The 115,343-nt window shown below is 38.5% G+C and carries 73 protein-coding genes, 4 tRNA genes and 1 pseudogene; 39 read left to right on the forward strand and 39 right to left on the reverse strand.

The features are described 5' to 3' along the window. On the forward strand, nucleotides 1–2,005 hold a 2,005-nt coding region (locus AC2SLP_RS03560; protein WP_486535267.1), incomplete at its 5' end, for an Ig-like domain-containing protein. Nucleotides 2,006–2,142: 137 nt separating this feature from the next. Further along, nucleotides 2,143–5,082, forward strand: coding sequence for an Ig-like domain-containing protein (locus AC2SLP_RS03565; protein WP_486535268.1), 2,940 nt, complete (start codon nucleotides 2,143–2,145; stop codon nucleotides 5,080–5,082). Between the two features lie 207 nt (nucleotides 5,083–5,289). Here AC2SLP_RS03565 and uvrB read toward each other — a convergent pair whose 3' ends face one another. Both uvrB and AC2SLP_RS03575 read right to left on the reverse strand, forming a co-directional pair. Further along, complete coding sequence (gene uvrB / locus AC2SLP_RS03570) at nucleotides 5,290–7,407, reverse strand: excinuclease ABC subunit UvrB (protein ID WP_486535269.1); 2,118 nt, start codon at nucleotides 7,405–7,407, stop codon at nucleotides 5,290–5,292. A 428-nt stretch (nucleotides 7,408–7,835) separates the two neighbouring features. Further along, on the reverse strand, nucleotides 7,836–8,396 hold the full coding sequence (locus tag AC2SLP_RS03575; RefSeq protein WP_486535270.1) for an acyl-CoA thioesterase: 561 nt from the start codon (nucleotides 8,394–8,396) through the stop codon (nucleotides 7,836–7,838). A 471-nt stretch (nucleotides 8,397–8,867) separates the two neighbouring features. On the opposite strand from AC2SLP_RS03575, the gene AC2SLP_RS03580 reads away from it, so the two are divergent. The 7 genes and pseudogenes from AC2SLP_RS03580 to AC2SLP_RS03610 all read left to right on the forward strand — a co-directional run bounded on the left by AC2SLP_RS03580 (nucleotide 8,868) and on the right by AC2SLP_RS03610 (nucleotide 13,624). After that, nucleotides 8,868–8,943 (forward strand) — tRNA-Asn (locus AC2SLP_RS03580). Nucleotides 8,944–9,199: 256 nt separating this feature from the next. Next, the gene (locus tag AC2SLP_RS03585) at nucleotides 9,200–9,961 is read left to right on the forward strand and encodes an OB-fold-containig protein (RefSeq protein ID WP_486535271.1); all 762 of its coding nucleotides are present in this window, start codon (nucleotides 9,200–9,202) and stop codon (nucleotides 9,959–9,961) included. Nucleotides 9,962–10,191: 230 nt separating this feature from the next. Further along, nucleotides 10,192–11,889: pseudogene (locus AC2SLP_RS03590) on the forward strand (flotillin family protein); the annotation flags it as partial. Between the two features lie 511 nt (nucleotides 11,890–12,400). Further along, nucleotides 12,401–12,476 (forward strand) — tRNA-Asn (locus AC2SLP_RS03595). 317 nt (nucleotides 12,477–12,793) lie between these two features. Then, nucleotides 12,794–13,129: a CopG family transcriptional regulator gene (locus tag AC2SLP_RS03600; RefSeq protein WP_486535414.1), complete on the forward strand. Its 336-nt coding sequence runs from the start codon at nucleotides 12,794–12,796 to the stop codon at nucleotides 13,127–13,129. A 70-nt stretch (nucleotides 13,130–13,199) separates the two neighbouring features. Next, nucleotides 13,200–13,290 (forward strand) — tRNA-Ser (locus AC2SLP_RS03605). A gap of 243 nt (nucleotides 13,291–13,533) precedes the next feature. Then, nucleotides 13,534–13,624: transfer RNA gene (locus tag AC2SLP_RS03610), tRNA-Ser, on the forward strand. Nucleotides 13,625–13,691: 67 nt separating this feature from the next. On the opposite strand, the gene AC2SLP_RS03615 is transcribed toward AC2SLP_RS03610, so the two are convergent. The 4 genes from AC2SLP_RS03615 to AC2SLP_RS03630 form a co-directional block, all read right to left on the reverse strand. After that, entirely contained in the window at nucleotides 13,692–14,804 is a 1,113-nt protein-coding gene (locus AC2SLP_RS03615; RefSeq protein ID WP_486535272.1) for a type I glyceraldehyde-3-phosphate dehydrogenase, read from the reverse strand. A 31-nt stretch (nucleotides 14,805–14,835) separates the two neighbouring features. Next, the gene (locus tag AC2SLP_RS03620; protein ID WP_486535273.1) at nucleotides 14,836–16,860 is read right to left on the reverse strand and encodes an AAA family ATPase; all 2,025 of its coding nucleotides are present in this window, start codon (nucleotides 16,858–16,860) and stop codon (nucleotides 14,836–14,838) included. Between the two features lie 227 nt (nucleotides 16,861–17,087). Further along, nucleotides 17,088–17,978 carry a hypothetical protein gene (locus AC2SLP_RS03625; protein ID WP_486535274.1) on the reverse strand — a complete coding sequence of 297 codons (891 nt, stop codon included), beginning with the start codon at nucleotides 17,976–17,978 and terminating at the stop codon, nucleotides 17,088–17,090. A 123-nt stretch (nucleotides 17,979–18,101) separates the two neighbouring features. After that, the gene (locus tag AC2SLP_RS03630) at nucleotides 18,102–18,866 is read right to left on the reverse strand and encodes an MBL fold metallo-hydrolase (protein ID WP_486535275.1); all 765 of its coding nucleotides are present in this window, start codon (nucleotides 18,864–18,866) and stop codon (nucleotides 18,102–18,104) included. A gap of 696 nt (nucleotides 18,867–19,562) precedes the next feature. Between AC2SLP_RS03630 and tolQ the strand changes: the two genes are divergently transcribed. The 4 genes from tolQ (at nucleotide 19,563) to AC2SLP_RS03650 (ending at nucleotide 23,447) form a co-directional block, all read left to right on the forward strand. Then, complete coding sequence (gene tolQ, locus AC2SLP_RS03635; protein WP_486535276.1) at nucleotides 19,563–20,315, forward strand: protein TolQ; 753 nt, start codon at nucleotides 19,563–19,565, stop codon at nucleotides 20,313–20,315. 12 nt (nucleotides 20,316–20,327) lie between these two features. Continuing rightward, the gene (tolR, locus tag AC2SLP_RS03640) at nucleotides 20,328–20,789 is read left to right on the forward strand and encodes a protein TolR (RefSeq protein ID WP_486535277.1); all 462 of its coding nucleotides are present in this window, start codon (nucleotides 20,328–20,330) and stop codon (nucleotides 20,787–20,789) included. Nucleotides 20,790–20,854: 65 nt separating this feature from the next. After that, on the forward strand, nucleotides 20,855–21,865 hold the full coding sequence (locus tag AC2SLP_RS03645) for a TonB C-terminal domain-containing protein (RefSeq protein WP_486535278.1): 1,011 nt from the start codon (nucleotides 20,855–20,857) through the stop codon (nucleotides 21,863–21,865). A 256-nt stretch (nucleotides 21,866–22,121) separates the two neighbouring features. Next, nucleotides 22,122–23,447 carry a hypothetical protein gene (locus AC2SLP_RS03650; RefSeq protein WP_486535279.1) on the forward strand — a complete coding sequence of 442 codons (1,326 nt, stop codon included), beginning with the start codon at nucleotides 22,122–22,124 and terminating at the stop codon, nucleotides 23,445–23,447. A gap of 428 nt (nucleotides 23,448–23,875) precedes the next feature. Here AC2SLP_RS03650 and AC2SLP_RS03655 read toward each other — a convergent pair whose 3' ends face one another. From AC2SLP_RS03655 to AC2SLP_RS03665, 3 genes are all read right to left on the reverse strand, one after another. Beyond that, nucleotides 23,876–24,499, reverse strand: a complete 624-nt coding sequence (locus tag AC2SLP_RS03655; RefSeq protein ID WP_486535280.1) for a flavodoxin family protein — start codon at nucleotides 24,497–24,499, stop codon at nucleotides 23,876–23,878. Between the two features lie 155 nt (nucleotides 24,500–24,654). Next, entirely contained in the window at nucleotides 24,655–25,944 is a 1,290-nt protein-coding gene (locus AC2SLP_RS03660; RefSeq protein ID WP_486535281.1) for a purine nucleoside phosphorylase YfiH/LACC1 family protein, read from the reverse strand. Between the two features lie 244 nt (nucleotides 25,945–26,188). Next, complete coding sequence (locus AC2SLP_RS03665; protein WP_486535282.1) at nucleotides 26,189–27,391, reverse strand: RluA family pseudouridine synthase; 1,203 nt, start codon at nucleotides 27,389–27,391, stop codon at nucleotides 26,189–26,191. A gap of 373 nt (nucleotides 27,392–27,764) precedes the next feature. Here AC2SLP_RS03665 and AC2SLP_RS03670 point away from each other — a divergent pair, with 373 nt between their 5' ends. The 9 genes from AC2SLP_RS03670 to AC2SLP_RS03710 all read left to right on the forward strand — a co-directional run bounded on the left by AC2SLP_RS03670 (nucleotide 27,765) and on the right by AC2SLP_RS03710 (nucleotide 42,074). Beyond that, nucleotides 27,765–28,955, forward strand: coding sequence for an outer membrane protein assembly factor BamD (locus AC2SLP_RS03670; RefSeq protein WP_486535283.1), 1,191 nt, complete (start codon nucleotides 27,765–27,767; stop codon nucleotides 28,953–28,955). Nucleotides 28,956–29,266: 311 nt separating this feature from the next. Next, nucleotides 29,267–31,621, forward strand: coding sequence for a DNA primase (gene dnaG / locus AC2SLP_RS03675; RefSeq protein ID WP_486535284.1), 2,355 nt, complete (start codon nucleotides 29,267–29,269; stop codon nucleotides 31,619–31,621). 495 nt (nucleotides 31,622–32,116) lie between these two features. Beyond that, a complete protein-coding gene (rpoD, locus tag AC2SLP_RS03680; RefSeq protein WP_486535285.1) occupies nucleotides 32,117–33,997 on the forward strand; it encodes an RNA polymerase sigma factor RpoD in 1,881 nt (626 codons plus the stop codon). Nucleotides 33,998–34,211: 214 nt separating this feature from the next. Further along, nucleotides 34,212–34,559, forward strand: a complete 348-nt coding sequence (locus AC2SLP_RS03685; protein WP_486535286.1) for a DUF493 domain-containing protein — start codon at nucleotides 34,212–34,214, stop codon at nucleotides 34,557–34,559. Nucleotides 34,560–35,388: 829 nt separating this feature from the next. Then, complete coding sequence (gene nrdA / locus AC2SLP_RS03690; RefSeq protein ID WP_486535287.1) at nucleotides 35,389–37,677, forward strand: class 1a ribonucleoside-diphosphate reductase subunit alpha; 2,289 nt, start codon at nucleotides 35,389–35,391, stop codon at nucleotides 37,675–37,677. 365 nt (nucleotides 37,678–38,042) lie between these two features. Then, nucleotides 38,043–38,675 carry a hypothetical protein gene (locus AC2SLP_RS03695; RefSeq protein WP_486535288.1) on the forward strand — a complete coding sequence of 211 codons (633 nt, stop codon included), beginning with the start codon at nucleotides 38,043–38,045 and terminating at the stop codon, nucleotides 38,673–38,675. A gap of 708 nt (nucleotides 38,676–39,383) precedes the next feature. Continuing rightward, the gene (locus AC2SLP_RS03700; protein WP_486535289.1) at nucleotides 39,384–40,007 is read left to right on the forward strand and encodes a hypothetical protein; all 624 of its coding nucleotides are present in this window, start codon (nucleotides 39,384–39,386) and stop codon (nucleotides 40,005–40,007) included. Between the two features lie 349 nt (nucleotides 40,008–40,356). Then, nucleotides 40,357–40,911 (forward strand): NADPH-dependent FMN reductase, encoded by a 555-nt coding sequence (locus AC2SLP_RS03705; RefSeq protein ID WP_486535290.1) that lies wholly within the window; start codon nucleotides 40,357–40,359, stop codon nucleotides 40,909–40,911. Nucleotides 40,912–41,309: 398 nt separating this feature from the next. Beyond that, entirely contained in the window at nucleotides 41,310–42,074 is a 765-nt protein-coding gene (locus AC2SLP_RS03710) for a TSUP family transporter (protein WP_486535291.1), read from the forward strand. 854 nt (nucleotides 42,075–42,928) lie between these two features. On the opposite strand, the gene AC2SLP_RS03715 is transcribed toward AC2SLP_RS03710, so the two are convergent. From AC2SLP_RS03715 to AC2SLP_RS03725, 3 genes are all read right to left on the reverse strand, one after another. Next, complete coding sequence (locus tag AC2SLP_RS03715) at nucleotides 42,929–44,275, reverse strand: TRAP transporter large permease (RefSeq protein WP_486535292.1); 1,347 nt, start codon at nucleotides 44,273–44,275, stop codon at nucleotides 42,929–42,931. Next, complete coding sequence (locus tag AC2SLP_RS03720; protein ID WP_486535293.1) at nucleotides 44,272–44,823, reverse strand: TRAP transporter small permease subunit; 552 nt, start codon at nucleotides 44,821–44,823, stop codon at nucleotides 44,272–44,274. Before AC2SLP_RS03720 ends, AC2SLP_RS03715 begins: the two co-directional genes overlap by 4 nt. Before the next feature lie 113 nt (nucleotides 44,824–44,936). Continuing rightward, on the reverse strand, nucleotides 44,937–46,034 hold the full coding sequence (locus AC2SLP_RS03725; RefSeq protein WP_486535294.1) for a TRAP transporter substrate-binding protein: 1,098 nt from the start codon (nucleotides 46,032–46,034) through the stop codon (nucleotides 44,937–44,939). Between the two features lie 696 nt (nucleotides 46,035–46,730). Here AC2SLP_RS03725 and nrdB point away from each other — a divergent pair. Both nrdB and yfaE read left to right on the forward strand, forming a co-directional pair. After that, entirely contained in the window at nucleotides 46,731–47,864 is a 1,134-nt protein-coding gene (nrdB, locus tag AC2SLP_RS03730) for a class Ia ribonucleoside-diphosphate reductase subunit beta (protein WP_486535295.1), read from the forward strand. Between the two features lie 299 nt (nucleotides 47,865–48,163). Next, nucleotides 48,164–48,421 (forward strand): class I ribonucleotide reductase maintenance protein YfaE, encoded by a 258-nt coding sequence (yfaE, locus tag AC2SLP_RS03735; RefSeq protein ID WP_486535296.1) that lies wholly within the window; start codon nucleotides 48,164–48,166, stop codon nucleotides 48,419–48,421. 497 nt (nucleotides 48,422–48,918) lie between these two features. Here the strand turns inward: yfaE and AC2SLP_RS03740 are convergent, their stop codons facing one another. After that, a complete protein-coding gene (locus AC2SLP_RS03740; RefSeq protein ID WP_486535297.1) occupies nucleotides 48,919–50,247 on the reverse strand; it encodes a S1C family serine protease in 1,329 nt (442 codons plus the stop codon). A gap of 653 nt (nucleotides 50,248–50,900) precedes the next feature. Here AC2SLP_RS03740 and AC2SLP_RS03745 point away from each other — a divergent pair. Next, nucleotides 50,901–51,668: a Nif3-like dinuclear metal center hexameric protein gene (locus tag AC2SLP_RS03745; RefSeq protein WP_486535298.1), complete on the forward strand. Its 768-nt coding sequence runs from the start codon at nucleotides 50,901–50,903 to the stop codon at nucleotides 51,666–51,668. 817 nt (nucleotides 51,669–52,485) lie between these two features. Further along, on the forward strand, nucleotides 52,486–53,712 hold the full coding sequence (locus AC2SLP_RS03750) for an MltF family protein (protein ID WP_486535299.1): 1,227 nt from the start codon (nucleotides 52,486–52,488) through the stop codon (nucleotides 53,710–53,712). Between the two features lie 253 nt (nucleotides 53,713–53,965). Here AC2SLP_RS03750 and AC2SLP_RS03755 read toward each other — a convergent pair whose 3' ends face one another. The 18 genes from AC2SLP_RS03755 to AC2SLP_RS03840 form a co-directional block, all read right to left on the reverse strand. Then, nucleotides 53,966–57,298, reverse strand: coding sequence for a lytic transglycosylase (locus tag AC2SLP_RS03755; RefSeq protein WP_486535300.1), 3,333 nt, complete (start codon nucleotides 57,296–57,298; stop codon nucleotides 53,966–53,968). Between the two features lie 379 nt (nucleotides 57,299–57,677). Beyond that, entirely contained in the window at nucleotides 57,678–58,160 is a 483-nt protein-coding gene (locus tag AC2SLP_RS03760; protein ID WP_486535301.1) for a hypothetical protein, read from the reverse strand. 244 nt (nucleotides 58,161–58,404) lie between these two features. Next, a complete protein-coding gene (locus AC2SLP_RS03765) occupies nucleotides 58,405–59,682 on the reverse strand; it encodes a CNNM domain-containing protein (protein WP_486535302.1) in 1,278 nt (425 codons plus the stop codon). Nucleotides 59,683–59,747: 65 nt separating this feature from the next. Further along, a complete protein-coding gene (locus AC2SLP_RS03770; RefSeq protein WP_486535303.1) occupies nucleotides 59,748–60,047 on the reverse strand; it encodes an integration host factor subunit beta in 300 nt (99 codons plus the stop codon). Between the two features lie 348 nt (nucleotides 60,048–60,395). Next, complete coding sequence (gene rpsA, locus AC2SLP_RS03775) at nucleotides 60,396–62,081, reverse strand: 30S ribosomal protein S1 (protein ID WP_486535304.1); 1,686 nt, start codon at nucleotides 62,079–62,081, stop codon at nucleotides 60,396–60,398. A gap of 178 nt (nucleotides 62,082–62,259) precedes the next feature. After that, the gene (gene cmk, locus AC2SLP_RS03780; protein ID WP_486535305.1) at nucleotides 62,260–62,964 is read right to left on the reverse strand and encodes a (d)CMP kinase; all 705 of its coding nucleotides are present in this window, start codon (nucleotides 62,962–62,964) and stop codon (nucleotides 62,260–62,262) included. Nucleotides 62,965–63,258: 294 nt separating this feature from the next. Next, nucleotides 63,259–63,837, reverse strand: coding sequence for a tRNA adenosine(34) deaminase TadA (tadA, locus tag AC2SLP_RS03785; protein WP_486535306.1), 579 nt, complete (start codon nucleotides 63,835–63,837; stop codon nucleotides 63,259–63,261). 61 nt (nucleotides 63,838–63,898) lie between these two features. Then, the gene (locus tag AC2SLP_RS03790; RefSeq protein WP_486535307.1) at nucleotides 63,899–64,615 is read right to left on the reverse strand and encodes a uracil-DNA glycosylase; all 717 of its coding nucleotides are present in this window, start codon (nucleotides 64,613–64,615) and stop codon (nucleotides 63,899–63,901) included. Nucleotides 64,616–64,941: 326 nt separating this feature from the next. Beyond that, on the reverse strand, nucleotides 64,942–67,527 hold the full coding sequence (locus AC2SLP_RS03795; protein ID WP_486535308.1) for an AAA family ATPase: 2,586 nt from the start codon (nucleotides 67,525–67,527) through the stop codon (nucleotides 64,942–64,944). A gap of 351 nt (nucleotides 67,528–67,878) precedes the next feature. After that, nucleotides 67,879–68,310, reverse strand: a complete 432-nt coding sequence (locus AC2SLP_RS03800) for an ATP-dependent Clp protease adaptor ClpS (protein WP_486535309.1) — start codon at nucleotides 68,308–68,310, stop codon at nucleotides 67,879–67,881. Between the two features lie 338 nt (nucleotides 68,311–68,648). Beyond that, nucleotides 68,649–69,443, reverse strand: a complete 795-nt coding sequence (locus AC2SLP_RS03805) for a hypothetical protein (RefSeq protein ID WP_486535310.1) — start codon at nucleotides 69,441–69,443, stop codon at nucleotides 68,649–68,651. 214 nt (nucleotides 69,444–69,657) lie between these two features. Further along, nucleotides 69,658–70,725: an N-acetyl-gamma-glutamyl-phosphate reductase gene (gene argC, locus AC2SLP_RS03810; RefSeq protein ID WP_486535311.1), complete on the reverse strand. Its 1,068-nt coding sequence runs from the start codon at nucleotides 70,723–70,725 to the stop codon at nucleotides 69,658–69,660. A 193-nt stretch (nucleotides 70,726–70,918) separates the two neighbouring features. After that, nucleotides 70,919–72,064: a uroporphyrinogen decarboxylase gene (gene hemE, locus AC2SLP_RS03815; protein ID WP_486535312.1), complete on the reverse strand. Its 1,146-nt coding sequence runs from the start codon at nucleotides 72,062–72,064 to the stop codon at nucleotides 70,919–70,921. Between the two features lie 126 nt (nucleotides 72,065–72,190). Next, nucleotides 72,191–73,354 (reverse strand): glutamate 5-kinase, encoded by a 1,164-nt coding sequence (proB, locus tag AC2SLP_RS03820; protein WP_486535415.1) that lies wholly within the window; start codon nucleotides 73,352–73,354, stop codon nucleotides 72,191–72,193. Between the two features lie 168 nt (nucleotides 73,355–73,522). Continuing rightward, nucleotides 73,523–74,725, reverse strand: coding sequence for a GTPase ObgE (gene obgE / locus AC2SLP_RS03825; protein WP_486535313.1), 1,203 nt, complete (start codon nucleotides 74,723–74,725; stop codon nucleotides 73,523–73,525). Between the two features lie 406 nt (nucleotides 74,726–75,131). Next, nucleotides 75,132–76,574, reverse strand: a complete 1,443-nt coding sequence (locus AC2SLP_RS03830; RefSeq protein ID WP_486535314.1) for a glyceraldehyde-3-phosphate dehydrogenase — start codon at nucleotides 76,572–76,574, stop codon at nucleotides 75,132–75,134. 295 nt (nucleotides 76,575–76,869) lie between these two features. Further along, nucleotides 76,870–77,571 (reverse strand): lipocalin family protein, encoded by a 702-nt coding sequence (locus AC2SLP_RS03835; protein ID WP_486535315.1) that lies wholly within the window; start codon nucleotides 77,569–77,571, stop codon nucleotides 76,870–76,872. Between the two features lie 437 nt (nucleotides 77,572–78,008). Further along, on the reverse strand, nucleotides 78,009–78,452 hold the full coding sequence (locus tag AC2SLP_RS03840) for an NUDIX domain-containing protein (RefSeq protein WP_486535316.1): 444 nt from the start codon (nucleotides 78,450–78,452) through the stop codon (nucleotides 78,009–78,011). A gap of 268 nt (nucleotides 78,453–78,720) precedes the next feature. Between AC2SLP_RS03840 and hemP the strand changes: the two genes are divergently transcribed. Further along, a complete protein-coding gene (gene hemP / locus AC2SLP_RS03845; RefSeq protein WP_486535317.1) occupies nucleotides 78,721–78,885 on the forward strand; it encodes a hemin uptake protein HemP in 165 nt (54 codons plus the stop codon). 340 nt (nucleotides 78,886–79,225) lie between these two features. Here hemP and AC2SLP_RS03850 read toward each other — a convergent pair whose 3' ends face one another. Beyond that, nucleotides 79,226–84,229, reverse strand: a complete 5,004-nt coding sequence (locus AC2SLP_RS03850) for a translocation/assembly module TamB domain-containing protein (protein ID WP_486535318.1) — start codon at nucleotides 84,227–84,229, stop codon at nucleotides 79,226–79,228. A gap of 141 nt (nucleotides 84,230–84,370) precedes the next feature. Beyond that, nucleotides 84,371–88,156 carry an autotransporter assembly complex protein TamA gene (locus tag AC2SLP_RS03855; protein WP_486535319.1) on the reverse strand — a complete coding sequence of 1,262 codons (3,786 nt, stop codon included), beginning with the start codon at nucleotides 88,154–88,156 and terminating at the stop codon, nucleotides 84,371–84,373. Nucleotides 88,157–88,362: 206 nt separating this feature from the next. On the opposite strand from AC2SLP_RS03855, the gene AC2SLP_RS03860 reads away from it, so the two are divergent. After that, nucleotides 88,363–89,676, forward strand: a complete 1,314-nt coding sequence (locus AC2SLP_RS03860) for an MFS transporter (RefSeq protein WP_486535320.1) — start codon at nucleotides 88,363–88,365, stop codon at nucleotides 89,674–89,676. Nucleotides 89,677–89,879: 203 nt separating this feature from the next. On the opposite strand, the gene AC2SLP_RS03865 is transcribed toward AC2SLP_RS03860, so the two are convergent. Then, nucleotides 89,880–90,068 (reverse strand): hypothetical protein, encoded by a 189-nt coding sequence (locus AC2SLP_RS03865; RefSeq protein ID WP_486535321.1) that lies wholly within the window; start codon nucleotides 90,066–90,068, stop codon nucleotides 89,880–89,882. 277 nt (nucleotides 90,069–90,345) lie between these two features. On the opposite strand from AC2SLP_RS03865, the gene AC2SLP_RS03870 reads away from it, so the two are divergent. From AC2SLP_RS03870 to AC2SLP_RS03890, 5 genes are all read left to right on the forward strand, one after another. Then, nucleotides 90,346–92,466: a DUF389 domain-containing protein gene (locus AC2SLP_RS03870; RefSeq protein ID WP_486535322.1), complete on the forward strand. Its 2,121-nt coding sequence runs from the start codon at nucleotides 90,346–90,348 to the stop codon at nucleotides 92,464–92,466. Nucleotides 92,467–92,967: 501 nt separating this feature from the next. Next, nucleotides 92,968–95,643 carry an alanine--tRNA ligase gene (gene alaS / locus AC2SLP_RS03875; RefSeq protein WP_486535416.1) on the forward strand — a complete coding sequence of 892 codons (2,676 nt, stop codon included), beginning with the start codon at nucleotides 92,968–92,970 and terminating at the stop codon, nucleotides 95,641–95,643. Between the two features lie 341 nt (nucleotides 95,644–95,984). Then, nucleotides 95,985–97,268: an aspartate kinase gene (locus tag AC2SLP_RS03880; protein ID WP_486535323.1), complete on the forward strand. Its 1,284-nt coding sequence runs from the start codon at nucleotides 95,985–95,987 to the stop codon at nucleotides 97,266–97,268. A gap of 625 nt (nucleotides 97,269–97,893) precedes the next feature. Next, nucleotides 97,894–98,139: a carbon storage regulator CsrA gene (gene csrA / locus AC2SLP_RS03885; RefSeq protein WP_486535324.1), complete on the forward strand. Its 246-nt coding sequence runs from the start codon at nucleotides 97,894–97,896 to the stop codon at nucleotides 98,137–98,139. 76 nt (nucleotides 98,140–98,215) lie between these two features. Then, the gene (locus AC2SLP_RS03890) at nucleotides 98,216–98,590 is read left to right on the forward strand and encodes a HopJ type III effector protein (RefSeq protein WP_486535325.1); all 375 of its coding nucleotides are present in this window, start codon (nucleotides 98,216–98,218) and stop codon (nucleotides 98,588–98,590) included. A 125-nt stretch (nucleotides 98,591–98,715) separates the two neighbouring features. On the opposite strand, the gene AC2SLP_RS03895 is transcribed toward AC2SLP_RS03890, so the two are convergent. Together AC2SLP_RS03895 and AC2SLP_RS03900 are read right to left on the reverse strand one after the other, a co-directional pair. Continuing rightward, a complete protein-coding gene (locus AC2SLP_RS03895; RefSeq protein ID WP_486535326.1) occupies nucleotides 98,716–99,027 on the reverse strand; it encodes a YeaC family protein in 312 nt (103 codons plus the stop codon). A 165-nt stretch (nucleotides 99,028–99,192) separates the two neighbouring features. Next, nucleotides 99,193–100,182: an NAD(+) kinase gene (locus AC2SLP_RS03900; RefSeq protein WP_486535417.1), complete on the reverse strand. Its 990-nt coding sequence runs from the start codon at nucleotides 100,180–100,182 to the stop codon at nucleotides 99,193–99,195. Between the two features lie 578 nt (nucleotides 100,183–100,760). On the opposite strand from AC2SLP_RS03900, the gene AC2SLP_RS03905 reads away from it, so the two are divergent. Then, nucleotides 100,761–101,483: a Bax inhibitor-1/YccA family protein gene (locus tag AC2SLP_RS03905; protein ID WP_486535327.1), complete on the forward strand. Its 723-nt coding sequence runs from the start codon at nucleotides 100,761–100,763 to the stop codon at nucleotides 101,481–101,483. Nucleotides 101,484–101,575: 92 nt separating this feature from the next. Here the strand turns inward: AC2SLP_RS03905 and AC2SLP_RS03910 are convergent, their stop codons facing one another. Further along, the gene (locus AC2SLP_RS03910; RefSeq protein ID WP_486535328.1) at nucleotides 101,576–104,485 is read right to left on the reverse strand and encodes a heavy metal translocating P-type ATPase; all 2,910 of its coding nucleotides are present in this window, start codon (nucleotides 104,483–104,485) and stop codon (nucleotides 101,576–101,578) included. Nucleotides 104,486–105,097: 612 nt separating this feature from the next. Here AC2SLP_RS03910 and mrcB point away from each other — a divergent pair. From mrcB to purH, 5 genes are all read left to right on the forward strand, one after another. Then, nucleotides 105,098–107,635 (forward strand): penicillin-binding protein 1B, encoded by a 2,538-nt coding sequence (gene mrcB / locus AC2SLP_RS03915; protein WP_486535418.1) that lies wholly within the window; start codon nucleotides 105,098–105,100, stop codon nucleotides 107,633–107,635. Between the two features lie 214 nt (nucleotides 107,636–107,849). Beyond that, a complete protein-coding gene (locus tag AC2SLP_RS03920; protein ID WP_486535329.1) occupies nucleotides 107,850–108,710 on the forward strand; it encodes a tetratricopeptide repeat protein in 861 nt (286 codons plus the stop codon). Nucleotides 108,711–108,804: 94 nt separating this feature from the next. Further along, nucleotides 108,805–109,719 carry a 50S ribosomal protein L11 methyltransferase gene (gene prmA / locus AC2SLP_RS03925; protein WP_486535330.1) on the forward strand — a complete coding sequence of 305 codons (915 nt, stop codon included), beginning with the start codon at nucleotides 108,805–108,807 and terminating at the stop codon, nucleotides 109,717–109,719. Between the two features lie 446 nt (nucleotides 109,720–110,165). Beyond that, nucleotides 110,166–110,408, forward strand: a complete 243-nt coding sequence (locus AC2SLP_RS03930) for a helix-turn-helix domain-containing protein (RefSeq protein WP_486535419.1) — start codon at nucleotides 110,166–110,168, stop codon at nucleotides 110,406–110,408. A 246-nt stretch (nucleotides 110,409–110,654) separates the two neighbouring features. Beyond that, nucleotides 110,655–112,229 (forward strand): bifunctional phosphoribosylaminoimidazolecarboxamide formyltransferase/IMP cyclohydrolase, encoded by a 1,575-nt coding sequence (purH, locus tag AC2SLP_RS03935; RefSeq protein WP_486535331.1) that lies wholly within the window; start codon nucleotides 110,655–110,657, stop codon nucleotides 112,227–112,229. 403 nt (nucleotides 112,230–112,632) lie between these two features. Here purH and AC2SLP_RS03940 read toward each other — a convergent pair whose 3' ends face one another. Together AC2SLP_RS03940 and AC2SLP_RS03945 are read right to left on the reverse strand one after the other, a co-directional pair. After that, nucleotides 112,633–114,507 (reverse strand): SurA N-terminal domain-containing protein, encoded by a 1,875-nt coding sequence (locus AC2SLP_RS03940; RefSeq protein WP_486535332.1) that lies wholly within the window; start codon nucleotides 114,505–114,507, stop codon nucleotides 112,633–112,635. Nucleotides 114,508–114,652: 145 nt separating this feature from the next. Further along, nucleotides 114,653–114,931, reverse strand: coding sequence for an HU family DNA-binding protein (locus tag AC2SLP_RS03945; RefSeq protein WP_486535333.1), 279 nt, complete (start codon nucleotides 114,929–114,931; stop codon nucleotides 114,653–114,655). Nucleotides 114,932–115,343: the final 412 nt, after the last annotated feature.

Consider the following 115,343-nt stretch of genomic DNA (forward strand, 5'->3'; position numbering starts at 1 on the left):
TCCACAAAGCGACTTCCCAGAAGGGCAAGAAGTCACGGTTTCGGCTGTGGTTAAAGATGAGGCAGGTAATGTCACCCCAGCAACGGATGACAGCGCCACCGTAGACATCACAGCGCCAACAGCGCCAACCGTTGAATTACCAGAAGATGCCACCAATGACACCGGTAGCAGTCAAACTGACAACATCACCAGCAACAATGCGCCAACCTTAACCGGTACTGGCGACGCCGGTGACAGCATTGAGGTGGTCATTGATGGTCAAACCCTCACCGCCACCGTTGCTGATGACGGCACCTGGTCGGTCACTCCTGATGCGCTAGCTGATGGCGAATACACCCCAACAGTCACTGCCACCGATGCCGCCGGTAACAGCAGCAACGGTACAGCCGAAACCTTTACGGTAGACACCAGCGCTCCGACAGCGCCGACCACAACCTTCACTGAAGACACCAATACGGATGGCACTCTAAACACTGATGAAAATGGTACGTCTCAAGATACTACTACGCTTCGGGTCAACTTAGCGGCTAATACCGAAGTTGGTGACACGGTGGTTGTTTCAACCAATGGCGGCACCCCGCAAGAAGTTGAAGTCACTCAACCCATGCTTGATGACGGGTTTGTTGATGTTGAAGTGCCAGTGACTGAACTTATTGATTTAGATGGGTCAGGTCCTAACTCAGACAAAGGTATTTCAGTTGATACCTATGTCAAAGACCCGGCGGGTAATCAGTCTGCCACTCTAACTGATAACTTGATTGTAAATCTTGCCACTTTTGGACCGGGTGACGTCAATAACGATGGCGTGATTAATGCCGACGATGATGACGCCACCACGGTAGATGGCGCCCCAACCACCAGCTTTACCGAAGACACCACGGGCGTTGACGCCAATGGTGAGCCAATTGTAGGCGCCGATGGTATCTTAAACATTGCTGAAAACGGCACGACGACAGACACTACCACCCTCAAAGTTAATTTACCTGCCAATACCGAAGCGGGTGACACCATCTTTGTTGCTACCAATGGCAGCACCCCGCAAGAGATTACGGTCACAGATGCTATGGTTACAGCAGGATTTGCGGATGTCGAAGTGCCGGTCACCAGCTTAATTGACCTAGATGGCTCAGGGCCCAATACCGACATGGGTATCATTGTTGACACTTATGTTGAAGACCCAGCGGGCAAACAGTCTGCCACCATGACTGATACGTTGATTGTTGATCTCAGCGCACCCTCTGATCCGGTTATTTTACCAAGGGAAACACCCGCTCTTATAAGGGATGAAAACGGAGTTTTTGTACGAGTTGAGCGTCAGGGAGTAGTACGCATCGAATCTAGCACTGACGACGATACTGCTTTTATGAATTTTATCTATACTGATGAGACTTATAACTCAGACACAGATGATATTGGTGTTACTCATGAGGTGACTGTCGCTAGAGGAGAGGATGGAAATTGGAACTGGCTTACTTTTGATGGTGAAGACGCTGTTGCTAACCCATCTGTTGTTCAATCTGTTCTAATACTTGAAAATACTGATTTAGATGGTGATGGAATAAATGAAGTTGTTATTACAATCAACCAGGACAGGTTATTAGATAATAGTGAGGTTATTGCAAGCAATACCGATATTGCTGGTAATGAAAGTAGTACAGTAACGGATTTTGCTCCACCTGATGATACATCTCGACTAAATTATGATGTACCTGGGGGTACTGAGTTCCAAGACAGTGCTGGATTCAGTAATGATGCGTTTATTGGTGAAATTATGTATGCAGGATTTCTTGATGATAATGGTGATTTTACTAATTTAACACCAGATGGCCTGTTCACGTTTGATGTTAATGATGCACTCACTGGGTATGGCTTCTCTATAGTGGATGAGACTGCCGCTAATAATGATGTAGCTCAACTACCCAATGATTGGACGTATGACGTTGCATTCTTTGATAGTTCATACAATCAAGTATACGTATTTACGCAGCTATTGACCGAGGTATAGCTGGGTTGTATTGATAATATTTTTTTCAGAGACGTACTCAAAGTTATGACACATAACTTTGAGCTTTACTTGTAGTTTTATTTGCCGTATATTCAGCCACAATTTTACAATTAATGATTTACTAAAGGAGCTAAAAGATGGCTACTACACTTAGAACATTTGAGTTAGCAGATAGCAATCTATCTACTAATGATCAAACGACAGTAACGATTGTGTTTGATACTACTGTTATAGACTTTGATGTTAATGATTTAATCCTAAAAGGTGTCAGCGTTACTGATTTTTCTACTACGGACAATGGACAAAGCTGGACTGGCACAGTGACAGCTTTGCCTGATTATAACGGCCCTGCTGAAATAAGAATTAGATCAAATACCTATTTCAATGGAGAGACCTTAGGATTGGGTAATGGGTTTGAATTAAGTTTTAACGTTGATACAACCCAACCTTTGGCACCTACTATTAATATAGAAAGCCCTGGTGCAGATGGGGTTTATAACATTGAAGAAGTCGGCGCTGATGGCACTGTTACTGCAACGATTACGCTGCCAACCTCAACTAATCCATTTGAAAACACCAAACCCGGTGATGTCTTGACCGTTAATGGGGTGGACTATGTTATCACCCAAGATATGATTGACAATGGATTTGAGCTTGAAATAACACCAGAAACTGACCCCACTGAAATAACGGCAAGCATTACAGATGCTGCGGGTAATACCGGTGCAATAGCGACTCAAGCTGTCGCGCTAGCTGATATTCAAGCACCGGATGCAACAAGTACCCAAATTGTTATTGACGATATCACCGCCGACAACATCGTTAATTTAGCTGAAGCCGGTTCAACTGTACCAGTTACAGGTAGCGTTACAGGCGACTTTAGCGCTGGCGATGTGGTCACTTTAAGCATAAACGGTACCGATTACACCGGAGCTGTTGATGCCAATGGCGACTATAGTATTGACGTTAATGGCGTTGATTTACAAGACGATGCCAACACCACTATTGAAGCACAAATTGTTGCCACTGATGCTGCTGGAAATACTGGTGTAATCGCTACCAGTAAGGAATATAGTGTAGATACGACTGTACTAGCGCCTACTGTTGTTATTACTGAAGATGCTAATGATGATGGTGTGATTGACTATAACGAATCAAATGGTGACGTTGACTTTACTGTAACTGTTGCAGATGACGCTGAAGTGGGTGACACGCTTACACTAAATGGTCAGCAAATTGCTATCACTCAAGCCATTATCAATAATGGCTACCAAGGCACGGTGACTGCGGTTGACGGTCAACAGGTTGACATCAGTGCGATGGTTACTGACAAAGCTGGCAATGCCTCAGTAGTTGCTCAAGATAGCGCTACGCTAGATTTGACTATACCTGATGCCGATGCTATTTACCTTTGGCATTTAGGCGCTAACCTTACTGACAGCCAGGGTCCATCAGACCAACGTGGTAAAACAGGTGGCAAATATGGCACTGACATCAACTACGAAACTGGCAATCTAAATGACGCTATATATATTGGTTATGAAGGGTTTGATAGCGATGGCAATCTAATCGTTTCTCCTTGGGATGGCGACTTTGAACGTGATTGCGGCGATGGTGATGTGGTTTGGACCATGGAGACTTACGCAGGTAATGACCTTATTCATATCCGTGAAGACCAAAACGCTTACACCGTAGCCAAACTTGGTTCAGGTGATGATACTTACTACGTACAAGGTGCGATGGATTCATATTTCGTACGCGCACAAACCAATCCAGAAGCACGTAGCTATATTTACACTGAAACAGGCGATGATACTGTAGTTGTTGGTGGAAATGGCGATGGTAAAGTAACAGGATGGGGCATAGACGGCGGTCGTATCTTCACTGGCAGTGGTAGTGACAACGTTACCGTTTATGGTGAAATGGATGATGGCGGCGTGATTGACCTAGGTGCTGGCAGTACTCAATATGCCAACTCTACTGATATTGACGCGGCTAATACTGTTGATAGCGCAGGTGATGTGAACAACCTTTTAATAACTTGTAACTTGGGTGAGTCTCCCTCAAACGATTATGGTCATGTATTTGGTGGTGCAGGCGATGACAATGTCAACATCGGTACTTACGTTGCAGGTACAAGTGAAATTAATCTTGGTGAAGGTACTAACTCAGTGACTATTGGTGATGATCTAGATGGTCATGCCAAAGTTATTACGGGTAGTGGTGATGACACCTTAGTTATTGGCGATGATACTGAAGATTATTCATCAGTTGACTTAGGTAATGGTAATAACGTTATCGATGTGGCAGATAATTTAGAAGACCGTTCAACTATCACGACTGGTTCAGGTAATGACACTTTAACTGTTGGTGGGTCTACTTGGAACGCTGCAACTGCTGTTCTTGGTGCTGGAGATGATAGCGTTACTATATCTGGTAAAATGCATTATTACTCTGAAGTTCATTTAGGTGATGGCGATAACGATATCAGCGTTGATGGTTTATTTCACTTTTCTAAAATTACTGCCGAAGCTGGTGACGACGTCATCGATTTAGGAAGTACATTTAAGGCATTTACCTACAATAACCACGTTGCCGTTGAGGCAGGCGCTGGTGATGATACGATTACATTTAGCGGTGGCAAAATGCACGGTAAAATTAGCGGTGGCGAAGGTGATGACACTTTGGTACTAGACTACGATAACAATGATTGCTTAGTGACTAGCTGGAAACATGAAACTAACGTGTCAACAAAGAACTTTAGCGGTATTGAAAACATCGAAATGACAGGTAAAAACGTTGTCGATGTACGCTATACAGATTTAGTTGACGATACAAGCCGTGATGGCGCGTTATTCATCCAAGGAGATAGTAATAGTAAAGTTGATCTAGGTTCTACTAATTGGAATAGCGATGGTGCAAACAAAGCTCAAATGCATGATTCTACTGGTGGTTACTGGGAACAAACCGATAGCGTAACTATCCAAGGTACTAACTATGATGTCTATCATAATACTATTGCGAATGAAGACACTAGGAATGATGTTTACATTGAGCAAGGAGTTGTCGTTATTTAATCTCCGTATTGGTTTGAATAACTAATATAAATTTCTCAATTTATATAACACATTGTTTTAAATCAAAAATCACCCTTAGTTAAAACTAAGGGTGTTTTTTTTATAAAAAATAATAAGTTCGTTTGAAATAAACCACTTACTCCATTCATTTAAACACATTTGTGAAAAGGAATGAAGTAACTGGTTTAATAACATTTTAATTTAATATTATTGGACAATATAAGCCTTTAACTCTAGTACCTTATCACGCGTCTTAGCAGCATCTTCAAATTTAAGTTCTCTTGAGAATTGCTTCATCTGTTTTTCAAGACGATTGATCTCTTTTGCCAATAAATCTGGACTGCGTAATATCTCGATGTCTACATCAGGCAGACTGCTGCTAGTCGGTATAGATTGATTATCGTTCAAATCTTCTTCATTTTCACCCGTATCAATCTTATCGGTAATGCTGCGAGTCGCAGATTTGGGTGTAATACCATGCTCTTCATTAAATGCAATCTGCTTTTCACGACGTCGATCCGTCTCTTCAATCGCTTTTTCCATACTTGGCGTAATACGATCAGCATATAATATTGCTTTACCGTTCAAGTTACGGGCTGCTCGTCCAATAGTCTGAATCAATGAGCGCTCAGATCGTAAAAAGCCCTCTTTATCCGCATCAAAGATCGCTACCAAAGAAACCTCAGGCATATCAAGCCCTTCACGTAGCAGGTTAATACCAACCAGTACATCATAGGTACCGGAACGCAGTTCATGAATAATTTGCATACGCTCAACCGTATCAATATCAGAATGTAAATATGCAACCTTGACATCATACTCTTTCAGATAGTCGGTAAGGTCTTCTGACATACGCTTAGTTAAAGTAGTGATAAGAACACGCTCATTTAACTCACGACGTTTGGTTATTTCAGATAACACATCATCTACTTGAGTCAATACAGGTCGTATCTCAATTTCAGGGTCAATGAGACCAGTTGGACGTACTACCTGCTCGACAACTTGTTCGCTATGTTCTAATTCATACTGTGCAGGCGTAGCGGATACAAAGATAGTAGACGGCTTAATTCTCTCCCACTCTTCAAACTTCATGGGGCGGTTACTCATAGCACTGGGTAATCTAAAACCGTAATTCACCAAATTCTCTTTACGTGAGCGGTCACCTTTATACATAGCACCGATTTGAGGTACTGTTACATGAGACTCATCAATAAATAGCAGCGCATCTGCAGGAATATAATCAAACAACGTAGGTGGAGCTTCATCTAAAGGCCGTCCCGATAGATGCTGAGAGTAGTTTTCTATACCGTTACAGTATCCAAGCTGCTGAATCATTTCAAGATCGTACTGAGTACGCTCTTTAATACGCTGTGCTTCAATAAGCTTATCGTTTTCACGAAAATATACCAAACGCTCATCTAGCTCCTCACGTATCGTTTCACTTGCTTTTTCAAGTTTCTCACGAGGTGTCACATAGTGCGACTTTGGATAGATAGTAATACGAGGAACGCTGCGTACAGTTTTACCTGTCAAAGGATCAAACCAGCTTATTTTTTCAATCTCATCATCAAACATACTAATACGAACAGCGAGTTGTTCGGATTCAGCAGGATAAATGTCTAATAGCTCACCTCGCAGGCGATACGTACCCCGCTCAAAATCTAACTCATTGCGCGTATATTGCAGCTCTACTAGTCGTTTGATGAGCGCATTACGATCTACATTATCACCCACAACTACATGCAGTAGCATCTTAAGGTAACTCTCAGGATCACCGAGACCATAGATCGAGGACACAGAAGAGATGATGATAGCGTCACGACGTTCAAGCAAAGCACGCGTAGCAGACAATCTCATCTGGTCGATATGATCGTTAATCGCACTGTCTTTTTCAATAAACGTATCGCTTGCTGCGACATACGCTTCTGGTTGATAGTAGTCATAATAACTAACAAAATATTCCACAGCATTATTTGGGAAGAATGATTTAAATTCACCATATAGCTGAGCAGCAAGAGTTTTATTATGCGCCATAATAATAGTTGGACGCTGGCATTCGCTGATAACTTTTGCCATAGTATACGTCTTACCGGAGCCAGTTACCCCTAGCAACAACTGAGCATCCATACCCGCATTAATACCTTTGACGAGCTTCTCGATAGCTTGAGGCTGATCACCTGCAGGTTCAAAGCTTGTAACCATATCAAATGCACGGCTGGCTATTTGAGTACCTGATGCATTAACACCAGTAATTTCTGCTTCATCTTGTAATTGAGTAGCTAATTGATTTAATTGTCTTGACGATCTCGGTTCAGGCATTCGCATAATAACTATCTTCACTCGCATTTATAAGGTATTAATAAGTGTTTTATTAATGGTTTATGGGGGCAATAAACGATATTTTAAAGTACCTATTAAAGTCAAAACGTAAGGTCATAACATGATCAACAATATAATTTAATATCTGGTTTAACACCCTATTTTTTTGGATAAACAATTAATTATACTGGTATATATCCCTAAGACTAAACACAAAAAAACCATCAAAAGATGGCTTTTTTGTTTTAAATATTTGAATTATTTATATCAAATTCATTACATTAAATAGGTGTTTGATAATAAGCTTGCAAATAAATTTGCTCGAATTAAATGACTAAAATAAATTCATTCGATTATTATTAATAATCAATCAGCACTCATCAATCAGCACTAATCAATCAGCACTAATCAATCATCATTTGTTTGAAATGACGTTAAACATCATCACTTGGCTTACGTCCACCTTCAAGTTGTCCAGGTGGTTTTTTATCGATGCTACAACTGGGGCGTTTAGCATTTAACTTGCGTAAACGCTTGCGCTCTACGGCGGCATCAAAACGGCATTGCTGTAAATAAGTTTTTATTTCAAGAGGAGGTACAGGCGTAGGTTTACCATGCTCATCAACAGCTACCATGGTAAAGAAACAGCTGTTGGTATGCCGAACAGTTCGCTCCTGAATATTCTCAGCCTCAACTCTTATACCTACCTCCATTGAGGTTTTGCCGACGTAATTAATACTTGCAGCAAAGGTAACCAGCTCCCCTACGTAGATAGGCTCTAAAAACATGACTTGATCGACCGACAACGTCACTACATATCCCCCACTATAACGGCTAGAACACGCGTACGCTACTTGATCTAGCATTTTTAGCAAGTCGCCGCCATGCACATTCCCAGTAAAATTAGCCATATCTGGTGTCATTAAGATAGACATATAAAGTTCATGTTTTACAGGTGCTTTAACTGCGGTGCTACTCGTATTCTGTTGAGGCATATCAATCCTTCATTTATTCGTGATTAAATTTATTCGTGATTAAATTCATCTGTAATTATTAATAATTTGAGGTGAAATTTTGTTCACTTCTATGACAATTAGGAGGTCCAATCGTTTAATTTTACTGTACTCTATATATAAAGTCTATTGATGCTATTCTAATTGACACGTCATAATAATGCGCGACAAAATCTAACGATTAAATCTAATATGAACTGTATATAACTTAAACTGCGATTTAGGCTAAAGTCATCTGATTAACTACTATATTTTAAAATTTAAATTTATATAATTGTTCAAAGGTTTGCATGTAATTTAATTTAGTAAAAGGTCATTATTCTCAAATATCTATATTTTTTAAAAAATAGCTTGACGACTGAAATAAATTTGATAGAATACGCCCCACTCAACGCAACATCTTATTATCCAAATAAATAACTAATAAGATTAATATTGCCTTGTAAAGATTATTCCCTAATAGCTCAGTTGGTAGAGCATCGGACTGTTAATCCGTGTGTCCCTGGTTCGAGCCCAGGTTAGGGAGCCACTTTAAGACATTAGTGACATTTAATGATAGTGTTAACTTAGAAGCTAATTCTCTTATGGCATATGCCAAACCCCTTGTTTTTTAATAAGGGGTTTTTTTTGTCTCTAATTTTACTAAGTTTAAAAAGTTTCAAAATATCTATATATTTAAATCGTCTTTTTAAGTTAATTAATGTAAACTAATTAACTGATAATTGTTAGAGTCTGTAGAACTATAATGGAACTACAAAATTTAAAACCGGTAAATTGAATCTCGCATGTTGCATTTATTAAATACGTCAGCTTTTGCACCTTTTATTGTTGCTGGCTTTGTTTTAGTTATTCTATTGATTGTTGAAATCGTTGGATTTATCTTCGGTGGTCTTAGCGGTTTTTTGGACAATTTAGTACCCGACTCATTAGTTGATGCTGACTTTGACGCCGATGTAAGTATTGATAGCGATTTGAGTTTAGGATTAAAAGCACTCGATTGGTTATATGTTGGCCGAATTCCTACCATGATCCTATTGATTTTGTTTATTGGTAGCTTTTGTATCAGTGGCATTTTATTGCAGCAATTATCATATTCTATTCTAGGTCATTACTTATCTCCTTGGATAGCGAGCCTTGATGCTTTAGTCATCAGCACCCCCCTTCTAAAGATCTTTGCCTCCCTACTCTATCCAATTATCCCTAAAGATGAGACAACTGCAATTAGTGGAGATGCATTGGTAGGTTTATCCGCCAAACTTGTTATAGGTCATTCAAGTTTTGGTGAAGCTGCTCAAGCTAAGACTATCGATAATCATGGTCAAGTTCATTATATTATGGTTGAGCCAGATCCTCAGTATTGCACTGATTTGACACTAGCACCCACTCATAGAACATCTCACAAGTTTACCGAACAAACTACAGTTGAAGATCCTATACAAAATACTGTTCAAAACCCCATTCAATCTGCTACTCCAGTACTTACCGATAATGACGACTTAATAATCACTAAAAGAGTATCAGAACGTTACTTGGTAAGAAAGTTATGAAGAAGCTTTCCATTGATTTCGTGAATTCGATTAATGAACCAATTACCTATTTATCTAGTATCAGTCAGTCTAGGTTTCTTTATTTCTTTAATAAGGTTTGTTCGCATTCATATATTCTTTTATTTGACTCCCTTTTTAGTTCTAAATATGTCATATTTTTTATGATTAATTTTGAACATAGTTATGTTCAAAAATTACAGTTTAAACTTCAATACAAATAAGGACGTTTTATGTCGGGTTTAGTCACCTACGCCATTGTTGCTGGTATTATCTTTGTTCTGTTACTCCTCATCGGGTTTATATTAACTCGTTTATATACTCGTGCTAGTAAAGAGGTCTCATTTGTACGTACGGGTATGGGTGGCGAGCGCGTTATATTAAACGGTGGTGCCTTTGTACTTCCCGTATTGCATGAAGTCATACCAGTTAACATGAATACGCTGCGCTTAGAGGTTCGCCGTGCTAATGAAGAAGCACTGATTACCAAAGATCGTATGCGTGTTGATGTAAAAGCAGAGTTTTATGTCCGTGTTAGTCCATTAAAAGAATCAATTGCTACCGCTGCCCAAACTTTGGGTATGAAAACAATGGCGCCAGATGAGCTCAAAAGCCTTGTAGAGGGTAAGTTTGTTGATGCTTTGCGGGCAGTTGCTGCCGAAATGCCTATGGAGGAGCTGCATGAACAACGTGTTGACTTTGTACAACGTGTTCAGCGTGCTGTATCTGAAGATCTATCAAAAAATGGTCTAGAGCTTGAGACTGTATCTTTGACTGGACTTGATCAAACTAACTTTGAGTATTTTAATCCTCAAAACGCCTTCGATGCCGAAGGTATGACCCGATTGACCAAAACCATCCAAGATAGACTTAAACTGCGTAATGATATTGAACAAGAAACAGATCTTGCTATTAAGACCAAGAACTTAGAAGCAGAACGTAGCCGCATCGACATTGTGCGTGAAGAAGAATATGCAAAGCTTGAGCAGCAGCGTGAGATATCAATACGCCGTGCTGAACAATCCTCAAATATTGCAACAGAAGAAAGTATTAAAGAACAAGAAGCCGAAGAAGCAAAAATTGCAGCAGAGCGTGAAATTGATCTTCAGCGTATTAATGCCGAGCGTGATATTAAAAATCAAGATATTATCAAAGAACAAGCATTAGAACAGGCCAACATTGAACGCCAAAAAGCCATCGAACTTGCTGAGCAGGACCGTCAAATTGCAGTTGCGGAAAAATCTCGAGCAGAATCAGTAGCCAAAGCAGAAGCTGATAAAGCACGTGCATTGGCTGTTCAACAAGCAGAAAACGTTTCAACAGTACGTGAAAGAGAAATTGCTGAGCGTGCCAAAGCGGTTCAATTGATTAAAGCTACTGAACAAGCTGAGAAAGAAGCTATTGATATCAAAGTTGCCGCGCAAGCAGATAAGATTGCAGCAACTGACAAAGCAGAAGCCGTCCGTATAGAAGCGCAGGCTCAAGCAGACAAACAGCGTCTTATCGCTCAGGGTGAGGCAGATGCTCAACTTGTTATTGCAAAAGCTAAAGCTGAACAATATAGAGTAGAAGCCGAAGGTACAGAAGCCATTAATGAAGCGGCTAATGTTCTGTCTCCAGATCAAATTGACATGCAAGTCCGTATCGCCTTGTTAGAACGTCTACCCTCAATCATTGCAGAATCTGTTAAACCTATCGAAAACATTGACGGTATCAAAATTCTACAAGTCGGAGGTAACGGAGGTAGTATGATCGGTGGTTCTGATAACGGTACAACATCTGCATCGGGTGGTCATGCAAATGGATCTTTAGCCGATGAGGTTGTAAGCTCTGCACTTCGCTATCGCAGTCAAGCCCCTCTTATTGACCATCTACTTGGTGAGCTTGGGTTAGCTGGTGGTGGCGACATTAACGCAATGACACGTACTTTAGTAGACTCCCAGTTTAAACCTGCAAACTCTACTGATACTTCTTCTACTAATACGTCAAACAGCAACTCTAATAGTTCAAATCATCGCACCCGTTATGCGGATAATGCAGGCTCTAAATCTAACGCTACGCAATCTTCAGACCAAGGGTCTGCAGCCGCTAATCTGCATAAGGTCGAACTGCCTACAGGTGTGAATAAAAGAGTAGAAAAAGCAATTCAAAAAGTAGACAGCACCACAACATCCTACGCTGATAAAGGGAATAATAAACCCTCTACTACTGACGGCGCTAATATCACTATCGCACCGGATAGCAAATAGTTACTTTAAAATTTATATTTTTTGTTCAAAGGGTTGACAGGTAACTAAAGCTTGGCTAGAATACGCATCACTTAGTTAAGACCCTGTCAATTAAGATATCATTAATTAAGATATTGACAACTAAGATTCTATACATAACTTCTTGTTTATGTTTAGTATTTAAATTAATATTTAAGATAGTGTCCTAAGTTATTCCCTAATAGCTCAGTTGGTAGAGCATCGGACTGTTAATCCGTGTGTCCCTGGTTCGAGCCCAGGTTAGGGAGCCAAATTCTAAAAGGCTATTTATTAAATTGCCTTTCATCTAAGCTCTAATCGATACGATTAGAGCTTTTTTGTATGTGATAATTTATATAAAACAAAGTTGCTATTATTTTTGTAGTAGCATAATCTAAGTTTTAACACTAAATTTATTGCTAAATAGCTCTTTATTGGCTGGAAGGCTCTTTATAGCCTAGATGGCTCTTTATTGACTGGAACGTTTGAGTGTACTTAATAGATTGATTTTGCTAAATAACTTAGTTGTTTAAGTTACGCCCTATATAACCTATAATAATTTAAATTTTATAAGATAATTGACATGGCTATGATACCTCCTCACATTCGTAATAAATTCTCAGATCATCCGCAAAAGATAATGCGCCCTGTTAGTATTAAGCTATCAGAAGAGATGATAACTTTACTAACGGAAACAGCTGAAGAGCATGGATTCAAGCGAATCCAAGGACTAATTAGGCTATATATACGTCAAGGATTGGACCGAGATCACGACGGCTATACACTTGCCGATGATGAAGTCTTTATCGAGAAGCTTCGTGCCAGAGGCGTAAGCTACTCTGTAATTGAAGATGCTATTGTAGATACTCATAATTCGTGTGAGTCCAAAGGTCTACTTGATGAACAGTACGAAGACAAAGAATAGTTTTTTAATTGAATATTTTTATAGATAATACTTGCAATACATTCAAGTTTCTCTATAATACTGCACCTACGGAGTCGTGGCAGAGCGGTTGAATGCACCGGTCTTGAAAACCGGCAAGGGTTCATAGCCCTTCGTGAGTTCGAATCTCACCGACTCCGCCAAATAGTAAAAGGCCAACTTATTGTTAAGTTGGTCTTTTTTTGTCTGATATTTAGTCATTACTATTTTGCCGGTGTGACTGCCTGTTTGTCTATTTGACTAACTTTTAGTATGTTTAGTGGACTAACCGATGTAATGACTATTTGATTAGTTGCAACCTAAACGCGATAGATTAAATTTATTGAAATTTGAGTGTTCGATACACTTGCATTCAACACAAAAATGCTTATAATAGACAACCTATTGGAGTCGTGGCAGAGCGGTTGAATGCACCGGTCTTGAAAACCGGCAAGGGTTCATAGCCCTTCGTGAGTTCGAATCTCACCGACTCCGCCAAATAGTAAAGCCACATATAAAAAAGGTCAGCTTACATTATAAGCTGACCTTTTTTATTGCCGTATTTCTAAGCGTTGTACAGATGTAGACACATATCTAACAAACGATTTGCATAGCCCCATTCATTGTCATACCAAGCAAATACCTTAACTTGATCACCCACCTGCATCAACTGCTCGGAATCTATAATTAATGACTCTGGTTGATGTATAAAATCACTAGAAACTAATGGCTCATCAGTATAGCCCATAATACCATGCAAACGACTGTCCAATGCACAGGCGTCTTTAAGTACTTGCTCCACTTGATTGATAGTGACTGTTTGATTAAATATGAAATTAACATCAATAGCTGCGACATCGATTGTTGGTACACGAATAGAATGACCATTAATCTTACCCTTCATATGCGGTAAGGTTCGCTCAGTGGCGGCGATACTGCTTGAGGTGGTGGGAATAATATTATGTCCTGAAGCGCGAGCACGGCGTTTGTCTCTATGCGGCTGATCGAGCACATTTTGATCGGCTGTGACTGCATGAATTTCTGTCATCATCACGGACTTAGTACCAAACGCATTGTCTAGTACATATATCAATGGCACCAGAGCCTGAGTAGTACAAGAGACGCTAGATATGATAGGTAACGTGCGGGTTAACTCATCATCATTAACGCCCATGACAATACTTGCATCAACCGTGTCAAAAGGTGCTGCGCCCACAATAACTTGTTTAGCCCCAGCTTTTAAATGGCGACTCGCATCATAATAAGACCTAAAATGACCAGTACACTCTAATATGACATCAACATCAAGCTGCCCCCAAGGCAGAAGCTCAGGCTGAGAGTCGCTTAATAGATCTATGCAATACGTCGTATTGTGCTTTGTTAGACATAGCTGAGTTACACATGTATCATTAAGCGATGTTGATTTAATAGCAGCATCTACCCCTAATCGGCTAAGACGCCCATGCGTGGTGTCATACTTTAGTAAATGTAGTAAGGTATCTGCATCCGCCACATCATTGATGGCAACGATATGAACTTGCCTGCCAAGCACCTCGAATCTTTCAATCAAGGCACGCAAGATATTACGCCCTATTCGTCCAAAACCATTAATTGCGATACGCAGTGGCGGTTTTGAAATAGGACTTAAAGGTACGGACAATACATTATTAATAGACATGGTACTCAATTATATAAAAAGCATTAAAAAACTAATCGACAAAAATTAGTGCTAAACGAATACTATTATAGTCTATTTGCTCATCTAAATATTCATGGATAGGACGCAGTTTAATTCTATATTTTGTGAATGGTTGTGAATCATTAGTATCCGTACCTGAATCTGTAGACTCACTAAAGTCATTAGGATCACCCGCTGCGATGATGGCCTCAACCGCCTTACTAACTTTATCAATGATGGTGTCATCGGGTCGTAGATGCTCAAAGTTAAGACTCGGGTCTTGATGTTTTAATTTGGTCACATGATTCATGATAGTAGACTGTGCAAGGCCTCGAGATTGGGCAACCTCAGCAATGCTCAAACTTTCATCTAATAACAGTTTGGTTGCCATGAGCGTGCTGTCTGACTGATCGCTTAACTGATTACTTAGTTTGTCTTTTTGAGACTGCTTAATAGCATTCTTTCTTTTGCGTTTGTTTATCTGAACATCGTAAGCATCAATATTGGCTTTATTTAAAGATCCCCCAGATATTAAAACAAATCTATCTTGAGCTTCTTGTAACACTTCTTCATCGATCTCTTCATACTGTGACTCAGCTTCAGATGATAAGGTTTTGAACCGTGAGTCTGCACCACGTGCTAGGGGATCGAGTCGTAAGCTTAAATCATTCATCCCTAATAACTTTAAACCTTCTAAGGATTTGAGACGCGACAAAGCCACGTAGCCTTGCCCTAGCTCAAAGGTCTTTGACAGATCAATCTCGGCGGCATCGAGTGTCATACCTTGAGACTTATGAATAGTGATGGCCCAAGCTAAGGAGAGCGGGATTTGGGTATAGCTTGCCAGCACATCACCGTTCTCGTCTTCGATAACCCACTCTTCGCCTTCTGCGATTACTTTACGTCCCGTGTTTAATTTTACAACCGGATAGCGATCGGTAGATATACTAAGGGCATCATCGTCTTCAATGGTATTCGTATCTAGTGACTCATCGGTTATATCATCTTGCTCTACTTGTTCAGCATCTGTTTCAATGGCTTTGATATCCTGACTCTTTTTAGAACTTTCTTTATTCTCCTCATCATCAGTATCCTCTTTTGCTGACTTAGATTTTTTGATGGTGGTAAATCCTACGAGCTCTCCCATCGAACCATTAGAGACACCCAGCTCGTTATTATTTTTTATAAACATAACTTTTGCACCAATCTTAAGCGTCAACTCATCATTGGTACGTACAGATTTCTTTAAGGTTTCAACCAGCTTATTATCCCCATGTGCTATTGCATTATAAGTGACGCTCTCAGCGGTTAATAATGCAAGCTCTCCTTCGTTAATTTTATTCACATTAACATTATGGGTATATAGTCTTGTTCGATTGGTATCTACTTGTTGATAAAACGTATTTTGCAATGCTTCAATAGCCTCAGCCGAAACTCCGTCTTCACCTCTAATTTGATTTAAAATCTGATTCAGGGTGATGACTTCTTTGTCTTTATCTTTGCTATCTTTGTTTGTATTCTGTCTGTGTTGTTCACTTAAATAGCAAATTTTAAATTGCGCGTTTAACCATGCATCCGACATAAATGCGAACTTATCTCGGTTACTCTCCCCTCGGCTGCCTACTGGAGGCAACTGAAAAAAATCTCCTGCAACAACAACTTGAATACCTCCAAATGGCAAATCATTACTGCGCATATGCTTGAGGACTTGATCGACCAAATTAAGCTGCTTGGCGTGTAGCATTGATATCTCATCAATGATTAATACCGCCGTATCTTTAATACGGTCTTTTAATATTTTCTTACGTGCTAAGTTAGCAAGATCTCTATCACTAAGTTCATCTTTGATGCCGATACCAGACCAGCTATGAATCGTAATACCATTCATATGAGTTGCAGCAATACCTGTACTTGCCGTTGTGGCTACTGCAACTCGCCTTGCTCGCAGGTAATGAATGTATTGATTTAACGTATAAGTTTTACCGGAGCCTGCAGAGCCTGTTAAAAATACGTTTTCACCCGTTTTTAAAATGTCCAAAGCGGTTTTTTGTTTCATGTGGTAGATATCTTTATAAGAATGTTAAAAATTGGAATGTTTAAAAGTTGGAATGTTAGAAAACTGAATGTGAACCTTAAATAGATATAACAAAGCCACAACGTTATGTGTGGCTTATGAAAGCTCTACTTATAAAGCATTGATATTAAATTATGCCGTAATAAGAAAGTTAAGACTACTGACTTATTAAGACTACTGACTTATTAAGACTACTGACTTATAAGACATCATGGCAGTAGCTTTTTAAAAGACATAAAACAAGTCTTACCCTCATTATCAATACACCAATGCATCTCGTTTTGATGCGGCTGATAGTCGACATAGGCCATCATGGATGTGTTGGTTTGATCGACTTGAACCCCTGAACAATCCACTTCATTATTATCATAAAGGGTATTGATAGCGATAATAGGCAGTCCATCGTCTGTATGCTGATAAATGTATTGTCCATATGTCCATTCAGCACCACTGGTCGTCAATACAACGTTATCAGCCCCAAAGTTATAGCGCTCATAGCATGTATTATCAGCTTTTATGCGACTCGCTTCACTATTTTGAACATTATTGATAGTGCCATTTTGCGTTATAGGACTTTGTTTTAATGGAATGATACTATTCTCTAAATTCTGACTTTGAGAGTCCCTACCATTTGATCTATAAGCCTCAATATTATTAACTCCAAAGTCGTTAATATAAGAATTAGCATGGTCTGTATCCGAATCCGGTATCATTATCTCAATTGATGTGGTATGAGCGGTATCTTCTGCGTAAGACTTTGATTCTGAAGACTCTGATTCTGAAGACTCTGATTCTGATAGCAATTGAGCTTCGATAGCACTCGACTCTATAATGCCTAAAATAAGCGCTTTAAGCTCAGGATCTATAGCGTTGGCGCTGTTACTAATAGAACTATCTCTATTCTCAAGTTCATTAAACTTAGCTAGCTGCGACAACTGTTCGCTCAAAGACGACGGTTCTTCTAACTCTAACTCCCAAGTTCCCGCAATTTCAGGCAGGGTGTGTGTGGTTATAACGGCCTCTTCTACCATACCGTTAGTACCTGAAAAAGAAGATAAAATTGATGCCAATGTCACAGGTAGTAATGAAAATGAATCCATATTAAAACCATATCGATTTGTATATTTATAACTCAGAGTAAGCAATTTGAGTCATCGAAGCAAGACCAATAACGTAACTGTTGCATAAGTGATAAAATAGGATAAACAATTTGCACTGCGCTGCTATCGGCTGGTTCTTTTTAGCAGCCACAATAGTTTTCGTTCTGCTGCTTGCCTAAAGGTGACCTGTTCTTTAGGGGCATTTTTGATTAGACTATCAAATACTTTAGGCTCAATCTTAAGTTTACCGCCGTGCGCTAACAATACTTGCTTAGGCTTCAATGATTTGATTTTACGCAGTGACGCATTATACAAATCTGGAATGTATACAGGTAAAGGCGCGACAAATTTATGGTGTAATTTAATAATTAAATCAGCCGTATAAACCAGCCCTGATTCAGCATGATAAAGCGATAAATCTCTATCTGTATGTCCAGGCGTTTCTATAACCTTCCAATCCTCAAATCCGGGTACTTTATCGCCATCACAAACCGTTATATCAGGTGTTAAATAGCGCGGATACCATAAATACTTTAAAGGCTTTCCTTTGCGATTAGCAACGAAATAAGTCAACCCAATATCTATGGCGTGCGCGGATCGTCCTTGTATTCCTTTATACCACTGCGTGGTTTTGTTTGCCGTCACTATCTGACAGCCAGTTTTTCTCTTAAAGGATAGTGCCCCGCCAGCGTGGTCTGGATGCATATGGGTGACAAACACAACCTTTAGGTCAGTTACAGGCCTATTTAAAGTTTTAGTAATATAATTAAGGACGATATAAACATCTGATCGGCAACAGCCATCTAATAACAGCAGTTTAGTGTCATATACAGCAAGGTAGATGGACTGAATATGTCCTTCAAGCTCGACTACTTCTTGTAATCTCATTCAAATTCCCTTTTTATATTTATGTCTTGATATTTTAAAGCTGTTTTAATTCCTTAATTATCAGCGGTTGATCATTAAGGTTATTCATTAAAGTTAATCTTTAAACTTAATCTTTAAAAATTAGGCAGCAACTTCTATTGCTGTTAAACGCTATTATTAAATTAGATTAGGATTATATCGCAATAAACACTATTTAAGTTTTAAAAGTGCATACTCAGGTTTTAAATTCAATTGTTTAAATTTATTCAGATGAATATTTAAAATGACCTTAATAATGCTAGTATTTAAAAAATGTTATTCAGGGCATATGCCTAATTGGAACTTTTACAATTTATGGGCATATAAACGGCTATATTTACACCAAATAGTGTTTTATTTTTGATAGATATTTAAATAGCAGCGGCAAAATCATCCTAGTTTGACAAAGATAACTCTCATTTTTATCCTTATAATCCAATAAGGGACACGCCCAAGCTACAAATATCAGTAATTAAGTATGTCTATATAAGCAATGAAACAGATACGATTTTAAACTTTTTTTAAAGTGATAGACTAGGTACAATTGCATGCAACTATTTACCTATAATTTTTATTATATTTCATCAATAAACATATCAACTATATTATTACCGTATGAATCAAATATTATTTACCTACTAATTAATTTTTATAAAACCCAAAGCGAGTAATTCTTCAATGTCTGAGTCTTTTAACCTTATTACGTTAATCACCGAAGCCAGCTTATTAGTACAAATTGTAATGGGCATATTATTATTGGCTTCCATTGTATGCTGGGTTTTAATCTTTAGATTAAGTGCAAGATTAGGAATGGCTAAGCGTCAGGACCAGCAATTTGAAAGTTGGTTTTGGTCAGGTGAAGATTTGGCTAAGCTATATCAAGGCATTCAAAATTCTCCTGAAAAGCCAGGCTTGGCTAATATTTTTTATGTGGGCTTTTCAGAGTTTTTAAGAATGAATAAAAAACGCCAACCCAAAGATCATATTATAGATGGGGTTGAGCGTAAACTTCGTGTCGGGTTAGGACGCCAGCAGCAGTCATTAGAATCTGGATTATCCATATTGGCAAGTATTGGTTCTGTCTCACCATATATAGGACTCTTTGGTACGGTATGGGGCATTATGAACGCCTTTTTAGGCTTATCTATGACCGATCAAGTGAGTTTATCAGCTGTGGCACCCGGTATTGCCGAAGCTCTTATTGCGACAGCCATGGGTTTATTTGCTGCCATTCCTGCGGTATTGGCATACAACCATTTTACATCAAAAGCGGCGCGACTTTATGATAGCCGCGCCCTATTTTGTGATGAGATGACGGGTATGTTACAGCGTGAAACTCTTGAGACTGTACAGACTAACACTCGTCAAGATGAGCCAGACCATAACGATGTCAGTATTACCTCTACTCTTGATCGCTCATCGTTACTTTAAAGGAGCAAGCCTATGAAACCTAGCCCCTTTTCAAGACGTCAAGCGGAACTTAACTCAAACATGAATGTTGTTCCTTATATCGATGTCATGCTTGTACTACTGGTTATATTTATGGTGACAGCTCCAATGTTGACAACGGGTGTTAATGTTGACTTACCTAAAGCCGAAACCAAAAACGTAGGGACTGGTACGCAAATGCCTGTCATCGTATCCCTATTGTCAAATGGTGAGGTTTATATGAGTTATGAAAATGACATCGACTTACCTGTTAGTCAGACGGAGTTGATTGATACTTTAGTTCGCTTACAGCAACAAGAAGGCGGAAGTGAGCTTAAGGTCATGATCAATGCTGATCAAAACAATCAATACGGTATGATCATGCAGCTTATGGCCGATTTGCAGCAGGCAGGTGTTGAAAAGGTAGGATTACTAACAGGTAAGCCCATACCTACTACTCAAGATATACAGAATTAGCTGATAAATTTGTAACTATTAAATAAACTTATTTCATTTATATTAAGATAGTAGAGATAATAAACGTGTTAAAACGCGCACCAACGGTATATGTTCCTGTCGAACCTGATGAAAATGGGGTTACCATTCCTGCCATTTTAAGCCTTATTGTGCATGGTGCTATATTAGCTTTTATCGTACTGTCACACCGTATTCCCAAAATTGATGTTCAACCTCCGATTGAAACCAGTATTGTAAGCCCTGATCAATTGGCCGCTATGCAATCAGATATTGCTTCAAATAGAGAGGCTAAAGGTGCCCAGTTCGATAGCGAGACTCAAGAAATAAACTCGCTTGATGTCAACAATCCAAATACCGTAAGCCCATCTGTTCAAAATCAGCCAACCAAAGACACAGTTACGGATAAAATAAAACGTTCTATTTCGATATTTAGTCGCTCTGATGAGTCACCAGATGAATTGGATGAGGTTAAAGAAATACCCGATATAGACGATAGAGAAGTAACAGAGACGGTAGAACATATACGTAAACACAATAATAAGACACGAGAAGAATACCGTAAAAGAATTGAAGAGCGACTTAAAAGCTCAGATCATGTGCCGAGTCCTATCCATCCATCTACATCAACTAAATCATCCTCCTCGACTCAATCAACAAAAGTCGATAATCCTTTTTCAAAAACAACCGATACTAACAACACGCCGCCAGATTTTGATCTTGGTGATGGTGGCACACCTTTAAATAATCAAGAAACAGGTTCTACGTCAGCTGATTCTTTATATACTGAGCCTGATGGCGCTTTAAACTCTTCATATATAGATAAGGAAACTATCCGTAGAGAACTGAGAAACCTTATCAAAATTCATTGGACGCTGCCCGAAGGTAAAATAGGCAAAAAAAAAGTTAGTGTAACAATTCATGTGAATGACGAAGGTAACCTGATATCGAAGTCAGTTGACACCAGTGACAAACAATTAAAAAAATCTTTAGAGTTAGCAATTGATGATTCAGTCCCGCTTACCCCACTTGCAGACACTAAATTGCGTAAAATCAAATTAAATTTTGTTGTCGAGTAATAAGTGCTTGATTCATAAGCTTATATGGATATCACATTAGGTTTTTTCGAAGACTAATAATTTTAAGTTATCTTAATAGCTCCATACGTTGTTGTAAACCTAGCTAAGGTCTAATACGCTTAGGGCATTATCGGCGGTTTACGCCTAGTTTGGAACATAGCTTGGAAAAATTTTAGCTATCATCAGTTATAATTAAGCAATTCTAGACAGCCCTTATATAAAGTTAAAACACCAAATTATTTTAGGATAAAAAATAATGAAAAATAACCCACCTCGTCTCGTCCCATCGATAACGTTATCAACGATGATTGTTAGCTCATTGTTTGTGTCAACAAATATGCTACTGGCTGTTTCTACTGCTCATGCCGAAGACGATTATGACCTTGAGGTAACTATTTCAAAAAAAGGGCAGGCTATTCAATCCCAAGTTACCTTCGTGCCCTTTGCTGGTGATAATCAACTATCAAATGCGATATTAGATAATCTTGAAACCACTTCACTCAAAATAAATACCAATCAATTAATAGGTAGACCGCACTCTAGTAGCGAATTATCTGAATCATTACCTGCATGGCAACAACTTGGCATCCCTTATTTGGTTATAGGTAAAACAAGTAGAGACAGAGGCAATACGGTAGCTGAGTTTGAAGTCATTGACGTTATAACCGGTCGTATTATTGAAAATAAACAGACTATACGTGGAAAAGATATTGGTCAAACTGCTAATAAGGCTGCAGCACGTATTTATGAGTTAATTACGGATAATAAATCAGATTTAAACGCACGCATCGTATATGTTAAAGAAACTGGCGCAGGTAGCAATAAGGTATCCTCTTTAGTCATTACAGATGCCAAATTTGAAAACCCTCAGACCATTACTCAAGTTAGAGATGCCAGTATCTTCAAACCTGCTGTTTCACCTAATGGCCGTTACATTGCTTATTCAGTACAATTAAAGAATGATTATGCCAACTTATACCAATACGATTTACAAACTCGTCAGATTTCAAAGCTCGTTAATTTAAAGGGCAGTAACCTTAGCCCTTCTTACTCGCCTGATAGTAGTTACATTTTATTCCAAAGTACAGTAGATGGTGATGCTGATATTTACCGCGTAAGTAGTATGGGAGGGATACCTGAACGTATAATACAAATGCCGTATGATCAAGTACAGCCTAGCTATGCGCCAGATACAGATGGTCGTAGCTTTGTGTTTGCCTCTGATCATGAAAGTCCGAATCGCCCAAGTATTTATCGGTATTCGTTTTCAGGTGCGCCTACTCGAATTAGTAGAAATGGGTTGGCCACAGCGCCAAGCTACAGTCCAGATGGTTCAAAAATTGGGTATTTAAATGGCCGTAATGCTGCGGTTATGAGTAATTCAGGCAATACTATATCCAACTTTGGGCGTACAGGTATTGATGAATCGCCAAGTTTCTCACCTTCAAGTGAGCGTGTAGTTTACTCTCAAGGTCGTAATAACAGTTTAATTGTCATACGCTCACTTGACGGGGGCAAAACTATCTCTAAACAAGTGAATGGGGTTGTTCGTTCACCTACTTGGATACCGACATCTGAATAACTCATCGCTATAAAGGTTCAGTAATAGAATAGTTAAGGCATGAATCATTGCATTGATAAGAGACGACTTAAGCTAATTTTATAAAAACTTAAATAATTAAGACCGAAACTATGGCTGAATTTAGATATGTGACTTTAAGAGGTTCAAAAAGCTATTTGCTAAAACCTTCCGTATTAGTACAGTGTATATTATTAGGGACAAGCCTTATGAATATATCGGGGTGCAGTACATTTTATAATGTCGAACACCCTATTCCTGTACTGGCTCACACTGAGGTCATAAATATAAATCATTCTTAAATAGCAAAGGTATTTAGACATTATGAATATTATTCATGATTCTTAATATTTAAGTAATAATATTCATCTTTCAATTTAACCGCAATTCTTTTTAAACATTATTCTATTTAACAGCTATTCTTTTTAAACCTAGTTATGTTTAATCAAAGGCGGCTGTGTGTGTAAAATTTTCGCAAGATGCTTACCAAACAATCTGGCCGTTTCAATATCCCCTTCACATGGTGTTACCTCTGGTGCAGCATCTGCCGACTGGGTCATTAATCCCGAAAAGCTTGAGAGTCGGTTAATGTCTGTTTCTGTGTGACCGGTCGGCATGATAGGAAACCCAGCCCAATTCATACCATGTTGCATACTAAATAAACACAGTTGTTGCAATACCGCTAACTTATCACCGCTCAAACCTCCAGAATTAGCGAAGCCTGCCGCCCATTTTCCTTGCCACATACGGTGATACCAACGTTTGGAGCTACTGTCCATAAATGTTTTAAACTCTGCAGTAATACTGCCCATATACACGGCACTTCCAAAGATGATCATCTGAGCGTCATCCGCATATTCCCAATCCATGTCATCTGTATCAATACACTTAACTTCAATTTTAGCTTCATCATAAGCTGTCACGCCCATTGCAATCGCCTGTGCAACTCGGCGCGTGTGCCCATAATTACTGTGGTAAATAATAGCGATTTTAAGCGAATTAACGTCATCAGGTTTGATTTGACGCTTTTTTTTCGAGTTAAGGTCTGCGGTCATGGACGATATATCCTAACTTTGGGTGAACATATACTGAATAAGCTTAATAAAAAGCTGAACTTATTTTAGAAGACTTTAATTTAATTTTAGTTCAATTTTGCTAGGGCGCTTATTTAACCTAAGATTAATGTGGATTGCAAATTTTAACCACTACTTCAAATAGCCCACTCTTGATTTAAACGCACAATAATCATCGCCATTCTACCAGTAGACGTCTGCTGACTGTGAGTCATTCTTCGATAGGAATAGTATTTTAAATTAGAATAGCTACAGGTATAAGCTGCATTGCTGTTATTCAAATCGTGCTTGCTGTCTTCATAATTATTCTTTATATAGTTAATAGAGAAATTCAGAACACTCGGGTCATCACAACCATTTGAGTTATTGATAGAGTTAGATTTATGCTCAATAACCTCTATTCCTAATGCTTCTAATTGCAATTGTGCAAGTTTGGGCAGATTTATCCATGCTTTATTAGGGTTTTGATGAGGTTTAACAATGTGCTGTTTTATAGTCGAAGTATCGAGTTGCGAAGCTAAGCCTAGTTTCAAGTCTAGTTGAGCACAGCCACTCAGTATCTTATCCACTACTTCTGTAGAAACTTCATAGCATGATTGACTAATGCAAGCTCCTATCCAGGCGTGTATGGGTTGATGAGAATACTTAGAGGATTTTTCAAGATCATTATGGGTATCGGCTAGTAGTTTATTGAAGGTATTATAGGTTGATTTTATAATGCCGCTGGCAAGACCTTGCCAGCCTGCATGGATTGCCGCAACCTGATTACTATTTGGGTTAAACAATACTATCGGCACGCAGTCGGCAGTCATAATAGCCAAAGCTTTATGAGCATAAGCTGTGAGCTGCGCGTCTGCATTGGGTGCATTCAGTGATAAACTTTGGGTTTGAAAATCTTTTTTTGGCGGTAAGTTTTTTAAATTTTGGGGATTATTCTCATGATTAGTTTTGTTTTGAATACAGCACTTAATAACACCTGTATCTATATTGTAGACTTCATTGCTATGCGTCTGATTTAACCAATATATGCTTTCGATGTTTTGATTAGTTGTTTTGCCAGTATTACCATCCGTATTTAGATCTTGATTAACTGTTTCAGCGTTGTTTTTATCCGTAATTTCTAAATATTTATTCAAGGCGACCAAAAGATAGGCTCTATTTGCCAACACTGTTGTCGGGTCATCATTGACGTGTAGCCCTAAATTAAATTTACCAAAACTTGTATCCATATTAGTAGTGTCAGAGACATTTAAACTGTCTAATATCATCCCTGCATTCGTTTGCACCACTAACACATCCTTTGTATGTGCAATGACCTCAAAACACTTTGGGTCTATGAGTTGATTTAAGCTGTGTACGGATGGCAGGTCATCTTGGATGTCATATGTACTCAAATTGGACTGGGTACTCCCCTTTTTAGATGTCATGAGTCCTACCCCTTTATTCTTAACCAATGCACTAGTTTTGGTAGTTGAGCATAAGTTGTTTTGCTTAAGTTTTTGAGCATAAGTTTTTGAGCATAAGTTATTTAACTTCAATTTTTCAGCATCTGATATTAAGCTAATGTTAGCTAACGTAGAACAACACTCATAGAGCATATAATTTTTATATGACGATAGAACCTTAAACGAAACACTACTTGCACAAATTGTTGACTAGCTAATTGCATTACTACTCGCTTAAAACGGCACACAATTGCACAATGTCATCTGGAAGCGGTGCGGTAAGCTCTATAGTGTCACCCGTATCCGGATGATTAAAGCCAAGTTTGTACGCATGTAAGGCTTGGCGTGGAAAGTTTTGAATGGCGGCCCGCTGCTCTTTGGTTATACCTGCTCTAAGCTGCTGACGGTTACCATACACATCATCGCCTATAATAGGGTGACCAATGTGGCTTAAATGCACCCGTATTTGATGCGTACGCCCCGTTTCTAATTGCACATCCAATAACGAATAACTTTCGCCTAATGCCGTAATATTAATAATATGAGTGACGGCTGATTTTCCCGTACTGGTTACACTCATCTTTGTACGCTGGACACGGTGTCTCCCTATTGGTGCATCTATAACACGCTGGCGCGTCAAACTTGCTTCATCCCCTGCGACGACGCATTGATAGTGGCGGTAAACGCTTTTATCTTTGAGCTGATCTTGTAAGTTTAGCTGCGCCGCTTTGGTCTTGCCAATCACTAATAATCCGGACGTATTTTTATCAATACGGTGCACAAGCCCAGCTCTAGGCAAATGCGATTGATTAGGATAATGATATAACAATCCATTGACCAATGTTCCTGACCAGTTACCAGCACCTGGATGTACGACCATACCGACAGGCTTATTGATAACAATCACACTATCATCTTCATAAATAATGTCTAAGGGTATGTTCTCTGGCTGATCGTTACCATGCTGTTCTAATACGGCGTTTAAGGACAATTTATCAAAAGCTTTAACCCGGTGTTTGGATTTAACACCCAACCCATTAACCACTAGATCTCCGTTTTTAATCCATTCTTGCAGCTGCGCTCTAGAATGCGTATCAAAAATATCCGCTGAAAGCTTATCGACTCGTTGACCTGACTCTTCAATGGTCACCGTGTGTACAGCTGTAATATGTGTTTCATCACCGTTATTCGATTCGTTATCAGTATGGCTTAATTCATCATCAGTAAAACCGTCATCACTTAAGCCCTCGTCAATTGTGTCTTCATCAATTGAGTCTTCATTGCTTAAGCCCTGATCATTTGAGCTGATATTAGTACTTAAACGGCTTGAAACTACATCACTACCATCCTTACGCTCTGTGGCATTTTTGTCAAACAGGGTATGTGTTGGTGGTTGAATATCGGACGTTGAACGGGATGTTGAAGACATAGGTTTGAACCATTTAATATTGAAATAATCGCTTAGCTTAATCCGCTAAGTGTATCATGTTTAAGAGAAAATGAGGGCGTGAGACACTTGAACGATTTAAATAGCGTTTTGAATAGCTTTGTTTTTAAGTTCTGTTATAGAAGCATAGTTTTTATACATGAGTTTCTATAGATGAGTTTCTATAGATGAGTTTCTATAGATGAGTTTCTATAGATGAGTTTTTAAAGATTAGCTTTCTTACCTTAAGAGGAAGAACTTAACTTTTCTCTTCACTACGAATTATAATCCTATACCACATGATAACCATGACGTGCTAAACTAGAGCCATTCAAATTACCTTATCCTTTGACTATCATATTCTGCGGAGATATTCATGCAGCGTGCTTCAACTCTTAATACTACCACTGCATCTACTACTAAATCATCCTCTATGACTAAACTGACTTTAGCAGTCCTCACTGCGAGTATGCTTGGCCTAACGGGATGCCAAACGTTTAAAAACCTCATTGGTGATGAAGAAAATGCGGTGGCTTCTGCTGATAGATCTGCTGAGAGATATTATCAAGATGCTATTGAATCAATCGAAAAGCAGAACTATGGCAATGCAGCTGAGCAACTAAACGAGCTACGTACTTTTTATCCTACTGGCCCTTATGCAGAGCAAGCATTACTTGATTTAATGTATGCTCAATTTCAGAATAATGAGTTTGAATTGGCAGCAACCAGTGCTGAGCAGTTTATAAAACTTTATCCTCGCAATATTCAAGTCGATTATGCTTATTATGTGCGTGGTGTGTCCAACATGCATGCAAGTAGCAACACCTTTTTTAACGTCGCGCGACAAAATCCTGCTCACCGTGATACTTCATATATGCGTTTAGCATTTAGTAATTTTCAGGATTTAATTACCCGCTATCCTGAGAGTAAGTACGCGCCCGATGCCGCTCAGCGTATGACCTATATTTATAATCAACTGGCGGAGAATGAACTACACGTTGCGCGCTGGTATATTAAGCGTGAAGCTTATGTGGCCGCAGCCAACCGTGCAAGATGGGTATTTCAATACTTCCCATTGAGTGAGCAAACGCCTGAAGCAATCGCCATTTTAGCCTATAGTAATGACCAACTTGGTTTGGATGATCTTGCTCAACAATACAAAACCTTATTGCAAATTAACTATCCTGAATGGTTGACCCGTAAGGGTAAAGTTAAGCTGGATACCAATATTAAGAGCAGTTTACTCAATAAAATAAGTTTTGGTACACTTGGACGTTCTGATAATCGTGTTGAAGATGCTGCATCAGTTTCCAGCGAATATACAGGCGATACCAAACAGCAAGTTATTCGCCGTGCGGCTCAATTACAATTGCCTGAGCAAGCTACAACGCAAGCTGACTTACCTACGATACCAGCTCAGCGCCGTGGCGTCAGTGTAGGCCTTGGGCTACCTGAAGAAGCAGAAACTGTACCGCAGCCGCAACCGGCTCAGCGCCTTAGTAGCCCATCGGACATGTATCCTGATAATTCAAATACGCAGCCTGTATCAAAAGACGCTCCCAAATAGCTTTTATTTGAGCTATGATTAAAGAGCCACTTTACCTATATAAAGTGGCTTATTCTTTTAATGATATGAATTTAGGGCGTGTCCCTATTTGCAAATTAAAAAAGTTATGGTCTAAAAATGGCTATATTTTTGCCAAACTGAGTCTAATTCCTAGCTAATATGCCTATATTATCTTCGAATTTATTTGTGTTTGACAATAATCTATTTCATTTTTAGCCGCATAATCCCAATAGTGACACGTCCTAATAAATTAAATTACAATAACCTTTTGTTTATCTTTCTAAAATTGCCCTGCGAACTAAGCCAATTCCATGAGTATTCCAAATCATATTCTTGATCAGCTCAATAGCCAAGCCGACTTAGTTGGAATTATTGGTAAGCATACAACGCTCAAAAAAGCAGGTCGTGAGTTTAAGGGCAATTGCCCCTTTCATGGTGAAAAAACGCCTTCATTTTATGTCAATCCGCAAAAGAACGTGTACAACTGCTTCGGTTGCGGTGTTGGCGGTAATGCCATTAGCTTTTTAAAAGATTATGAAAATCATACGTTCATGGAGGCGGTGCGCGAATTGTCGCGCCAAACAGGTATTGAGATACCAAAGGAAGACAATCGTAAAGTACAGTACAAAAGACAAGTAAAGCAGCCTACGTACACGCAGCAAAAACCATCGCAACCTTACACTCATACAAGCAATCAGCAAACAAACAATCACCAAACAAACAATCAGCAAACTTATAGCCAGCAATCAAACGGTCATCAAACAAGCAATCCACAATCAAATCATACGCAAAGAAGGCCCGAAGCTAGACACTTTGCTTCACCTCAACATACCCCTTCCAACAATTTAGACAACAATGTAGATAACAACGTAGATAACAACGTAGATAACAATGTAGACCACGACACCAAATCACCTGTAGCCCAAACTACGACAGGTCACTCACCGAGTATTCAACATCCTGCTGACGGAAAATCATTTTCGTCATCGACAATAGATGGTACACCGCCTGCGAGTTCTAATTATGAAGACTTAGACTATGCTGATACGATGGATGTAGGTGACTATTATTATGGTTCGCCACCTGAATGGGTGGATGGTAATAATGGTTCATTTGACGGATCAAACGACACTGCATTTGTGACGTCCCAAACACCCGAATCGCAAGATGGAAATTTGTACGATTTACTGACGAGTATATGTGAGTTTTATCAAAACTGTCTACGCAACAACGCTCATGCATTGTCATATTTCAAAGAGCGCGATTTAACCAATAGCACGATAGAAGAATTTAAATTGGGTTACGCGCCTGCAGGCTGGCAACATTTAGAACACGCCTTTCCTCAAGATATAGAAGGTCTTAAGGCTTTAGGATTGGTACGTCAGTCCGATAAAGGACGCGATTATGACTTATTACGTGATCGAGTTATTTTTCCAATTAGAGATAATCAAGGCAGAATAATTGGCTTTGCAGGTCGGGCGTTAGACAACGATGTCAAACCCAAGTACATAAACTCAAGTGACTCTCCTGTGTTTCATAAACAGCATGTTCTATACGGTTATTTTGAGTCACGCCAGCACCGTGCCAATGATTGGGTGGTTGTTGAAGGCTACATGGATGTGATTGCTTTGTATCAAGCAGGCATCTATGGAGCAGTTGCATCTATGGGTACGGCGATCAATGAAAGCCAGATATCGCGTTTGCTACAGCTTAACCCAACCCTGACTTTATGTTTTGATGGTGACAGTGCTGGTCAAAAAGCCGCATGGAGAACCTTAGAGATAGCACTGCCCGTACTCAGTGACGATAAAGAATTACGCTTCTTAACCCTACCTAATGGTCATGACCCAGATACGTATATCACGCAGCATGGCGTTGTAGCTATGCGTGAGCAGATTAAGCGCGCCATGCCTTTGTCTCAATATATTTTCGCTTATTTAAGCGAGCGCTATGATTTGAGCATGGCTGAAGGTAAAGCCAAACTGATGTCTCAAGTACGCCAATTGACCAATAACCTACCTAAAGGCTCAAGCTTTAAATATCTTTTAAATAACGATATTTATCAAAAGCTTGGTGGTCGTAAAGGTCAAAAGAGCACTGCTCATGACGTTTTATTAGATTTTAATAGTGATATGACGGTCAGTCGTCAGCTCGAGCTGTGTTTGCTATTCTCACCTGATATTCTAACAGACGATCCGATTCAAAGGCTGTGGCAAGAGACTGGTGTAAGCGCAATTCAAATGCCGCCTAAGCTCAAACAAGAGATTGACAGAGGTAATATACAAAAACCTGAGCTCCCAAGTTGGCATGCCTTTGATAATAAGAACTTATTGAACTTAATAGATACGATCACTACTTTATCAACACATCTGCCCAAAGACACTAATGCGGCTGCACATTATATATTGGCCAATATTCCTACCCAGCAGCAGCATATTTTGGCAAAGCGTTGGCATCCTTTTTGGTCCAACCTTAATCAGCGTGGCGTTATTGATATTGATGAGTTGGTCGATGATTTGCTAGTACAACTGATGCTACAAGCACTCTCTAAACAAATGAGCCAAACCAAAAACATTCTTGTGACCAGTTATTTAAATCGTCAGCGGCAAACTTTAAATGCTTGGCAAAAACGTAGACAAGCAGAACAATCAGCTAAAATAGGTTAAGTCAGAATTAGTTGGGTTAAATAGACTATGTAAAATCAAAGAAACGTAGGCTTAATTAGCGATCAGACCAATCAACAATTTAGTCGCCATTTAATAACCATTTTATAAGCATTTAATAAGCATTTAATAACCCTATATCATTTAGGGCTTTAAATATTAGCTCGAAACCCCATAGTATTAGTAATGGTTCAATAGTTAACGCTATTTAGCGCGACTATGTTTGTGACTATTTTGAATAAATATAGCTATAAATAGGACGTAACACGGTGCTGTATTTTATAATATGATATAATTCAGACGCTTGACGACACCTTATTAGCCCTTATTTAATGGCTTTGATTTATGACATATTACACTATCGTCATCCCCTATACGTTCTCTTAAATGGTTTAACTTTTTAATGATTTAAATTTTTAATGATCTAATAATTATAAGACGTAACTTAATAAGCACACGCACCTTTAAACCCACATCTTCTAATGCAAGCGAGATATTATGACCGATAAGGCAGCCTCTCAATCTACCTCACAACTAGCCACCCTTATCCAGATGGGTAAAGAGCAAGGCTACTTGACCTATGCTGAGGTTAATGACCAACTTCCCGCCTCTATTACTGAAAGCGACCAAATTGAAGACATCGTCCAAATGTTGACTGACGTCGGTATCAAAATTTTTGAAACTGCGCCTGATGCTGATGATATTTTGATGAATGATGAGTCTGGCGATGATGAAATGGCCACTGATGAAGCCGCTGCTGTTCTCGCCGCTGTTGAAACAGAGCCAGGTCGTACGACTGATCCTGTGCGTATGTATATGCGTGAAATGGGTACGGTCGATTTATTGACGCGTGAAGGCGAGATTGTTATCGCTAAGCGTATTGAAGAAGGTATACGTGACGTTCAGCATGCGATGGCGTATTGGCCTGGTACTGTACAGTTTATTTTAAACGAATACGACTTAATTGAAGCTGGCGAGAAGAAGCTTTCTGACGTTATCACAGGATTCTTAGATCCTGATGAGCCAGAAGCTGCTAAAGAAGAGGAAGAAAAAGTTCCTGTTATTGCGTCTAAGTCTAAGGCAAAAGATATCGATGATGATGACATCGACGACGATGGCCAAGAAGATGAAGAGACAGATGACGATGCTGAAGAAGAAGTCGGCGGTTTAGATCCTGAGATTGTTCGCCTGCGTATTGATGAAATTCGAGAGCTGTTTAAAACTGCAAAACAAGCTTTAGAAGATTATGGCCGTGGTAGTCCGCAAGCTGAAGAGGCGTATGCACAGCTCGCTGAACGCTTTATGTTATTAAAGCTCAACAACCGTGTATCGGAAAATGTATTGGCCATTATGCACGACGTATATGACGATGTTCGCAAGCAAGAACGTCAAATCATGCGTTTGGTCATTCGCCGCGGTAAGATGCCACGTAGTGAATTTCGTAAGACTTTCCCAAGCAACGAAACCAACGTTGATTGGTTGTCAGATCGATTAAAAGGTGAGCCTAAGTTTGCTGAAAGCCTTGCTAAGGTTGTTGACGATGTGGTTGTCTTACAGCGCCGTATTCGAGACCACGAAAACAAGCTCGATATGCAAATCTCTGAGATGAAAGACGTTGCGCGCCGTATGGCAATTGGTGAAGCCAAAGCACGCCGTGCTAAAAAAGAGATGGTAGAGGCCAACTTACGTCTGGTAATTTCAATTGCTAAGAAATATACCAACCGTGGTTTACAGTTCCTTGACTTGATTCAAGAAGGTAACATTGGTTTGATGAAAGCGGTAGACAAATTTGAATATCGCCGTGGTTATAAATTCTCAACCTATGCGACGTGGTGGATTCGTCAGGCAATTACCCGCTCTATTGCGGATCAGGCGCGTACCATTCGTATCCCAGTCCACATGATTGAAACGATTAACAAAATAAACCGTGTCTCTCGTCAGTTACTTCAAGAAATGGGACGTGAACCTACTCCAGAGGAATTAGGCGAACGTTTAGAGATGGACGAAGTCAAAGTGCGTAAAGTACTGAAGATTGCCAAAGAGCCGATTTCGATGGAAACACCTATTGGTGATGATGAAGATTCGCACTTAGGCGACTTTATCGAAGATCAGACGATTTCTAGTCCTGTTGAAGATGCGACGTCTGCTGGCCTACAAGAAGCCACTCGCGACGTACTTGGCAACTTAACTGAACGCGAAGCGAAGGTGCTGCGTATGCGTTTTGGTATCGATATGCCAACCGATCACACGTTAGAGGAAGTAGGCAAACAGTTTGACGTGACGCGTGAGCGTATTCGTCAGATTGAGGCCAAAGCGCTGCGCAAACTACGTCACCCTTCTCGCTCTGAGCATTTACGTTCATTCCTTGAGAACGACTAATAAGAGCGCAACTATTTGGTTAACTATATTTTGTTACCGATAGTTCTACATATAAATCTTCAATAGACCCTAAAGAAGTTAAGCCTATGCTTAGCTTCTTTTTTATTGGTTGTATTATTGTCTGTAATGAGCCACCCCCCTACTTTACTTTTATAAAAATACCCCCATATAGGGTGTATACAGGAGAATGACACGAATAAGTGGAGCGACATCTATGTCAAATAAAAACCTAAATTTTAACGCTAATCAATATTTAACCCTTAAAACAAACCCAAATGCTAAAAAAACAGACATCCAAAACTTGCATCTTTGGGAGTTCCCTATGGATTATCCGTTAAGCATTATTGGTCATGAAGGCGAGCACGAAAACCTTAAGAACGAAGTTAAGCTGATACTTGGTACGCAGTTTCCAGATTTTGATACTGAAAGCTTGGTTGTAAAGCAGTCTAGTACTGGCCGATTTACGTCAGTTCGTGCTAAATTGTATTTTACAGAAGCTGAGCAAGTGAACGCATTATATGCCGCACTTGATAAAGCAAAAACGGTTAGAACGGTAGTTTAAGCGCTATTTTAATCGTTATTTATTTTCTTAATAGCGTTTATAAACATTCTAATACGTAAACCGTTACTAACACCCATACCAAGACACAGAAATCGAAACAGAAAAGAGCAGTTTTATACTGCTCTTTTTTTATGTCTATCTATTTATGCCTATCTATTTTTCTCTATAGTCATAGTAATCTAAAGTGGTGACAAGGCAACCGAGTTCAAGTACTAATATAGTAGGCTTAACGAGGCTAACACCGTAACTGTTTAGCAGCTCGCTGACTAGATAACTTATATACCCTATTAATCCCCCTACCTTCTATGTACTTTTTTATAAATAATTAAATAATCAAAAAATTATAGAGATTTTATAACCTCAATAATCTAATTACTCAAAATTTATGTGTGATGACCTTACGTTCACAAAACGCAATAAAAAAAATTTAAACCTAAAAAAGATTTGAATTTTTTCTTGACATATTACGTAAACGTTACAGATTCAGCGGTTCAAGAATGACAACTAAAAATGGTACTTTTTATTACCTTGCTTTTGCAGGTATTGAACCTCAATTTTGCGATTTGTCAATATGGTAAGAATACTTTTTTTCCTTTATATTGTGTCTATAACTTAAAAGCCACCCTATATATAGTGTTTGTAGTTTTCTATAAAAATACAAACAACTTAGTTTATTTATATACTTACTAGCGTTTAATGTAGGTTTAACAGCTTTTATCAATGTTAAAAAATTGCACAGAATACGATTCATGCTCGTTATAAAAACGACATAAAATCAAAAGACAAACCCTACACTGACCAACGCTTTTTACATTCACTGGAGATCGTAATGACACATATTGACAACATCAAGGTTATGAAACGTGACGGACGCTTAGAACCGATCGATTTGGATAAAATCCATAAGGTAATTGAGTGGGCTGCCAATGATCTTGATGATGTGTCAGTGTCACAAGTTGAGCTTAAATCTCACATTCAGTTTTACGATGGTATTAAAACCAAAGATATTCATGAAACCATCATCAAAGCGGCCGCCGATTTAATCAGTGAAGACACGCCAGATTACCAATATCTTGCTGCACGTTTAGCGATTTTCCATTTACGTAAAATTGCCTACAACCAGTTTGAGCCGCCGCATCTTTATGATCACGTCAGCAAATTAACTGAAGCGGGCAAATACGACGAGCATATCCTACAAGATTACTCCAAAGAAGAGTTCGATGAATTAAATGACTACATCGACCATTGGCGTGATATGAACCTTGCTTATGCTGCGGCTGAACAGATGGCAGGCAAATACCTAGTACAAGACCGAGTAACTAAAACCGTTTACGAGAGCCCGCAGTTCTTATATATCTTAGTCGGTATGTGTTTGTTTGCAGGTTATGACAAGCAGTACGGCAAAGCAGAGCGTTTAAATTACGTGAAGCGCTTTTATGATGCTGCCTCACAGTTTAAGATATCATTACCTACCCCTATCATGGCGGGCGTACGCACCCCTTCGCGTCAGTTTAGTTCATGCGTGCTTATTGAATGCGGCGACAGCTTAGACTCTATCAATGCCACTACCAGCGCTATTGTGCGTTATGTGTCGCAGCGTGCCGGCATCGGTATCAATGCAGGTAATATTCGAGCGCTTGGCAGTCCTATTCGTGGCGGCGAAGCACAGCATACCGGCTGCATTCCGTTTTACAAACTGTTCCAAACCGCAGTCAAATGCTGCTCGCAGGGCGGAGTACGTGGCGGCGCGGCGACTTTATTCTACCCACTATGGCATTTAGAAGTAGAATCCTTATTGGTGCTTAAGAACAACCGCGGGGTTGAAGACAATCGTGTGCGTCAAATGGACTACGGCGTGCAAATCAATAAAACGTTATACACCCGTCTTATCAAAGGACAAGACATCGCATTATTTTCACCTTCTGATGTACCTGGCTTATACGAAGCATTTTTTGCAGATCAAGATGAGTTCGAAGCGCTATATACGAAGTATGAGCAAGACGACAGCATTCGTAAGCGTCACGTGCCAGCAGCAGATCTCTTTAGCCTCATGATGCAAGAGCGTGCCAGTACAGGGCGTATCTACATCCAAAACGTTGACCACTGTAACACCCACAGCCCGTTTGATGCCAGCGTTGCGCCCATCCGCCAGTCCAACTTATGTATGGAAATTGCACTACCCACTAAGCCCCTGGATAATATCAACGATGAAAACGGTGAAATTGCCCTATGTACCCTATCCGCAGTGAACTTGGGTGAAGTTAATAATCTTAACGACATCGAAGAGCCTGCTGAGCTTATCGTGCGAGCGCTTGACGCCCTACTCGACTATCAAGACTATCCTGTTAAAGCTGCTGAAAATGGTAGTATGCGCCGCCGCACGCTAGGCGTGGGCGTGATTAATTATGCGTATTACCTTGCTAAAAACGGGACTAAGTACTCGGATGGTTCCGCTCTCGGCTTAACGCACCAAACTTTTGAGGCGTTACAGTACTATTTACTTAAAGCGTCAAATAAGCTTGCCCAAGAGCAAGGCGCTTGCCCAGCGTTTAACGAGACCACCTACTCGCAAGGCAAACTGCCCATCGACACCTACAAAAAGGATCTTGATGAAGTCTGCAATGAGCCGCTACAGCTTGATTGGGAAACCTTACGTTCTGAGATTACCGAGCATGGCTTACGTAACTCGACCCTTACGGCGCTTATGCCATCAGAGACTTCAAGTCAGATTGCCAACGCCACCAACGGCATCGAGCCGCCACGTGGCTTGGTATCGGTCAAAGCCTCAAAAGACGGCATCTTAAAGCAGGTTGTGCCTGATATCTTAAACTTAAAAGGTCAGTACGAGCTGTTATGGCAAATGCCCAACAATGACGGCTACTTAAAGCTTGTTGCCATTATGCAGAAGTTTATTGACCAAAGTATTTCTGCCAATACTAACTATGACCCTACCCATTATGAAGGCCAGCGTGTGCCCATGAAAGTGCTACTCAAGGACTTATTGACCGCTTATAAGCTCGGCGTCAAAACCCTGTATTACCACAACACCCGAGACGGCGCGAACGATGCCCAAGCCGATATGGATGATGGTTGTGAAGGCGGGGCTTGTAAGCTTTAAGCGAACAAGATGAGCCTCAGCATCTAAGCTCTTTAATAATTGAGAAATATGCGAGGCATGGGCAGTCTATCTTTAATGGCTATGTCCGTGCCTCGTCCCTCGGCGGGTAACGGTATTATTGTAAATGCTAGAGTTTCGCCTAAGTTTAGAATTATTATAAGTAGTAAATTGCGACTTCCGCTTTTAGTTAGCGGGCGGTGGGACACAGTGCTTAAAAGCACCATAGCGTTCCTGTTATCTCGATAACACTCTTGTGCAAGGCACTGTATGCCCCACAAACTACTAAGCTACCGCTTTAATCGAGTCTAAACTGCTCTTTAAAACAAGATTATGCATTAATAATTTAAGTTTATGATGGATAAGATATGTCATTTAAAAAGAACGCAATTAATGAGTTCAAAGACTCACCTATTATAGTAATTTGTACATTTGGAGCATTATTACTTGGTATTTTTACGCTTATTTCAAGCTTAGGAAGTGGTCTCAATATCAATCAGATTAAAGAAACTCAAAATGTAGACATATACTTTAACTTGAACAATTTATTTCTATGTATAGTGTCTTATATCTTAATCTCAATTCCAATTATTTCTATACTACGTGTAGTATCTAAATACTATCCTATTCAAACATCAATACTATCAATTCCTATAGCAGTATTAATTAACTTTATAAGTTATATTATTGTTCACATATCTCCTCCCATAATATTTAATAGTGAACAACAACCACTTATTTCAAACTTAGTATTTTGGTCAACAACAGTAATATTTCTAGCTTTTTGCGGCTTACCTGTCTACCGTAATATATTTATTGCTCCTGATAAAACTGAAGATTCTGAAAACACAAACTATATGCATCTTCTTACATTCAATATTTTCATTTTTTTAATACTAGTGTTTTTTTGGGTAAAACTGGTAGGGTTTGGACAGAATATGATGATAAATACATTATTGCCAATAGATTGGCATACATCTGTACAGATTACTGAAAAATGATGAATATGCAGCTATTCCCATTACCTCAAATATGCATATTATAATTCAAGCAAGCGTAGGCTGGGCATTTTGCCCAGCTTTTAGATATATGTAATATTTTAATATCAGCCCAGCCCATATAGCTTATAAGAGAATTACTTAAAGTGGATTACCAAGCGTAACCCACAAATTACATATATAAAACATCGATGGGTTATGATTTTTCCACACCTCTACCATTCTTAAAAAATCTACTCCACCCTACTTTAAAAATCCACTTATTCATCAAAATCGCCTATCAACTTACTACCTTCCCTATCATTATCATACCTACCCGCATTCACTTCACGTAGAAATATTGAATACAGTCAATCAGTCCTTAATGGATATAACGCTATGAAACCCACGCAATAAGCAAAACGCTATACTTTGAATACATCCTACCGTAAAAATCCAATATTAAGGATAATCAGCCACGCTAATAGACATCTAAAGAATTGCTATCAATATTAAAGCCTTATTTATATGAGGCTTAAGATATAGGTACGGCGACTCTTACAGTAAGCTCAAGATTATATAAATATCATCGTGCCATTGTCTAGGTGTTCAATTATTTATACCGCTACGCGACTACATATATATTATACTGTGATTGAATCAACCATCTAATTATGAAAACTGTCTTAACAACGATTTTGTAAAACTCACAAACAATAATCGAGAATCCTTATGAAATTTGTACCAGCTCTATTAGCCATTGGCTTTTTATCTTTATCCTCATATAGCATCGCCAAACCAACAGAGCACACACAACCGAACCAGATAAGTACTTTAAACGTGTTAGCCACAGATACGTCAGTAGGCATCATCGATAAATCGCCACGAGCAATTGATTTCTTTATCTATGAAAATTCAATCGTCTATCCCGAAGACTATATGGGCTATTCAATGAATTATAAAGCCCCTGCTAATACTTGGGCAGACGTTTATGTTTATCCTGTACCTAAGGATCTAGCAGACCGTGCACATGCGGATATTGTTGGCATCATGACAGGCAGTACAATTGGCGATATTGAAGAAGCTGAAAAAAGAGGAATGTATCAAGACTTTAGTATATTTAACCCGAAATTAGTCGAGCTGGATGGTGGTATTCAAGCGCAAGTATATGGTAACTTTAAAATAAATAACACGCCGGCAGTCACCGCAATTTATTTGACTGAAAAAGAAGGTAAGATTTTTAAAATTCGTATCACTCAGCTTGATACCACTTTTGATGCCAGTATCGGCTCACTTTGGAATAATTTTGCCCATCGTATGTTTGATTTTCTAATTGATCATCATGAAGAAGCTTAGGAATGTTGTTGAATCAAGCAAGGTTTCTAATGAGTAGGTTTATTTTTAGCAAGCGTATGGTGGGCATATTACTAATCTATTAATTACAATCAATTCTAAGCTTTAAACTCACCTAATATAACGAATAATAGAGTTCTGTAGGGTAAGTTAACCAAGCCTAAACCGCCTATCAGTCAGCTATTCTAAATCTCAAATCAAACGCTTTATTAATTGATTATTCTTATTTTAACTGTCTAGCAATAAAAACTTCTCAAAGTCATTTTTAATTAAAAACTACCGATGGTACTATGCCAGTAACCATCCAAGATGGCACTGCATAAAAAATATATAACCAAAAGGACAGCCCATAATGAACTCAAACAAACCAGTAAGCATCGCTCTAATCATAGGCAGCTTACGTATAGAATCTGTCAATCGTAAATTTGCCGAATATATGGTGTCCCAGATGCCAGAGCATGTGACAGTAACAGAATGTCGTATCGATGATTTACCACATTATAATGAAGATATTGATAGAGATACTCCGCCTGAGAGCTACACCCGTATTCGGCAACAAGTAGAAAATGCGGATGCGTTATTGATTGTGAGTCCTGAATATAACCGTAGTATTCCAGGTGGGCTTAAAAATGCTTTGGATGTGCTTTCACGGCCGTTCAAAGCCAGCGCACTGTCGGGCAAGAAAACAGCCTTTGTCACCGCCTCACCCAGCAGTTATGGGGGTAGAAGCTGTGGGTTTGATCTTCGTAAAACGATGCTTCCCTTTGCAGCACCCGTACTGTTATCTCCAGAGATATATCTAAGCAATGCTTATGACGCGCTTGACGATGATGGCAACTTTACCAGTGAGCGCACCCAGAAATATTTAAATAAGTTTGTAGACGCCTTTGCTGACTTCGCTTCCTAGTAACTTAATGCGCATAATAGTCAATAACTGATGACACGATGCGCTGTTAACCAGAAATGGTTAACTGCTTTGTACGTTATAAGCTATACAGATCCTAGTTAGGCGTAGCCCGTAGGATAGCAAAGCACAATCTGTTCATCAGTACTTATCAGTCAGCGCTTATCTATCAGTATTTATCTATAAGCTCATACCAACCTGCGCATATAAATTACAACCCACTCAAACTCAAAAACGTACTATGATCGGGTGACGTATATGCTGCACCATTTCCTAAACGTAGTCACACTATATCTAGCCCCATACCTTTTCAAAGCTTGATATACTTGCCCATTAACGAGACCATGCCATGTGGTAAAATGACTACATGGCTGCTTGAGCGATAATTTGAGACCCCTTTTATGGATATCACCCTGTCCCTAGACATCATCGTACTGCTAGCTGTAGTGGCAGGGCTGGCTGGATTTATTGATGCCATTGCAGGCGGTGGTGGTCTGTTAACCATACCTGCCTTATTACTCGCAAATATACCCCCTGTACTGGCACTGGGTACCAATAAATTACAAGCGGCATCGGGGGCATTTGCTGCCACGATGACCATGATAAGAAAAAAGGTGGTCAATCCACGTGACATCAAGTTGGCTATTCTAGGCGCTTTTATTGGCTCTGTGATTGGTACAATTGCGGTGCAACTGTCATCCCCGGCACTACTTGAAAAACTTATTCCATTTTTGATAGCCGCTATCGGCATTTATACCTTATTTGCCCCAAACTTAGGGGAAGTAGATGCCGAACCTCGCATCTCTGAGTCTGCATGGCAAAAGGTTGTCACACCGCTTATTGGCTTTTATGATGGCTATATCGGGCCCGGTACAGGTATGTTCTTTGCGCTTGGCAATGTGGCCTTACGTGGTCGTCAGATTATTAGTGCTACTGGCATTGCTAAATTACTAAATTTATCGACAAACATTGCCTCGCTCATTTTTTTTATTTTGGGCGGTAATGTACTGTGGAAAGTGGGACTAGCGATGATGGTTGGGCAGACTATTGGGGCATATGTTGGCTCGCATATGGTAGTGAAAGGTGGCAGTAAGCTCATACGTCCTGTCATTGTGTTGGTATGTTTAGCTATGGTCAGTAAATACGTCTATTCCTCTTGGTTTTGAGTTAATTAAGCCTAGCTTGCACAATTGCATTTATCCAGTTAGTCTAGGTAAAGAGCTTTTATAAAGCAATTTGATATATTTAATAGATGATAAATGATTATAAGAAATATTATTAAAGATTTCGTAAACGCATATATAGTCATAATCAACGTTAATGACTCTGATTACTTGCTAAAAACAAAAATCAGTCTTTAAAAAGCTTGGACATCAATTCTCTATATCGTCTTTATATTTGGAACCATTTCATGGACGACTACTTGGTTAGACATTGACTTTGTCTTAATTGAAGTCATGCTAGAAGCTTTAGCCATCGCGTACATTACAATAAGCGCTATTAAACAAGATAGCTACTATATCAAGCGTAGTGTGGGTGTAAAGTAAACCCACGTATTAAATACCGTTCAGTGTGGGTTTGCCACAATACCATAAAATGCACGAGGCTACGGCTAATCAAATATCAACGCCCTTGCAGAAATAGCTAACCCAATACCAAAACTATTTATATTAAATTGGAAATGTTACTATTGCCAGGCTAAGCAGAACCCACCGCAATCAGACCCCATGGCTCACTTTTGCACACAACGCATTCTAATTGACTCTATGATAGTAGCATCGGAGGTGCGGTTTAGCCCTGATAGTAGCGGTTATCCTACTGGGTTGGGCGAGTTGCGGTGTCTAGGTTTTGAGAGAGTGTCGAGGCAACAGCAATCACTCAAACCGTAATCACCGCCTCGCCCAGCTTAGTAGATAATAGCGGATAGCAGGATTAGCTCTAGCAACGTTAACAAAAAAAAGAGCCCTTAGGCTCTTTTTCAGTTTTGAATTAATTCGATTTTTTTAAGCTATTTAAGTCGCTACAACAGCGGAGACAGTCCAAATACAGAGGGGAATACAGCAATAAGCATCAACACAAACACCTGAATTCCGATAAAGGGTAGCACCCCTTTATATATTTGTGTTGTCTGAACCTCTGGCGGTGCGACGCCTTTGAGATAGAACAGCGAGAAGCCAAATGGCGGGGTTAAAAAAGAGGTTTGCAAGTTCATTGCGATCAAGATAGCAAACCACAATGGGCTAATACCTAAAATCTCTGATACTGGTAATAAAATAGGCACGATAATATAGGCAATTTCGACGAAGTCTATAAAGAAGCCTAAGATAAAAATCGCTAGCATCGTAAGGATGATAAAGCTCCATTTACCGTCACCCGGCAAATTCAGCATAAACTGCTCTACCAGCTCCTCTCCGCCCGTATAGTTAAATACCATAGAGAATGCCGTTGCTCCAATAAGAATCGCAAACACCATTGCCGTGATTTTAACCGATTCTTGTGCCGCCTCTTTCACCATAGAGAATGAGAACTTCCTATATAGCGCACCCAAAACCATAGCACCGACACAACCAACCGCCGAAGATTCGGTCGCTGTTGCCACCCCCGAGAATATAGACCCCAGCACGAGTACAATAAGCGCAAGTGGCGGTACGATATTTTTGATGGCTTCTAAGACTAAGGCTTTTTTGTTGGTAGCGCCAAGCTCACTAGCGGGAATCGCAGGCGCAGCCCCTTTTACAAAAAAGGCTAGAATCAAGATATAAAGAATGTATAAACCCACCAGTAATAATCCAGGCCATACAGCCGCTCTGAATAAGTCGCCAACAGGTACTTGGAACACATCGCCTAAGATAATGAGTACAATAGATGGCGGAATGATTTGACCAAGGGTGCCGGACGCACAAATCGTACCGCAAGCAAGCTCTGGGCTGTATTTATGCCTAAGCATAATCGGCAGGGAGATTACCCCCATCGATACGACAGATGCGCCAACAATACCAGTAGAAGCGGCTAATAATGAGCCAACCAGTACGGTTGAGATGGCAAGACCACCCCGAATCTCACCAAACAGCTTTGCCATAGACTCTAGTAGCTTTTCGGCGAGACCTGTTTTTTGCAGTATCACGCCCATAAAAATAAACATCGGCACTGCCATTAGGATCGTATTGGTCATGATGGACATGATACGAAACGGCATAAAATCAAACATATCTATGGCAGAGGCAAAACCATCAACAAGGCTAAAGTCAGTTTCTACTAGCCCTGCAATAATCGCAAATAATAATGCGACTGCCGCAAACGTAAACGCTACAGGATAGCCCAAAAGCAGCATCACGAGTGCGGTAAAAAACATAATAATACCAATCATGACTTCACTCCTTTAGGTCCATTTTCCGCTAACTTGTTATCTTTTGACTTATGATCTTTCAAGATATTTATCTGTTTGATCAAAAACCCTATGGCAGAAATAACCAGAAACAAAAAGCTTAATGGAATGAGTGATTTGATTATCCAGCGATGGGTTAAACCGCCGGGGTCACCACTGGCTTCATTTGAGGTGTAAGACTCTATCACATAGTCTATAGAGCCAATGCCTATAATAACGGCGACGGGAATAACAAAAAGCAGTGTACCAACAATATTGATAATCGATTTTTTGGTTATACTTAAGTTGTCATAAAATACATCAACCCTTACATGAGCATCCTGTTGTAGCGTATAGGCCATACCCAGTAAGATGATAATAGAAAATAAGTGCCATTCTAGCTCTTGCAAGCCGATGCTGCCTTGGTTGAAGAAATAGCGCATCACCACGTCATAAAATACGTTTAAAATCATTAACACCAAAACTATTGAGGTTAGATTTCCTATCGCTAAACCAAAGGCGTCAAATGCTCTTTCAATTTTTTTAAGCATATATCCTTTATCCTTTTTTCTTTATTCTAATAACTCAGCTTTTAAAAAAAAACCAAAAATGCAAATTCGCATTTTTGGTGTTGTCTTGTTTACAGAGTTCTAAGTCAATAAGTCTACTGATTTTCTTTAATGTATTGATAGTCTGACAGCTTGCTCCATTCACGAGCTTTTGTTAGATATGCTTTTTGTGAGTCGATCACCTCTTTCGCAAGTGGGTTTTCTTTAGACATATCATCCACTAGACGAGTGTTAATCTTCTTAAGCTCATTAAGTACAGCAGGTGGCATGGCTTTAATTTGAACGTTAGGCGCTTCTTCTTTCATCTTATCTAAATTTACAGCGCTCATGTGGTACGTTCTAACTGACATATCATCTGCGGCAACACGAATAGACGTTTTTAAAATTTCTTGTAAATCTTTAGGCAGCTTCTCAAAAGATTTTTCATTCACAAAAAAAGCAAGCTCTGCACCAGGCTCATGCCAACCCGTATAGTAGTAAGGTGCAATCTTATGAAAGCCCATCTTGATATCCATAGAAGGCCCAACCCATTCAAGCGCATCAATCGTACCACGGTCTAATGCAGTGTATAGTTCACCACCTGGAATAGTAGTCGGCACAGCACCAGTCTCAGCTATCACTTCACCAGCCAAACCAGGTATGCGCATTTTTAGACCTTTAAAGTCGTCAACCGTGTTGATTTCTTTTTTAAACCAACCGCCCATTTGCACGCCTGTATTACCGCCTGGAAAAGGGATGATATTATGGGGTTTAAATACCTTTTGCATCAGCTCTTGACCACCGCCGTAATAGAACCAACTTTGCTGCTCAGATGAGGTCATACCAAACGGCATAGCCGTGAAGGGCACTGTAGCAATGTCTTTGCCTTTATAGTAGTAGGATGCGGTATGTCCCATGTCGTATTGACCAGACTTGACTAAATCTAAAATGCCCAGCGGCGATTTATGTTTGTTAGAGGGGTCTACTTGGATTTGTAAGCGACCATTAGACATCTCTTCAGCCATTTCTGCCATATTCTCTGAGGCTTCAATGAAAGGCGTTAGTGTTGGGCCCCAAGTAGCCGCTAATTTTAGCTTATATACTTTGTCAGGCTCAGCAGAATTGGCACTGGCAGTTTCTGTATTTTCTGAATTTGAGCCGCATGCGGTCATTAATAGCGCGGTTGTAAGAATCACTGTTATTTTGTTTAACAAGTTACTACTCCTTTTTGATAAATCTCCTTAAAATCTTTATTACAACAAAGTTACAAATGCGAAAATTTGTAACAAAGATTTACTCCTTAATCAAGTATATACAACTTTAATCTAATTCAAAACTAGTATCTAAGAAAATCTTTTAAATAATTATTTAATCGATAAAATTAGTCACTTAACTTATAAATCGCTTATATGATATCTGTTCTTAATTGACGTATAGGTGCAAATGGTTTGTTTTTAAAATACTGTCGGTTAAACTGAGAGGACTCAATATTTAATAACCTATATTTAATAGCCTATATTTAATAACCTATTTAATAATACAGATTATCTATCAGCGTTTAATTGTGTACCTATATTCATAACAACAATATTCATAACAACAATTTGGACACAACAGTTAGATAAAGTATTTAGAAAAACGGTGCTTTGAGGTACACTAGTCTATTGAGAATAAAGATGTAGATGCCTACAAAATATTAAAAACTCATATAAGTGCTGTTGTGCCAATATTACGAGAATTTGATCCTAAAAACTTCATGCATGACCAGAGCTTATCTGTCAAAACTTATAACTTTATTATTAATGCTATAGGGGATTAAGATGTTGATCCCATACCGTTCTATGTGTACTTATTATTCCATTTCTAGTTTTTAGCAAACCCTAAATATCAAAGGTTAAAAAGGTAAACCCATGACGTACTCAATCTTTTGCCAAACTAAAAATGATGCGCTTAAAGAACCAATGTTTTTTGGTCAACCTGTTAACGTAGCGCGTTATGATCAGCAAAAACATCCTATCTTTGAGCAGCTCATCGAAAAGCAGTTGTCGTTCTTTTGGCGTCCTGAAGAAGTTGATGTTTCAAAAGACCGTATCGATTATGGTAATTTATCAACTCATGAACAGCATATTTTTATCAGTAATTTAAAGTACCAAACCCTGCTCGATTCTATTCAAGGCCGTAGCCCAAACGTGGTGCTATTACCGCTTGTGTCTATTCCTGAGCTTGAAACATGGATCGAAACGTGGTCATTCTCTGAGACCATCCATTCACGTAGTTATACGCACATTATCCGTAATATTGTGAATGACCCAGGTGTGGTGTTCGACGACATTTTAGAAAATGAACACATTCTAAACCGTGCAACTGATATCGCTAAATATTATGATGAGTTGTATCAGTTATCACAGGTTTATAGCTTATTTGGTGCAGGCACGCATACGTTAAATGATGAACAAATCACGGTAGACTTACGCTTACTCAAAAAGAAATTGTATCTGTGTTTGGTTGCAGTCAATGTGCTAGAAGCCATTCGCTTTTATGTATCATTTGCCTGCTCGTTCGCCTTTGCCGAACGCAAACTGATGGAAGGTAATGCCAAAATTATCAAATTGATTGCGCGTGATGAAGCCCTACACTTAACCAGTACACAGCACATGCTAAATATTATGGCTTCGGGTAAAGATGATCCTGAAATGGCAGAAATCGCTCAAGAGTGCCATGAAGAAAGTATTGAGATATTCCGTAAAGCTGCTGAGCAAGAAAAAGATTGGGCAAGTTACTTATTTAAAGATGGGTCTATGATTGGTCTTAATAATGATATCTTATGCCAATATGTTGAATATATCACCAACCTACGTATGCAATCTGTCGGGCTACCTTCCATCTTCCCTAACTCTAAGACCAACCCTATCCCATGGATTAATACTTGGTTATCGTCTGATAATGTGCAGGTTGCACCACAAGAAACAGAGATTAGCTCTTATCTGGTTGGTCAAATTGATTCAGACCTCTCTGATAGTGATTTTGATGATTTTGAACTATAGATTCTTTGAGCTATAGACGCTTCGAACTACTTGATGTTTTTTGTGGTAGGGAATTTTAAACGGAATAAAATTTTCAAAAGATCGGATATTTTAAACAAGGGATACCTATCTTTTTTATACGATACGATACAAGTCCTATAGCATGATAATGTTATACATTTAGACATTCATAACTATATGATTTAGAGGTTGGCTTCATTTCATGGTCTAAATTTCATGGTCTAAGATTATTTCTGCTTAGGCTATTTATCTATACTCGTTTATCTTGTATCAATTTATCATTAGGTTTTTTTAATTTTATGACTTGGGTCTTCACCTCCAAAACTCGCTTTTATTTGCATGATGACGAATCTTTATTAGATGGATTATTGCGCACTGGGCACGATGTGAATTTCCAATGCCGTGAGGGGTATTGTGGTAGTTGCCGAGTGAGGATGACGGCTTCTTCACATGAAGTAACCTATGATGAGCCCCCTCTAGCCATGCTTGAAAACAATGAGATACTCACTTGTTGTTGTAATGTCAAAGGAATGATTCATCTTAAAGAAATCACTTAAATGTCTTATCTAAAACGCTTATAGTCATCTCATTTTTTTATGTAACTTAAGGTATAGGGTTCCAAACTATGACTACTCGCATATATAAATAAAAAGCCCGCTATATAGCGGGCTTAATTATACTTAGAGAACAAGACATATTGGACAAGAAATAAAGGACTTAAAATATATAACAATTAGGCTTTGCAATAATTTAATGTATCGAATACTAGGGGCTATATATAATTCATTTATGGAACTGGCGGAGACTTTTTTTAGTCAATATGCAGTGAAATTTTTGACGCTTAGTCATTCTAAGTTAGAACTATTATTTATAAACAGTCACAATATATTGGCAAAAAATAGTTCCGCCCTGTAAGGCTGATGCTAAAATCGCCCTAGACGTTGTTACATACCTAGCAAAGGTTCAATACGCTTCGAGCATTAGCGTCGGTGTGTGCCTAGTCTAGAACGATTTTAGCTATCAGCAGTCCTAATTAATCAATTCTATACAGCCCCTAATTAGGTACGTGACCATTTTCAAATAATTCAATAAGTTCTTCACGCAATTGAGCTCGCTGCTCATCGGTCAAGTCCTCACCCATATTGGGGTCATCACCCATCAATTCAGGATCATCGTGAAACCTTGGATCTATAGGCACTTGTTGATTTGGCAGCTGCTGTAGATTACTTTGGCTGGGTCGTTCAGTCAACGTGATATCAATGTTCATATTCTCTGAATTACGTAATACCTGAGTAGACAACACAGTATTTGGCTGTTTGCGTGCCACGTATTGAATTAATCGATTGGCATCAGTCATCTCTACACCATCGATGGACAAGATAATATCACCAACCTCTAAACCACTCTTAGAAGCAGGACTGCCTGGAATAATCTTTTTAACCTCAACACCAGTTGAATTATCAAGCTCAGTTGGACTACGTAGCTGCGATAAGACTTCGATACCCAACCATCCACGGCTTACCTTACCATCTTTGATGATGGCATTCATAACCTGCTCTACAAGTGCGGTAGGTATGGCAAATCCAATACCCATTGAGCCGCCAGATCGTGAGAATATAGCGGTATTAATACCTACAAGCTCACCGCGGGCATCAACTAAGGCCCCGCCTGAGTTACCCGGGTTAATAGCAGCGTCTGTTTGAATAAAGTCTTCAAAGGTGTTGATACCTAGCCCCGTTCGTCCTGTCGCAGAAATAATACCCTGCGTGACCGTTTGACCCACACCAAACGGATTACCAATAGCCAGTGCCACATCCCCTACCTTGATAGGATCTTCTCTAAACACTAAGGGTTCAAGATTATTAATATTGACCTTAATAACAGCCAGATCACTATCAGGATCTGAACCAATAACTTCAGCCACACCTTTTCGCCCATCGTTTAACGCTACCACAATTTCATCAGCTTTAGCAATTACGTGCGCGTTAGTAACGATGAAACCATCAGCAGACACAATAACACCAGAGCCCAAGTTTGTTTCAGCACCTGATTGTGGCAACTGACCATGAAACTCATAAAAACGTCTCAATATAGGATCATTCATATAAGGGTTTTGAGTCACCGTTTGGGTCGTATATATGTTTACAACAGATTGTGACGCTTGAGCTACCGCATCATGGTAAGAGCTTATAGGTTCAGGTCTATCAAAATCTCGATTTGAATCTAAAGGGATAGATGTAGTTTCGCTACGAGGAGGTTGCCAGGTATTCTGCTGGTTGGCTCTTTGCTCAACATAAATAAGAACTAAAGCCGCTATTACAGAAGCCAATAGGAGCCAAGGTAGCAATTTCCATATGACACTGTTTTTTGACGATTTGGACATGACACTCCTCAATGTAAATAATAGGCAATTAAAAATATATAGTTATAAGATCAGTTACAGTATCAAGACTAATTAAAAGAAAAGTTTCTGATTTTTCTAATATTTAGGTGAAACTCAATAAATTCAAGACAATAATTTAATTTTATAAATCATCATCAGATCAAGGTCAATTGAATAGCCTTAATCTAATACCTCACTTTCAACTTATTATAATCAAATGTAGACTGGTGCTCTTAGCCCAGCTAAATGTATCTTTTATCCAAATGTGTTGGGCTAAAGCCACAGTCTACGCAAACAGTTGATAATGAGGTATCAAATAGCTTTGTTTAAGTAGCTGTATTTAAGTAGCTGTATTTAAGTAGCTGTATTTAAATAGGACTACTTAAATGACCTGACGTATATGACCTAAGATAATTAGCCACATAATTTTAATAGCCATGTATTTATAACCATAATATTAATATGGATAGTTTACCACTACTTAAAGCCTTGCACGTCGCACATGAAGCCATAATTTAAATTATCTTGTTAAAATAATGTTACTAAATCCCATAACCTCTCCAATTAAACTCAGACTCATTAGTATGATATAACGGTATTTATAAGATAACAGTTAAAATAACGTATAAAAAAAATAAACTATGAGGTTATTTATGAGTCGTAACGAATTAACGCCTATCGAGCTTGAATCATGGTGTGACGACTATTTGAATGCTAAAGCATTTAAAGACTATTCTCCTAATGGCTTACAACTAGATGCAGGCAAGCCGATTAAGAAGATTATAACAGGGGTTAGCGCCACTCAAAACTTAATTGATGCCGCCATTGAGCACAATGCTGACGCGATATTAGTGCATCATGGATATTTTTGGAAAGGAGAACCTCAAGTATTGACGGGCATGAAGGGCAAGCGTGTCAGTAGCTTATTTCAAAACAACATATCGTTATTGGCATACCATCTGCCCTTGGATGCGCATCCCAAAGTTGGAAATAATGCAATGTTGGCAAATCAATTGGGTCTGACCTTGACTGGAGGGCTGTATCCTGAAGAAAAATATCCTGTTGGAAATATAGCAGTCTGCGAACGCACACCTGTCGAGGATTTTATAAGTAATGTCCAAGTAGTCTTGAAGCGTACTCCACTGCATATTGAGGCTGGTAATGAATATATCAGTAAAGTAGGTATTTGCACAGGCGGAGCTCAAGATATGATTGAGCAAGCGGCTTCGATGGGATGCCATTTATACATATCTGGTGAGATATCAGAGCGTACTACGCATAGTGCTCGAGAGCTGGGTATAGACTACCTAGCCTGTGGGCATCATGCTACTGAGATTGGTGGTATAAAGGCGTTAGGTGAATTAATTGCTCAAACACACGGACTTGACGTTGTTTTTGTAAATGATAAAAACCCAGCATAGTACACGAAACTGGGGAGTTTACATTATTCGTTTTTAATTTAGTATAATGCTGCGGATTGGGTGTTAATGTAACCAAATATTAATAATTAAACGCTTTATTACTATTGAAATTTGGCATAAAACACCCCATATTTATATTCATAGCAAAATTTCTGCCGAACTACTATCAGGTTAATTTTGCTTTGCAATGAACTGCCAATTTTAACAAATCATCGCATGTGCGGGGTTTGATAGATATAACTTGAGCGATTATAAACGTTTTTAATTTTAGTCCTTTAATTTAATGTCATTTTCTATAATTACATTAAAACTTAAGTAAAAATCAAAACGTTGGTTGTCATCTTATATCACATCAATCCGAATTTTATCTGTTCAACTAACTTTCAGATAAACTATAAAGACTTAACAATGCATTGTCTTAAGACTAAATGACTGTCTTTTGACTTAATTATTATCTTATTATATGGCTATGTTGTTAAATCTTTTACCCGTCTGCTAGTAACACTTTAAATTCGTTTCAAATGTTAGAACGAAAAGTTATTTTTATTTCTATAAATTTTTCGTTCTATTAAAAATGTCATTAATCATTTGCATTTTAAAACTGCTTAATAAGTAAGTTTTTAATTTTTATGCTTTCATTAATGTTGATTACGTTTGCAATGAACTAATTTATATAACGCGCTTTAGAATCTTGTATTCCTTTGAGCCCTTTAGGTTATAGCGTGTTAAGTGTTGCTCATATCTTGGCTTAGGAGACCTTAACGTAATGGTGCGTTGATCTCTACACGGTATGGATGGTTGGATAGAGGAGACATCGATGCAACGCATAACCTATTGGTCAAAACGCAAGAATAATGAGACATCAAAAACAACAAAAAAACCTATTAGACTCACTAGTAAGTTTAAAAACCTTCACCGTCTCTCAAAAATCAAACGCCTTAATTTGAATCAGATTCCAGCGAATAAAAGATTCGCTAAGACTAAGATGGTGGCACAAGTTTCAAGTATAGCGCTACTATCTCTACCCGCAAAAAGTATTACTACGTCCGTATTTAGCGGTGATGCCCTTGCTTATGATGGTGTTGTCACAAGTAAAGTACTTACGATCGCCTCTGTTAAAGGGGATAGCACCTATTTTTCTACCGATGGATTCCAACACGGTTTTGGTTATGACATTGCTCGTGCTTATGCACATGAATTGGGTGCCAACGTTGAAGTTAAAGATTATCCTACTAATGAAGATGCACTAAGAGCTGTCAATGAAGGTCTTGCTGATATGGCATTGACGACAGCCAGTACACGGCAAACAGTTAATTCAGGACTGTCTTCTATTAACATCAGTTGTGGGTTTGATCAAACTCTATCATTAAATAGTCTACATCCAAAAACCAATTGGAGCTTTCGTAATAAAGAAGATCCTTTAGCGGTTCAAGCCAGTCATTTTTTATGTTCAAGTGAACAAAAAGTTAATACTGCCAAGATTGCAGATTTTTATGATCAGAATCTTTTGAAAGATGATTATAATCGTGAGCATTTTGAAAAAACATTGAGTACTAACTTACCAAGCTACAAATCGTCTTTTAAGCAGCAAGCGAGCAACTACAACCATGATTGGGAGTTGTTGGTAGCAATGGGATATCAAGAATCTCATCTAGACGCTAATGCAGTATCGCCTACGGGAGTTAGAGGCTTGATGATGCTTACTAATAATACTGCAAAAGAGATGGGCGTATCTGACCGAGTTGACCCCTATCAAAGCATTGGTGGCGGCGCTCGTTATTTAGAACAGATGAAGTCGACTTTTGAGGATGTGCCTAATCCAGATAGATTATGGTTCGCGCTCGCATCTTATAACATGGGTCCTAATGCCGTTAAGAAGATTCAACGCAACGTTGAAGCTGCTGGTGAGAACCCAAATAGCTGGTCTAATGTATTTGCATATATGTCAGATAATGCCTCAAAGAATTCTCGCTATGTACAGTGTATGCATTATGTGACCAATATTCGCAGCTATTTAGAATCAATGAAAACCAGTACGACTTAATCTGTATTTAAAATGCATTCACCTTTAATCTTAAAAAAATGTATTTAATTAAAAATGTATTTAATTAAAAATGTATTTAATTAAAAATAGTTTAAGTTAAAATAGTTTAATTAAAAAAAAGAGAGTTCATATAATTATGAACTCTCTTTTTCACGTTTTATAGATTCTTATAAACCTAGTAAAATCTCAGTTATCAAAATGTTGCTAAAATTTGACCCAATAATAACGCTGCATCAAATTTATTAAGTAACGTTTATTTAACTGGAACTTTTAGCGTTTGACCCCGTTGTAACATGGCACTGCTACTGATGTCATTGAGTTTAGCAAGCTCAGCTGTACTTATTCCATATTTTCTCGCCAAACCTATCAAACTATCCCCCGATTTAACCTTATAAGAAGTGGTCGTCGCGGGAATATTTAATTTCTGTCCTATCTGAAGCTCAGCGTTGGTTTTCAAATTATTCGCACTCGCCAGCTGTTGCACGCTTATACCATGTTTATTAGCCAATCTTATTAAAGAATCACCAGACTTAACAGTATAATTTCCTGACCCACTGCTCACCGCACTACTTTGCTGAGTTGATGGGCGGGCGCTTGTATTAGCGTTATTGGTACTTGAAGTGCTATTTGGTACCTTTAGACGTTGTCCAATTTGTAGACCAGTGGTAGTACTTAAACTATTGGCACTGGCCAAGTTGGATACTGATACACCATATTTGTTAGCCAGTCCAATTAAAGTGTCGCCTGATTGTACTTTATAGTTTCCTGTAAAGCTCACATTCGAATTTGATGTATTAGGACGACTTGACGACTCATCTCCACTTGGCACCTTCAGTGTTTGACCTATTTGTAAGTTTGCACTACTGCTAATATTATTAGCTACAGCTAATTGAGAGACAGAAACACCAAACTTCGATGCCAAACCTATTAGCGTATCACCAGATCTAACTTTATATGAGCTAGGCGTTGCTATTGAGGTTGAAGAACCAGTTGAGCTTGCAGAACTTGAACCGGTAGTATTTTGACCACGCTGTATGCTGCCATTTTTAGCAGGAATAGTCAGTTTGGCACCTCTTAACAACTGAGATGTGGTTGATAAGTCATTTGCTGATGCAAGATCACTCAACGATACGTTAAATTTGTTTGCAAGCGCAATTAAAGTATCGCCAGACTTAACGGTGTAACTTATTTCTTTATCCTCTAAAGCGCGATTGACTTGATCTTGGCTTGAAGGAAGTTTAATACGTTGGCCACGTTGAAGCTGTTTATTATTCGAAAAACCGTTAATTTGTGCTATTAGCGTATGAGACACCCCAAGCTTATTTGCGATACCTATTAAAGTTTCGCCAGACTTAACTTGATACGTTGTGGTTTGTCCATTATAGGCAGATGCCGCATTATTAGATGACGAATTATCAGTTGTTTGAGATTGGTTACGAGCTGCAGGTACAACTAAGCGCTGTCCTACTAAAAGCTGTTCAGTAGGACTTAAATCATTCATAGCGGCCAGTACGGATACAGTGACGTCGTAACGATTAGCCAACCCAATTAGACTTTCACCTCGCTTAACAGTGTATCGCTCAGTCTGTCCTTTGTATGCTGGGGTGTTTTGAGAATCACTCGTATCGCTAGATTTAACTTTACCAGGTATAAGCCATAATTTTTGACCAGCACGAAGTTGCGCGTTTGTAGATAAATTATTATATTTCGCCAGTCTTGAAACACTTAACCCTACTCGATTGGCGGTACCAATCAACGTGTCACCAGGACGCACTGTATAAGTATTTGGCTGAGCAGTTGGTTCAGATACAGCAGAGTTAGAATTAGTAGTGGATGAGCTTAATGGCTCAATTGAATTGGCACCATAAAGGTACAGTTTGGTACCAGTAAGCAGCGTTGAATTAGGGTTAATCTGATTCCAATCGGCTATATCGCGCCAATTCAAGCCCGCACGAGCCGCAATATTACCTAATGTGTCGCCGCGCTGAACCGTATAAACCGTACGCTGTCCACTTGGCTTAGGTGGTGCCGTCTGTTGTTGGTTCTGCGGCGTATCAAACTTAAGCTTCTTACCTTCTCCGCGTGCTTCTAAGATAGATTGCTGAGTTTGAATAGCTTCAAGTTTAATATTACCATCAACGGGACTTACCACTTCACCCACATTTGGAGACTGCTGACGAATTTGTTGGGATATAAATTGCTTCTCTTCTGCCGTTAATTGCGGTTCTTGAATGATCGTATCGTTTTTAGTTAACGTTGCAGAAGTAGTGGGAAGCGTATTTGTTTTAGCCAGTTCAGCTTCAACTCTTTGTTTTTCAGCCGCGCTTATAGGAGGCTCTGAGGGCGTTAAAGCGGTTGTTATTGGTACAATATATTGAGCGTTTTGAACTGGCGCGCGTGCTGTACTAGCAAACTCTGCCAATCCATCTGAAGAGGTTACCATACTCTCATATTGTTCATCAGGTATGCTATATGGATTGCTAGCATTGTAAATACCACTACCACTTAAGTTACTAATTTTTGAGTCTACAAGTATATTAACTTGGTTAGGTATAATAACCCGGTTAGGTCCTGCAATGTCCACTCGCCCGTTAGTTAATGACGGGTTTAAAGCCTTTAGTTCGTCATAGCTTACGCCTGTCAGTCCAGATATTTCGTTCAAACTAACGCCATAATTAACTGGTACACTTCTAAAATGCCGACGATTAGCAATAGCTGGTAGATAGATGTTGTACTGATTTGTGTCTTTAACTATTTGAGCTACCGCCATAAATCTGGGTACATAGTGCATGGTCTCTGTCGGTAGAGACAACGACCAAAAATCAGTCGGCAAGCCTCTTGAACGGTTATAATCAATGGCTTTTTGAACACGGCCAGGGCCTGCATTATAAGAGGCTAAAGCCAGCTCCCAACTTCCAAACTGATTATGTAATGAGGTCAAGAAATCATAAGCGGCACGTGTTGATTCAATAACATCCCGTCGACCATCATAGGATGGCGTTTGCGTAAGACCGTATATACGGCCAGTACTTGGAATGAACTGCCACAATCCTGCTGCTGCTGCATTACTGGTACCTGTTGGATCATAAGAGCTTTCAATGACAGGTAGTAGAGCCAGTTCAGTAGGAATATTACGGCGCTCTGCTTCACGTACGGTGTGGTACAAATAGCGGCTAGCACGGGCAGTGAGTCGATTGATATACTCTTGGCGGGTAATAAACCAATTCTTTTGAGCATCTATTCGCTGCTGCTGGGTGTAACCATATTGACCTTGATTCATACGAAATCCAGCTCGCATACGGTCCCACAAATTACCATATTGCTGAATAGCTAACTTATCATCTTCCACCATTTTCATATCAGTGGCTTCTAAAAGGTTTTCAAGTTCGTCCAAACTATCATCATCCAACAACGCATTACTGTAACCACTGCCCGCTGGTACACTTGAAACGGCTGGATTTTGAGCGACAGGCACGGTATTTACGCCAGTTGTGCTTGTACTAGTACAACCAACAATTAATAGTGAACTAATGGCTATTGCTAATGGTAATTTGCAAAATTGAAGCGTATGTTGTCTAAAGTTCATGATAAAAATGACCCAATATATTCAGTTGCTTAGTGGTTAATATGGCGAAGGTAATGTAAATTTAAATCTGTTTAAGATACCCAAGAATCACTAAAATCTGATTCAGTATCTTAATTTAATAAAGCTATATTCTAATAAAGCTTTTAAAATCTTATACATCTTTAATAAATTAGCATCATTTGTAAAACTTGAATCAATCTACTAGAGTGTGTCTTAAATTAGATTATTTAGCTAAAATTGAGATAGGTTTTATTGTTAAACTACGATAATTTAGCAGATAATATGGCTATATTAGCTAGAAATTAGACACAGTTTAGCTTAAATTAAACCGTTCTTTTTCCATAAATTTTAAAAAACTTCAACTAAGACACGCCCAAGTTTAATCAATGGTAACTTGAGCGACTGCTCTTAGTAACACCGCATTATTAGCATCAGACTTCAATGTAGCTCTTGAATTAGTAGTTAACTTAGTTTGACGACCATTCTTGTTCCAAGATTCAGTGGTTCTAACATTTGCTTTGGCCTGATCACCACTTATAACTATATTTGAAATCGTAATATCATAGTTATAGTTACTTGATTCAGACCAACTGTCTTGAAGTAGTTTTAAATAAGCCGACTTATCTAGACTGGTGGTCTTACCTCGGCGTGATAATGAAATTAAGGCATCATCATCCACTAGTCTAGATACTTGATTAATGTTCTGGCTATTAGCTGCTTGTTTCATTAATAGTGCGTAGTTTTGAATGCTTTGTTCTGTTATAGCAGCATTAGCAGTTACTGAAGCTATTGAGCTTACAACTGCGATAGTCAATGGCATAATATAGGGTTTGATTATATGATTCGAATTAAATATATGCATGAAAAGTTTTCCTTAATTTCGATAAATTAAGTCATTTGATAAGTAGAGACATCCCTTGCATAGTTGATTGATAACTCTAAATATATAAATCCCAAATAACTTTATTATTCTACAATTTTTATTCTACTATAGTTAGATTGTATCCATGCAAACTAACTATTAATGGCGTGTAATTTATAGTCACTGAATATCAGTTACTTAACTTAAGTGATAACATTTGAACGTTAAATAGACCTTAACCTGTTTACATCGGATCATCGTTCACATTATTGGTTTGGCTGCTATTATTATGAGCTCTATTATTATGAGCACCGTCATGAGTGTTGTCATCTTCAACAGACATTCCCAATCGTACTGAACGGCGCTGCATCATTTGGCGGGCTAGAGCCTGCATGTCCTCTACTCTATCGACCTCATCGACAATCTCAAGCCCAAGCAAAGTTTCTAACACATCTTCTAACGTTACCAGACCTTTTACCTCACCATACTCACCAACGGTAACTGCAATATGAATACGGCTTTTTAGCATCAAATCTAATAAATCGAATAGCTTCATTTTAGAGAAGACGAATGTAATCTCACGTCTATAGCTCTCTAAAGGCTTGTCCATATGGTTATTGGCTTTTGCTAATAAGATGTCGGACTTTAATACGAAGCCTGTGACTTTGTCCAAATCTTCATCATAAATTGGCAATCTTGAAAACATCAATTTGGGTCTATTGGCCAATAGTTCGGCAACCGTTATACCTTGCTCAAAAGCATGCATGACCGAGCGCGGTGTCATAATATCTTCAACTTTAATAGCGCCAAACGCTAATAAGTTGCGAATAATACGCGACTCTAAAGGATCAATTTGACCAGATTGTTCCCCAACACTTGCTAGTGCTGCAAATTCGTTTCTACTAAACGTATGCGCTTTTTTACCACGAGTAAGTAATTTAGTAATTTTTTCAGATATCCAAATAAGAGGATAGAGAATAAATATAATAGCTTTAACAAAATATGCAACCGGTGTAGATAGCGTACGCCAATAAACGGTACCCATTGTTTTAGGTATAATTTCAGAACCAATTAATATAATTAAAGTCATAACTGCTGAGAACACACCAAACCATTCACTACCAAAAACGATAGTAGCCTGAGCACCAGCACCCAATGAACCAACAGTATGCGCCACTGTATTTAATGTCAAAATAGCAGCAATAGATTGATCGATATTATCTATTTTAACTTTTTTAAGTAAAGCAGATTTTTTTGGATCTTCTTCGGCAATTGAAGCCACATAAGAGGGTGTCATCGTTAGTAACGTAGCTTCTGATACTGAACAGATGAAGGAGACAACGACTGATAGGAATATAAACCCTACCAGCATAGCCACATGAAAACCATAAGAGGAGGTTTGTACTGCTGCTTCAGAAGACCCACCAGCGGCATAAGCCATAAGTGGGAGTACGAGACACACAGTGAAAAGAATAATTAAAAACCGAGTAGAAAACGCAGTTACAACGGATCGAGCTTTCAAGTCAACACCTAATATAATTTATCAAATAAAAGAATGTCTACAGAATAGCATTAAAACTCTAAATATCACATCCATTTATCGTTAACACCTTCACGAAGTGCTTTACCAGGTTTGAAATGAGGGATGGCTTTAGCAGGTACCATTACCGTTTCACCAGTTTTAGGATTACGTCCTTGTCTGGCTTCGCGGTGATGTAAACAAAATGTACCAAACCCCCTAACCTCTATTCGGCTGTCTTCAATTAGATATTGTGATAATAAATCTAATATTTCACGCACTGCATCCTCAACTTCTGAGTCTTCAATATAATCACAGCGGCCTGCGACATCTTGAATTAAATCTGATTTGTTAATAATATCTGTCATATCCATTTGACCCTTGATGATAATGAATTATAAGTTAAAACTATAAGTCCTTTTAGTTTAACAAGATAGAAATATGATTTAGTTCTCAAAAGTTATGAGATAATGGATTATTAAAAGCTACAGGTTATTAAATAGCTATTGTTCATATTTTCTAACTTATAGTGTATTAAATCATAAGTTTGTCGTAGTGTGAAATAATTATTTACATTTATTTAGAATTTCAATTTTGACATAAAAAAAAGCAGCCCTTAGGCTACTTTTTTCATTAATTTAGATTATGAGACTAATATAACAAGCTTGTGCTAGATATAAATCTAAGATAATAAATAATAAAATATCTATTAATTATTAATCCTCTTGCATTTGCTCTTTTATCAAGTCACCAATTGTTTTTGGTTGTGCTTCTGGAGCCGCAGTTTGAGTGCTACCAAGCTCTTTAATAGCTTGACGCTCATCTGCTTCATCTTTAGCTTTGATAGATAAGCTGATGCTACGTGATTTGCGATCAACGCTAATGATTTTAGATTCAACAGAATCACCTTCATTGAGATGCTTAGTTGCATCTTCAACTTTATCACGCTGTATCTCTGATGCGCGTAAGTAGCCTTCAACTTCATCAGCTAACGTAATAGTAGCGCCTTTAGCATCTACTTCTTTAACGGTTCCTGTAACGATCGAACCACGGTCATTAGCAACTAAATACTCGTTGAATGGATCAGAGCTTAATTGCTTGATACCAAGGCTGATACGGTTGGCTTCAGCATCAACTGAAAGAACCATCGCTTCAACAGTATCGCCTTTGTTGTAGTTACGAATCGCTTCTTCGCCAGTTTCGTTCCATGAGATATCAGATAAGTGTACTAGGCCATCAATACCACCATCTAAACCGATAAAGATACCGAAGTCAGTGATAGACTTGATCGTACCGGTAAGTTTATCACCACGATCAAATTTCTTATCAAATTCTTCCCAAGGATTAGGTAGGGTTTGTTTGATACCTAAGCTAATACGGCGACGTTCTTCATCTATTTCAAGGATCATAACGTCGATTTCGTCACCAATCTGTACAACTTTTGATGGGTGAATATTCTTATTCGTGTGATCCATTTCTGAAACGTGGACCAAACCTTCGATACCGTCAGAAATCTCAGCAAAACAACCATAATCGGTTAGATTAGTAACGCGTGCTTTAACAATGCTACCTACTGGGTAAGTACCGCCAACGTTATCCCAAGGATCTGTACCTAATTGCTTAAGGCCTAAGCTGACACGATTGCGCTCGCGGTCAAATTTAAGAACTTTAACTTTAAGGTCTTGACCTACTTCAACAACTTCTGAAGGGTGCTTAATACGGCGCCATGCCATATCTGTAATGTGTAGTAGACCATCGATACCACCTAAGTCTACGAATGCACCGTAGTCAGTTAGGTTTTTAACGATGCCTTCAACTTCGATACCTTCTTCAAGCTTATTAAGTAGCTCTTCACGCTCTGCTGAATTTTCAGCTTCCATAACCGCTTTACGGCTAACCACAACGTTGTTACGTTTTTGATCTAATTTAATAATTTTGAATTCAAGCTCTTTGCCTTCAAGATGTGTCGTATCACGGATAGGACGCACATCAACTAAAGAACCTGGTAAGAAAGCGCGTACTGATCCAACATCTACAGTGAAACCGCCTTTTACTTTGCTTGAGATAATACCTTTAACGATTTCGTCATTTTCAAATAATTTCTCAAGTGCATTCCATGTCTCAACACGTTTAGCTTTTTCACGTGATAGTAGGGTTTGACCCATACCGTTATCAACAGCTTCAACAACAACATCAACGCTATCGCCCACTGCTACTTCAAGCTCGCCATTGTCGTCTAAAAACTCTTCACGAGCAACAACACCTTCAGACTTCAAGCCAGTGTCAACTGTTATCCAATCGCTATCGATTGCAACAACAGAACCGCTGATTACTGAGCCACGCTCAATATCAAGACCCTGCTCTCCAAGACTCGCTTCAAATAGTTCAGCAAATGATTCCATTATGATTACCTTAATATAGCCGTATCCTGTCCAGCACAGTACGGTTCAAGTTAATGAGAGTAAAAGATAGAAGCTGGTTTTACTCTTTTACTCTCATTTAATAAAAAAATTATTTTAAAGGGTATTCTTTTAAAATTTAATACTCAAAATAAGTATTTATTGCTAAAATGAATAGCAATTAGGCACTAAAACTAATACCTTTTTGCTGACAAAATCTCTTAACTGTTTCAAATACTTCATCTGCACTCATTGATGAGCTATCTATTAATAACGCATCATCTGCAGGTTTAGAGGGCGCTATGGATCTAGTTTCATCACGCTCATCTCTATCTTTAATACTTGTCAAAATGGCATTATAATCTGCTTTCTGACCTGATTGTTGTAACTGGGTTACGCGTCGTTCAGCACGCGCTTTTGCACTTGCTGTTAAATACACTTTGGCGTCAGCATTCGGGAAAACAACTGTCCCCATATCGCGACCATCCGCAATTAATCCTGATTGATTGACCATATTTTTTTGTAGCTGTAATAATGATTCTCTTACTTTAGGCAATACCGCAACCCTTGAAGCATAGCTTCCAACGAATTCGTTTCGTATCTCGCCTGCTACGTTTTTACCATCGACAACGATATCGACCTCACCTGTCAAACTAGGCTGAAATTGTATGTCCAGTTTTTGAGTTAGCTTAGCAATGTCATTTTCATCTTTGGCATCTAATTCGGTATTAGTCAATAAGCCTGCTTCAAATGCCTTTAATCCTACTATTCTATATAGCGCACCTGAGTCTAATAGACGATAATTAAGAGCCTGCGCTAATTTGAGACAGACTGTGCCCTTGCCAGCACCACTAGGCCCGTCTATCGTTATAACAGGAAAACTCATATTATACTCTATAAAATATTGAACGATATCCTACTGATAAGCCGTCGTTTAAATAATTTAAATTCGTTAAGTTCAAGAAAAAGTAAGCAAAAAATCCGGCGAACACAAAATAGTGCGAGATTATAACAAATATCGCACCACACCTCTAGGTAATTTTAACGTTTCGTAAACAAAAATTTATCGGATGATTAATGTAGCCTTATTATCAAAATAACAAGGTACAAACCCATCATTAATTTTAATTGAACTTAGCTTTTTGGTTAGTCATATTTATCGAACTAACTTGATTAAGCATTATTTTTTTAATTGAGCATTTTTTCTTTTGGCTTTAAAAAAGGACTTTAAAATTTGCTGACTATTACTTTGTAACAACCCTGAATGTGCAATAATGTTGTGATTATAAAAATCCATGTTAATTAAATTTAACTGACTACCGATCATCCCCGCTCTTGGCTCATTAGTTGCAAATACTACTCTATGCAATCGTGCATGAATTAACGCGCCTAAACACATAGTACAAGGCTCCAAAGTCACGTATAACGTAGTGTCTATCGGCAATCTATAGTTTTGTAAGTTGATACAAACTTCGCGTAATGCCACTATTTCAGCATGTGCAGTCGGATCACAGCTCATAATAGGCTGATTAAACCCTTCACCGATAACTTCACCTTGATGCACTAATACCGCCCCTACTGGCACTTCATCTTTATTCGCACCTTGTCGTGCTAAATCTAATGCGCGTCGCATAAAATTCACATCATCTAGGGACCAGTATTTAGCATCTATCAAATAGCTAGTTATAGATAAACTATCTACATCACGGCTTTTATTAGCATAAGTTATATAAGAGTTTATGAGGTTTAGCTGCTCCATAATTTTACACGTTATGAAATCATTATAAGGTTAAAACAACATTTATATGATAGATGGCAAACTATTGGGGCAATTGCCATTCAATTGGGGCTTTACCATGCTGTATAAGGTAATCATTGGCTTTTGAAAAAGGTTTACTACCAAAAAAACCACCTCTATTCGCTGCCAACGGTGAAGGATGAACGGCAGTAAGAATCAAATGCTTGTCCGTATCTATAAATTTGCCCTTATCTTTAGCTTTGCTACCCCACAATATAAATACAGTATTGGAGGTATAATTATTAATGACATCAATTACTGCATCGGTAAACTGCTCCCACCCCATACCTTGATGGCTTCCAGCATTACCTTCTTGTACAGTCAATGATGTGTTTAATAATAATACGCCCTGTTTGGCCCAATGCGTTAAGTCACCGTGCCGCGGCGTAACAGTACCAATATCATCTGCCATTTCTTTAACTATATTACGTAAAGATGGCGGCATAGGAATTCTCTTAGGTACTGAAAATGACAACCCCATGGCCTGACCTGGCCCATGATAAGGGTCTTGTCCGAGGATAACCACTTTAACATCTGATAATGGGGTCAAATTAAAGGCGTTAAACATGAGGCCTGCTCTAGGATAGATAGGGGTATCGGACTGATATTCTTCTTTCAAAAAATCGCGTAGATTATCCATATTCTGAGAGGTTAGCTCTTCTTTAAGCGCTTGTTTCCAATCTTCTGGCATCTGTACTTTTTCTAATATGGCTTGTTTTTGTTCTTCGGTCTTGCTCATATCCAGTTCCGTTTGCATATGACCTCCGTCTTAAAGTTGATCGTTAAATAATTTGATTTAATTGTATAACATCCTATTGAATATCAGCCACTTTGGTTAACATAAAATAAAAAAGGCCAACCCTTAAGGTTAGCCCTTGTTAAATTTATTATAAAAAGTTTAGAAAAGTAATTGCTGAAACTTTAATAAAATCGTGTATTAACTGATAAGGTTAGAATATAGTCAAAGAAGTCTGAAATGGTTAAAGGACAATCGAGTGCAAATACTACTATAGTAAGGCGAGCAAGGTTAACATCGTAACCGTTTAGTTTTCGCTAACTTTACCTTTAAACTTCGGCGTATTCCACACCACGTTGACCATGCTTCTCGACTACCGTCAATAATATACGGCTGCCTTCAGCTGCAGCTTTACTGCCAACATCAAGAGACTTTTCAAATATTTCATCGATTAAGGTGACGTGTACAGCACCACCATCGGCTAAGTCGCCGAATAAAACCATATTTGCAAGCGGCTTTTTAACTTCGTTTTGAATCAGTCGTTGCATAGGACGCGCACCCATTAAGCGATCGTATCCTTTTTCAGCCAAATAATCTCTGACAGCATCGTCAATTTCAAGTACCACTTGTTTGTCATCAAGTTGCGCCTGTAATTCAACAAGGAATTTATCCACAACAGAAACAACAATCGATGGATCAAGAGGATTGAATTGGATAATAGCATCTAAACGGTTACGGAACTCTGGCGTAAATACCCGATTTAGCGCTTCGGTATTATCTCTACTATGATCTTGTTTCGTAAAGCCCATAGACGCTCGGCTAATGTTCTCTGCACCGACGTTAGTGGTCATAATCAAGATAACTTGTTTGAAACTTGCCACACGTCCATTATTATCAGTTAGCGTACCATGATCCATGACTTGTAATAATAGATTGAATACATCTGGATGAGCCTTTTCAATTTCATCGAGTAACAGTACACAATGTGGATGCTGATTGATTTTCTCAGTCAGTAGACCGCCTTGATCAAATCCAACATAACCTGGAGGCGCGCCGATTAATCGAGAAGCAGTATGAGCTTCCATATACTCTGACATATCAAAACGAATTAATTCAACCCCCATTAGATTAGCCAACTGTTTAGAGACCTCGGTTTTACCGACCCCAGTAGGACCTGCAAACATAAATGAACCAATAGGTTTGTTCGCATCTTTCAAGCCAGCACGAGACAACTTGATGGCATCAGATAAGGTGTTGATTGCTTCGCTTTGACCGAATACTAAACGGTTCAAATCACGCTCTAAGTGCTGCATCAATGATTTGTCATCATTAGATACAGATTTTGGCGGTATACGAGCAAGTTTCGATATGATTGCTTCAATATCATCTACATCAATGATTGTAACTGGCTTGCTTTCATCGGTAGAAGATCGTAATTCATCGTCATCATCATCAAGCTCTGACTCTAGATCACTATCTAGTTCTGTATCAAGATCTGACTCAATCTCTAAAGTCTCATCTTCAATAACAGCATCAATTCTTGATTCGACCTCGATTGCCAGATCAGACTCTGAAGTCACATCGGTATCAGGCTCTTCATCAACTATATTGAAATCAGTATTATTAATGTCATCAATCAGCTGATCTTCATCATCAACCTGCTCGGCATCAGGCGTTATGCCTAAACGTTTATAAGCACCCGCTTCATCGATAACGTCGATGGCCTTATCGGGTAAAAAGCGTTCATGAATATGTTTAGCAGATAAATTAACGGCGCTAACAAGTGCTGCATCAGTATACTCAACGTTATGAAACTCTTCATAGCGCGGTTTTAAACCTCGAAGAATATCGATACTGTCATCAATGCTAGGTTCGTTCACATCAATCTTTTGGAATCGACGCGATAACGCATGATCTTTTTCAAATACTTGACGGTATTCAGTAAAGGTAGTTGAACCAATACATCTAAGCTCACCGTTTGCTAAGGCAGGCTTAATCAAATTAGACACATCCATGTTACTACTCATAGATGAGCCTGCGCCTATTATCATATGAATCTCATCGATAAATAAGATGGCATTTGGCTTCTCTTTCAAAGCTTCAAGTAGCGCTTTCATTCTTTTTTCAAAATCACCGCGATACTTAGTACCAGCTATAAGCGAACCAATATCTAAACTATAGATAACACAGCCTTGCAGCGGCTTAGGCGCTTTATTATTAATAATTAACCACGCTAAGCCTTCAGCAATAGAGGTTTTACCCACGCCTGGATCACCCACTAATAGAGGGTTATTTTTGCGGCGGCGGCATAAGACTTGAGCAGTGCGCTCAATTTCACTACTGCGACCTATTAATGGGTCAGTTTTGCCTTCAGCGGCGCGCTTATTTAGATTTTGAGCAAACTCTGTCAGCGGATCTTTTTTAGCACGGCCAGCTTTTGCCTCTGCACTATCACCCTCTGTTTGACTTGAAGGGGTTTCCTCTCCATCAGCACCATGAGATAGATACTGAGTCAGCTCTAATCGGCTCACACCCTGCTTTTTAAGCAAGTACACAGCGTACGTGTCGTGCTCAGAAAACATGGATACGAGAATGTCTGAACCTTGAACTAATCTTCCTGATCCAATCGACTGTACATGGAAAATAGCACGCTGCAATATACGATCGAAGCTTTGCGTAGCTTCAGGGGTTTGCTCTACGTCAGGATCAAGGGTAGGCGTATGTTTTTCAATATAAGCTTCAAGATCTGTACGTAAAGTGGTAATGTCAGCACCACATGATTTTAAAGTGGTGACAGCATCATTATTTTCAAGCAATGCTAAAAGTAGATGTTCAACGGTAAGATATTCATGAGATTTCTGTCGCGCCAATGTCATGGCTAATCGTAATGATACTTCTAAATGACGACTTAACATATATTTATCCTGATAATACTTTTTATTTTAAATGGGCAATGTCAGTTTGAATAAAAATGTAGTGTGTAACTTTACTATAGCAAGTTCAGAGGATTAAGGGGTAAAAAAAGAAGGGTTTTTCCACATTTCCAATTCAGAATGACAGAATTGCCAGATGTTCTAATTGAGTTTCTTTATAAATATGGTCAATCGTAAGGAATATCAAGTATATATATGAATTAGTTTATATATTTAATGAAGGTATTTTAACTACTTTATCAAACACTTAAATATTTAGAGTTCGATAAGCGTGCAGACAGTATGAATAAGATGGGGTTTGAAATGGATGAGATATAAATATCTGATGAATATCTAGCCGTCTTGATGGGGTTCTATTTGAGTCAATAAAGGATAGCCTTCATTACGAGCGGTTTGATTTACTTTTTTTGCTTTTGTTTCAGCAATATCTTTTGGATATATGCCTGCAATACCTCTGCCGTTGTGATGAATGCTTAACATAATTTCAACAGCACTATCAATATTGTGTTTAAATTCAGATTGTAATACATACACTACAAATTCCATAGGGGTATAGTCGTCATTGTACATAACCACTGCAAACATTGGTGGTTCAACAACTTCTGGATCTGCCACCATGACTTCTACTTCACTATCACCTTCTGTTTCATCCATAAGTTTAGATGGCTTATCTGTCTTAGGATGTTCAATAGGCTTAGTAGATGGATGGTGCCAATCTAATAAAATGTCGTAAGGTCTGGAAGAATAAATTTCTTTTTTAATCATAATTTTATTTTTGGGGTTCAGTATAAATTTTGGAGACGCATTTAAGGACTATTTAGCGATTATTATTAAAAAATAAAGTAGCTTCTTTCTAGGGTCTGTTGAGCATTCTAATATTAGGACTGCTGATATACTCAGCGAACTTATAAATAGTCACGGTGTTAACCTCGTTAAGCCTACCCTAGTAGTACTTGTACTCGGTTGCCTTGTGACTATTTTAAATTTCTTTGACTATAGCTTAAAATTAATTATCGCAAAGTAGCTATCCAAAGTTGATTATTTCAAAAAAGCTATCACGAAGTAGCTTTTGCAAATAACTATCACAAAGTAATTAGCATTTTTTAATTTTCACTCTCATCCATAGTCACAGGTCTTTTATCAGTTTCTGGAATATCTGCCAATGAGATAGGTAACTTTTCGACTGGCTTATCAAGCTCCCAATCGTAAATTTGTTCAACATCTTGGCCGTTTGCACTAAGCTCGAGTTTAGCTTGCTTAGGTTTAAACCCAGTTGGCATGATAAAGCGTCCTCGAATTCTAGATATCCCTTTAATGTCATAATATTTGGGTTCTATGGGGACCTCAACCAAGTTATCTTCGTCTAATAGAGTTAATTTGGGTGTTAAGCGGTGTTCATCATTATCTCGAGCAAGCATTGCAATATCAAAGCGATATTCAAAGGCGTTCTCTGGTAACGGGGCTATTTTGGCACCTACTACCTTCAAATCCAAACCGCCTTTTTGAGATATTTCGTTAGAGAATACGGAGATGACCTGTTCAAGCTGAAGATTTGATAATTCTAAATCATCCACCTTACTGCGTAATTGTTCTAAATTATTAAGGCTGATATCACGTTCTTGTTCAAGAGAGTCGATGTTCTTTCTTAAACTTTCAACTTCTGATTTTAATGAGTCAACTTCTTCACTACTAAACTCGATATTAGTACTGTTATGTTTAATAGCCTGCTGCGATGATTTATAACCCTGGTTATAACCAAATTTATGTCCAAAGGCTATGGCAACAATACCCGTTATCAGTACAGCACTAACAAACATGACCAGTATCAACGGGTTTTTTAAACTCGTTGACACGCTTTTATCAGGTCTATGATTTGGATTGCTGATTTCGGATGACATGTTATAAGCTCGTCTCTTGTAACTCGGCGTTAGATTTATGCGTTAGCCATATGGCTCTCAAAACTTCAATTTTTGATTAAACGGCTGATCATTATACCTAACTATTTACTTAATAACTAACACCAGACTTAGATTAATATAAGCGTATTTAATAAAGCTACAAATACAAATTATTAATAATTCATATTTTTATAACAATAATTCGTATTCAGATTTATGGCACGACAGGCACATGATTTAAACCTAAAGATTCATCAAAATCAAACATAACGTTCATACATTGAATTGCCTGACCTGCAGCACCCTTAACTAGGTTGTCTTGCACAACAAATATAGTGGCGACTTGGTTGTCATTGTCTTGATGAACTGCGATTCTCAGCTTATTACTCGCTCTTACACTTCGGGTATCTGGATATTCTCCGGCAGGTAAAACATCGACAAACTGCTCACCTTTATAGGCGTGTTCAAATATTTGCTGTAAGTCGCATTGCATGCCATCTTTGGTTAATTCCAAATGTAGGGTAGAGAACATGCCTCGAATCATAGGCACCAGATGCGGCAAGAAACGTACTTTATGATCAAACTTACTTTGCAGTAGCACATTTACGCCCTGCACAATTTCAGGTAAATGACGATGACCTGTCACCCCGTAAGCTTTAAAATTATCAGTCGTCTCAGCGTAGTTCAAATCAAGTTTGGCTTGTCTACCTGCACCTGATACGCCAGACTTAGCATCAATTATGATTCTTTGTTCTATGATTTTATTACCGCATTCATTTTGATACTCGATAATAGGCTTTAAACCAAGGATAGCGGTGGTAGGATAGCAACCGGGATTACCGACAATATTTGCAGATTTTATAGCAGCACGATTTATCTCAGGCAGCCCATACGCAGCTTGTTTTAGTAGATCTGGGCAGGCATGATCATGTTTATACCATCGCTCAAATTCTTCTAGCGATTCCAGCCTAAAGTCGGCAGCGAGATCAATTACTTTGACACCCGCATTTACTAAGTCTTGAGCTTGATGCATTGCGACGCCGTGCGGGGTGGCAAAAAATACCACGTCACATTGAGTCAACGACTTTAAAGTATCTTCCCCTAAATCGCTATACACAAGATCACTAAAACCGCGCAAACTCGGAAAAATACTTGCGACTGGTTTGCCAGCTTCAGAACGTGACGTCAGCCACTTTATGTTTACTTTTGGATGCGAAGATAATAGCCTGATAAGCTCGACTCCGGTATATCCTGTTCCGCCGACAATTGCTACTTCTAACATGATTTACCCCAAATTATTTATGACTTTAGTCTATCCGTTTACAGCCCTATTAGCGAACAACTATTAAGTATGATTTTCTAACACGGTTTTTTATCATGATTTTTAACATGGTTTTTAACATGGTTTTTAACATGGTTTTTAACATGGTTTTTAACATGGTTTTTATCATAGTTGCTAAACGGTTCATTAAATCCTAAAGCTTATAATCATGTACAGCATCTACAAATACTTTAGCATGATCAGGATTAACCCACTGGGTAATACCATGACCTAGATTTGCAACATAACCAGTTTTCTCACTATTGGCATAAGCGTCGTCCAACATTAGCTTCACCGACTGTTGTATGGTCGAAGGTGATCCATAAAGGGTTGCTGGATCTAAATTACCTTGTACTGCTTTACTCTTTTGGATTTTCTTGTATTTTTTAGTGAGTGCTTTTTGTTCCTCAGTAAGAATGGCGCGCGCTCTATCAAGTGGCATTGTCCAATCTAGACCTAAACAGTCAGCTTCACTATCGGCTTGCACATCTAACCACAAGCCCCCGCCTTTGGTAAATAATACCACAGGGATATCAGGATGACGCTTTTTAAGCTCTGAAACGACTCTTTTATTATAGTTGTGTGAAAATTCCACAAACTGACGGTGTGCTAAAGCGCCGCCCCAGCTATCAAACAATTGCACAAGCTGAGCACCAGCATTTATTTGAGCATCTAAATAATCAATTATACACTCTGTTGTGTGCGATAGAATCTGATGTAAAAATTCAGGCTGACTGTATAACAACCCTTTTGTATGACGATAATCTTTAGAACTGCCGCCTTCAATCATATAGGTGGCTAGAGTCCAAGCACTACCCGAGAATCCAAATAAGGGCACTTTACCATTAAGCTCTTTGCGGATGCTAGTGACGGCATCCATGACGTAGCCTAATGAATCTTTAGCATCAAAGGCTTCAAGTTGTTTAAAGTCTTCTTCAGTACGCAACGTTCTCTTGAATTTAGGACCTTCACCCGTTTCAAAGTACAAGCCCAAACCCATTGCGTCAGGAATGGTTAATATATCACTAAATAGTATCGCTGCGTCTAGATCGAACCGTCTTAGCGGCTGCATGGTGACTTCAGTGGCACGCGCCGTATCTTTACATAAGCTTAAAAAATCACCCGCTTCAGCTCTGGTTGCTTTATATTCAGGTAAATAACGACCTGCTTGACGCATCATCCACACAGGGGTTACGTCAATCTGTTCAAATTTCAGCGCCCTTAACAATCTATCATTTTTTAGAGGGGCAAATTCATGTGAATCATTGTAAGAATTATTAGAAGAGTTATTACTAGTCATAGTTCTCTCTTTAAATCATTTAAGTTATTAGCGTCGTTAAAACTTTTAAAATAAAAGCGGTTAAATAAAAAGATAAATATTTAATTAAAACGGCTGTTTTGTTTATTTATTTATTCATTTATATATTCATTTATTTATAATAGCCATATCATCACGATGGATCATCACCACACGATCTTCAGCATTACCTAAAATCTTATCAAAATCTTGTGTTTTTTCTCGTGCCACGCGTCTTGCTTCTTTAGCGGAAAAATTTACTTGACCAACAGCAACACGTTCGTTAGTTTCATGATTCACAACAGCGACCACATCACCTTTTTCAAAATCACCTTGAATGTCAACCACGCCCACGGGCAGTAAGCTTTTTCCTTGAACACAAATAGCATGGACAGCGCCAGAATCGATGAACAAGGTACCTGACATACGTAAATGCGCGGCCAACCACTGCTTACGCGCAATGATTTTATCTTTTTGATTGGTACTGAGTAACGTTCCTACAGGCTCGCCATAAGCAACTCGGCTAATGACGTTTTCAATAGCGCCATTGGCAATAACGGTCGGACAACCCCCCATAGCTGCAAGACGACCTGCACGTATCTTAGTCAGCATGCCACCGCTGCCTAATTTACCGCCTTCACCTGCTATATCAAACAAATAATCTGCCATCGCTCGCTCTTGACGTATCATTTTTGCATCGGGATTGTCACGGGGGTTATCTGTATATACCCCTTCTTGATCTGTTAGAATAATATATAAATCAGCGTTTACCATCGCAGCTGACATAGCGCCTAGGGTATCATTATCACCAAATTTTATCTCATCAACGGTTATGGTATCGTTTTCATTAATTACTGGTAAGACACGCCACGACAATAGCTTACCCAATGTATTGGCAGTATTAAGATAACGTTCACGGTTAGAGAGGTCATCATGAGTAAGTAGTATTTGGGCGCTATGAACACCGCTTTGTATCAAAGCTGACGACCATGTTTCAATCAAACCCATCTGTCCAATGGCAGCACAAGCTTGCAGGGCATCAAGTCTTTTGGGGCGCTCCTCCAACCCCATTCTCACAACCCCTTCTGCGATTGCACCTGAGGACACTAATATGACCTCTTTACCTTCATTATGCAGTTTGGCTATTTGACTGGCCCATTCGTAAATAGCTGTTCTATCAAGACCTTTGCCATTATTGGTAAGTAATGATGAGCCTATCTTGACGATGACACGTTGTAAATTGAAAGAACGGTCTTTAATAGCAAACCGTTCATCACCATCCTGAGTTGGCATTGAAATGACACTTTGATTGCTTGATTGATCATACATATGATTTTCTACCACTGGATTTGGTTTACCGTTTAATAATTAGACCTAGGTTAAAATAAATTAATTATAGGTAGTTTTTAGTAAAAAGGTAATAATTGAACCGTACTTATCTTATTAAACCGTACTTATTTACTAAGGCACATAGATGACTTCAACACCATCGTCATCATCATCGTCAAATTCTAATGCGGCTTCACGCTGGGCTCGTCGTGCGGCGCGGTAAGCTTCTCTTTGCTCTTCAGTATTTAAGCGAACCTCTTCTTCTAAACGCTCAAACCTTTCTTTCTGAGCTTCAGCGAATAAAGGATCTTCCTCTTCGCGCTCTTTTTCAAGTTCAATCTCATTCATAAGATGATATTTGACGGCATCAACTCCTTCACCAGTTAAGGTTGAAGTTCTAAATACAGCGCCCGTCCATCCAAGCTCCGCTACGATATGCAGACACAGCTCGTTAAGCTCTGCTTCATCAGGAACTTGATCTATCTTATTAAGAATAAGAATTTGCGGTAGTTTTGACAACTCAGATGAAAAACGTTCGAGTTCATTTAAAATAACTCGTCCATTTTCTACGGGATCACTACCATCTATCGGCTTAATATCAATAATATGCAGTAAGCGGCGTGTACGCGCAACATGCTTCAAGAATCTTATACCAAGCCCTGCACCTTCTGAAGCACCTTCGATAAGACCGGGTATGTCCGCCATAACAAAGGAACGATGGACACCCACATCAACCACACCTAAATTAGGAACTAGGGTTGTAAACGGATAGTCAGCAACTTTAGGTTTAGCCGAAGATACTTGGCGAATAAAAGTTGATTTTCCAGCATTTGGCAATCCAATCAAGCCCACATCTGCCACAACTTTTAACTCAAATTTTAGCTGTTTTAACTCACCTTCAAATCCAGAGGTAGCTTTTCGCGGTGCCTGATTTGTAGAGCTTTTAAAGTGAGTATTCCCTAAGCCGCCATCACCACCCTTTGCAATTAATAACTTTTGATCAATCTCAGTTAAGTCACCAATTACTTCACCCGTTTCAGTGTCGATCACGGTTGTACCCACGGGAACACGCAAATATATATCGTCCGCACCCTTTCCAGAACAGTTTTTACTCTGACCATTTTGGCCGCGTCCAGCATCATAACGGCGGGTATAACGATAATCTACCAAGGTGTTGGTGTTGTCATCAGCGATGACAAACACATCACCCCCTTTACCACCATCACCGCCATCGGGCCCACCCCGCGGAACATATTTCTCACGTCGAAAACTCACAATACCATTACCACCATCCCCTGCCTTGACAGTAACTACTGCTTCATCGATAAATCGCATTAATATTGCTCCATACTTATAATGTATTGCTTAGAATTATTTTAGGGTCAATAAACCTTAATAATCCAGTGTATTTAATAGTTAAAATGATTGCGCGCTAACTTAAATGTTTTTAAGAAACAATTGAATAATTATTAGAATAATAGCTTCAGCCCTGATTGTGCTAAATAATATGTACTAATATCATTACATCTAATGTGATCTTAATAATTTTTAAATTAACCCTGTCTATATAAAAGTAATACCCGACAACCTTAGAGATTATCGGGTATTTATTCAACTGACTTATTATAACCTAAATAACATTAAAGGATTGTAGGATCAATCGTCTAATATTTTGAGGCATTTAATTGGACTTAACCATAATTGGTCTTAAACGTTTAATAATAAATTAGAGCCTAATAAACTAAGCTGAAATATTTGTATAATGAATGCCCGCCATTTGCGAAGCTACTCTTAACACTTGAGTACTATAACCAACTTCGTTGTCATACCAGACATATACAGTGGCATGATTATCAGTAACGATGGTAGCTTCGGCATCAAAAATACCTACCTGTTTAGTCCCTACAAAATCAGTGGATACGGCTTCTGTAGAATCAGAATAGGCAATTTGAGACTGCCAAGTATCGCTATCAGAAACTAATTTGAAAAACTCATTAAATGCTTCTGCGCTTTCAGGCGCTTTTTCAAGGTTCAAATTCAAAATAGCCAAACTTACATTTGGTGTGGGTACACGTATTGCATTGCCAGTTAATTTACCATTTAACTCCGGGAGCGCTTTACCAACCGCTTTGGCAGCGCCAGTACTTGTTATTACCATATTTAAGACCGCACTACGACCACGGCGATCTGACTTATGATAATTATCAATCAAGTTTTGATCATTAGTAAACGCGTGGATCGTTTCAACATGGCCATTTTCGATACCAAATTCATCATGAATGACTTTCAATGATGGGGTAATGGCATTAGTCGTGCAACTGGCAGCGCTCACAATAGTATCTTCACCAATAGTATTATTGTTTACACCATAAACAACATTCTTGATATCACCCTGAGCCGGTGCAGTAAGTAATACTTTTTTAACCCCTTTGGCTTTTAAATGCTTACCTAAGCCGTCTTCATCTTTCCAAATACCGGTATTATCAATTACTATGGCATCATTAATACCATATTCGGTGTAATCAATCTCACTTGGATCATTAGCATAGATAACTTGTACAAATCGGCCATTAACTATAATGCCTTGGTTTTCTTCATCGACAACGACTGAACCTGCAAAAGTTCCATGTACAGAATCACGTTCTAGCAGTGACGCACGTTTTGCAATATCACCATCTTTACCAGGGCGCACGACAAAGGCTCTTAACTGAAGCCCTTTATCACTGGCTGACTGTTCAAGTAATAAGCGCGTAAGAATACGTCCAATACGACCAAAACCATATAATACAACGTCAGATGCAGTGCTGTTTGGCTTTTGAGAAGTGTCTGCTTTTTTTAAAGCATCGTTGGCTGATGTATTATTTTTGACCAACTGTCCTGCATCTATAATAGCTGTAGAGATATCTTTATTATCAGCGACTTTTTTAACAGTTGACAAGATATCGTTGATATCAAGCGCCACACCATTATTTCGTGTTGCTGTTTGCTGAACCTTTGTTAGTACATCCGCTGTGGACAATCCATTGATTGCTTCACCAAATAGGTTTACTTTTATATCTCTATTGATATATAGATCATATAGTATGCTCACAAGATCATGTGCTTGATTGTTCTGATTTTGGTATTTAGCTAAGTGATTTTGATGTAATTCGCGGTGCTTATTAGCATTACTCACAATAGTCATCCTTTGATAAGATAAAAGAAGTTTAGATGTTTATATACGGTCAACAGTATACAGTCAGCAGGTTTACTGTCGACTTTACTAATGGACAATTATCAATAGCTTGTATCAGCTATCTAATAGGGAAGTTTATAGATGTTAGTTTATAAAATGAGATTTTAAATCATATCCACTTTATAAGCTAGGGTCTATTGCACAAACGAAACAGTAACCCTAATCGATATAAAAAATTAAGATAAAAAAAACGCTCAAATCTGCTGACTTAAGCGTATGTAATATAAATACTGAATAGTAAAACTTAAGGATTATGTATAGTCATTTTAAGCTTATTGGTATTGTAACCTTGACGTTGTGCACTTTCTACATAACGGTTGTAAGTCGTGGTTGACATATCAGGCGTGCGTGAAAGTAACCATAAGAATTTGTTATCTGGTGTACCAACTAACGCATTTTGATACTCATCATCTAATTCTAATACCCAATAATCCGCTTTTCCTACCGGAACCCAGCGCACCCAGCTTGGTAAAAAGCTAACCTTAAGCTTACTGTTTGAGCTATTGGCAGGTTTGGCGAGTCCTTTAGCTTGCATAAGTGAGCCGTCATCTTCTCGGCATTCATTGATAACTTGGACAGACTTTATATCACCCAAACTATTTTTAAGTACATTATAGGTAGCGGTGACATCTGAGGCGCAGTCTTTTTGAAATTTCATAGGTAGACGTGCAATCTCATACCAGCGGCCAGCATACTTCTCCAAATAAACACCGTCAACAGCTGTGGGTTCAGAATCAACTTGACCTTCAGCTGCGGTATTAGATCCAGCAATGCTAACTCCAGAAGATGCATTATCATTACTATATCTAGGCTGAACACCAGAAGATGCATGAGCTAAGGATGTATATGCTGCTAAAGGGATTAACATCGCTAAAGCGATACCCGTGTGCTTTAGCAAAGCACTCATAAAGGTACGTTCCGAAATATCATGTTCAAATTCAGTCATAATAAATTCACAAGTTGATAAATAAATTGATATTTTAAATTATTAAGCTAGCATTAATAGGTTCCGATTTATTGTACTTTATTATTTAATAATGCAAATAAATTAAATTAATTCACTAATATCAGCTATTTTTAATAACATAAAACGATTATAAGCTAATCAGTAATAAGACGACTTTAAAATAATATCTATTTGTTATCTATCTACCGAATGTATTATAAAGATACCAAATGTTAAAAACATGAATTTGAGTAACATTTTATAAGTTTTCGTAATTTTAATTAGCTTTTATATTTTCTATTGATATCTATTAAGGCTTATTTTATATATTAAATTCAAAACTATTATAATCGTTTAAGACTAAATACTTGTTAAATATAGTTTAAGTCGCAACACTTTATTAGAATTTATCAAGCCTCATTTTAAATAAATAAACTTTAAGAGCTCATAAGCCAAGTTAGAATCGTTATATTAGCATCAGGGAGTTTATATTTATTATTGATTAGATCTAACTTATTGACCCATATAAGTTTTTGTCCTTCACATCCATACTCTTTAAGTTTCAAATCATCATACTGCTGTCTAGATAAAACCACTTTAAAAACATGTAGACAAACTAATTTCGAATTGTTTATATATTTATTATCGATATATTGGTGATTAATGACGCCCATTTTCTCAATGCGGCTATATTGATTGATATCTAAACCAATCTCTTCACGTACTTCTCTGATTAAACCTTGCATTTCAGATTCACTACCCTCTACTTTGCCTCCAACAAACTCATACCGATTACCTTGGTGCTGAGATTCATTTCTATAGCTTAGAAGATAAAAATCCGAATAATTGATAACCGCAATGGCTACCTGAACTTTTTTCATTATGTCTATTAAGTCCTGTTAATCAAATATTTAAGAATTAAATAGTAAAACTAAAGCCTACTTTCGCTTTAATTTCTTCAAATTATAGTCGTATTTTTATTAAAAAATATATGTATTAATTTGTTTAAAAAAGTGCTTGCATAAAAAGAAAAAATAAACAATAATAAGTTAATGATAATCATTATCAATTAAATTCTATAGTTTACTTATCTTATAGCATAATCATTCAGTTCGATTTTTAACCACGGCAAACTAAAAGGACACTAGCATGGCTACTATTATATCCCGAGCGCTTCAACTCCGTGACAATCAGCTTCCTATGCTGCAATCGCAACATCTTTTTGCACTAACTAAAGAGGTACGTATTCAGCATGAAGGTGAAGAATATCGTTTACGTCTAACCCGTAACAATCGGCTGATTTTAACTAAATAAACAGTTTTTACCAAACAAACAGTTTAAACTAACTACGCTTTGTTTTAAACGCTTTGAAAATTTTATAACTGCATATAAAGTTTTAAAAGGGTGACAATAAACTGTCACCCTTTTATTGTTTGTCTGTTCAGTTATATAAAAGTTATGATTTTTTTTATCAATATACATTTTATATCTCTGAGCTACTAAAAGCACTATATAGTCAAAGAAGTCTAAAATGGTTACAAGGCAACCCAGTTCAAATACTACTGGAGTAGGCTTAACGAGGTTAACACTGTAAACGTTTAATAGTTCGCTGATTACAGAACACACCTTTGACATTTAGAACTATAATTTAGAGCTAAAATTTGAAACTATATACCATATCAACCGCGTCTTCAGCCGCAGAAGAAGCTTCTACATAGATACGTCTGGTTAACTGATAACGTAACGATAAGCTACTTTGCGCATTAAACACGCCAACCCCATATCGTATATATAGATCTGGGGTAATATAGCCTGTCACATTGACATTGGTATCGCTATCGGTGCCAGAAGCATCAATCGTTAGTCTTTCAAGACCAAACGCATCTCCAATTGTGTTTGTTAAGCCTCTGGTACCACTCAAACCCATACTTAAGCCTGCAGCAGCGATGTTGTTGGTGACTTCAGATTTAAACCCTTCTTCACTAATTTGCGTAGCATTAGAGTCATTGATCCGGCCTGTTACCAATGCATTCATGGCTTGTTGATTGGTCAACCCCGCATTGTTAAATACAACAATATTCGGATTGGACACGTTGTCTTTAACGCGTACACCAACGGTGCGGCCTTCAATTTCTTTGACAGCTTCAATACTTAGACGAGGATCTAATAATTCACCGTTAAATCTAACTTGACCATAGTTAAGCTCAAGACTTTGACCAAAAGCATCAATATTGGTACGACGACTGACTTGAACAACCCCAACGCCTTTCATAACACCTCGACCTTGTTGAGTGATATGAACCGCTCCCGCTAATGGTAATACAGAACCGAATCCACGGAAATTTACGTTACGTCCCAAATCAATGCCGATATCAGCATTAATAGACCAAGGTTCTGAAATAGCCAGTACTTCATCAATATTACCTATCAAGCGTCTATCAAGTACAACCACATCTTCAGATTTTGTGATTACCTCATTGTTGGCTTCTGGTGGTCTAATGGTAGCTCTTGGCACTGAAATAGCACCAATAATGTTGACGAATTGCTGATTCGGTTTCACAATTATATTCACATCAGGACTAACTTCGGCGAACAATAACGGCGGCTGGGTTATGACCAAACGATCTCCAGTAACTCTTAGCTTGGCTTGCAGCTCTTGTTGCCAATTCACCGTGCCACTAACGTTACCTTGTCCCTCACCACTCAAAAAGGTGCCATTGATTGTTGCGCTTTGACCACGAATTTTACCTTTGGCGTTAATATTGGTTAAATTAACAGGCAAATCTAACATAGCTACAGTTGCATTTTTTAGGTTTACATCACCATAAAACACCGGACTAGATACTGTACCGCCCAGACCCCCTGCCATCGTTATGTTGCCACTAAGTTTGCGCATACCTGGGAAGAATGGCTTGAGAATCGCTAAATTAAATTGGTTCAGCACCAGCGCACCTGAAATTGGTTTCGATTCTTTAAAAGGATCAATAACAACATCAGCGTAACCTTGCGCTCCTTGACCATTATCAATGTCCGTACGAAGCTTTAATCCCTCTGCAAAGGATTTAACAATTAAAGAGATCCGCTTGTAAGGCAGCGTTACAGCACTGGCTTGATCATCCTGTGTCATACCGATTTTGCCATTATCAGAATAGAATGTAGCATCGATAGATGGATCCACTCCTTTTTGCCAGCTAACAACAGCTTTACCATCGACCTTGGCTTGCCATGAGAGATCCTTAGGCAAAAAAGGTGCAAATAATGTGGTATTTAAATCTTGAACAGCAAGGTTTAGCATCCCTTTATCTGCTGATGCGATAAGCTTGTCACGTAGACACAGCTTTCCTTTTTGATCTGTCGTCTGCCAACAATGTGCGGCCAATTGTATTTTGGGCGCGTTACCACCATAACTCGCCACTAGCTGGGCTGGCTGGTTCTGTTTTAAACTAACATATCTGGTTGTTATTTCACCATTACCAATAACACCTCGCCAGCTTGAGCTATTGCGATCCAGTCCGCCCTTTGCGATAGCTTTGATCGCAACATCTGTATCAGCGCGTTCGGTTTCAGCATTTAATGACAGCACATGCTGCTTTTCAGTGCCTTTAAAAACAGCTTTTAAAGATTGAAAGGTATTACCAGTAGTTCTTAATCCTGTGGCCAATAGCACCAACGTACTCGGTTGTTTGGCCAGATTAACAACCTTACCTTTTAGCACTCCTTTATTGAGTTTGATTCCTGATAACACCAAATTCTCAGCCGTTAAATCAACATAAATAGTCGGCAGAGCCTGATTTTGAGGCTGAACCAATGAAAGGCCGCCTAATATATTGCCGGATAGGTCTTTAGATATGTCTCTTAAATTACGTATTTTTACTTTAGCTTGAAGACGTTCTGCATCTCCGTTTGCAACGACTTGATTGTTACCCCATTGCACCAATAGATTGTCTGCTTTTAAGGTTTCAATAAGAGTTCTGACTTGTTTGACTTGATTGTTGGTGTCCGCATTTTTCAACATTTGCAGATAAGACTCTAAATCTTTTGGCAAATGTAATAATGCGGTTAATTTACCTTGAGCAATCACAGGTTCACCTTTTAATGAGCCTTGTAACGACATCTGGTTTATATTGATACGTTGTAACGAATCTTGCCATGTGCCAGTTGTGTTGATGCGTCCTGTAATTGTACTTGGTGTGTCTTTTAGGAAATACCCTACATTAAACTTATTCATGCTGGCATTAATATCCCATGAGATTCCTTTGTTAACATTGACAGTACCTGTAGCAATCACATTACCTGCTTCACCCGAATGACTAAAACGACGTAGCTTAATAGCATGCGCATCGCCTTCGGCATCTATGATAAGTTTACCAGCAGGTAATTGCGGGGTGTCTATTAACCCATCAAATTTAAGCGAGAACACTCTTAAATCACCAAGTTTGGTATTATTATCACGCCATTTACCGGTAGTATTTAAATCACCCGTGATAATGCCTTGAGTTTGGGGCGCAAACAATCCAATATTAAAATTATTGGCTTTGGCTTTAATTTGCCATCCGACGCCTTGGGTGAGATTAATAGAACCATTTGCATTTATTTGTCCTGCACCACCTGCATAATTTAATGTATCTATAGCAATGTTCTTGGGGGTACCTTTAGCTTCAACTTTGAAACTACCTTTAGGAATGCCTTGGGTATCTAACATTCCATTGGCTTTTACAGCAAATGCTTGTAGCGACCCGTCGAATAAGCTTACCGACCCCCTACCATCACCACTTATATTTATTCGGCGGTATTCATTTGTCTCGTTAACTTGCGCATTTAATGTCGTAGATAAGTTGGTAGAATCAATATTGAAGATATGGCGTTGCCCTTTAACAACTTTACCTTGAACTACTTTTGAAATATCCTGCATTTGACCTGAGGCACTGAGACGCCCTGACACTCTAGTCACTTGAATGTCCGAGGAGAAAACTTGTGGTTTAAGCTCATTCGTTGATGCATTAATCGTCCATTTCAATGGTTGGTCATTATTCGCTAATACGATATTGCCTTGTCCATTTAAATCGCCCATTACGCCATCATAGTTGAGGTTACGCAGCTTAATAGTGTCGTTAACTTTGTTCATGCGTACACTGTAATCACCAGCGGGTGCAACATTTAGTTTATCAATACGTGCATCGGCATCGACCCACAATAGACCACCACGTAATTGGACGTTCGCCTTACCATACGGACTGTCGATAACGTCAAGTTGTGGCACATCAGCACGATAAAGATTCTTCCAGTTTGCATCTATATACCATGCTGTATCGTAGCGTGGATTATTAGGTTTAGCGCCTTGTACGATTTTCGCTGATATGGTTTCACCATCACGCTGATCTAAATGCGCATTCATTTGCAATAAATTTTCGTCATTTTTCGTATTAAGAACAAATGCTAATTTACCATCTAAATATTTGGGAGCATAAGCTTTTGCAGAATCTGGTAGTAACGTGCGCACTTGGTAATCGCTGCTATTCAATAGTGCTTTGATTGTAAAATCGTCTTCCCAGTTCAGGACACCTTGAGCGAGTAAATCACCATCTGACGTATTTGCAGTTAAGCGTTCGACCAGCATTTTATTAAAGTCAATTACCTTAGTTCGGGCTCTATATTGTCCACTCGGAATACCATCTCCAATAAGACGCGTATTAATTCTAAGCTCTATATCTGACAAAACCCCATAGGCAACCGCAACACCTTGGTATAAGTTTATATTGCGGCTTTCTACATACGGTAATTGAACCTCGTCCCAATATAGCTTCGCGTCAAAAGGTGCGTTACTGTCCATACCTTGAACAATAAATTCACCGCGTACATCGCTGTCATTATAACGACTTCGCACTTTGCCTACAGTACGCTTTAAGCTCCCCCCAGCGGTTATGTTAAAAGCATCTATATGTGCTTTTTCTAAATTTTTAACAGTAACCACTGCTGATAGGTCTAATGGATAGTCGCCAGTCAGGTTTATTGACCCATTCAGGTCTGCCACATTAACAAGATCGTTATACAGTATATGCGCATTACCAACTTCAACTTCACTACCTACCCAATTAAGATCTTCTGCCCAAATGTGGTTAACCTCTATCGGCTCCTTACCAACTTGGTTGTAAACAATTTGGTCTATTCGGGCTCTATCAAAACGCAAGTTTACCGGTAGCTCTAGAGTTTTATAATCAAAGGGGTCACCCGTTGGGGGCTTATGATTGACTATTTCGATGCGTTTGATATCCGCATCGCGTAAATGCACCTCTTTGGTGAACATAGCTCGCCAGCCAATCTTGACATAGGTATCAACAAAATGGACATCAATATCCTCAGATGCACTTAAGGCGATGTCTTTGACAAGAAGTCCATCTCTCAGATTCCCTTCACCATACTCTAAAGATACCCCAGTCTCAGAAACTATTTTTTCTATTAAAAACTTAGTGCCTTTGGACGTACCCGCCATGACATAAAGAACAATACAAACTATCAAGAACAACACCAAAAGCAGTGACAATATCTTTATCAAAAATGATAAAGGATAGTGTCTTTTAAGACGTTCAGCATCGCGCTGAGCAGGATGCTGATTAGGGTCTTGATTGTTATTAGAATCTGGAGTTTGAGGCGTAGTCATAGATAAGTTAACTTCTAAGGGTCAATAACTATTTAGGAATAATGTGTATATTGAACTATTTTTATATTTTTTATCGAACTATTTTTCAATAAGGGTTTATTAAAATAAGTCATAGACAACAATGAGTCATAGACAAATCTTTTATTGTAGCGGTGAACCTACGAACAGATGCAAACGTACTGGAATACTGTCTTCTAAAACACCTGCTGCAAGATCGACTCGAACCATTCCAACGGGTGACGCCCAGCGTACCCCGAAACCCACTCCAAGTTTAGTCTCAGTCTCGAAACTGGTGTCGTATGCATTACCAAAGTCAGCAAATACAGCGCCTCGCCAGCCTGGTTTAAATTCATAATTATATTCCGTACTTCCCAGAGCCAACACTTGACCTCCAACAAGGTAGCCATTTTCTAAAGTCGATAGACTGTTGTAATCGTAGCCACGGATACTGCGATCCCCACCTGCGAAAAACCGCAGCTTATAGGGTACTGCTTCAAATTCATCTGTCCAAATATAACCCGTATCTAATCGACCAAGTAATTGATGTTTATCACTTTCACCAAAGCTATATAGACCGCTCACCCCTGCTCTTACAATGGCCATATCTGTATCTGTTAAGACACTTTTGGTACCGGCTTCAATGCCATAATATTGATGCCATCCTTGAGTGGGGTTAGTTTTGCTATTCGCTGAGGTTTTATCCATTTGGTAGCCGAGCAATAGCGCTTCTTGTTCAAAGCTTGCCCCTTTACGATTGAAGGGCACAGGTAAGTTTTGACGATCCGCCCCTTCTACACCACTCTCCAAATCATCTAATCGATACCTTAACGAATAAGATCTATTCCATCCATTTTCTTTTCTTATTCTTCGTGCAATACCCGCTTGGACAGTATTAGTAGATAGGTCAAGATTACCCTCACCCTGATTAATCTCTTCTTGCTCATAACTGACATTCGCCGTCAATATATCATTAAGTGGGTGTTTCCAAGGTCGTCTTACATTGACATTTATAGATCGGTTTATACGTGAAGCGCCTACACTCACACCTGCTTGATAACCGTCTCTATTGATAAGATTGTGGTCTAAACGAGCAATAGCCCTAACGCCCGTATCAGTGCCATATCCGATACCTAAATCTACATCTTTGGGTTTATCAGACATCACAAATACATATAAGGGAACAGATTTTGTCTCAGCGACATCTTCAGGTGTGATACGGTTTGATAAAAACGTATTGCTTAAATCATCAGGTAAGGCATCTGAATCTGCCAATACATCTTTATCATCAGGTACTATTTTTTCAACCAAATTACTGATGGCATTTGATATTTTACCCAAAAAGTTCTTAGCCTCTTCTTTTTCGGCTTCATCTAGTACTCTATCATCAGGCAAACGAGACAAACGCTCTGCCTTTTCAGTGATACTCTCAAGCTTTGTAGAGGTTTCTTCATCAACTTTATATTCAATAGGTTCAAAGCTCTCTCTATAACTGGCTTGATCTAATGTTGAATCGTTTTGATCAGAATCTGACTGCGTATTTTGATCTGAATTGTTTTGAGCTAAAGTGTTGTCTTGAGCTGAAGAATCAGCCCCATTGTCAGCCGTGTTATTATTCGCAGTCGAATCATTCACATTTTCGTTATTGTGATTAGTTTCTTCATCTTCATCAAAGTCCAATGAGCTAGGATTGTCCGTGGACGGTCGTATAACTTCTACGTTCACGGCATTAAAATACCGAGTAGCAGACAAATCATTCGTGAAGTCTGTAATAAGCGGATTATAGAAATAATCTCCCGCTTTAAACTGATGCAACTGATGTAATAATTCAGGTTTAACAGGTAATTTATCAGGATCGGTAGTCAGCTTGCCTGTATCTTGATCAATCGTAAAATAAACCACCTCGTCGAATTTGTAACGTTGCCCTGTTTCATAGATCAAATCAACATCTGCTGTATCATCGGGCAAAATAATGTCTACTGATTTATTCAACCAGTATCCATCAAAGTAACCATAGTTGTTTCTAACGCCCTCTACTAAACTTTTTGTATTTTTATATATACCATGGTTAAAGACATCGCCCTCTTGAGGAGACGCCGTATTTTCAATAACTTGAAACTCTTTAAGATCACTACCTTCCCCGCGTATATCTACAATTCGGCTAGCGACTGACACCGGCTCACCTATATCTTCGATAATGATATCTACTTTATCGCTATCTGTTCGATTAAACCGTAGACGTACATCGTAATACCCTACTGCTTCGGCCGCATCAATAGCTTCTTCACGTAATTTAGGCGTCGCTGCTGTGAAGTCATTGATGGCTTCAACAGTGATATTCTCTATTGCCGCCTTTATATTACTTATTGGCTGAACATCAGAATCTGCGCGTACAAGCTCAGGCTGCAGCGACTCATTGATAGATTGCTGCACATAAACTTTGGCTTTAATTTTAGGCAGTGCGTTGTAGCCATCTTTAAACCATCGATTGTATAGACGCTTAAAAAATCCTGGTTCAGAATCTTCGACTTCTTCCTCATAGCCGCTATCTACTATAATTTGATTATCATCAAGCCCACCATTCGCATCGCTATCGTATTCGGGTAAATATTCGTCGGGATTAAGGCCATTACCTTTTACATCGCCTAATTGTTTATCCACTTCATCAATAATATTGTCTATAGCATCAATATTTGCATGGATAGTGTCTTGATTTATAGATTCCTCTAATGACTCCTTATTAATAGAGCCCTCATTAATTGAGGCCTCACTAAGTGAATCTGAATCAGATGACGCTACAGTATTGTTCTGCGTTACATTGTAGTCTTGGTAGCCTTGGTAGCCTTGGTAGCCTTGGTAGTCTTGGTAGTCTTGATAATCTGGGTTGTCTTGGCCATCATGGTTGTCTTGAACATCTTGAGTAGGAATGTCATTTTGTGTCTTGATAGCTTCTTGTTGTGCCAGTGGTGTTCTGATATCCAAACCCAAAATTTCTCTGTTATTTGGCACGAAGTTTGCCATCTCATCCGGTCTATTGTCAAAACCTATGGGCGGCTGGTTATCATCCAGCAGGGCTGTTGGTGCATCAAAACTATCTTCAACCCCTAGGGTCACCTGATTAAGGATATTCTCTAACTCTTGAGGAGAATCTAAATGCTGATCGCTTGCAAAATCCTCTACTTCTTGTATCGCATCAATAAAATCTCTTGGAGAGTTATTGTCATCTATACTGGTTTCAATATTATCGTCTTTTGTTTGATTTAAATTGTCTTCACTTTCTAACTTACTATTTATCAACGCTTCGTACTGCTCATTATCAGTTGCATTTTGATCAAATAAACTTTCATTATTAAGCGTTTCGCGCTGATAATCTTTCAAAACCTCAGGGCTAATAATGCCACTTTCTACCGCTCGTTTTAGTCGTAATGCAACCAGTGCTTCTTCGAGCTGCTCATCATCATACTGACTGCTGTCATCTAGGTTTAGGTTAGCTTGATTGTAGTTATCGAAGCCGCCGCTTTTACTTCGACTGGTATCGAGTTGTGTGAATTTATTATCAGAGTTTGAATCAGCAGATTCTGCCGCCTCTCTTTGCTGCTGAAGTAAGTCATCAAGGTTTTGTAAATCCTCTTCGCTTAAATTATCAATATAATTTTGTGAAACCTGATTGTTGTTATCGGCGTAAGCAGGCTGCATAGCCATATTTGATAGGACACAACTGAGTAGACCATAAGCTAGAGTAGAGTATTTGAAAGGTAAGGTTGGAAAAATTGGCAATAAGGAAGATCGTACCAAATAGCGGGGGGATTTAGCAGCTATTATTTCGCCTTTATGGTGTCTATTGACCATGTCTTTTTTATGAATTAATTTAGTATCAACTTTATTAAAATTATTGTGTTTAACAAATGGGGTATCGTATTTTGTACGCATTCTAAATCTCTAAAGTGAAATCTTAATTTTTAAAAATATTAAATTAAAACCAATTAACAATAAACCCTTATAAGATAGCAGTATTTCAAAAATTAAAAACAATCTTAATGTAGTTATGATAAATTGTGGCTATGATACCTCAGCTGCATAAATTATTCAGTCAGAGAATTTAAAATACAAATTTGAAATCATATTAGGAAGCCGTTATGGCCTCACAGTTTAGTTTATTTAAGCACCGACGCTTTACACCCATGTTTTTAACGCAGTTTTTGGGTGCTTTTAACGATAATTTTTTTAAACAAGCGTTGTTATTGGTTTTGACTTACAGTGCGGCAGACAAGATGGGCGCCTCTGTTAGTTTACTGAATAATCTTGCGGCGATGTTATTTATTTTACCTTTTTTTATATTTTCAGCGCTAGCAGGACAACTGGCAGATAAATATGAAAAATCGCGGTTAACCTGGTATATCAAAGTTTTAGAAATTATTATTATGGTGCTAGCCGCTATTGGACTTATATTTGAGCTGTATTGGCTATTGTTTGTTGCGTTATTTTTATTAGGTGCACAATCTACTTTTTTTGGACCCATTAAATACGCTTATTTGCCGCAAGCCATGCATAAAGACGAGTTGGTAGGTGCAAATGGCTTATTTCAAACGGGTACGTCGATGTCGATTCTGCTCGGTATGATAATCGCTGGCTTATTTACTCAAATGGACAACCATCTAGTTTGGGTGAGTGGCGCGGCTATTTTAATCGCATTTATGGGGTTAACTGCCAGTAAATATATTCCGAAAATGCCTGCTGTAGAGCCTGATATCAATATTGATTGGAACATCTGGCGTACCAGTATGGAGACTATTAAATATCTGTACTCTCTGCCTTTGTTATTCTTTATCATTCTAGGTAACAGCTGGTTTTGGTTTTATGGCGCAACATTTATAACCCAGACCCCTGAGTTTAGCAAAGTTATCCTGCATGGCAATCAGTCCGTTGTAATCTTCTTACTCACTTTGTTTTCTATAGGCGTCGCTTCAGGCTCGCTAATTTGTAAAACGTTAACCAAAAATCAAGTGAGCTTTAAGCTACTACCTTTTGGTATGGCAGGATTAAGTTTATTTGCTATAGATTTATACTTATCTTTATCCTCCGTTAATATCGACTCAAGTAGCTTGTTAGGCATTAAAGAGTTGGTAGGATCAAATGGGAGTCTGCGAGTATTTGCAGATTTATTTCTACTAGGGTTTAGCGGAGGTATTTATATTGTACCTTTATACGCAGCGATGCAGGCCTATTCTCCTGTTAGCCATAGAGCGAGAATTATAGGGTCAAATAATATATTCAATGCCATATTTATGGTGAGTTCAGCAATTTTTGCCATACTTATTTTGGATGTTATAAATCTATCTCTACCTCAGCTATTTTTAGTGACAGGTGTTATAAATATAGTCTATGGATTGTTTCTTTATTCAAAATTAAATAAGTTTAAAGATACTATGCAAATTCATGCAGATTCATAAAAACTCAACGCTAATATGACCCACGCTTAACGGTTTAAATAGGTAATTATTATGTTGAACGAAAATAGAAAAGCCAACTCATAATAAGTTGGCTGTCTAATTATTAAGACAACCATTTGACTTTTATATAGGTCAAATAGTATATAAGTCAATTAGTGATATAAGTATATCAATTGACTCATTTAATTAGACCTAATTAGTAATTACTTTATATGTTTAATTCTTTTCGTTAATACCAAGGCAACAGGTATTGCTAATAAAACCCCGGCTATAGCGACGCCAATAATATGAGGTATGTCATCATAACCCATCACCAGTGCAGCAATCATAAATACGCCAATAAGAACAGTTGCTGTCATACTCCAAATCATACTAAGTAGTTGCCAGTTCATTTCGAATTCCTCACCTTTGTAGAAATAACAAGTTTTAATGAATAATATATTATGTTGTATCGTATATCTTTATTATAATACAGTTATACACTATATCCATATTTTCTTTAAGGTTTTTAAAAGTTTTTGTCACTTATTTTGTCACTTATATAGTCGATATAAATATATTACGTTTACTACTATAAATGTTATAGTTTAGGCAATGCCATCAATATAATATAATTTCTTGAATTTTCTTTTATAATCTACTCATTCAAATCATATTTTAGGTCATTGAATGTCGCACACCTCCTACATTCCAGCACCCTACTTCCAATTCGTACCCAATTCAATTCATTATGATTTATCTCATCATAGCTATAAGCCTGTTCCTAATAAAAAAATACATCGTCATTGCCCTTTTATTATTATTGATGCAGATTATATAAATGAACCTTTGATGAACATAGCGGTTGCAGAAGAACCGGTTGAAGATGAGGATGACTATGAAAACGGTTACGAAGATGACGTCGACGTTGGCGAACCTATGCAGTCAACCGAACAAAAACAATATGATGAAAGTAATGCCAATATCAATCTAGAAATAGATTCTGAACAATCTAGTGACTCTAATGCTAACGATTCTGATTCAACAAACTCATCTGAAACCGGTAGTGATTACGATAATGATCTCGATAGTAAGGATACTTCTATTGATACGTCCACTAAAGTTACAACTACAACTTATGAAGATTTGTCCAAAAAAGAGCAAGCGAGGTTAGATTATTTAGCTAAGCAAGTAGCTGATCCTGTCCATGCCAAAGCTCATAAAAAGAAAAAAAAGAAGTCAGTTGCATCCGATAATACGTCTGATAGCAATAGAATAAAAACTGCCAATGGCAATAATACAGCCAAACAATCAGACAGTCTTTCAACAGATACTTCTCTACAAGACATAGCATCTGTGTCTGCGACTAAAAATGTTGACATAGACTCTAAACATTCTTTAGTGAACAAAGAAACTTCAGATCAATGCGCTCAATCGGATCATTCCAGTACGCAAGTTAAGAAAGTTAGTTCGACTGAATCTAATGCGCTTTTTGAACAAATAGAATCTGATGAAGAAATCGATGACTCTAGTAATGGTGAATCTGATAATGATGCCCCTATAAAAAACAACCAAGTCAAGAATGAGAAAGATAACTACGAGAGCAATAATGAAGAACCAGTTAAAGATGACGTTATAGAGAACGAGGATGCTAAGACGGACGACGATAAGGAAGATGACGATAAGGAACTAACTGAGGAAGAAAAGCAAAAAATAGAAAAAGAATCACAACTTGAATCTTACAAACAGTTCTTAGCTGAGCAGAAAAGTAAAGTTGATATCGACTACCCTGGCATACGCATTGATATTGAAGCAAACGCGTTACCAAACCGCATGTATTTTATAATGAATGCACTCTCTGCCATTATAGCGAGCTACGGTTTGGTGATTAATTCAGCTGCCGTTGTCATCGGTGCAATGCTAGTGGCAATGATGTTAGGCCCTATCAGTGGGGTTGCCTTAGCCATTATTGATTACCGCATGCCATTTTTACGAAAATCCCTATTAACTGTAGCTTCAGGTGCTTTTATGGTCGTGCTTATCGGCTATATTGTGGGATTCATGCACCAAGACTCTCCGCTGACTAATGAAATACTGTCACGTACGCAGCCTACGTCTATGGACTTAATGATTGCACTTGCCGGTGGTACGGCAGGCGCGTATGCGATGATTTCGCCGCATTTGTCTGTGGCCGTAGTAGGTGTGGCAGTTGCTACCGCTTTGGTTCCTCCGTTGGCCGCTAGCGGTATATTATTTGCCCACGGTGAGAATACTTTGGGATTGGGAGCATTAATACTGGCCATTACTAATATTATTGCCATTCAGCTTACTAATGCATTGGTCTTATGGTTCTCAGGTTTTCGCAGATTGGTCGATAATGATTATAAGAGCAGTCCAATCGTTGCATTTTTTCGTCGCAATACCGTACCTTTATTATTGTTAGTTGGCATCGGTGCATATTTAACAATTAACTTTAATACAGTTAGAAAAAGACAGATTTTTGAAAATGAAGTTAAAGAAAGTATTGAAAATTACTTTATTGATAAAGGTAATGCCTTGGCGGTCACTCAGTTTTTATCAAGAGAGGATCATCAAACTGTCAGAGCGGTCATGCGCGGTGAAACACGTCCTACGCCCTATGATGCCCATTTTTTAGAACAGAAGATAAATAGCCGTATTCTATCAGAATATCCTAAATACCAACCGGTAAAACTTCAATTTAGATATATGCCAGTCATCGTTATCGAATCCACCCCTTACAATATCGATAATATTGATAAAACAGATGCTGCTATTTTGACTAACGAGTAAGTTATTGCACTATTTTTTAAATTCTTTAAATTTATTAGCGCCTATTTATATTTGCTTGTTTATCAGTGTTTGTTTATTTGCGTCTATTTATCAGCGATTATTACTGATTTGACTATGTATCTTGATAGTGGTTTGGTTTTCTAAATCAGAATGTGCCGTTATCCTGTTCTGTGCTTTGCAATACTCATGTTTTGGTGTGAAATATGATAAACTTTGCCCCTAATATTTTATACACCTATTTTTATACGTTCAAAAATTAAAACTCCAACTAATTTTTGGATTGTTGATGATTTAAAAAGTTTACAGCAATGAAAGTGTCAAGAACGCCAATAACGCTAATCAAACCATAGCTAAATTTGGCTAACACCGACATCATTAGAGTATGTTCTAAATCATTGGAAACTTTTAATAAATCTTAATTACCTATAGCCTTCAAGCCATTGTAAAGGGGTACTCGTGACTCAATCCACTTCTAGTTCTCATACATCTGACATCTCCAATATTAAAAAATCACTTAGCACAGCAGAGCTGCGTCAAGCATTTATTGACTACTTTGTGAGTAAAGAACACACCCACGTACCCTCATCGAGCTTGGTTCCGTATAATGACCCAACGCTATTATTTACTAATGCGGGTATGAATCAGTTTAAAGATTGTTTTTTAGGCATCGATAAACGTGACTATACCCGTGCGGTCTCTTCTCAAAAATGTGTAAGAGCGGGTGGTAAACATAATGACTTAGATAATGTAGGCTATACAGCACGTCATCATACCTTCTTTGAAATGCTAGGTAATTTTTCTTTCGGTGATTATTTTAAATCATCTGCAATCGCGTATGCATGGGAGTTTTTAACTTCAAAAGAGTGGCTCGGCTTAGATGCTGACAAATTATATGTCACCATTTATGAAACGGACGATGAGGCATTCAACATATGGCACCAAGACATTGGACTGCCTACAGAGCGCATTATCCGTATTGGTGATAATAAAGGCGCCCCTTATGCCTCTGATAACTTTTGGGCTATGGGTGATACGGGCCCATGCGGTCCATGTTCAGAAGTCTTTTATGATCATGGTGAACACGTCGAAGGCGGTCTACCTGGTACGCCAGAAGAAGACGGTGATAGATTCATCGAAGTATGGAACTGTGTATTTATGCAATTTAACCGTCAGCCAGATGGCACGATGGAGCCGTTACCTGCTCCGAGTGTGGACACGGGCATGGGGCTTGAGCGTATCAGTGCCATATTGCAAGGGGTACACAGCAACTACGAGATCGATCTATTTGTCAATCTTATGAATAGCGCCGCACAGTTATTAGGCATACAAAATGAAGGTCAAGCTTCTATAAAAGTCATTGCAGATCATATACGAGCGGTAAGCTTTTTAATTGCGGACGGTGTCTTACCAAGTAACGAGGGGCGTGGGTATGTGCTGCGCCGTATCATCCGCCGCGGTGTTCGTCATGGTAATAAACTTGGTGCTGAGGACAGCTTTTTTTACAAAATGGTTGCGCCTCTTGTTAAAGAAATGGGTGATGCGTATCCGCAATTAGTCGAGCAACAAGAGTTTATTGAAGCGTCAATTGAAAAAGAAGAGGTTCAATTTGCCAAAACATTGGCTCAAGGTTTGCGTCTGTTAGACAGTGAACTTGAAACCCTTAATTCAGGCGACGTACTCTCTGGCGAAGCGGCTTTCAAGCTCTATGACACCTACGGATTCCCTGTTGACTTAACTGCGGATATAACGCGCGAGCGTGGTATTAGCATTGATGAAGCTGGGTTTGATGAACAAATGGAGCTACAACGTCAACGGGCCCGCGATGCCGGTAAGTTTGATGTCGATTATTCAGCGACCATTAAAGTAGATACCCCTACTCAATTTGTCGGTTATGAGCGTCTTGATGATAAAGAAGCCTATATAATTGGCCTGTATCAAGAAGGCAAAGCTGTAACGACCTTAAACGAAGGCGATGAAGCTATTTTAGTCTTAGACCGTACCCCATTTTACGCAGAAGGCGGCGGACAAGTTGGTGAAATGGGTGAAATTCGTACCAGTACCGGGCTATTTAATGTTGAAAACACCAAAAAATCTGGCCAAGCTATTATCCACTATGGTGTGGTGAATATGGGTAGTATTGAGCAAAATCAGTCTGCTGATGCTCAAGTTGTTTCTGCAATTCGTTCAGCCAGTGCACGTAACCATTCTGCAACGCATTTATTACATGCTGCACTTCGCAAGGTGCTGGGTGACAAAGTAACACAAAAAGGGTCACTGGTTAGTAGTGATATCCTCCGTTTTGATTTTTCGTACGACAATGCGGTCTCTTTAAAAGACTTGTCCACTATTGAGCGCTTGGTTAATGAGCAAATATTAGCCAATGTTGAAACCCAAATCGAACATATGTGTATTGATGAAGCTATGGCTAAAGGCGCCGCTGCATTATTTGGTGAGAAATATGGCGAAACTGTCAGGGTGTTAACGATGGGTACGCATGAGATAGAGGATGGCATTGAGAAGCCTTTTTCTATTGAATTATGCGGCGGTCTGCATGTTCAGCGAACTGGAGATATCGGTTTATTCAAAATAACATCTGAGTCTGGTATTGCCGCAGGTATACGTCGAATTGAAGCGCTTACAGGTATGGGTGCATTACGTTATGTTCAGCAAGCGGATAGTCAATTAACCGCCTTAGCCAATCAGCTTAAAGCCAAACGTCCAGAGGTATCCGAACGTGTAAAATCTATGGCAGATAAACAGCGCGAACTTGAAAAAGAGATTGAACGATTAAATCAGAAAATTGCGAGTGCTCAATCTGCGAATCTCGTTGATAACGTTCAGACTATCGCAGGAACTTCAGTGCTAATAGCTAAAGTTGCTGGTATTGATGGTAAAGCCATACGTGGTCTTATGGATGATATCAAGTCCAAACTACAAGATACTGTTATCGTAATAATTGGTGAAAAAACAGATCAACTGGCAATGGCAGCATCAGTAAGTAAAACATTGACCAATCAGATTAAAGCGGGTGATATCATACGTTACTTAGCAGGTGAGCTTGGCGGTAAAGGCGGCGGTAAACCTGATTATGCTCAAGGCGGCGCACCGAACAGTAATAAATTAGAAAATGTTATTACAGATTTACCAAACTGGATAGCATCTCAGCTTAACGCGTAAGTAAAAAAATAGCTGATTTGGATTGGTTATATTTTAAATAGTTGGTTTTAAAATAACTATTTTTATCAATTTTACTCATTCAATCTTTGTGACTATGCTTGGGTTGTGATATAACGTACGTTCAAATAATGGCTAAATTTTTATGGTCACCTCTTACTTTGAGTTACTGCGTAAATAGATGCGTTATTTATTAAGAAGCTAATATTTAAGCTATTATTGAAGCTATTATAATATAAGCTAGTTTTTTGAAGATATGGTAACCACTACGGCCATATCAAAAGCGGTAAGACTATCATTAACATTTAATTTATAAATTAAACTATCAATTCAAAGGGTTCAACATGGCGTTGATTGTACAAAAATATGGTGGTACGTCGATGGGTAGTATTGATCGTATCAAGAATGTTGCAAAGCGTGTTAAACGCTGGCACGACAATGGCCACAAAGTCGTTGTTGTTGTTTCTGCCATGAGTGGTGAAACCAATCGATTGATTGATCTTGCGAATCAAATTAGCCATACGCCAAATCCACGCGAGTTTGACCAAATGGTATCTACAGGCGAACAAGTCTCTATATCATTATTGTCTATGGCACTGATGGAATTAGGGGTTGGCGCGCGCTCATTTACAGGTGGTCAAGTTGCTATAATGACAGATGAAACCCATAACAAAGCGCGTATCTTATCTATCGATGAAACCAACATTCAGTCTGAATTGGATGCAGGTAATGTCGTTGTCGTTGCAGGCTTTCAAGGTGTCAATGCAAATAAAGACATTACGACATTAGGACGTGGCGGTTCAGACACCTCTGGTGTTGCGCTTGCTGCGGCATTAAATGCTGATGAATGCCAGATTTATACAGATGTGGATGGCGTATATACCACTGACCCGCGTGTGACTTCTAAAGCTCGCAAACTTGATAAAATAACTTTTGAAGAAATGCTAGAGATGGCAAGCTTAGGCTCAAAAGTGTTGCAAATTCGCGCCGTTGAATTTGCAGGTAAATATCAGGTTCCTTTAAGAGTGCTATCGAGCTTTGATGAAGGGCAAGATGGTAGTTTTGATGAAGAATTCCGCCAAAACGTTGGCACTTTAATTACTGTAGACGAAGGAGACGACATGGAACAGCCGGTAATTTCAGGCATTGCATTTAATAGAGATGAAGCTAAAATTGTCGTACGCGGCGTACCTGATCACCCCGGTGTTGCTTCTTCAATTTTAACGCCGATTAGTAATGCTAATATCGAAATTGATATGATATTGCAAAACCTATCTGACCAAGGTCTAACGGATTTTAGCTTTACTGTTAATCGTCCTGATTTTGAAAAAGCAATTGGTATTCTTGAACAAAACAAACAAGATATTGGTGCAAAAGAGATTTATGGCGACACAGATGTGGTTAAGGTATCTCTAGTTGGTGTTGGTATGCGCTCACACGCAGGAGTTGCTAGCAGAATGTTTCAAGTGTTAGCAGAAAACAACATTAACATTCAAATGATATCGACCAGTGAAATCAAAATATCAGTACTCATAAAAGAACAATATCTTGATAAATCTGTCAAATCTTTACATTCCGCATTTGGTTTAGATAGAACAGATGGTGAAAGCAAAGTCGCTGGACTGTAAGTTATATTATATGTTCTAACTGTTTACATCGTGTTGTATTTTGATATTTTGAATCTTTTAATTAGGTTTAGAATGTTATATTAAAAGGGCCTTAATAGGCTCTTTTTTTGTGTATTTTTCGATTAATACGTATGTTAATGATCTATATAGATTTAAATAAATTCTTCTTAACCTGATTCGCAACCTAATTCGTTTCGGTAATTTATTGAATTATTAATTATTGTTCGAATACAATGAATGATAATGACATATTATATTATTATCTTTATAATGTGCTGTTCGATTGAGGCCTATAGTGATGCTATTTAAGACACTCATTTATCATGAATTTAAATAGAATTTAAATTATAAAAGTTAATTATAGACAATTAAATACTATAATTTTAATGTTTTATTTGATCAAAACATTTATTGGTAGAGTGGCTTAGGGCAAATACATTACCAAGTGCAGCTGCAATTTAAAATGTAAAGCTATAATTTATTTAGTTTCGACTTTTATATATTTTAAATTGAAGGTGTTTTAAAAGGCCAATTATTTAATTATATATATATTGGGCAATGATATGACTAATTTTAAGTTTGGCATTTGCCAATTCTTTTTATTGCGACATAAGGAGCGTGACGCATGTTAATTTTAACTCGCAGAGTTGGTGAAACATTAATGATAGGTGACGAAGTCAGTGTCACTGTTTTAGGTGTAAAAGGTAATCAAGTTCGCATTGGTGTTAATGCACCTAAGGATATTGCCGTTCACCGCGAAGAGATTTATCAACGTATTCAGAACGAACGCGCAATGCAGTCTCAAATGCAGCATCTTGAACAAGGCAACTTTCCTGCTTCATTCGATGATGATGATTTCTTTAATAGATAATCTTATTTTTTAATGCGATAAACCCTTTATACTGTTCTACTAATATTTTTCATCTTTTAGAAATTAAGAGGCTTTTATGAGTATCCGCCAATCGGACGTATCTGCATTACTAAATGGACTAAGTAAAAAAGCCATAGGCTTCGATGATGTCATTAACTTTATCGATGATTTTTATCGTTACACTCCCGTTAAGTTCACTAACGGTCAGGTAGTTAATGAAGCTGGCACAAATGAGGGCAGTGCTAAAATTTTTGGTTTCGCTAAGCATCATAATTTAAGCCAATTGGACACTCTTAAACTTTTTGGCGAGCATTATGACTCCGTCTTATCAACGCCAAATGGTACAGATCACGCCAACATTCGCAATTTTATTCATTGGGGATGGCAAGCCTTTTTAATGAAAAAAAATCCATTAACAAAACGTCCTAATATAGATGTTAAAAATATATAATATTGCTTTATGACTAAAAAAAGACCAGCATTTGCTGGTCTTTTTTTATGAATTCATTTTACTGTTTCGATCAATCCTGTGACTTATATAAAAATAACTTATTCTTAAAACCAATTTATAAAATATCACTTATTACGGAATTTTACCGCCTGAATATCACCTTTAGGATTAGGTAAGTTAGGATAATGATGATCGTGCTCTACATCGCATTCTTCACCCACAACCGACCCATCTTTTTTAATAGGCTTATGAATATATCCTACTCGCTCTTGCGGAGGTAGGTTTTCATGCTCCCACACCATTACCGCCTGCATGCAAGTTTCACGCTGTTCAGACGACAGCTTTGATCCATCAGGCCACTTCCCAATTTCTATCGCTAATTTAAACGACTCCACTAATTCAGGTGTCATTGCGTTTAAAATTTTTTGTTTATCCATGATGCCCTCTATGACATATACGAGTACGTAAGTGCTAGAACTTTCAAATCAATAAGCTACAGTATAAATCAAACAATAAGACAAGGTTTTGGTTAAGCTGTATACTTCTAAGTTTATTGATAGATAATAAAAGTAAAGTTTTACTCAGGACGAACTAATGATTATTTAATCATCATCTCCATCTAAGGAAAATTCTTCTGCATGTACGTTCCAATTAAGCTTGGTACGGCATGCTTTATAAAAATCAAATCCAGGAGGATGAATCAGGGTTAATTTGTCTGGATGTTTTCTAATATGCAGCCGCTGATGTTGATCAATTTGTATACTTTGCTTACCATCCGCGCTTACCATGGGCTGGGTGCGATTGTCTTTATGGATTCTTATAATAATTTCACTTTGATCGCTCACCACTATGGGTCGACTTGAGAGGGTGTGTGGATGCATAGGTACTAAACATATGGCATCTAAACTTGGATGTATGATCGGACCCCCACCTGACAAAGCATAAGCTGTAGAGCCTGTGGGCGTCGCAACAATTAATCCATCGCTGTGCTGACGGTAGACATCTAATCCATCAATCTTGAGCTGAAAATCTATCATATGTACAGATTTACCGGCATGTAGTACCACGTCATTTAGCGCCATATCCTGATGAATAACCTCACGCCCTTCTCTTATCTCCATTGTGAGTAAAAAACGTTGATCGAGTTGATAGTCACCCATAAGCACTTGACGTAACTTGGTCCCTACTTCATCAGGATTGACATCTGTTAAGAACCCTAAACGGCCCCTATTGACACCCAGCACGGGGACTCGGTATCTAGCTAAAGCTTGGGCGGCATGTAAAATAGATCCATCACCCCCGACTACAATAACAAGATCGCATATCTCACCAAGTAAACTACGTTTGACCATATGTAGTTTATTTAATTTCTCAAGTTCCAATTCTGGTAAACCAGCTGTTTCAGAGTCAATATATAAATCAAGGCCCATATCATTAATACGCTGCCCAATCTCATGAATAGTCGTAATTACGCCCCGTTTTCTGGCACGGCCCATAAGTCCAATACGTCTAAATGCAGGGTTTTTAATTGAATGAAAATGTGTCGATTCTGATAGGTTTGGAATTTTGTCAGATTGCGCAGAGCTTTCCATAGGCATTGGTAGATCTAAGTTGATTAAAATGTATCAAAGAGGATAAATCCGAAATAAAATACCTTATTATTTTTTATCTAATAATCATTTAAATGAGTAATTATATCGGGTTAATAACAGGTTTAAAGCGTATCATACTATGCTTTGTACGTCATTAATAACTGCGTACATTAAAACATACTTTTAGCGTTGAAAAATTTAGCAGGTTATAGCAGAAATTATTTAAAAAGTTATTGAGTTAGAATCACTTAATTCTCATTTAAGCATTGAATTTGAGTCTATTTGTTACCATTATAACCTTATAAAGGTATCTTTGTATGTTGAATGCGCTTCAAACATTATCGATTATGCTCACTAAAATCTTTACTAACATTATTATAGTGCGCTATTATGAACGTTAATTAGCTCTATTAATTATTCTAGTTAAGAACTATTTTTTCTATTTAATTACATTGTGGCTTATATACTGCTATAAATTTGTTTGTTTATGAAGACTTAGTTCAATAAGACAGTTCCAAAATTTAACGTTTATAGAGTAACTTAAAAGCTCAAATTTATATATTAAGGGAATTAACAATATGGCAAATCCTATTGTCAGTCGTGCAGAGCTCGCAGTTGGCGGCAAGTCTATGTCTGTTAAGGGTGTTATACATAAGACCAGTTTCTTACTGGGTTTGAGTGCTATTGCTGCTTTGAGCTTCTTCTTCTTTATTGTAAGTGGTGGTATTAGTGGTGGCATGGTGCAAATGGTCACCTTTGGTAGTATGTTTATCGCATTTGGTTTAGCGATATTTATGACGTTTAAACCACAAAAAGCCAAATCTCTAGCAGCACCTTATGCCATTTTAGAGGGTTTATTCTTGGGCGGTGTGTCTATTATGTTCATGGCCATTGACCCCAGCATTCCCCTTAATGCGTTAGCGGCTACATTTGTCACTGCGGCGGTAATGCTAGGACTTTACCGTTCAGGAATGATTAAAGTCAATGAAAAATTCCGCTCAATTATGATGTCGGCTATTTTTGCAATTATGTTAATTTACATCGTACAGTGGGGCTTTGTTCTGTTCGGTTCAACGCTGCCTTTCCTGTTCCAAACAGGTGGTCTTGTTGCAATTGGTTTTAGTCTGTTCGTTGTTGTTATCGCTTCATTTAGTTTGCTATTAGACTTTGATAACATTGAGCGTGGCGTGGCAGCAGGTGTTTCTGAAGATTTTGAATGGATCTTTAGTATTGGTATTCTAGCAACACTGGTATGGATGTACTTTGAATTCATGCGTTTACTCAGTCATTTCCAAGACTAATGCTCAATAAACAGTTCAATAAGTTCAATATATAAAGGTCGAATTATTCGACCTTTTTTTTGTATAAATGTTTTAATACTGATGCTATAAAGTTATGATCTTTTTAATCTAAGGGCATTGAGCACAACCACAAGTGAGCTTAATGACATGCCTATGGCGGCTAGCCATGGCGGCACATATCCTAGAGCCGCAGGTATCAAAACTACTGTATTATAACCAATAGCCCACCGTAGATTTTGTTTGATAATATGCTGCGCTTTATCTGCTATTCGCTTGGCATCCTCTACCGCAGTAACCGCGCCATTCAATATAACACTATCGCTTGAGACTTGAGCCAAATCTGCTGCACCTGCAATTGCAGTTGAGATGTTAGCAGCGGCTAATACTGGGGCATCATTAATGCCATCGCCCACCATCATTACCACCTCCCCTTTTTCTTGAAGGGCTTTGATATGATTGACCTTATCACTAGGTGATAAACCATAATACAGTTCATCGATATTTAATTCTTTAGCGATCGATTGAGCATGTTGACTTGGATCACCAGTTAAAATGATCGTTTTAATATGCTGTGCTTGTAACGACGCAATCATTTCCGCTACGCCCTCTCGCACACTGTCATTAAAATAAAACATAGCCAGAGGCTCCCAGTCGTCATTTGCAGTAGATGACTCGTTATCTTTTTGTCTTGATAACATAACTGCTGTACTGGCGTTGTGCGTCTCTAATTGCGGGGTGTAGTCCGGATAGCTATCGTTTAAGTACGAGGACTCGCTGTTTAATTTTGTACGATTTAAGGCAAAATCCACATGTCCTAATCGATAACGGTTGTTGTTACCTGCATTATGAATAATGGCTTCTACACCCCCTGCAACATGGTGCTTCAATTGACTTACTCTTGGCAGATGCAGTTGGTAAGCGGCATCTAATAAAGCCTTTGCAATTGGGTGGCGGCTACCGACTTCTAAAGTAGCGGCAAGCGCAAGTAAGTGATCAGTATTAACCGCTTCTGAACTGAATTGAGTCGTGCCGGATTCCTTATGCTGCAAATCATCAATATATAACAAGTTAGGTTTGCCATAAGTTAATGTGCCTGTTTTATCAAAAGCAACATATCTAATATCTGCTAATGTTTGAATAGTATGTCCGCGAGTGGTCAAGAACCCATAGCTTGCCAGCCGATTGGTAGATACAGTCAGTGCAATTGGCGTTGCTAACGATAATGCGCAAGGACAGGTCGCGACTAATACAGCAACTGTCGCCCACAATGCTTGAGATGGATCTATTAAATACCAGCCTATGAATACCAATACCGACAATACTAATATGCGCGCGACAAACCAGCGCGCCCAAATATCGGCTTGTTCAGCAATTTTAGGCTTTTCACTCAGCGCTCGGTTCATTAGCCGATCTATTAGTGCAATTTGGCTGTCTTCTGGCAACGCTGTAACGATCATTATAAAAGGCTGACTGTCATTCTGAGAGCCTCCTACAACAAGCTCGCCTCTTTTTTTGACGATAAGCTGACTTTCACCTGTCAGTAAACTCTGCGAGACAGTTGCAGTGTTACTACACAAGATGCCGTCTGCAACAACTTCACTACCCGCCTCAATCAGTATAATATCTCCGATGTGTAACACGTTTGCAGTCACTGATTCAGGACCTAAATCAGTTTGAGTATCGTCAATGAGCGTTTTGGCAGTCAGCAGCCCATCCCCTATCTCTGCCAATTGATCTAATTGCTCGGTCGTATATTGCTCGGTCGTATATTGCTCAGTTTTATAGTCATCGGTTATATAAAAAGCACCTTGAGCCCGATCTAATGGCTTTATATTACTATTACTTTTACTATTAGCATTGATTTTAAGTTTAGATAAATCATCGGTTTGCTCTATTGAACCTTTAGGCTGCTTGGATATAAGCTGATTGACCAGGGGTAAGTCATTGCCTATACGCTGCACTAATGACGGCTCAATAACCACCAAATCATTCGCCATATTTGCCGCTTTTAAACGCGCATTGTTTTCAATATATCTACCTGCCAGTAGAAAGAAAACAAACATACTAACTGAGTCATAATACGTCTCTCCGTGCCCCATAATGGTGGCATAGACACTAGCAAAAAATGTGATGAATAGCGCAATACTTACAGGAACGTCCATATTGACTTGACGGACTTTGATGGCTGACCATGCTGATTTGAAAAAAGGTACGGCACAATAGAAAAATACAGGTACGCTGACAAATAAAGACACCCAGCGTAAAAAGTCGCGCTGCTCAACCAGCATGCCACTAAATTCAGTATACTTACCAAAATACATACCCACTGCAAACATCATAGCCTGCATAGCACCAAGTGCCGCAATCCCTAATCGAATCAGCATTTGCTTATTGTGTTTTGCGAGCATCGCTTCGTGAGTATCTTGACGATATGGCTTGGCATCGTATCCGATTTGATTGATAGAGCCCAGTATTTCACTAATGGCTAATTTGTCTTCATCCCAAACGACTCGCATACGCTGATTGGTGAGATTAACCTGACAGTTTTCGACCCCTTCAAGCTCATCAACCCTTGCTTCAATAAGCCAAGTGCAAGCTGCACAGCGTAAGTTATTTACTGATAGCTCTGCTACTGAATGATTGGCATCTGAATATACAAATTGAGATTTAACATCTTCATGATCATAAGCTTTTAAACGATCAAGCTCCGTAGGCAAACTGGCGGTACGGTTAATTTCTGTACGGTCTAAATAATATTGCTCTAGTCCTGCCTCGACAATACTTTCCGAGGCCAGTTGGCACCCCATACAGCACATCAAACGCGATTCCCCGATAATTACAGCCTTAAAAGGTGTGATGGGCACAGGCTCTCCACAATGAAAACAACATCCTTCTGGTGGAAGGACTAAGTTATTAATGTCGTCTTCTAAATAAACCAAATCGGTCTGCTTGTTTTGAGAGCTCTGCTGGGAATCTACAGAGGAACTAGAAGGATGGGTCATATAATTTTCACAATATATTGAATGAGCTCTGATTATTGATTTAAATTGAGAGTTATAAAATATAAGGCACGCTGCGAATAAAAATAATTAATTAGGTAAACCTTTTAAAACAAGTAAATTAGGAAACTAACCCTTTTATTAATTTTTCTAAATTTGATGCCCTAGGTTTGTAATTCTATGAAGTTAATTATATTATACTACGCCGTCTTATAGCATGCTGGTTAGTTTAGGTCGTGTCCCTAATAAATTAAATACGGTGTCTGTTTAAATAATTTCATATTAAATGCTTTAATACGTTTAAAAGCTTATAAACAGTCACTGAATGTGCTTCAAACCCAAGTTGTATGGAAAATAGATGAAAACAATGCGCTAAACATGCATCGCGGTGTGGTTTTAATTAATAGCATTGAAAATCATAAATTTTTACGTCATCATAACCCTGTCATCTTCAGTTGGTAAAATATCGTGTATTCAAAACCTTCATTCTTAAAAAAAACCTCTTCTTCAACGTCTCATCCAAATACGCTAAACAACGCAAACGGTGGTTTGAATCCGCTAACCCCTTCTCACGTTCCAAACCGCCCTATTCCAAACAGCTCTTTTCCAAAAAATTTGAAAAGTCAGCAAGGTGCCATTACCAGCTTTATTTTACTTATTATTATCATAGTAGGTATGCTGGTATTGGCGATGTATCTTGTAAAGCAAGACAGAGTCATAACTACAAAGTTTGAGGGTAAACGATGGAACATTCCAGCTAAGGTTTACTCAAAGTCATTAGAATTATACCAAGGTGCGCCTATAGCAGGTAATAACCTTGAAAAATGGCTTGAGATGCTAAATTACCAATCCGCTTCAAATTATGACCGTACTGGCTCTTATAACAAAGCATCAGGTAAATATACCATTCATACGCGTGGCTTCAAATATAGTGCAAATGACATTGAGCCTGAGCAAGTCATTAAAATCAGCATTAATAATTCTAAAATAACAGATATTCAAAGCACTGAACCAAACGATACGGGAATAGTACGTATTGAGCCGATTACAATTGGTGGCATTTATCCTGATAATAATGAAGACCGAATTGTTGTCCCAATTAGTGAGGTGCCACAGCCCCTTATTGATGCCTTAATAGCAACAGAAGACCGTAGTTATTATGAACACAAAGGCGTTTCAGTAAAAGGTATTAGCCGCGCCATACTGAACAATTTAAAAGGCGGTAGCATGCAGGGTGGATCTACTATAACCCAGCAGCTTATCAAAAACTTTTACTTAAGCTCAGACCGTAGTTTAAAGCGTAAAGCTAACGAAGCCGTTATGGCACTTCTTTTAGAATTGCACTATGACAAAGATGAAATTTTGCAAACCTATCTGAACGAAATTAATCTAGGGCAAAACGGCAATCGATCTATAAATGGTTTTGGTTTGGCGTCACAATTTTACTTTAATAAACCCTTAAAAGAGCTTCGAATAGATCAGCAAGCATTGTTGGTAGGATTAGCTAAAGGTACCTCTTACTACAACCCTAGACGCCATCCAGAACGGGCTTTAAATCGCCGTAATACCGTATTAAGTAATATGTTAGTCACTGGTAAAATAGACCAAGAGACTTATGATACTGCGATTAGCCATGACTTAGATGTGGTTGAAAAGCCGAGCGTTGGCAAAAGCCGTTTCCCCGACTTTTTAGATATTGTAAAGCGTGAACTGCGTAATAACTATCACAAAGACGATCTTAAGAACGAAGGCCTAAAAGTATTCACCACGCTGGACCCAATTGCTCAGTTAGCCGCTGATGCTGCTATAGACAAACAACTGACAACGTTACGTAAAAAGAGTGACAAGACCAAAAATTTACAAGCTGCTTTAGTAAGTGCCAATCCAGCTTCAGGCGAGTTAGTTGCAGTGGTAGGTAGTGGTAGCGAATTTACAGGCTTTAACCGCGCTATCGATGCCAATCGTCAAGTAGGCTCATTATTAAAACCTTTTATTTATATGACCGCATTAGAAAGTGGCAAGTATAATTTAGCCAGTCCTGTTAATGATAATCCTGTTACCCTAAAATTAAAAGATGGTGGCACGTGGACGCCCAAAAATTATGGGGGACGCGATCACGGCTTTGTACCTTTAACCACTGCTTTGGCTAAGTCCTATAACCAAGCGGCGGTTAATACAGGTGTAGAGTTTGGCATAGGAACGTTCATAAATCAATTGCACCGATTAGGTATCAACAAAAAACTTCCTACTTATCCATCAATCCTATTAGGCTCTGTAGAGCTTAGCCCGATGGATATGCTTGGGGTATATCAAGTTGTCGCTGCTGGTGGTTTTAGAACACCTATAATAAGTATTCGCTCTGTGGTTGATGATCGTGGTCAGATTTTGCAGCGCTCAGGGCTTGATACTAAACGCAGCATCCCACCTGGTGTAAATTATTTAACAAATTATGCCATGCAAGAAGTCGTAAGAAATGGTACTGCTAAATCTTTAAAATCTCTGGGCAGTAACTTAAACCTAGCAGGCAAGACAGGTACTACCAATGACTACCGTGATGCTTGGTTTGCAGGATATAGCGGTAACTATGTTAGCGTAGTTTGGGTAGGTCGTGATGATAATAAACCTATTGGCTTAAGTGGCGGTAGTGGGGCATTACCCGTGTGGAAAGATTACATGGGACGATTACGTTTAACGCCTGTTGATCTGGTTCAACCTGATAATATTGAATGGTTATGGCTTCAAAACGGTACAGGTCAATTATCACATGAGAGCTGTCCTAACGCGCGTTACTTACCTGTACTCTCAAAGTATCTCCCAGAAGAGGCCAGCACTTGTGCGATACAAATCTATCAACAAGCACAATCTCAGCGTCAAATGCAGTGGTTGAGAAATGAGAACAGACAACTACTTGATCAAAGTCGTCAGAATGATACGGATGGTAGTTTGACAGAAGCTCAAGAAGAAGGTAATTATAATAACGACAATCAAAACTTAAATAATCCTAATAACTCAAATAACTCTAATAACTCTATTGACCCTAATAACCAAAGTAGCTCTGATTACCAAAATGGCAACGTCAATAATGCTGAAACGGATGAGCAAAACGAAAATGCTGATACTTGGTATGATAGAGCGGTAGAATGGATGGAGTAAAATGGATGGAGTAGTGTGTATGCTGTAGTATAGCCATTTAGTACCCTATATAAACCCGCATACGGTTTATAATCCTAATATAGATACTCTTATGGTCAGTTACTATTTAATTGTCAGTTATTCTTTGTCGTCAGTTGCTATATATTTGCGTTATATTAAATGCTTTACTATTTTATACCCCCTTAAAACATTACTATGGAAGATTTAAAGTCTTATGATGCATACTAGCCTAGCCAAACCTCTTCAGAACAAACTTTCTATAAATTCATTATTAGTCATGGCGGGCTTAGGACTAGTAGCGTTGTCGGGGTGTCAGACCACTACTGGTATTTATAATACAAACAGCCAGAGTACAATTGAACATCAAAGAATCGAAACACAACAACCTGTTATTAACGATACGCATCAACCTCAAAATCAAGACGTTCCCCGTGCAAGCATCGAACCAAAGGAAGATATACAGCCTCACAACAACCGTGTAGATAATCCCTTTGAAAGTGATCACACCAGACCTTCTGCACCCCATTCTACTCATGACAATAGCGTTCATAATAACAATACTCAAACCCCTACCGAGTCTAAAGCGAATGACTTTGGATCACAAACCCCTAATACGGAACAACCCACTAGACCTAGACGCCCTGTTAGTCCGCCTATTCGCATAGAGGATAGTAGATCTGTAAATCAAATACTGCTTGAGCAAGCGCGCCAAAACTCATCACCTTCAGCTCAAGCATCTTCAAGTGGTGAAGAAGGCGACAATCTTCCCGCCTTTAGATCTTTGATGGATAAAGGCGTTTCTCAATTGCGCCAAGGTCAGACCTCCGCTGCACAAGATACCTTCACACGTGCTCAGCGCATTGCACCAAAATCATCAGCTGTTTACTTTTATCTAGGACAAGTGGCACTAAAACAAAATCAACCTTTAAAAGCAGAAGCAATGGCACGACGGGGGCTGGTAGTGGCTAAAACTTCTTCGAGAAAAACAGCCTTATGGCAAGTTATCTTAAAAGCAGGTCAGGCTCAAGGTAATCAGCGTGTGATTAATGAAGCACGTAGAGCTTTATCTAATTAACGCTTTGTCTAAATTGTAGGTTTATATTAAGGTTTCATATGAATTGACTTGTCAATTTAAGAACCCTACGTTATCACTATACTTAAGGACCACTATGGATTGGCAACAGCTACATTTGCAATGTAAAAAAGATGACGTTGATCTGGCAGAAAGCTTGTTATTAGAAGAAGGTGCACTGTCTATTAGTTTAGAAGATGCCGGTGATCAGCCTTTATTTGAACCCTTACCTGGTCAATCCCCCCTTTGGGATGAGGTTATTGTTACCGGTCTATTTGAAGCCGATACCGCTCAAGACATAGAAGCCACCGCCCAAACAATGGCAGTTTTAGTCAATGCCAGTCGAGTCTGGATTACGCCGCTTGCAGATACAGATTGGGAACGAGAGTGGATGTCGCATTACGTCCCTATCGAGTGTACAAACAATCTTTGGATAGTTCCAAAATGGCTTACCCCTCCTAACCCTGATGCTATCAATATCATGATGGACCCTGGTCTGGCCTTTGGAACCGGCTATCATCCTACTACAAGGCTGTGTTTAGACTGGTTAACTGATCAAGATCTTGAAAATAAAGTCATTTTAGATTACGGATGCGGTTCGGGTATCTTGGGTATTGCTGCTTTAAAACTAGGAGCTAAACAGGTATACAGTGTAGATATAGACCCCCAAGCTGTTTCGGCAACCCGTCAAAACGCTGAAAGAAATGACGTCTATCAAGTCCTATCAGCATATTTACCTCATGAATTTACCGATGTATTTAAAGAAAAAGGCAGTCATAAGGTAGATATGATTACAGCAAATATCTTAGCTAAGCCCCTCATGGAGTTAGCGCCCTATTTGGCAACGTTAGTAAAGCCTGGTGCGGACATTGTTCTAGCTGGTTTAATATCTGAACAACTTGATGAGGTAGTTGACGCCTTTAAGCCTTGGTTCGATTTGAACAGAAGACATGCTTATGAAAAAGCAGAAGATTCACACTGGCACCGTTTATCAGGTAAACGAATCAATTAATAAATTGTGCTTAGGCTTATTAAAGCGGTCATAAAATTTCACACCGTTTATTTTATATTCGATTATAATAGGGCATTATAAATTTTATGGTTTTTAGCCAAATGATGCCTATTAAATGAATGGGCTGTTATATTCTATTAGTCATGAATGCTGCTAAACAGTGGCGATTAGATTGTTCATTTCCAAGGTATAGATATACTATTATGAGTGATATAAACATGCAAACCTTTAAAGCCAGCATTGTCAATAATAACAGTATTGATGATGACTATGAGGGTGCTTTTTTAAAATATAATGATAGTACAAATCTCCCTTACTCCACCGTATCTGATAGTGATGAACAAAATAGCGGCGAACGTCTCAACGCTTTAACCACTCAAGCTTTAAAGACTCAAGCTTTAATAACTAAAGATAACCTGGCTAAAAACAACTATGCAGAGTGCGCTATGATTGAAGCGGAGCGTACGCCTCTATGTCACCATGTACAGCTTGCTGTTGAGCTATATTTCGCTGAGCTTGAAGGTGATATGCCAACTCACTTATACGACACCATACTCAAAGAAGTTGAGAAGCCACTATTAGAGGTTGTCTTAAAACAAACTAAAGGCAATCAATCGAAGTCTGCAGCGATTCTTGGCTTAAACCGAGGAACACTGCGTAAAAAAATGGCTCAATACGGATTAATGTAAATCCAGCTGCCAAACAGATTTGTACAACAGACCCAAATATAGTGTCTTATAATTCCAAGTAATTTTGTGAGCTGCATTCTAATTAATATAAAAACCAATTATGGATAAACACTTAGCCTAACTGCTATTTATATTTAGGCTATTTAGGTACCATTTTGATTAGTTCAATAATAGCACCATACAATACAAACGTACTCAATCGCTTACGCCTCCTCCACCAATAACCTTAATAGAATTGGAAATTTTATGTCTGAAAAACCATACGCTCTTATTTCAGTATCTGATAAATCAAATATAGAAGGTTTTGCTAAAGGCCTTATTGAAGCTGGTTATGATATATTATCTACTGGCGGTACCTATCGTCTATTATCTGAAAATGGCATAGCAGTTACAGAAGTTGCTGACTATACTGGATTTGCAGAGATGATGGATGGACGGGTTAAAACCTTACATCCTAAGATTCATGGAGGTATTTTAGGTCGCCGTGGTCAAGATGATTCCGTGATGCAAGAAAATGGAATCCGTCCTATAGATTTAGTGGTTGTAAACTTATATCCCTTCGCCCAAACTGTGGCAAATCCTAATGTAAGTAAAGCTGATGCAATTGAAAATATTGATATCGGTGGTCCTACTATGGTTCGCTCAGCCGCTAAGAACCATGAGCATGTTGCAATTGTGACGAATCCAGAAGACTATGACAAAGTATTAGATGAGCTCAAAAATGAAGGTAGCTTATCTCAGCGTACTCGTTTTGATTTGGCTGTTAAAGCGTTTGAGCATACCTCAAATTATGATGGGATGATCGCAAACTTTTTAGGAAATAGACTTGAATCATTTGACGAGCCATCTGAGTTTTCTCGTACTATAAACATTCAAATGACCAAATCTCAGGATTTACGTTATGGTGAAAATCCACATCAAAAAGCAGCGTTTTATACTGAAACTGACAGTTTAGTAAATGGATGTATATCAACCGCCAAACAGCATCAGGGTAAAGAGCTGTCTTATAATAACATTGCAGACACTGATGCTGCGCTTGAATGTGTTAAATCATTTAGTGAGCCTGCGTGTGTGATAGTTAAGCATGCCAATCCATGCGGCGTGGCTATTAATGCAGATCAAATGATAGCTTATAAGACGGCATTTAGTACTGATCCTGAATCATCATTTGGTGGTATCATCGCTTTTAATCGTCCACTTACTAAACCAGCTGCTCAGTCTATCGTGGATAATCAGTTCGCTGAGGTCATCATTGCTCCATCTTTAGAAGAGGGAGTTCTAGAGATAACAGCTAAGAAAAAGAATGTCCGCGTTTTAACTTGTGGTGAATTGCCAAAGCCTACCGAGCGTACTTCAAATCTTGACTTCAAGCGAGTGACAGGCGGGCTGCTGGTTCAAAACCAAGATTTAGGTCTAATTACTGCAAGTGATCTAAATATCGTAACCAAACTTCATCCAACCGAGTCACAAATTAATGATTTGTTATTCACATGGACAGTCGCTAAATATGTTAAATCAAATGCCATCGTCTATGGCAAAGATTTGCGTACCATTGGCGTGGGTGCTGGACAGATGAGCCGTGTCAACTCTGCTCGTATCGCTGCTATTAAAGCGGAACATGCAAACCTAGCTACTAATTGCGCAGTCATGGCTTCTGACGCCTTTTTCCCATTTAGAGATGGTATTGATAATGCAGCCAAAGTCGGTATTAAGGCTATTATACAACCGGGCGGCTCAATACGTGATGATGAGACCATTGCTGCTGCAGATGAACATGGTATAGCTATGGTATTTACTGGTATGCGCCATTTCCGTCACTAAACGCTATAAATCAAGTATGAATTTAAAGCGCAGCCATATCATATACTGAACGAAAAGCTATAGTCAGCTAGATACAAAACGGTTACGGTGTTAACCTTGCTTGCCCTACTATAGTAGTACTTGCACTCGGTTGCCTTGTAACCATTTTAGATTTATTTACTATATATAGCGCCTAATAAAACTCAACTTTTGAGCGATATAAAAATAAACCCATTGACTAAAAATCAATGGGTTTTATTTTTACTATTCAACTGTCTAATCTAATTGATCTAAATATCTAACCTAGCTTATTTAATCAACTGAGTTAAATGATTTAGTGACAGAAAAAAAGTTAAGCTTTCTTTTACTAATGGCTAACTGCTAGTTCAATTAGCCTCACATTTAAACCATTCAGCTCACATATTTACAGCCCAGCCACATCATTGATAATATCCTCATTTTTAGCGATAGGGATAGCTTCTCGTAAATATTGTATATAGTCATTAAACTGCTCTATACCTCTATTTTGTCTTTCAGTAGCAGTGGTCATCATACGCTCTTCAAGGGCCACATCATCAGCTGAACCACGATTGATATCTCCAAGCACTAAGATAGAGGCGCCCGATTGGGTTTTTTGAGCAACGGCTTTACCTTGAGCCTTATCAGTATCACTACTAAATGCCGCAGCATTTTCTGCAGGTAATAGTTTATTATTTTGACGATTTAACTCACCCAAATCTTCAAAACTTATACCCGCTGAATTTATACCATTTTCATTGATTTTTGCAACCAATGCTTTTGCGGTATCCAGTGCTTTTTGCGTCGCCTTTTCTCTAATTAACACCGCTTTGATTCTATCAGAAGCTTGATCAAGACTTAAAGGCGCTACCGGCCTATAGTTACTAGACTGTAGCCATACAGTGCCGTCGTTTATTTTAATACTTGGACTAACTGATTCATCTTCAATAATAAAATCATCAAAAGCAGCTTCGATTATCGCAGGTTGATTAAGCTTAGTATAATTATTAGTCTCAGTATAGTTATCAATCTTATGAACCTCTAACTCTTCTTGCTGAGCTATATCTGCAATACTCACACCATCTATTGCCATATCATTGATACGTGTAATTTTATCAGCTATAAGTTGATCTTTTTTCTGTCTTTGAACTTTGGTGATGATTTCTTCACGTTTGTCATCAAGTGATGGTATAGAATTAGACGAGATATCCGTGACTTTAAAGAGTTGATACCCAAAATTTGTCTGTACAGGATCAGAGATATCATCAATATTAAGCGAATCAATAACTTTAGCTACTTTTGTTCCGTCTTCTCCAAACATATCTGGATTAAACGTACCGATATCACCGCCATTTTGAGCACTTACTGGATCTTGTGATACCTCTTTTGCTAACTTATCAAAACTTTCGCCTGCATTTAAACGTGTTTTAATATCATTTATTGTCTTCTCGGCCTCATTACCTGTTATCAATATTTGACTGACTCTTTTAGACTCATCAGTAACAAAATTAGCTTTAAATGCGTCATATTCTGCCTGAATCTCTTCATCAGTTATATCGTCCATATTGACGCTTTCAGGATTCAATAGTATATAAGACAAGTCTACCTTTGATACACTATTTAAATCATTTTTGTGTTGGTTGTAATAATCTTCGATATCTTTAGCAGAGACCTGAACCTTATCTTTATAATCTTGCCAAGAAAATCTATGTAGCGAAATTTCGCGACTTTCTCGCTTTAGAGAAATCAAATCATCAATATCACTATTTGGATATAAAGCAGTATGAGTTACCCCATTAAATAACTGCATTAAATTTAATTGTTGACGATACTGATTGAATAACTGCTCCTTGGTAATCCCTTGTTGTCTTAAGGTAGCAGCAAAGCGTTCGTTTGAAAATTGACCATTATTATCTAAAAAGCTACGTTCTTGCAATAGTAAGTCGTTAATCACTCTATCAGACACATGTAACCCAAGATGTTTAGACTGTTCTTGAAGTAATGCGCGATTGATCAAGTTTTTGAGTACTTCGCTATTTAACGTATTCGTATTGATATTGCTTGGATCAACTCCGCTTTGCATTAATTGATTTCTACGAGCAGTAATACTTTCTTGATATTCGGTACGACTAATTGATTGCTCCCCTACTTTAGCAACTTCATTAATACTTGAACTGCCACTAAAGTAGCTTTCAAGACCAAGAATTGCTAGTGGTGACAAACAAAGCATCAAAAAGATTCTACCTGGCCAGCTCTTAAGAAAATTACGTATTGATTCCATAGTACATATCAGTCTTGGTTGTTTAAGGTTAACGACATATCATACTCGAAAAAATTGTACGACACAAAAAAAACGCACCCTAAGGTGCGTTATCATTACGAATAAAATTAAATTCAAATAGTGGATATTCAACTCAAAGATTTAATTAACCTTGATTTAAGCGATCTTTAAGACCTTTACCCGCTTTAAAGTGTGGTACACGACTTGCAGGAATCTGAAGCTCATCACCAGTTTTAGGGTTACGGCCAGTACGTGCTTTGCGATCTTTAACGCTAAATGTACCAAAACCAACTAATGAAATAGTATCGTTGCTTTCTAGAGCTTCACCAACACTTTCCATCATAGCATTTAGAGCGTCAGCAGCTTGAGTTTTGTTAAGACCACTTTTCTCAGCGATGCTATCAACTAATTCTGATTTGTTCATAAAGAATTCCTTAAATTGGGTTTAATTCGGGGTAAATTTTATCGCTTAAACATTAATTAAGCAATAACCAAGCCTATAAAGACTACAAAACAGCGCAAAAAATGCACTTTATATTTCTAATATGTTCTTTATATAGGTTGAATCATTTGCAGTTATAACAAGGGCTATTAAAATGTGCAAGTTAAATTACATATTCTAGTAGATTTATATACTCATCATATATTATAACTGGCTTGTAGAAGTTATTTTATACCTTTAAATACAATAAGATTCAAGTATTTAAACTCTTATTATTATAATTTATTGAATAAATATAATTTAAGAATCAATACTTAAAATTCTTTTGATAATTATCAATATATTTAAAACTATAATTATATTGAAATCTTTGAATAAATTTAATATTCCAAAA

Source organism: Psychrobacter sp. CX21 (genome assembly GCF_057396255.1).

Coding starts and splice junctions, on each gene's coding strand:
- AC2SLP_RS03630 (WP_486535275.1), bottom strand. CDS start 18,866: ATGAGATTACAAGAAGTAGTCGAGCTTGAAGGACATATTCAGTCCATC.
- AC2SLP_RS03880 (WP_486535323.1), top strand. CDS start 95,985: ATGGCGTTGATTGTACAAAAATATGGTGGTACGTCGATGGGTAGTATT.
- AC2SLP_RS03755 (WP_486535300.1), bottom strand. CDS start 57,298: ATGAACTTTAGACAACATACGCTTCAATTTTGCAAATTACCATTAGCA.
- dnaG (WP_486535284.1), top strand. CDS start 29,267: ATGAGTATTCCAAATCATATTCTTGATCAGCTCAATAGCCAAGCCGAC.
- AC2SLP_RS03665 (WP_486535282.1), bottom strand. CDS start 27,391: ATGTCTTCAACATCCCGTTCAACGTCCGATATTCAACCACCAACACAT.
- tolQ (WP_486535276.1), top strand. CDS start 19,563: ATGTCTGAGTCTTTTAACCTTATTACGTTAATCACCGAAGCCAGCTTA.
- AC2SLP_RS03940 (WP_486535332.1), bottom strand. CDS start 114,507: ATGGAATCAATACGTAATTTTCTTAAGAGCTGGCCAGGTAGAATCTTT.
- AC2SLP_RS03710 (WP_486535291.1), top strand. CDS start 41,310: ATGGATATCACCCTGTCCCTAGACATCATCGTACTGCTAGCTGTAGTG.
- AC2SLP_RS03715 (WP_486535292.1), bottom strand. CDS start 44,275: ATGATTGGTATTATTATGTTTTTTACCGCACTCGTGATGCTGCTTTTG.
- tadA (WP_486535306.1), bottom strand. CDS start 63,837: ATGGAGCAGCTAAACCTCATAAACTCTTATATAACTTATGCTAATAAA.
- AC2SLP_RS03650 (WP_486535279.1), top strand. CDS start 22,122: ATGAAAAATAACCCACCTCGTCTCGTCCCATCGATAACGTTATCAACG.
- AC2SLP_RS03700 (WP_486535289.1), top strand. CDS start 39,384: ATGAAATTTGTACCAGCTCTATTAGCCATTGGCTTTTTATCTTTATCC.
- AC2SLP_RS03615 (WP_486535272.1), bottom strand. CDS start 14,804: ATGTCTATTAATAATGTATTGTCCGTACCTTTAAGTCCTATTTCAAAA.
- AC2SLP_RS03850 (WP_486535318.1), bottom strand. CDS start 84,229: ATGACTACGCCTCAAACTCCAGATTCTAATAACAATCAAGACCCTAAT.
- AC2SLP_RS03900 (WP_486535417.1), bottom strand. CDS start 100,182: ATGGAAAGCTCTGCGCAATCTGACAAAATTCCAAACCTATCAGAATCG.
- AC2SLP_RS03600 (WP_486535414.1), top strand. CDS start 12,794: ATGATACCTCCTCACATTCGTAATAAATTCTCAGATCATCCGCAAAAG.
- AC2SLP_RS03905 (WP_486535327.1), top strand. CDS start 100,761: ATGGCAAATCCTATTGTCAGTCGTGCAGAGCTCGCAGTTGGCGGCAAG.
- AC2SLP_RS03910 (WP_486535328.1), bottom strand. CDS start 104,485: ATGACCCATCCTTCTAGTTCCTCTGTAGATTCCCAGCAGAGCTCTCAA.
- AC2SLP_RS03565 (WP_486535268.1), top strand. CDS start 2,143: ATGGCTACTACACTTAGAACATTTGAGTTAGCAGATAGCAATCTATCT.
- AC2SLP_RS03660 (WP_486535281.1), bottom strand. CDS start 25,944: ATGACATCTAAAAAGGGGAGTACCCAGTCCAATTTGAGTACATATGAC.
- AC2SLP_RS03685 (WP_486535286.1), top strand. CDS start 34,212: ATGTCAAATAAAAACCTAAATTTTAACGCTAATCAATATTTAACCCTT.
- AC2SLP_RS03770 (WP_486535303.1), bottom strand. CDS start 60,047: ATGACAGATATTATTAACAAATCAGATTTAATTCAAGATGTCGCAGGC.
- proB (WP_486535415.1), bottom strand. CDS start 73,354: ATGCCAACTCAGGATGGTGATGAACGGTTTGCTATTAAAGACCGTTCT.
- purH (WP_486535331.1), top strand. CDS start 110,655: ATGTCTGAAAAACCATACGCTCTTATTTCAGTATCTGATAAATCAAAT.
- AC2SLP_RS03705 (WP_486535290.1), top strand. CDS start 40,357: ATGAACTCAAACAAACCAGTAAGCATCGCTCTAATCATAGGCAGCTTA.
- AC2SLP_RS03745 (WP_486535298.1), top strand. CDS start 50,901: ATGAGTCGTAACGAATTAACGCCTATCGAGCTTGAATCATGGTGTGAC.
- AC2SLP_RS03855 (WP_486535319.1), bottom strand. CDS start 88,156: ATGCGTACAAAATACGATACCCCATTTGTTAAACACAATAATTTTAAT.
- AC2SLP_RS03740 (WP_486535297.1), bottom strand. CDS start 50,247: ATGTCCAAATCGTCAAAAAACAGTGTCATATGGAAATTGCTACCTTGG.
- AC2SLP_RS03840 (WP_486535316.1), bottom strand. CDS start 78,452: ATGAAAAAAGTTCAGGTAGCCATTGCGGTTATCAATTATTCGGATTTT.
- AC2SLP_RS03585 (WP_486535271.1), top strand. CDS start 9,200: ATGTTGCATTTATTAAATACGTCAGCTTTTGCACCTTTTATTGTTGCT.
- AC2SLP_RS03670 (WP_486535283.1), top strand. CDS start 27,765: ATGCAGCGTGCTTCAACTCTTAATACTACCACTGCATCTACTACTAAA.
- AC2SLP_RS03830 (WP_486535314.1), bottom strand. CDS start 76,574: ATGACTATTGTGAGTAATGCTAATAAGCACCGCGAATTACATCAAAAT.
- tolR (WP_486535277.1), top strand. CDS start 20,328: ATGAAACCTAGCCCCTTTTCAAGACGTCAAGCGGAACTTAACTCAAAC.
- AC2SLP_RS03655 (WP_486535280.1), bottom strand. CDS start 24,499: ATGACCGCAGACCTTAACTCGAAAAAAAAGCGTCAAATCAAACCTGAT.
- AC2SLP_RS03720 (WP_486535293.1), bottom strand. CDS start 44,823: ATGCTTAAAAAAATTGAAAGAGCATTTGACGCCTTTGGTTTAGCGATA.
- AC2SLP_RS03795 (WP_486535308.1), bottom strand. CDS start 67,527: ATGTTAAGTCGTCATTTAGAAGTATCATTACGATTAGCCATGACATTG.
- prmA (WP_486535330.1), top strand. CDS start 108,805: ATGGATTGGCAACAGCTACATTTGCAATGTAAAAAAGATGACGTTGAT.
- yfaE (WP_486535296.1), top strand. CDS start 48,164: ATGACTTGGGTCTTCACCTCCAAAACTCGCTTTTATTTGCATGATGAC.
- AC2SLP_RS03625 (WP_486535274.1), bottom strand. CDS start 17,978: ATGGATTCATTTTCATTACTACCTGTGACATTGGCATCAATTTTATCT.
- csrA (WP_486535324.1), top strand. CDS start 97,894: ATGTTAATTTTAACTCGCAGAGTTGGTGAAACATTAATGATAGGTGAC.
- AC2SLP_RS03920 (WP_486535329.1), top strand. CDS start 107,850: ATGATGCATACTAGCCTAGCCAAACCTCTTCAGAACAAACTTTCTATA.
- nrdA (WP_486535287.1), top strand. CDS start 35,389: ATGACACATATTGACAACATCAAGGTTATGAAACGTGACGGACGCTTA.
- obgE (WP_486535313.1), bottom strand. CDS start 74,725: ATGCGATTTATCGATGAAGCAGTAGTTACTGTCAAGGCAGGGGATGGT.
- AC2SLP_RS03790 (WP_486535307.1), bottom strand. CDS start 64,615: ATGAGCAAGACCGAAGAACAAAAACAAGCCATATTAGAAAAAGTACAG.
- nrdB (WP_486535295.1), top strand. CDS start 46,731: ATGACGTACTCAATCTTTTGCCAAACTAAAAATGATGCGCTTAAAGAA.
- AC2SLP_RS03750 (WP_486535299.1), top strand. CDS start 52,486: ATGCAACGCATAACCTATTGGTCAAAACGCAAGAATAATGAGACATCA.
- AC2SLP_RS03930 (WP_486535419.1), top strand. CDS start 110,166: ATGATTGAAGCGGAGCGTACGCCTCTATGTCACCATGTACAGCTTGCT.
- AC2SLP_RS03800 (WP_486535309.1), bottom strand. CDS start 68,310: ATGATTAAAAAAGAAATTTATTCTTCCAGACCTTACGACATTTTATTA.
- argC (WP_486535311.1), bottom strand. CDS start 70,725: ATGTTAGAAGTAGCAATTGTCGGCGGAACAGGATATACCGGAGTCGAG.
- rpoD (WP_486535285.1), top strand. CDS start 32,117: ATGACCGATAAGGCAGCCTCTCAATCTACCTCACAACTAGCCACCCTT.
- AC2SLP_RS03895 (WP_486535326.1), bottom strand. CDS start 99,027: ATGGATAAACAAAAAATTTTAAACGCAATGACACCTGAATTAGTGGAG.
- AC2SLP_RS03890 (WP_486535325.1), top strand. CDS start 98,216: ATGAGTATCCGCCAATCGGACGTATCTGCATTACTAAATGGACTAAGT.
- AC2SLP_RS03760 (WP_486535301.1), bottom strand. CDS start 58,160: ATGCATATATTTAATTCGAATCATATAATCAAACCCTATATTATGCCA.
- cmk (WP_486535305.1), bottom strand. CDS start 62,964: ATGAGTTTTCCTGTTATAACGATAGACGGGCCTAGTGGTGCTGGCAAG.
- hemE (WP_486535312.1), bottom strand. CDS start 72,064: ATGACTAGTAATAACTCTTCTAATAATTCTTACAATGATTCACATGAA.
- uvrB (WP_486535269.1), bottom strand. CDS start 7,407: ATGCGAATGCCTGAACCGAGATCGTCAAGACAATTAAATCAATTAGCT.
- AC2SLP_RS03620 (WP_486535273.1), bottom strand. CDS start 16,860: ATGAAACAAAAAACCGCTTTGGACATTTTAAAAACGGGTGAAAACGTA.
- AC2SLP_RS03805 (WP_486535310.1), bottom strand. CDS start 69,443: ATGTCATCCGAAATCAGCAATCCAAATCATAGACCTGATAAAAGCGTG.
- AC2SLP_RS03860 (WP_486535320.1), top strand. CDS start 88,363: ATGGCCTCACAGTTTAGTTTATTTAAGCACCGACGCTTTACACCCATG.
- AC2SLP_RS03835 (WP_486535315.1), bottom strand. CDS start 77,571: ATGACTGAATTTGAACATGATATTTCGGAACGTACCTTTATGAGTGCT.
- AC2SLP_RS03945 (WP_486535333.1), bottom strand. CDS start 114,931: ATGAACAAATCAGAATTAGTTGATAGCATCGCTGAGAAAAGTGGTCTT.
- AC2SLP_RS03865 (WP_486535321.1), bottom strand. CDS start 90,068: ATGAACTGGCAACTACTTAGTATGATTTGGAGTATGACAGCAACTGTT.
- rpsA (WP_486535304.1), bottom strand. CDS start 62,081: ATGGAATCATTTGCTGAACTATTTGAAGCGAGTCTTGGAGAGCAGGGT.
- AC2SLP_RS03870 (WP_486535322.1), top strand. CDS start 90,346: ATGTCGCACACCTCCTACATTCCAGCACCCTACTTCCAATTCGTACCC.
- AC2SLP_RS03575 (WP_486535270.1), bottom strand. CDS start 8,396: ATGCCTCAACAGAATACGAGTAGCACCGCAGTTAAAGCACCTGTAAAA.
- AC2SLP_RS03695 (WP_486535288.1), top strand. CDS start 38,043: ATGTCATTTAAAAAGAACGCAATTAATGAGTTCAAAGACTCACCTATT.
- hemP (WP_486535317.1), top strand. CDS start 78,721: ATGGCTACTATTATATCCCGAGCGCTTCAACTCCGTGACAATCAGCTT.